We start from the raw sequence: 115,343 nt of genomic DNA, 5'->3' as shown, positions 1-115,343 counted from the left end.
CCCGAGGCCGCGCTCTCCGAGGTGGGCTATCGCTCGATCGTCTTCGGCCAGAAGACCTACAACGGCGTCGCGATCGCCGCGCGCTTCGGCCTCTCGGTCGACGACGTGAAGAAGGGCCTCGACGGCGATGAGGAGGACGTCGCCCGGCGCATGCTGGCGGCCACGGTCGAGGGGGTCCGGATCATCAACGTCTACGTGCCGAACGGCCAGGCGGTGGGCACGCCGGCCTTCGCTTACAAGCTCGCGTGGCTCGGGCGGCTGCGGAGCGAGCTCGAGGCGCGCTACAGCCCCGATCAACAGCTCCTGATCTGCGGCGACTTCAACGTCGCGCCCGAGCCGATCGACGTCGCCGAGCCGAAGAAGTGGGAGGGGCAGGTGCTCTTCCATCCGGACGAGCGGGCCGCGCTGGGGCGCCTGATGGAGTGGGGGCTCGTGGACGCGTTTCGCGCCTGCCACCCGGGCAAGGCCGCCTATAGCTGGTGGGACTACCGGATGGGCGCGTTCCGGCGCAACAAGGGCCTCCGCATCGACCTCGCCCTGGTGACGCGCCCGCTCGCGGCGCGCTGCACGGACGTCGCGATCGACACGCGCCCGCGGGAGCTCCAGCGCCCCTCGGACCACGCGCCGGTCGTGGTGGAGCTCGCGGACGGCGCGGCGCCGCCCGGGGCCGCGCCGGCGGCCTGAGCGCGGCCGGACCTCAGCGGGGGGCGTCTGCCTGCGCGGCCGCGCCCGCCGCGGGCGGGGCGGCCGTGGTCGCCGGCGCGGCCGCGTCCTCCGCGGTGACGTCCTCCGGAGACGCGAGCGCCGCGGCGTCGCGCGCCTTCTTCGGCTCGCCCGTGGCGCACCCGGGTCGGGCCACCGACTCCTCGACGCAGGCGCCGCGCATCGACGCGGGGCACGCCACGCGGATGTGGAAGTGATCGTTGTGCAGGTCGGCGTCCCTGGGGCTCATCATCGCGGCCGCGGCCCGGGCCCGCATCTCCGCCGGCACGCGCTTCTTCGCGGCGTAGGCGAGCAGCCGCGCCCTCAGCGCGTCGGTCACGAACAGGTACTTGACCCCGGCCTGCCGGTCCTGGAGCAGCGCCTCGACGAGCGCCCAGTTGCGCATGTCGTCGAACCGCGCCCCGGGGAGGCCGATGGCGTTCCCTCTGTCGTCGAACGCCACGAACCGCTCCGTGCGCAGCGTCTTGCCCTTCGAGTTCACGACGTAGAAGCCGACGTCCGCGTCGCGCCCCGTCTGGTGGGAGTTGTGCCCGTCGAGCGCGCCGCCCGCTCTGGCGGAGAGGTCCCCGACGAGCAGCGCGGAGTCGCCGTGCTTCTTGGCCACCTGGAAGGCGGCGCGCCGCAGGGCCTTCACGAGCACGGGCAGCCCCCACGTCCTGGCGCCCTCGCGCGTCTTGAGGTGCCGCGACGACCGGAGCCGCACGGCGCCCGTCAGCCGCCCCCGGTTGGGAGCGCCCTTGGACAGGAGCCTGGGCTCGTCGGCCTCGGCGGCGGTGCCGCCGCGCTTCGCGCGGAAGGCCTCGTCCCGCTTCGCGGCGCGCGTCCTGGCCGCGCGCTCCGGCGCCTTCGCCTTCGCGCCGTCGCGCTGCGCCGCCCGCGCTTCGCTCTCGGCGCCGGCCGAGCTCCGCGCCGCGCGGCGCTTGCCGTGCGCGCTCTTGCCGGCGGCCGGCTGCTGCCCCGCCGCGACCGGCTCCGCGCTCGCCGGGGCGCCGAAGGCCGGCGCTGCGACCAAGAGCGCGAGCAGGAGAGCGGCGACCGGGCCCCGGGAAGCGAAGAGGCGGCGAGAGAGCGGGCGAAGCAGCGGCATGACGGGGGCGGACCCTACCCCGCGGCGCCGCGCGCAGAGAAATTCTTTCGCAGCCGCCCGCCGGCCAGGCGCGGCGGCAGGTCCCGCGCGGACGCTCGGAAGCGATGTCCCGCCCGCGGCGCGGGGAGGCGAGGGGGGGCGGCGCGCGATGCCGCTGGTGCCGGGCGCGTAGCGCCGCGTGGGCAGGCCCGGGAGGCCGTCCGTCCGAGCTCAACGGAGGGGGGCGGCCTGAGAATTGCGCGCGCTACGTCTTCAACGCTTGACACAACCGGTCCGGTGCGGTTAGAAGCGTTCCGCGTGCCCCGCCGAGGGGACCGCAGGAGCGCCCGTAGCTCAGCTGGATAGAGCGTCGGACTTCGAATCCGAATGTCGCCTGTTCGAATCAGGCCGGGCGTGCCGGGCTCAACGGGCGACTCAAGCGATCCGGCGAGACTCCGGGAGCCTGTTCCAGGTTCGGTTGATTGACAATCCATTCGGGCCATTAGCTCAATTGGTAGAGCAGTGGACTCTTAATCCATTGGCTGAAGGTTCAAGTCCTTCATGGCCCACCAAGGATACGCTGAGGATCTCGCGATCCTCAGCGAGACCGAGCTGCTCCGCTCGACGATTCGTGGACGGATCAGTCGAGCGGACTGACCAGCTCGGTCGGTAATCTGGCAAGCGCTTCGCCCGGCCAGGACTCTGCAGTCCTCGCGCAGGGAGCTCCCGGCTCGCCGCGGATCGTCACGCTCGGTCCGTGCAGGCGAGCGTGCTGATCAGCGCGTTCTCAGCCTGACGCGCGTAGAGCCGGGTGTGCTGCGCGCCGGCTGGCTCGGGAAGCACGCGACCGGGCATGTGATGCCGGCGCGTCCGGTGCGTAGAGGCCGCCCCGCGCCTGATCCCGATGGTGACATCACGACATCAACCGAGGCTGCGGCAGGCCGGAGTGCACGCCGCGCGTCGTGCATGTCCTCGTGGCACCGCCACCCGACGATTCATATCCCACCCCGGCACGATGCTTGCCGGAACACGACGACGTGACCGAGCAGCCGCGGTACCGCCCAGCCCGGATTCGATGCCCGCGAGCGGTAGCGGGGCCGCCGCGAAGCAGGATGGCGATCGAGGTGGCGATATGAAGCTGGTTGAGACGGGACGACGGGTCGGCTGCCGGATAGGGCTCACGCTCTGTCTTCTCGCGAGCGTGGCGCTCGCCGGCTGCGGCGGCCCGAGCGCGCAAACCGTTCATGGCACGCAGCTCGCGCCCGGCGCCGACGCGCGCATCACCGCCGATATCGACGCCGACGCCGCGACCACGCGGCTGGCGGTGGACGTCGTTCACCTCCCGCCGCCCGCGCGGATCGAGGCTGGCAGAGAGCGCTTCGTCGTCTGGCAGCGCCCGGGCTCCGACACCCCGTGGCGACGGGTCGGAGTGCTCGACTACGATCCCGACAGGCGAAACGGCGCGCTGGTCGAGACGACCGTGCCACATGCCAGCTTCGAGCTGCTCATCACCGCCGAGACGCAGAGCAGCCCCCCATCCCCGTCGTCTGCCGCCGTCATCGGTCCGACGTCGGTCGGGTAGCGTCGCGCTCGCGCGGTTTTTCGGGCTCATGCGAGATCCCACGGCGCAGCAGGGGCACGGGCATGCTGAGCAGCACGTCTCCACCGCGCGGATCGCCCTCATCGCGTCCGTCGCCGCGCTGGGCGGCTTCCTCTTCGGCTTCGACACCGCCGTGATCAACGGCGCCGTCGGCGCGCTGGAGAGGATGTTCGCCGCGCAGGCGGTCACGGTGGGCCTGTCCGTATCCTCGGCGCTGCTCGGCGCGGCCGCCGGCGCGGTGTTCGCAGGCCGGTTGGCCGACCGCCACGGTCGGACGCGCACGATGCTCGCGACTTCCCTGCTCTTCGTCGTCAGCGCGGCGGGCTCGGGGGCGGCGGTCTCGCCCTGGGACTTCAGCGCGTGGAGGGTGCTCGGCGGCGTGGCCATCGGCGCGGCGAGCGTCGTCGCTCCTGCGTACATCGCGGAGATCGCGCCGGCTCACCTCCGTGGCCGCCTCGGATCGCTCCAGCAGCTCGCGATCGTCGTCGGCATCTTCATCGCCCTGCTCGTCGATTATGCCATCGCGACGTCCGCGGGCTCGGCGGCGAACCCGTTCTGGCTCGGCGCCCGCGCCTGGCGATGGATGTTCTGGAGCGCCATCCCGGCGGCGCTCCTCTACGGGCTCGGCGCGCTGCTGATCCCCGAGTCCCCGCGCCACCTCGCGGCGAGGGGGCGCGTGACCGAGGCGCTCGTCGTGCTCCGCGGCGTCGTCGGCGCGGCCGCCGAGGCGAAGCTCGTCGAGATCCAGAGGACGCTCTCGTCCGAGCGACGGCCGACCCTCGCGGACCTGCGGGGGCGCTCCGGGCTGCTCCGCATCGTCTGGATCGGCATCGGCCTCTCGGTGTTTCAGCAGCTCGTGGGCATCAACGTCATCTTCTATTACTCGAGCGTCCTCTGGCAGGCGGTCGGGTTCTCCGAGCGAAGCTCCCTCGCCATCACGGTCATCACCGGCGTCACGAACATCGCGACCACCTTCATCGCCATCGCGACGGTCGATCGCCTCGGGCGCAGGCCGCTGCTCATCGCGGGTTCCATCGGAATGGCGCTGACGCTCGGCACCATGGCGGCCGTGTTCGGCGCCGCGGGCGAGGACGCCGCGGGCAACCCCGTCCTGCGCGGCGCAGCCGGCCCCGTCGCGCTGCTCGCGGCCAACCTCTATGTCTTCTGCTTCGGGGCGTCCTGGGGCCCGGTGACCTGGGTGCTGCTCGGCGAGATGTTCGACAACCGCATCCGCGCCCTCGCCCTCTCGATCGCGGCCGCCGCGCAATGGCTGGCGAACTTCCTCGTGAGCGCGACCTTCCCCGCGCTCAAGGTGGCCGGCCTGGGCGTCGCCTACGGGCTCTACGCCGCCGCGGCGGCGGCCTCGCTGGCGTTCGTCGTCGCCTTCGTCCCCGAGACGAAGGGCAAGGAGCTCGAGGAGATGTGATCCCGGGAGCTCTCGCTCCTCAGGGACGCTCCAGGACCATCCGCACGCCGAGCGCCACGAGGACCACGCCGGAGACCGCCTCGAGCGTCCGGCGCGCGCGACCGCCGGCCATGGCGGCCTGGAGCCGGCCGAGGAGCAGCACGAGCGCCAGGTACCAGGCGGTGTCCACGGCGACCCACACGAGCGAAAGGACGAGCAGCGCCGACATCATCGGCGCGCCGGTCGGCACGAACTGCGGCAGGAAGGAGGCCGCGAACACGGCCGCCTTGGGGTTCGCCAGGATGGTGAGCAGGCCGATGCGGAAGGCGCTCCAGCCGCCGGCAGCGGGCTCCCTGGCTGCCGACCCCGCGTCGCCGTCGCCGGCCCGACGCCGCCCGAGGATGGACTGAACGCCGAGCACGATGAGGACGGCCGCGCCGGCGAGGCGGAGCGCGTGGTAGGCGACCTCGGAGGCCTCGACGAGCGCAGAGGCCCCGAGCGCCGCGACGAGCGCCCAGAAGAGGAGCCCCACCTCGTTCGCGGCGATGGTCGCGAGCGCGGCGCGGGGCCCGCCGCGCAGGGCCTGCCGCACGATGACGGCGGTGCTCGGCCCCGGGATCATGGCCAGCACCAGCGCGGCACCGCAGAAGGCAAGGAGGGTCGAGGTCACGAGGACCCTTGTGTAGCCGCTGAACGCTCCGCCGGCCAGGCCCGGCCGCGTGCCCTCGGGGCCGGAGCGTCGGGCGGGCGAGTCCGCCCTCCAGGCTCCCTTTCGCCGGAGTGCCCTGGCCAGCGGCCTTCGCCGCCCGAAGCGGCGGCGAGCGCACGCGAAAACGCAATTGTATTGCAATTGATGTTTGGTTGCCCTAGTGTGGCGGGCCCGCGCTGCGGACGCGCGCCGAGAGAGGCCTCTTTGTGACTCCAAAGCTCCCTGTGACCGTGCTGTCCGGCTTCCTGGGCGCCGGCAAGACCACGCTGCTCAACCACGTCCTCGCGAACCGCGACGCGCTGCGCGTCGCCGTGATCGTCAACGACATGAGCGAGGTCAACGTCGACGCGGCGCTCGTCCGGGGTGGGGGCGCGGCGCTCCGCCGCGTCGAGGAGAAGCTCGTCGAGATGTCGAACGGGTGCATCTGCTGCACCCTCCGGGAAGACCTGCTGGTCGAGGTGGCCCGCCTGGCCGCGGAGGGGCGATTCGACTACCTGCTCATCGAGTCGACGGGCATCTCGGAGCCGCTCCCCGTGGCCGAGACGTTCACCTTCGCCGACCCAGCGACGGGCAAGAGCCTATCGGAGCTCGCCCGGCTCGACACGCTCGTCACCGTGGTCGACGCGCAGCGGTTCCTCGCGGACTGGACGAGCGCCGACGAGCTCCGGGCGCGCAGAGCCGCGCTGGACGACGACGACGAGCGCACGGTCGCCGATCTGCTCGTCGAGCAGGTCGAGTTCGCGAACGTGCTCGTGCTCAACAAGACGGATCTCGTCGGCGAAGACGAGGTCGAGCGGCTCACCGCGATGCTCCTGCACCTGAACCCCGGCGCCCGGGTGATCAGAGCCTGTCGCGGCCAGGTCGATCCGCGCGAGATCCTCGGCACGGGGCTCTTCGATTTCGAAGAGGCGGCGCGCTCGCCCGGCTGGATGAGGGCGCTGCGCGGCGAGCACGTGCCCGAGACCGAGGAGTACGGGATCGAGAGCTTCGTCTACCGCGCAGACCGCCCGATGCACCCGGAGCGGCTCTGGGCCTTCCTTCACGGCGCGACCGCGTGGGATGGAGTGCTCCGCTCCAAGGGGTTCTTCTGGCTCGCGACCCGCATGGACACCATCGGCGCCTGGTCGCAGGCGGGCGGCGCGGCCTCGTTCGAGGCGGCGGGACGCTGGTACGCGGCCCTGCCCGTGGAGCAGTGGCCGGAGGACGAGGAGGAGCGCGCCGCGCTCGACGCCGCGTGGAATCCGGTCTGGGGCGACCGGCGGCAGGAGATCGTCTTCATCGGCGTCGACATGGCCCGAGACGAGCTCACGCGCGGCCTCGACGCCTGCTTGCTGACCCAGGACGAGATGGCCGCGGGGCCCTCCGGCTGGAGCCGACTCGACGATCCCTTCCCGGCGTGGGAGCAGTCAGAAGAGGTGGAGAGCGAGGCCGAGACCGAGCAGCCACTCAGCCCTGCGTGAGGCCTGCGTGAGGCCTGCGTGAGGCCCGCGTGAGGCCCGCGTGAGGCCCGCCGCAGCACGACGGGCCCACCCTCCGTGTCGCGCTTACTTGCCGCCCCCCTTCGAGATCTTCCCTTCCGTGAAGACCACGTGTTTGCGGGCGATCGGATCGTATTTCTTCATCTGCATTTTCTCCGTCATCGTCCGCTTGTTCTTCGTCGTGTGATAGCAGTAACCAGTTCCAGCAGACGAGACGAGCTTGATGGTATCGCGCACGAGGTGTCCTCCTTGCTGGCGCGCGTCGACGCTCGCCGACGCTTGACGTCAGGCCGCCTTCCGCGCAGCGGAGCGCCGTGCGGGCCGGACACCGCACCATTACCTCGGCGCGGCTGCTGATGCAACTTGATTGCATCAGCGATGCGACCTGTGGCATCATGGCCCGTGAGGCTTCGTCGCGGCATGACGGCTCAGGCTGCGGCGCACACGGAGACGAACACGATATGATGACGACAACGATCGCTGAGGATCCCGGAGATCTCGCGTCTCCGCGCGCGGAGCCGGGCAGCTCGACGCGCATCGTGACGGAGCTCGCCGACCTGGCCGAGCTCGCGTCACCCGAGGTGAGCGCGTGCGTGCTGCGGCGACGCATCGACGCCGACGTCGAGGGCTTCGTCCGCGAGCGGCTCCTGCCGCGGCCGCTCTCCGAGGCGCTGCTGGTCGATCCCGCCGCGCCCGACCTCGCGGCGCTGGCCGCGGGAGCGCCCCCGTCGTCCGGCCGTGACGCCTTCCTTCACGACGTGCGCGGGCTGATATCGCTCTTCGCGGATCTCACCGGCTGCCCGCGGGTCGGCGTGCGGCTCGCGCGGCTCACGACGCCCATGTGTCCCCGTCTCCACGCGGACATGGTCACCGTCCGCCTGGTGACGACCTATGTCGGGCCCGGGACGGAGTGGGTCGAGCACGCGTCCGTCCGGCGGGACCGGCTCGGACACCGCGCGAACGGCGTCCCCGACGAGCGCTCGGGCGTGCTGCGCGCCGGCGCGCGCCTCCGCCGGATGGCGCCGTTCGACGTCGGGCTGCTCAAGGGCGAGGCCTGGCCAGGCAACCGGGACCGCGGCGCAGTGCACCGGTCGCCGCCCGGGACCGCGCCGCGCGTCGTCCTGACGCTCGACGCCCTGGCCTGAGCGCTACGCCATCACCTGCACGTCGCCGTGATGGTCGCAGTGCCCGCTGTGCGGGTGGTGCAGGTGGCCGTCGACGAGGAAGTCCACGTGGTCTCCGTGGGGGACGGCGGGGTGCCCGCAGCCCTGTCCGTGCTTGTGCTTCACGTCATGTCCCGAGCACGCGTGGCTCGGGGTGCACTGCGCGGGGTTCGCGTCGTCCACCGAGAGGACGTGCTCGTCGAAATGGCCCTCATGCTGATGATGCAAGTGGCCATCATGCAGGTAGTCGACATGGTCGCCGTGGCGGATCGCCTGGTGTCCGCACGTCTTGCCGTGATCGTGCGCATGATCCTGGTGCGTCGCGTGGTCCTTCATCCTGATCTCCTTGGTCGAGCGGGAGGGAACGCATTGCTCCGGAAGAGCAGAGGCCGCTTGCCTCAGCCTCCGAGGCCCCGATCCCTCGGCTGCCATTCACGAGGACGCGGGCCTCAGGTGAGTTAACCTACCGCAGCGCACGCGCGAGTCATTCAATTTCTCGGGGAGCGATCGTCGCCGCCAGAGCCCGTCTCCCGGCCAGCGCGCCGCTCGAATTCGCGCGGCCGCTCGCCGAGGGCGCGCAACTCACCACCCATTCAAGGGATTCCCATTCTCCCGTACCGGTGACTCGCTGAAGTCCGGCCCGCTCGGCCCCACGCTCCTCGCGGACGTTCACTTCCGTGAACAACTGGCCCGCTTCGACCACGAGCGGATCCCGGCGCGCGTCGTGCACGCGCGCGGATCCGGCGCTCACGGACATCCCCGCGTGACGCCGACGGCAGTGTCGGTGGATGGCGGCAGATGTCGGCAAATTCCGCCGAATGTCGCCGCGCCATGGGACGCCTGCGGGCCTGCGTGACGCCCGCAGGCGCTGCGCGACGCCGCCGGCGGGCGCCGCGCGCCGCAGGCGGGCGCGGCCGATCCGTCTCCCTCGGACCCGCATCTCGTCCTAGACTCGCCGTCGATGGTCGAGCTAGCCAGGCACGCCGACCCGGACCAGGCGCGGCAGGCACCCCCGGAGAGACCCACCCGACGTTGCCCCGTCTGCGGGGTCCGGTACCCGCTCGACTTCCTCGTCTGCCCCATCGACGCGACGGCGCTGGAGCTCCAGGGCGTCACCGCGACCGACCCGATGGTCGGCGAGCTGCTCGCGGGGAGCTTCTGCATCACCGGCGTGATCGGCGCGGGCGGCATGGGCCGCGTCTACGTCGCCGAGCACATCCGCCTGCCGAAGCGCTTCGCCGTCAAGGTGCCCCACGAGCACTTCGCCAGCCACCGGGAGGCGATGGCGCGCTTCGAGCGCGAGGCCCAGACGATCGCGCGCGTCGGCAACGAGCACGTGATCGACGTCGTGGACGTCGTGCGCCTCAAGGACGGCCGGCCGTGCATGGTGACCGAGCTGCTCAAGGGCGAGGACCTCGGCAGCCTCCTCGATCAGGTCGGCAAGCTGCCGCTCCCGACCGCCATCACCATCTCGCGCCAGGTGTGCCGAGGCCTGGCCGCGGCCCACGCGACCGGCGTCGTCCACCGCGACCTCAAGCCGTCGAACCTGTTCCTCGTGCGGCGCGAGGGGGGCAGCCTCCACGTGAAGATCCTCGACTTCGGGGTCGCCAAGGTGCTCGACGGCGCCGACCTCACCCGCACGGGCTCGGTCGTCGGCACGCCGCAGTACATGGCGCCCGAGCAGGCGCGAGGCTCCGCCGAGGTCGACTCGCGCGCGGACATCTACGCGGTGGGCGCCGTGCTGTACCGCATGCTGACCGGCGATCGGCCGTTCCCCGACGAGGAGCCGACCCGGGTCATGATCCGCCTGCTCACCGAGGATCCGCGGCGCCCGCGCGACATCGACAGGACCATCCCGGAGGGGCTCGAGGCGCTCATCCAGCGCGCCATGGCCCGCGCGCGCGAGGACCGTCCGCCGTCCGCCCAGGAGCTCGATCGCCTGCTCGCGGACTTCGACATGCAGGACCCGCTCAACCCCGCGCGCGCGCTCGCGCTGCCCACGGCGGTGACCGAGGGCGCGCCGAACGACGAGGTGGCCACCGTCGTCATCCCCAACGCCCAGGGGCAGACCGCGGACGACGTGACGCGCAGGGCGCGGCGCGCGCGGCCTGTCGCGGTGCTGCTGTCGATCGCGGTGAGCCTCGCGGCGGGCGCGGCCGTCTTCACCAGCGCCGCGATGGTCCTGCGGATGATCTACGGCATCACCGAGCGGCGGGCGCTCGACGAGACCGAGCTCCTCATCGCCGGTGGGGCCGCGGGGGCGCTCTCGCTCTTCGCCTTCATCGGCACGATCCGGGTGCTCGTCGGCCGCTGGCGGAGCGCGCCGGCCATGGAGCGCCTCGGCAAGGGCCTGCTGGCCACGCTGGTGTGGCTGTTCATCTCGTGCGGCGTGCTCGCGCTCTGCGCCGCCGCCTACAACGCGTTCGCGCTGCCGATCCCCGCGGCGTGGCTCGCGCCGACCGACTGGCTCGGCTGGATCAACGTGGGCGTCGTGGGGCTGCCGACCCTGATCGCGCTGGTGGCGCTCATCGTGGCGCTGCGGCGGGTGACGCGCGTCTCCTAGCCCGGCCCCTCCACGGCGGCCCACGGTGGGCGGCGATTTGCGGGCGCAGGGGAGGGCGAAATCCGGTCATCCCGCGAGCCCGTCACCATTCTCTCATGCATTCGACAGCTTGTAAATAGGTGGTTGAATCGGCGAGATCTCCGGGCCCGCAAAGCACCCATGAGGAGGCGAGATCATGTCCGCACGATTCAGGCCTGAGATGTATGCCGTCGATTTCGGTACCTCCAACTCGCTGCTCTCGGCGGCGAGCGCGGAGGCGACCTGCCCGCCCATCCCGCTCGACAGCGCGGCGGCAGACCCGACCGTCCTCCGGAGCCTGCTCTTCTTCGGGCAACAGCGGTTCTCGTGCGGCGCAGCGGCGATCACCGATTTCGTCGCGAACGGGATGCAAGGGCGCTTCATCCGCTCGATCAAGAAATACCTCCCGGACCGGAGCTTCTCCGGCACCCAGATCGGGCACCGGGTCGTGACCATCGAGGACCTGATCGGTCGGTTCCTCAAGGAGATGCGCGATCAGGCGAACCGATATTTCGAGGCGGACGTCGCGCGCGTCGTGCTGGGCAGGCCGGCGAAGTTCTCGACCGACCCGGCGGACGATCGGCTGGCCGAGGAGCGGCTCGAGCGGGCGGCGCGCATCGCCGGGTTTCGCGAGATCTTCTTTTGCCCCGAGCCGGTCGCCGCCGCGCACGATTTCCAGCTGGAGCTCGACCGCGGGGCCGTCGTCCTCGTGGCCGATTTCGGGGGCGGGACGTCCGATTACACGATCGTGCGGATGCGCCGGGAAGGGTTCGCGCCGTCGGACGTGCTCTCGCTCGGCGGCGTGTCGATCGCCGGGGACGCGCTCGACGGGAGCCTCATGCGGCACAAGATCGCGCGCCACTTCGGCGCAGAGGTCACCTACCGCGTCCCGCTCGGCTCGAACCTGCTGACCATGCCCCGGCCCATCGCCGAGAAGCTCTGCTCGCCGGCCGACATGACCGTGCTCCAGCACCGCGACGTGCTCGCCTTCCTCCGCGACGTGAAGGCGTGGTCCCTCGGGCCCGAGGACCGAGAGCGCATGGATAACCTGCTCTGCCTCGTCGAGGATTCCCTCGCCTTCCGGTTGTTCGAGGAGATCGAGCGCAGCAAGTGCGCGCTGTCCGGCGAGGCAGCGACGGAGTTCCGCTTCGACTACCCGTCAATGCACATCCGCGAGCCGATCGCGCGGGAGGACTTCGAGACCGCGAGCGAGCGGCAGATCGACGCCATCCTCCGCGCCCTCGACCACACCGTGCAGGACGCGGGGATGTCGTTCGACGACGTCGACGTCGTGTGCTGCACCGGCGGCACCGCCAGGGTGCCGGCCCTCCGACGCGCGATCGAGCGCCGCTTCGGCCCGGCCAAGGTGAGGCAGCTCCGGAGCTTCCACTCGGTCGTGCAGGGGCTCGCCGAGCGCGCGCGCAGCATCGCCGCCGCGTCCGCCTGATCGGCCGCCGTCGGCGCCCGGGGCCGAGCGCGCGCCGTCGGCGCCCGGGGAGGGCACGGCCGCGCTCGCCGCCGCCCCGCCGCCGCCGAGCCAGCGGGGGTCGCCCTCGACGATCCACGGGTACGCCTCGTGGAGCGCGCGCTCCATCCGGCCGCCGTAGGTGTGGCCCGCGCCCTCGGCGTGGAGGACGCGCGCGGTCAAGCCGCCGCGCTCGAGCACCGCCTGCGTCTCGCGCGCCTTGGCCGCGCAGTCGGCCCGGCCGCACGCGAGCAGCACCCGCGCCCCCCCGGCGCCGCGAAAGCGCCGGGCGGTGCCCAGCGTCCACTCGCCGAAGCCGCCATAACCACCCTCGATCAGCGCCGCCCGCGCGAAGCGCGCGGGGTGCCCGGGCAAGAGCAGCGCGCCCATGATCGCCCCCTGCGAGAACCCCGCATAGACGGGCTCGCGGAGATCCACCCGATCCCCGAAGCGCCGCGCCAGCGCCGAGACGGCCGCGGCGACCTCGCGGCTCAGCGCGCGATGATCCGGGTAGTAGAAGATCCCGTCCGGCACCCGCGCGTCGATGGGCTTGCCGCGCGGGCAGAGGATGAACCCGGCGCCCCGCACCATCGCGCGCCAGACGTCGCAGTGCCACTCGGGCCGATCGCCGGCGCCGTGCGCCACCACGATCACCGGCCGCGGCCCGTCGCCGCTCGGCAGCACGACCACCGCGGGCCCGTAGCCGGGGACCTCGAGATCGACGAACGCTCCCTGCTCGGACGGCGGCGGCGGCGGCGGCGCGGGCGCGGGCGCGGGGCGATCCTCCGGCGCGTCGAGGGACGCGTCGCTGCGGCCCACCGGCGCGGCGAGCGGCGCGGGCGCGCACCCACCGGCGCCGATCGCGAGCGCGACAGCGAGGAGAAGCGCCCCTCGCGGGCCGCAGGTCGGCAGCGCTCGTCGGCTCGTCACGCGCATCGCGACTCGGAACCTGAACACCAGGAGCGCGAGAATCAAGAAGCGGAGCAGAGGCCCTATCCCGAAATACAGGGAGAACCTTCGCGAGCGCGCGAGCGCTCGTGGGAGCCTCATGCAGGGAAAAGGGGATGTTCCCCCACCCGTCGTGTCGAGCGCCACGCCGGAGCCGGACAGCGCCTAGGCCGCCACGAGCACGATGCGGCTCACCTCGGGGGGCGCGCCGATGCGCGCGGGCGGGCCGGCGGTGCCGAAGCCGCGGTTGATGTAGAGATGCGCGCTGCCGCGCTGGTAGAGCCCGGCGACGTAGCCGTGAGGGAGCACCACGTCGGCGGGCCGGACGACCAGGTTGACCTGGCCGCCGTGCGTGTGGCCGCTGATCTGCAAGGCCACCTCGCCGGCCGCCTCCGGGAAGAACACGGGGTTGTGACAGAGCAGCACGCGCGGCAGGTCGCGCGGCACATCGGCGAGCGCCCGGCCGAGGTCGGGGCCGCCGCCGGGCACCCGACGCCGCGCCCACACGTCGTCGACGCCGAGCAACGCGAAGGCGCCGCCGGCCCCTCCGATGACGCGCCCCCGATTCTGCAGCACGTGGGCGCCGCCGCGCTCGAGCGCGTCGATCGTCGCGTCGATGCCGGCGAAATGGTCGTGGTTCCCCGGGATCGCCGCGACCCCCTCGCGGGCCAGCGGGCCGAGACGCCGCGTGAGCCGCCCGAGGTGCTCGGCGTACCGCGGATCGAAATCGATGAGATCGCCCGTCATCACGATCAGATCGCCGCGCGCCTTGCGCACGAGATCCTCGGCGGCGCGCATCTCGGGCTCACCCACGAACAGCCCGAGGTGGATGTCCGAGAGCTGCACGATCGAGAAGCCGTCGAGGCTGCGCGGCAGCCCCGGTATCGGAATGGCGATCTCCTCGATGACGTAGTCGTGCCGCCCGACCAGCGCGCCGTAAACCGCGCTGCCGCCGCCGATGAGGAACGCCGAGCCCGCGGCCCCGTTCGCGAGAAACGCGCGTCGGGGGAGCGCGGGCGGCGCGCTCGGCGGCGCAGCCGGCGGGATGGCCGGCGCGACGGGCTCGCCCGCGGCGCCGCCCTCCTCGCGCGCCGCTGCGTCCGCGGGTCGGCCGGCCAGGTCGGCGGCGCGCGGGGCCGCGGCGGCGCGCGCGAGCGCGGCGCGCCCGAGCCGCGCGATCAGCCGCCCGAGATCGACGACGGCGAGCAGGACCGCGGAGATCAGGACGGCGAGCGAGATGGTGCTGCCCCCGAGCCCCATCGCGCGGAGCACGCCGTCGGGCAGCGCGCCGCGCCCGAGCCGCGAGAGGGTCATGGCGATGAGCCCGGCCGCGAGCAGAAAGGAGAGAGCGCGCCGGGCGCGAGGCCCCAGGCCGAGCAGCCGGGAGGCGCGCCGGTGCACGTACACGCCCATGGGGCCGACGACGAGGAGGATGATCACCGAGATGATGAGAAAACGCATGGCGGGCTCTGCGGAGGGCGAGGGGACCGAAGCGTAACCGATCCGGCACGCCCGGCCAGAAGCCGCTCCAGGACGGCCCGAGCGAGCCTTTCCGGTACGCGCCTCGCCGTCGCTGGACGCGGCCGGCGCGCTCACCCGGTGTCACATCATGAGCGCTGATCGGGGCGCGAGGCCACGCGGACAGGACGCGAGCGAGCGTCCCTCCTCCGCCGAGCACGTCGTGACGCACCCCATGGCGCCACGCGTCGCACGGTGCTTCGCCGCGGCGCCCGCGCTTAGGTCGTCGGGATCTCCTCGGCGCGCCGACGCGCAATGGGTGAGCTCACGACCACGGATAGGGGGCTGGAAAACTACCCGAAACGATTCTCGTGGTTTGCCATGTCACCGAGTGCCGGGCTGCGCTGTCCAGTCGTGAGGATCACGCGCTGCGTTGAGCGAACAGGAGGCAGCGCGTGCGATGCGCGTCGGCGCGTTCTCCACAGGAGGAGCATCCCTGCGGCGCCGTGGTTGGACGCGCTCGTGACGCGCGCGTGAAGCGAGATGTGGACGGACGTGTTTTATTCGCCGTGAAAAAATAACCGCACGGCAGATGATGAAGCCACGGTGAGATCGCGAAGTCGTCGTTTGTTCTTGCTCCAGCGAAACCGTTGGTCTAGATTCGGCGCGCTAATCTTGACGTGCTGAGTTTGCCTGGTTCCTTTGGCGAAGTAGATGAAAGGCTTAGTATGCTGAGAAGGAATTCGCATCTGGGGTTGAGCAACTGGTGTGCGGTCCTCATCGCCGCATCTCTCGCGGCGTGCTCGGGTGCAGGCGAGAACGGGGGGGACGAGGGAGCGGGCGGCGCGAGCGGCCCGGGGGGCACCGGCGCGGGCGCGCCGACGGGCGGCACCGGCGCGGGCACCCCGACGGGCACCGGCGGTGGCACCGGCACGGGCACCCCGACGGGCGGCACCGGCACGGGCACCCCGACGGGCGGCACCGGCACGGGCACCCCGACGGGCAGCACCGGCACGGGCTCGGCCTCCTGCCCCGGGGGCGTCGACATCACGGCGCCGGCGGGCAACCCGTTCGACGGGGGGACGCTGTTCGTGGACCCGGAGTACGTCGCGAAGGTCCAGTCGTCGATCGACATGACGTCGGACGAGGCCCTCAAAGCGAAGATGGTAAAGGTCCAGTCGATCCCGACCGCGTTCTGGCTCGACAGGATCGCGGCGGTCGACCGCCTCGCGGGGCACCTCGACAAGGCGATCGAGGAACAGAACCGGACGTGCAAGCCGGTCATCCCGGTCATCGTCGTGTACGACCTGCCGAACCGCGACTGCTTCGCCGAGGCGTCCAACGGCGAGCTCCGGCTCGAGAACGGCGGAGCCGAGCGGTACAAGACCGAGTTCATCGACAAGATCGCGGAGATCTTCGCCGCCCGGCCGAACCTGCGCATCGTCACGGTCATCGAGCCCGACTCGCTCCCCAACCTGGCGACGAACATGGGCAAGAAGGACTGCTCCGAGGCGACGGCGGCTGGCTACAAGGACGGCGTCTCGTACGCGCTCAAGAAGCTCAACATGGCGCACGTCCATCACTACATCGACGCCGCGCACTCGGGCTGGCTCGGCTGGCCGGACAACCAGAAGAAGGGCGCCGAGATCTTCAAGGAGGTCCTCGACCTCGCCGGCAATCCGCCCAACGTCCGCGGCTTCGCGACCAACGTCGCCAACTACACCCAGCTCAGCTACAGCACGGAGAGCTACGAGCAGCAGTCGAACCCCTGCTTCGGCGAGTTCGACTACGTCAATCAGTTCGGCGCAGCGCTGCAGACCGCGGGCGTCACCGGCAAGCACTTCATCATCGACACGAGCCGCAACGGCGTCGGCAACATCCGGGACGACTGGGGCTACTGGTGCAACAACATCGGCGCCGGCATGGGCGAGCGGCCCAAGGCGAACCCGGGCGGCGCGACGAACCTCGACGCCTTCTACTGGGTCAAGCCGCCGGGTGACTCCGACGGCACCGCGGACACGACCGCGGAGCGCTTCGACGCGTTCTGCGGCTACGACAATGCGGACCAGCGCGCGCCGGAGGCCGGTTTCTGGTTCCACGAGTACTTCGTGGAGTGCGTGAAGAACGCCAACCCGCCGCTCTGATCGGCGTCTGCGGCTGTCCCAGGCCGTGACGAGCGCGCTCCGTCGAGCGCGCGCCGGCGGCCGGGGCAGGCGAGGAGCGTAAAAAAAGGGGTCTACCCGCCCGCGGGCCGCGCGGCCGGCTGGAGGGTAGACCCCTTGGGAAAACGCTCCTCGCCTGTCCCGGCCGCCGCGCTGTTTTTGTCGACCTCACCACCCGCGTGAAAGGCCCGCCGCCGGCGGGCGGACGCCAGGCCGCCGTGCCGCGGCGAGCCGTGGCATGGTGGTGCCCGGTGCACGACTCCATCACGCTCGATCAGCTCCGCACGTTCATCGCGGTCGCCGACGAGGGGAGCTTCTCGGCGGCGGCCAGGAAGCTCCGCCGCGTCCAGTCGGCCGTGAGCCACGCGATGGCCAACCTGGAGGGCCAGCTCGGGATCGTGCTCTGGGACCGATCGACGAGGATCCCGTCGCTCACGGAGCACGGCCGCGTCCTGCTCGACGCCGCGCGGCGGGTGTGCGCCGACGCGGACGCGCTCAGCAGCGCGGCGCAGCGGCTCGCCGGCGGCCTCGACCCGCTCGTCTCGCTGTGCGTCGACGCGGTGTTTCCGCTGTCCGCGCTGGTCGATCTCTGCGTCGAGTTCGCGCGCGTCTACCCGACCGTGGAGCTCGTCGTCCACACCGAGAGCATGGCCGCCGTCGCCGACAGGGTCCTCGACGGGACGTGCCAGCTCGGCGTCGTCGGGCCGGCCGCGGCGGCCCAGGGGCTCGAGCGCCGGCACCTCACGTCGGTGCGCATGGTGCCTGTCGCCGCCAGGTCGCACCCGCTCGCCGCCGCCCAGCAGGGCGCCGCGCGCCTCGCGACCGAGCAGCTCCGCGAGCACGTGCAGATCGTGCTGAGCGAGCGCGGCGCGGCGCGCTCGCCGGAGCAGGCCGTCCTGTCCCCCCGCACCTGGCGCGTCGTGGACCTCCAGACCAAGCGAGAGCTCCTGTGCGCCGGGCTCGGCTGGGGAAACCTGCCAGAGCACATGATCCGCGACGACCTCGGGACGGGGCGCCTCGTGCGCCTGCGGCCGGACGCGTGGGGCGACGACGAGCACCTCCTGGCGCTCGCCGTGGTCCACCGGCCGGGGCTCGTGATGGGCCCCGCGGGGCAATGGGTGCTGAAGCGCCTCGTCGAGCTCTGCTGCCAGCACGTGGGGTGCCCGGAAGAGCCGCGGTGACAGGGCGCTCGAGCGCCCGCCGGCCGCCGCCGACCTCGCCCGATCTCGTCAGAGCGAGAGCCGCGAGAAGAGCTCGTTGACGCGGATCGCGGCCGCGACGCTCCCCGTGTCATGCGCGTAGTCCATGGCCGCGAACAGGTGTGTCTGCTCGAGGTCGAGCCGCTCCGGCGAGCGCTCGAGGAGCGCCACGTAGTGCTCGAAGAAGCGGCGTTGATCGAACTGCGTGCGCTTCAGCACGGCGTGGCGCACCGTCGCGTGCAGCGCGAAGCGGCCCGCGAACGGCTCCTGCACCAGCCGGAAGCGGCGCAGCGAGGCGAGCGCGTCGCCGGCGCTCCGCCCCGCCCGCGCGAGCTGGGCGAGCGACGCCTCGTCGATGTGGTCGCCGTTCGAGTGCGCCAGCACCGCGAGCATCCGGCGCGCCGCCGGCGCGAGCCCGCGGAAGGCCCACGCGACGAGCAGGCCGACCTCGGGGAGGTCGTCCTCGTGATCGATGACCTGCACGCGGTCGACGCCGCCCGCCACGAGCCAGCCGCGGAGCTCGTCGACGTCGGCCGCGCCGCTCGCGACGATCGCGTCGGCGAGCTCCAGGGAGACGGGGTTCCAGCGGAGCAGGCGCGTCAGCGAGGCGACCGCGGGGAAGGGGCTCTGCCCCGAGGTCACGAGCGGCGCGATGACCGGGAAGATCGAGACGCCGGCGACGAGGCAGCGGCGCGCCGTGATGACCCAGGTCACCGCCTCGTCGCGCAGGTCGTCGAGCAGCTCGGCGACGGCGCGGTCGTGCTCGTGGTTGTCGAGCACGATGAGCATCTCCCCGAGCGCCCGCAGGCGGCGCCGCAGCGCCGGCAGCGAGGGCGACGGCCCCGCCCCGAACCGGAGCGACAGCATGCCGAGCAGCGTGCGCGCGTCCCAGGCGCCGACCCGGAACCAGTGGATCCCGCCCGGGAGCTCGCGCGCGAGCTTGTGCCCGAGCGCGCACGCGAGCGTCGACTTGCCGCTGCCGCCCGTGCCGACGAGCGCGATGCGCGTCGGGCGCGACGCGCGCAGGGCGGCCGTGAGCGTCGCGAGCTCGCGGCGCCGGCCGCGCAGCGAGGGGGGCGGGGGAGGGAACACGTACGGCGAGGCGGTCATCCCCGCGCGAGCCTAGCAAAAGGCGCGGGGGGACGGCGCCTCTTCGCCCGCGTCGCCGCCTCGTCGTGGTCACATCGGCGGGGGCGGCGCGCGCAGGAGCAGCTCGATCGCGCGGGAGATCGGCTCCGGCGACATCGAGGTGAGGCGGAGCCGGCGGAGCTCCTGCCCCTGTCGGCTCAGGAACACCGCCGGCACGCCGCGGATCTCGAGGCGCCCGGCCTCGGCCTGCGCCTCCGCGAGCTGCCGCGCGACCTCGGCGCCGTCGCGCTCGGCCATCGCCTGCGCGGCGTCCACGCCCGGCAGCTCCGAGGCGACGCGCAGCAGGAGATCGTCCGTGATCGTCGGGCGCTCGCGCGCCTGGATCCGGAAGAAGTGGTCGACGAAGTCCCAGAGCCGGTCCTGCATCCCGACGGCCGCGGCCATGCGCGCGGCCTGCACGGAGCCTGGGCCGAGGAACGTGAGGTTCCGGAACACGAGCTTCACCTGCCCGGTCCTCACGTGGCGCTCGAGGATCGCGGGCAGCACCTCGAGCGCATAATCCCGGCAATGCGAGCAGCGGAGATCGGAGAACTCGACCAGCGTGATGGGCGCGCTCGGATCCCCGAGGACGATGCCGTCCTGGGGAATGCCGGAATAGAGGCCGACACCCGCGCTGGCCGCGCCGGTGGCCTCCTGTTCGGGCTCCTCGCCGGCGCCCTGGCAGGCCGAGATCCCGAGCAGGAGCGCGGCGAGCAGGGCGCCGCGCCGCGGCGCGGAGCGAGGGTGTGAATTGCGCGGATGGGCGAGTGCGTATCGTTCGATCAGCTCAGGCTTCATCCCGGGACACACGGCACGATCCATACCCCCTCACGAGCGCGCCGGAGACCCGCTCACGAGCATTCCGGTAAACGGCGCTGCGCGAGGATCTCCGGGCGAGCAAGGACTCCTGTCCAGCGCGCCGGCGGCGTCGAGGGGCGAGATCGCCGGGGTCGAGCGCGCAGAGATCCGAGATGCCCTGTTCTCTCCCGGCGTCGCTGCGCGGCGGCGGTCCGCGCTGCCCGGCGCCCGCCCGTCGCTCGTCGCTCGTCGCGGCCGGGACCCCGCCGCGGCCGCGCGCGACCCGGCGACGGGGCGCTTGCCTGCGCCCCGTTCCTTCCGCAATGCTCGCGCGGCCCCGCGTGTCCTCGGAATCCCCTCAGCTCAGCGCCGCCCTGCGCCGCGACCGTGAACGGGTCGGCGCCTTCGCTCCGCCCGACAGCGCGGGGGAGGTCGCCGCGCCGCCCGGCAGCGCGAGGGAGGCCGGCGCGCCGCGCGGCGAGGCCGGGCCGCCCCCCGACGGCGTGGCCAGGCAGCTCCGCGAGCAGGCGCAGCGCGCGCTCGGCGAGCTCCTCCGTGGCCTCCAGGCAGCCGATCTGCAGGGCCCGGACGTCGCGCGCGGCGGCACCGCTGCAGGGCGGCGGCACCTCCATGCCGGGCTCGTCGCCGCGCTGATGCGGATCATCTTCCTCCTCTACGCGGAGTCGCGCGGGCTGCTCGCCGGCGCGCCCGGCGACGGCGCGCCGGTCGCGCGGCTCTTCGAGGAGCTCGAGGAGCACCTGCGGTGCGGCGGCGACCTCGAGCGCCGCCACGGCGCGTGGGCGCGCGTCGCGGCGCTCTTCCGCGCCCTCGCCGACCGCGGTCCCCGGGGCGCGCGCGGCGGCCTCTGCGACCCGGACGCGTTCCCCTTCCTGGAGAGCGCGCCCTGGCTCAGCGACGGCGTGCTCCGCCGCGTGCTCTCGGCGCTGCTCGTCCACGACGGCGCGAGGGGCCGCTACGGCGATCTCGAGGTCGAGCACATCGGCACGCTCTACGAAGGCGTGATCGCGCTCGATCTCGAAGTCGCCGACGGCGAGTCGATGGCGCTCCTGCCGTCCCACGTGGTCGTCGACCTGGAGGCGCTGCTCGCCCTCCCCGGCGGCGAGCGGCTCGTGCGGCTCGACGAGGCGGCGGACGTGAAGCTCGGCGCGCGCCACGCCGCCGCCGTCGCCGCGGCCGGCACCGTGGCCGATCTGGCGCAGGCGCTCGCGCGCCGCGCGTCCCCGCGGCAGCCTGGCCGGATCGCGCGCGGGACGCTCTACCTTCAGCCGGGCCAGATCAGAAGGCGGGCAGGATCCTATTATACACCGCGTGACATAGCATGTCACGTCATTCAGCGTACGCTCATGCCCTTGCTCCAGGCCGCGGGGCGGCCGCCGGCGCCCGAGGACATCCTCGCGCTGGCCGTGTGCGACCCCGCGATGGGATCCGGCGCGTTCCTGGTGGAGGCGTGCCGCCAGCTCGCCGCGCACCTGGCCGCGGCCTGGCAGCGCGCCGGCGAGGGGCCGTACGTCGCGGCCGGGGAGCCGCCGCTCCGCCGCGCCATGGCGCTCGTGGCGGAGCGCTGCCTGTACGGCGTCGACCTCGATCCGTTCGCGGTCGACCTCGCCAGGCTCTCGCTCTGGCTCGTCGTGGCGCAGGGTGACGTGCCGCTGAGCTTCCTCGACGGCAAGCTCCGCTGCGGCGACAGCCTCATCGGCGCCTCGCGCGCGGAGATCGGCGCCTTCCCGGCCGAGGCATGGTCGCGCGGCGGCGCCGCGGACGGCGCCGTGGAGCGGCGAGCGCGGCGGGCGCTGACGCAGCGGGCTCCCGCGCGGGCGGAGGGCGCGCGGGCGCCGCGGGCATCGACCAGCGCGCCCGGCGATGCGGCGGAGCGCGCCGCGGTCGCGGAACCGGCAGAGCGCGCCGCGGTAGCGGAACCGGCGGAGCGCGCCGCGGTCGCGGATCAGACGGCGCTCGACGCCTGGATGGCCCTGTGGTTCTGGCCCCTGGAGGGCGATCCAGCGGCCGCGGCGCCGACCCCGGAGACGTTCGACCGCCACATGGCCGCGGCGCGCGATCCGGCCGACCCGCGCGCCGCGCTCTCGCGCCGCATCGCCGAGGAGCGCCGGTTCCTGCACTGGGAGCTCGCGTTCCCCGGGGTCTTCGATCGCCCGGAGCCGGGCTTCGACGCCGTGATCGGCAACCCGCCCTGGGTCGCGTACGTCGGCCGCGCCGCGCAGCCGATCGCGTCCGAGGTCTTCAACCTCCACCTCCGCAGGAACCCGGCCTTTCACGGCTATCGCTCGCTGCACGGCCTGTTCGTGCGCCGGGCGGCGTCGCTGCTCCGTCCGGGCGGTCGGCTCGGCCTCGTCATCCCGACGTCCGTCTCGGATCTCGACGGCTACCGCCCGACGCGGCGCGCGCACGACGCCCTCTGCGCCGTCGACCCGGACCTCCCGAGCTTCGGCAGCGACGCCTTCGAGGGCGTGTTCCAGCCGTGCATGGGCCTCCTCTCGACCCGCGTCGGCCGCGTCGGCCCCGCGTCCCCCCGGGCGGCGGCCGGCGCCCCGTGGCCCCTCGCGCGCTCGGACCTCGACGTCGTGGCCAGCCGGCTCCTCGATCGGCTGAGCGCGCTCGCCCCGCTCCCCGCCGCCCTGTTCGGGGAGCGCGGCTTCCAGACCACGGCCGAGGATGCCGAGCGCATCCGGCGCGCGGACGTCCCCGTGCCGCCGTACACCTGCCCCATCCGGGAGGGCACCGACGTGGGCGAGCTCATCGCGCGCGCGCCGCGCCACCACGTCGACCGCGCCGCCGTGAAGGGCCGCTTCCGCAAGGACGAGGACTGGAGGGCGGTGCGGCTGCTCATCCGGCAGACCGCCCGGTACCCGATCGCCGCGCTGAGCGACGGCCTCCCGTTCCGCAACTCGATCCTGGCCGGCTTCTGCGACGCCACCTGGAGCGAGTATGCGCTGCTCTGCTACCTCAACTCCTCGCCTGTCCGGTGGTGGCACTACACCCGGCATCGCGACGCGCGCGAGGGCATGCCGCAGGTGAAGATCGCGCACCTGCGCGCGATCCCCGCGCCCCCGCCGGGTCGGGCCGATCTGATCGCCGCGCTGGACGCGCTCGGGCGGGAGCTCGGCCCGGCGAACGCGGGTCTGCCCGGCGAGGCCCGGCGCCACCTGGACACCGTGGTGGCGACCATGCTGGAGATGACCGAGGAGGAGCGTCGCTGCGTGGCGGCCTGGGCGGCGGCGACGCCGCTCCCGCGGCCGGACGGCTGAGCGCCGGCCAGCGGCCCCCGGCGGAGCGCTCCGCCCTGCTGGGCGCAGCGTCCGCGCCGCGTCAGAACCCGCCGTCGAAGCCGGGCGCGTCCTTCGCGCCGTCCTTCGCGCTGTCCTTCGCGCTGTCCTTCAGGCTGAACAGCGCGCTGCGGAGATCATCGAGGTCGAACGGCTTCTCGAACACCGCCGAGGCGCCCAGGCTGCGCGCGGCCGCGTGCAGGTGGGGGTCGCCGAACGCGGTGATCAGGATGACCGGCGGCCGGTGCCTCAGCTCGGACAGGCCCTCCAGGATCTCCATCCCCGAGAAGCACGGCAGCTGGATATCACTGACGATCGCGTCGATCGGCTCCGGCGGCTCCTGCCCACCGAGCCAGGGCGCCACCTTGTCGAGCAGCTCGAGGCCGTTGCGCGCCTCCGAGACCTCGAACCCGTCGCGCCGGAGCGCGAGGGCGAGCGTCGCCCGCATATCATCGTCGTCCTCCGCGAGGAGGATACGCTGACCTTTGCCGAACAAGCCGCAAGGCGGGACCAAGGGCTTGTCGCCAATCCAGCTTTCCGTCAGGTTCATGGCCGCTTCTCCTTAACTACAGTACAGGCCCGCCAACACAGCGCCCTCGGACCGTCCACCGCGATCCTCGGCGATCGAACCCGCAGGATTTGCAGCGCCCGTGCCACCCTGTCCTCCTTGTGCAGTGGAGCGGGCTCGACGAGACTGTTGCGCTCGCGGGACCGCGGTGTCCGCGGCGTAGGGCGCGCCGGCAGGAGTCCCCTTCCGCCTCGTAGGGGCAATTTGTCGCGCGGAGGGGCAGATCACGCGCACGCGTGGGGCACTTCCGTCTCCCCGCCTCGCGGGCTCGCGCCTCACGGCCCGCGCGCGGATCGCCTCGCGCGCAGGGCCGTTCCACTCCGAGCGGGAGCCGTCGGGCCGTCGACGCAACAGCGTCCGTGGCGTCCTTGCCGAAGAGATCGGTGACCTTGGAACAGCCGGAACGGCCGCGGAGGTCGGGCGAGCGAGCAGCGATGAGGCTGCCTCTCTTGACGAGATCGCCCGGCGAGGAGCGGCGGAGAGGGGAGGAGGAAGAGGAGGAGGACGGGCCAGCGCCGCGCGAGTCGGGTCGCTCGGGGGGCGCTGGCCGGGCGGGGAGAGCGCCGTCTACCGGTCGCTACCGGTCAATCGCTGTCGTGGGGCGGTCGCCGTTGTGGGTCGGCTTGCCGGTCGATGACCGATCATCAGTCGCGGTGCGGCGCGCAGAGGCGGCCGTTGTTGTAGTTGTCGAGCGTCTCGGCGAGAGGCTGGCCGACGGTCCAGGGCGTGTTCTTGCCGTTCTCCTTCACGTTGGTGCCGAGCGGGTACTGCTTGAGCCAGGCGTCGGCCTTGGCGATGGTGTCCTCGATGCAGCTCGACTGATTGCCGATACCGACATTGAGCTTGGCGACGATGAGGTGCTTCGCGATGATGTACGTGACGTCGCCCTTGGTCGGACGGCTGATGATGTCGAGGAGCTGGGCCTTCGTGTACGTCTTGCCGCCGATGGTCATCGACGAGACCTTCCACGCGCTCTCGTGGTTCTTCCAGTAGCCGGGGGTGCCGGTGCCGGGGGCCGCGGCCGGGCACGCGCCGCAATCGGCGCTGCAGCTCGAGCAGTCCTCGGAGCCCGCCTTGCAGGTGCCGTCGCCGCAGACGGGCGGGCATTCACCGCAATCGGCGCTGCACGTCGAGCAGCTCTCGCCGACCTCGCAGACGCCGCTGCCGCAGACGGGCGGGCAGATACCGCAGTCGCTCGGGCACTCGAGGCAGTCCTCGCCGGCCTCGCAGCTGTCGTTGCCGCAGACCGCGGGGCAAGCGCCGCAGTCGCCGGCGCAGTTCGAGCAGTCCTCGCCGGTCTCGCAGACGTTGTTGCCGCAGACCGCGGGGCAAGCGCCGCAGTCGTCCGAGCAGGTGCCGCAGTCCTCGCCGGCCTCGCAGGTGCCGTCGCCGCAGACGGGCGGGCAGGCGCCGCAGTCGTCCGAGCAGCTCCCGCACGACTCGCTGGCGTCGCAGGTGCCGTCGCCGCAGACCGGCGGGCAGATGTCGCAGTCGGCGCTGCAGCTGCCGCAGTCCTCGCCGGCCTCGCAGGTGCCGTTGCCGCAGACGGCCGGGCAAGCGCCGCAGTCGACGGCGCAGGTGCCGCAGCTCTCGTCGCCGCCGCAGACGCCGTTGCCGCAGGAGAGCTGGTAACCGAAGTCCGCGTCGAGCAGGTCCTGGGCCCAGCCGAGCGACACCGTGCCCACGTTGTCGAGCCCGCCGTCGGGATCGGCCGTCGGCTCCTGTCCGGCGAGCGGGCCGCTCGTCATGAAGTTGTCGGAGGTGATGACCACCGAGTAGGTGCCCGCGGGGAGGGTGTCGAAGAGGTAGAAGCCGGGCTGGCCGGTGTAGGGGCTGTTGCCGGTGACCGTGAAGTCGACGAGCTGGCCGCCCTGGAACAGCTCGACGCGGACCCCGTTGACGCCGAGCTCGCCGGTTTCCGGCTCGTAAAGCCCATCGGCGTCGCTGTCGAGCCAGACCGTGTCGCCGATCGACGAGTACGTCACGTAGCCGAAGTCGGCGTCGGTCACGTTCTCCCCTGCGTCGAGGGTCACGGCGAGCGGCTCGTCGTCGGTGGTGAGGAAGTGGCCGAGCGGGAGCGTCGCGTCGTCGACGCTGACGACGTAACAGCCCGCTTCGAGCTCGCCGAAGCGGTAAGCGCCGTTCGCGTCGGTCGCGGTCGTCCTGGGGGTCGTCCCGGCGTCGGCTGCGTTATCGCAGTTCGCGTCGACGAAGAGATCGACGACGACGCCGGAGATGCCGGGCTCGGAGGCGTCCTCGACGCCGTTCGCGTTCGCGTCGAACCACACCTTGTCGCCGATCGAGCCCTTCGGAGCCGTGTAACAGACCTCGAGGAGAGGGCGGTACGAGAGGTCGGTGTGGGCGCTGCCCTTGTAAGACGTCTTTCCGGTGGTCCCCTCCTCGAGGAGGACGCCGTAGCTTGGTGAAACCCCGCTCACCCACTCTTGCACGAGCCCGGTGAGGTCGACGCTGCTCCACCCGGTGACGTTGGGCACGAACGAGGTGAGCGCGGCGGGCTCGATGGCGCCGAGGTTGTTCCAGGTGACCAGGTTCTCGGCCCAGGGGGCGAGCACCTGGTGCACGTACACCTTCTGGGCCGTGCTGGTGTAGGTCAGGGCGTAGAACTTGGCGGACGTGACGAGAGAGCCGGCAGGGATGGGGCTCAGGTCGAAGCGGAACAGGGCGCGCTTCTCGCCGACCGTGCTGGAGTACCCCGTGTTCACCTCGTGAGGCGACGGGACGTGGTAGTTCGGAGCAAGGCTCCAGATCTCGGCGTTGAAGATGTCGCCCAGGGTGCCTCGCTTGATCACGGTGCACGTGGGCGAAGGCGCGGTGGTGTTGGCGAAGCTCGTGGCGGTGATGAACAGGGTGGCGAGCGCGGCAGAGGAGGCGATTGCGATCTGCTTCATTGGTAGCTCCTTGAGGTCCTCACGGGTGAACCACTGCTGGAGCGTCATCCGAATAGCAGGCACCATGACACACGGGTCAGGCGAGGTCGGTTTCGCGGGCTCCGGTCGGGCTGCGCCCCGCGGGGCTGATCAGGATCAGATCAGGTACGCGGGCGCCTTGGCTCGGATCGGAGAGCGGATGCGCAAAGAGACAGTGTTTAACTTAGCCACTCGATGTCGAAAGTGTCCAGATCTTTCTGGCAGCGATACGCGAAAAAATCATCGCTGGCGGCGACTTGCACAGTGACGCTTTTGGCCTGTGCGGTGACGCTTTTGGGCACCCCCATGCCCAGACCGCGTTCGTCAGCCCGCATCCACACTCCATGCATTGGAGCGCACGGACGACGGCGGCCCGCGGCGCGCGCTGTCGACGCGCGCTCAGCGACCGTCTCCGCCCCTCTGAAGGACCCGAGGGACGAACAGGATCGGATCAGGTGCGCGGGGTCTCCGAGCGAGATTTGATGCAGAGTGCGCACAGGACCATTTTTCAAGATAACGAGTCTTCGTTTCGCCTGTCTAGATCCTTTTTGGGGCGCGCGTGCTTTTGTGCGGTGCCACGTCGTGCCACGTCTCCCCATGCCGACGGGTGATCCCTCATCTCGTCGTCCTCGTGCTCGTCCTCGTCCTCGTCAGCTTCGTCGCCGTCGTGCCGGTCTGTCCCGAGAGGCGCGAGCGCCGATCGACACCGCGGGCGGGCGCTGCCGGGTGCCGTCCGCGGGCGGGCGCTGCTAGGGTTCCGCCGTGGGACGCCCGCTGCTCGCCTCGCCGGCCCTGCTCCTCGCGCTCCTCGCCTCGTCGCTCGTCGCTGCCCCGCGCACAGGCGCCGCGCAGGACCTGCCCACGCTGAGCGGGTCGTGGACGGCGAGCCCGCTCACCGAGCAGTGGTCGGTCGCCGCGTGGGGCGAGGCGTGCGGGCCGAGGCCGCGACCCCAGGGCGCGCCGGGCGGCGCCGTGCAGATCCAGCAGCAGGGCTCGGAGCTCTCGATCTCGGGCGCCGGCCGGCCGTGGAGCACCGCCGAGTGCTGGGAGCAGATGCCCGGGCTCGCGCGGAGCAAGCACTCGGCGTCCGGCAACGCGCGCTCCTGGCAGACGCGCTGCACGACGCCCCCCAACGACCCCCGCCGCGCGGTCGTCACCACGACCACCCAGGCGACCGACACCAGCATCCAGATGGTCGAGACGGGGCAGTACCAGTTCATCATCCAGGACACGACCTGCAACGCCTCCGTGACGAGGACGCGGACGTACACGCTCGTCCGGCGCGCGGGCGACGCGCCGCCCGCGGCGAGCGCGCCGGCCACCGCGAGCGCGCCGCCCGCCGCCGCGAGCGCGCCGCCCGCCGCCTCCGTCAAGAAGCTAGCGCCGTCGCGCACCTGCGACGCCCCCGGGGAGCCGGCGCGCCTCGAGGTCACGCCGTCGCGCAAGCTCATGCGGCCGGGCGAGCGCTTCCAGTTCCGCGCGCTCGTCATGGACGCGGAGGGGTGCGCGCTCCCGACGCGGCCCACGTGGTCGATCGCGCCCGGGCCGGTCGCGTCCGCCGCGACCGTCGACCCGACCGGCGCGCTCTCGATCGGCGCCGACGCGGGCGAGGGGAAGCTCGGCCTTGTCGCGTCCGTGGCCGGCAAGGGCGTGACCGTCTCGATCGAGGTGACGAGCCCCGATCGGTACGACGCGCTCCTCGCGACGAGCGGGCTCAATGAGGCGGGCGAGAGCGACGAGGCCGCCTCCGTGACGATCGCGACCGGCACCATCGGCGGGCGCACCACCGCGGGGGAGGACCTGGGGCGCCAGCGCAAGAACCTGTTCGTCGCGATCGTGGGCGGCGTCGCCGCTTGCCTCGGGTTCGCGGGGCTCATCCTGCTGCGCCGGGGCCGCCGGCGGGCAGGGGGCGACCTGGAGGGCCCGGCATCGACGGGCAGCGCCTTCGGGGAGCGCGGCGCCGGGGCGGAGGAGGCGCCGGCGTCCGCCGGGGCCCCGCTCGCCGAGGCGCCGGTCCAGCCGGCGCCGCCGCCGCGCGGCAAGATCTGCCCGACGTGCGGCGAGCGTTATCCAGCAGAGGCGATGTTCTGCGGTAAAGACGGCACGCAGCTCGTCCTCGTCAACTGAGGCGCACCGCTCCGCGGCGATCGCGCGCAGCATCGAAGCGCGCTGCGTCATCCCGCCGCACCGCGCCGGAAGCGCGCTGCGCGATGACGCGATGCCGGCGGTCCCGTCCCCGGTTCACAAAAAAAGTCGTCGCCTTGATCGGCCTCGCGGCATCCCGCTATCCTGCCATCAACACGACCGGGACGCGTGTACGTGCGCGTGTGTGGTCGTTGAACCCATGCCCGCAAGCCGGAACGGGAAGGGCGACAGTCGCATGAAGATTACGTGTGAGTCTTGCCAGGCGAAGTACACGATTGCCGACGAGAAAGTCGTCGGCAAGACGGTCAAGATCAAATGCAAGAAGTGCAACCACGCGATGGTCGTCACCGGCGCGAATGACCCTTCCGCGGCGGCAGCCGCGTCGCAGGACGCGACCGTGGGGCAGCAGGGCGATCTCTCGGACGACGCCGAGTCGAAGCCCGACGCGGGCGGCGCGGCCTCGCCCGACGCGTGGACCGTCAACGTCGCCGAGGGCGACGAGCGCACCATGACGACGGCCGAGCTCGTGGAGGCGTACGCCCGCGGAGCGCTCAGCAACGACACGTACGTCTGGAAAGAGGGCATGGGTGACTGGCTGCCGATCGCCAGCGTTCCCGAGCTCCGGCAGCAGTTCTCGACGCAGGCGGATGCGGCGCCGGCAGAGGCTGCGGTCGCTGCGGCTGCGGCGACGCCCGCGGCGACGGCGGTGCCTGCGCCCGCGGCGGTGCCTGCGCCCGCGGCGGTGCCTGCGCCTGCCGCGGTGCCTGCGCCCGCGGCAGTGTCTGCGCCCGCGGCAGTGTCTGCGCCCGCGGCAGTGTCTGCGCCCGCGGCAGTGTCTGCGCCCGCGGCCGCGCTCGCATCGGCGCCGGTGCCCGTGGCTCCGGCCCCGGCCGGGCTCAAGTTCGGGCCCGAGGGCACCGTGGTCATGAAGGACCAGCGGCGCGGGCTGAACCAGCCCGGCGCCGCGGCCGCGCTCTCGGCCCCTGCGGCGGCGTCGCCCGCCGCACCGGCGCCTGCGGCGGCCGCCGCGGTGGCATCCGCGCCGGCTCCGGACGCCGCGGCCCCGGCGGCCACCCCGGCCCCGGCGGCCGCGCGCCGCGCAGGTCGGGCAGCCGCTGTCGATGTCTTCAGCGCGGCCGAGCGCGCCGCGGAGCCGGCGGCGGCGCCCGCGCCGCAACCCGGCGCCGACCGCCAGGTGGGTGAGCGCAACGAGAACTCGGTCCTCTTCTCGCTCTCGGCGCTCACGGCGACCGAGAACGCCGCGGCCAAGCAGGCGCCGGAGGAGGCCCCGTCGGGCCGGCGTCCCTCGACCCGCCCCGCGAAGAACAACGGGCGAGCCGGCTATGACGACCTGCTGAACCTCGGCGGCGGCGCCATCGCCTCCGCGCCGCTGCTCGCGCCGCCGCCGCTGCTCGCGCCGGTGGCGGACTCGCGGCCGCCCCCGTCCATGTCGGGATCGGCGAAGTCGTCCGTGCCGCCGGCGCCGCTCTCGTCGCTCCCGTCGCTCTCCGCGTTCACGGCGCCGGAGGCGCCCGCAAAGCGGAGCCGCACGGGCCTGATCGCCGCCGCGGCCGTCGCCGTCGCGCTGATCGGCGGCGTCGCCTTCTTCTTCATGCAGTCGCCGAAGGAGGAGACGGTCACGCCGGAGCAGACGAACACAGCGCCCGTCGAGGCGACGCCCCCGGCGGAGACGACGACCCCGCCGCCGGCACCCACGCCCTCCGAGACGGCGGCGGCCGACACGCCTCCCCCGGCGGAGACGGCGGCGCCCGCCGCTTCGGAGGAGGCCGCGGCCGGCGCGGCGACGCCGGCCCCGGCGCAGGCCTCGCCCGCGGCCGAGAAGCCGGCGGCGGCGGAGCGGGACAAGCCTGCCCCGGCGGCGCCCGCCGGGGCGAAGCCGGCATCGAAGCCCGCGGCGGAGGCGGCTTCGTCGGGCGGCGGCGAGTTCAACCGCGGCGCCGCGAGCTCGGCGCTCGGCGCCGCCGCTGGATCCGCCAAGAGCTGCAAGAAGGCCGGCGGCCCGACCGGGACCGGCAAGGTCAGGGTCACCTTCGCGCCGAGCGGCAACGTCACGTCGGCCGAGGTCCAGGGCGCGCCGTTCGCCGGCACGAGCGTCGGCGGCTGCGTCGCCAGGGTGTTCCGCGGCGCGCGGGTGCCCGCTTTCGGCGGCGCGCCGGTCGCGGTCAGCAAGTCCTTCACCATCAACTGAGCGTAGCCCTGGCCAGAGCGCTTCCGCGCGAGAGGCCGTCGCCATGTGCCGGAGAGCTTCCTTCGGGCGCGCGAGGGTTGCAGTGGCGGGTCGGAGGGCTCTCGTCATGCGTGCGGAGCGTCTCCGTCGCCCGCGGGAAGGCTTCCGACGCGCGCCGGGTGCATCCGCCGCCGGCAGGAAGGCTTCCGACGCGCGCCGGGTGCTTCCGTCGCGGAGGCGGACGCGAAATCCTCCGAGAAATTCGCTCTCAGCCGCGGACCGGCGGCGCCGGGAGTGAGCCTGCGCTGCTAACCGCGCGAAATCTCGTGCTCTGGAGCACGCCCGAGGGCTTCATTTCCGCGACGGAAGCTTCCGGCGCGCGTCGGAAGGTCTCGGGCATGTGCTGGAGGCCGGCACACTCGTGTGCTGCACTGCTTCGGTCGGGTCGCAGCCGCTTTCTCGACGGTTCACCAGAGATCGAGCGAGTTCGGCCGCGACAGGAGGAGTCGAAAGTGCGCTGAGCACGGGCGGGGTGGGCAGCACTGGCGCGTGCGAAACACGATTGCGAGATGAGATGGATTGCGTTGCCGTAATTGCGTGACACGGCTCGATGCCATCTCATGAATCGCATTCAGAAATAGATTTCTTTTCATGGCCAACCTGTCTGTGGCTTGCTAGCGGATCGGCCGTCGGAGACGGCGCGCCGCCGATCTCGTGCTCGGCGGCGCCAGGCCGACGTTTGTCCTCGAGCGCCGCGGGGGCGCTTGCCCCATCACCACGGCCGGCTGCGCATGCCGGCCAGGAGGATCGACCCATGGGCGTGCACGTGATTCTCGACATCGATCCGCGAGGCATCGACGAGGCCAAGTGGGCAGCCACTTACGACGAGACGCTCGCGCTCCTTTCGGCGTGGCATCCGCGCCTCCTGGGCTGGGGCTGGCGCTCGATCGAGGGGGTGCGCGTGCCGATGTACATGCGCTCGCTCTGTCGTGACGTCGATGACCCCAGGCAGGTATGTTGGTCCGTGATCGGCGACGGCGACAGCCTGCAAACGGCCGAGTGCCAGTCGCTCTACCGCGACCTCGGCCGGTACGCGGCGCACCGGGATCAATGCCCCGACGGCGATGTCGTGGTCACCGCCGCCATGCCGGACAGGGGCGACACCGGGGGGCCCGTGCGCGTCTTTGGCGACAAGACGCAGGGCTATCCGTACCATTTCGCCGTGCTCGCGGCGGCGATGCTCGTCGAAGAGCGTTTTCCGCGGCATGCGATGGTGTGGGGCGACATCGATCGCGGGCAGGCCGAGGCAGCCAGGCGGCTGGCTGCGCCCCTCGTCGGCCGCGAGCTGCCGCTACCTGTGCGCGTCGATGCCTCGCGGCTCATCGAGCGCTTGCGTGCTTCCTACGCTGCCGGCGAGTTGCCCGGCGCGTTCAAGCGTGTGTTCCTCGGAGAGGCGGGCGAGCAGGACGAAGCCATGCTGCGCGCGTTCCCGGGCGAGGACGGCGCGCGTGAATGGCAGCGCGCGCTCGCCGAGTGCGCGTCGCCGGCCTCGCTCGGCGCGCTCCGCCTGGTGATCGCGTGGCTCAACGCGGGGCGTGGTCTGCGTGACGCGTGCCGGCTCGCATGCCTCGCGCCGGGAGGGCCGCGCTTCTCACCGGAGGATTTCGTCGCGACCCTCGCTTCGACATGGGTCGCGGTGCCGCCTCCTGCGCGCGAGCCGCTCGGCGCGTTTTGCAAGCCGCCGGGGGTGCCGCACACGGTCGCGTCGCTGCTCGGCTCTTTCTTCCTCGATATGGCGGCCACAGGACGGCACCTTCGGATCAGCATCGAGCCAGCGGCGATCGCCGCCGATCTCTCGGAGGTCTTCGGCGATCGAGGTCCAGCGCTCGCCGCGCGGCTCTGCGAGAAGAGCGCGAGGATCGAGGCGCAGCTTCGCGAGCACGCGGGCGCCGTGAACGCCTTTGTCGCGGAGGCGGGCGACTCTGCCGGCGACGACACGGAAGCGCTCGCGGTGCTCCGCTCTGCGGACGCGATGGGCCGGATCCAGCGAACCTGGGTACGGGCGATGGCGTGGAGCGTGATGACGGTGCTCGAGGGCCTCCGTGGCGGGGACCCGAAGGTCGTGCAGGCGCTCGACGACGCGGAGCAGGGGAAGCGCCTGCTCGTACGGATGCTGGCCGAGGGATCCCCGGTGCTCACCGAGGAGGCGTGGGATGGTGTCCTCGCGGAGCGCAGAGCGGACGTCATCGCGTGGTGGGTCGCGCTCGTCAGCCTGCGCGCCAGCGAGCTGCACGCGTCGCAGGTCTGCCGTGCCTTCCTCGAGAACGCGGAGCTCCGGAACTATGCGATCGCCATCGGCCGTGACGAGCGGGAGATGCGTGAGCTCGGCGAGCTCGCTGCCAAGATGCGCGCCGGCGGGGTGTGAGGATTGATGACGCCCACCCCTCACGACGCCGGCCGGCGGGCAGGCGAGCGAGATGGCCGGCTGGAAGGGCAGCGGAGCACGTACGGGCGCGGCTGCAGAAGGAGCCCCTCGGGCGTAGGGGCGGGGGTGCCCCTCGGCCTCCTCGTGCGTCTACGCCTTATCTCTGCGCCGCCGGCAGAGCAGACCGGCCATCGCGAGCCCGGCGAGCCACCCGGCGCCGCCATCAAGGCCTCGCGGGCTCGTCGCGCAGGCGCCGACCATGCCGCTCCCGGCCGCGTAGAAGCTCTCCGGCTCCAGCGCGACCTCGGTCGGCGGCGCGCCGGGGGCGGCGCCGTTGCCGTCGGTCGGGTCGTCGCTGACCGGCGCGCCCATCGCGCCGCCGGCCGCGATCTTCGCCTGGTTCTTGATGAGGTCCGGCGCCTCCACGTCGACCGTGACCTCGAAGCGCACGGTCACGCTCCCGTCCACAGGGATGCCCCCGCCCCGCGCGCCGTCCGCGCCCTCGCCGAGCCGGAACGTGACGGTCCGCGTCTGCGGATCGTACTCGCCGAGGTCGTCGCCCGCCCTGTCCGTCTGCGGCCCGGCGCTCGGCCCGTCGACGATCTCCAGCGAGCCGGGGACGAACGTCACGCCGGCGGGCAGCGCGTCGGTCAGCACCACGTCGACCGCGTCGTCGTTGCCGGTGTTGGTCGCCGTGATGCGGTATTCGATCGTGTCGCCGCGGTAGGTCGGCGGCCCGCCGAGGTCCTTCGCCACCTTGCTCGACTTGCTGAAGTCGGGGCCGAAGTTCGAGATCGACGTCACCCACCCCCCGAGGAAAAAGAGCTCCTGGCTGCTCGTGGCGACCAGGGTGGCCCGATCGTTCCCCGGCTTGAGCTTCGCGCTGACATCGACGATGTCGATGTCGACGCCCGACATGCTCTGAGGCGTCCCCGCGATCCTCGGGAGATCGCCTTCCACCGACACCGGTTTTCCGAGCGTCGAGCGGGTGCTGTTGAAGAAGTTGTCCGCGGGGTTCAGCTCGTTGCTCAGCGCCTCGGCCGCGTCGGGCTTCCCCGGGTTCTGCGGGTTGAAGAACACGCTGTCGCCCGAGTTCGTGTTGTCGCCCTCGAACGCGATGATGCCGAGCTTGGCGGTGAAGCCGGCGTCGGGCACCTTGAAGCCCGAGAGCTCGACCTGCTGCGAGTTCCCCTCCGAGACCCGATCGAGCCCGTCGAACAGCGCGAGGTTGCGCATCGGCGACCTCGGCGCCTCGTAGAAGACCACCATCCACCACGCCACGAACACCACGTCGTCGTCGCTGTCCCTGACGTCGACAACGTCCACGCCGCCCACCCGGTAGGCGCCCGCGCCGCTCTCCTTCACGATCGCCGTGATGTCGGCGACCGACTGGTAGTTGTGCGACTCGTTGGGCTTGCCCTCGTTGATCACCGTCTCGACCGAGTCGATCGACGTGACCTTGCCGTCGAAGCCGCCCTCGTGGTGGAGCTCGACCTCGGTGTCTGCGCCGGCGGCGTTGCGCGCCGCCCAGTAGAGGTACGCGTGCGTCACCGTCGCTCCCTCGGGGAGCTCCAGCACCGCGGTGGTGCGCGCCGTCTCCGGGGTGATATCGAGGTTGGCCTCTGCCTTGCCGTCCTCGGGCGAGTCCGAGCGCCAGAGGAGATCGGGCCCCGACTCGACCGTCGACGCGCCGCAGGCGCCGACCGTGCCCTCCGCGGGCCGCGGCGTCGACGAGCGGCACTCCTGCCCGATCGAGCTCCCGATGAGGGCGAAGTCGCCCTGCTGATCGACCTGCACCCGCAGCTTGGGCTCGGCCGTCGCGCTGGCCGTCGTGAGGCCCATCAGCGTGAGTAGCGCGAGACCGGTGACGCTCAACTGCTTTCTCATCGATCTTCTCCGGTTTCGACCTGCGGTTTGTACGCGGCCTTCTTGATGATGTTGAACTGGACTCGCCTGTTCCTCTGGCGCCCCGCTTCCGTCTTGTTGTCGTCGATGGGCTGGTCCCGGCCATAGCCCTGCGCCGTGAGCCTCGTCGAGTCGATGTCGCGCCGCACCAGCGCCGCCATGACCGAGTTGGCGCGGTTCTGCGACAGGGTCCGGTTGTGCTCGTCGGTGCCGCGGTCGTCCGTGTGACCCTGGATCTCGATGAGCACGATCTCCGGGTGCTCCTTCAGCACCTGGGCGACCTCGTCGAGCAGCGGATCGCTCACCGGCTTGATGGTGGCCTTGTCCGTGTCGAACTGCACCTGCTGGAGGATGACGACGTTCTTCTCGGTCACCCGCACCGCCTTCGGGCAGCCGTGCTTCTCGGGATCCGGATCCGCGAAGCCCTTCTCCCTCGGGCAGGCGTCCTTGTCGTCGCGGAACGTGTCGCCGTCCGTGTCGCGCGGGCAGCCGTTCTTCTCCGGGTCCTTCGAGCGGAACCCCTTGACGTCGGGGCACGCGTCCTCGCCGTCGGGCACGCCGTCCTCGTCCCGGTCCGCCGGGCAGCCGTGCTTGCGCGGGTCGTCGCTCCGGACGCCGGCGACGAGCGGGCACGCGTCCTCGCCGTCGGGGATGCCGTCCTTGTCCCGGTCGAGCGGCGGCGGGCAGCCGTGCTTGCGCGGGTCGTCGCTGGCGACGCCGGCCACGAACGGGCACGCGTCGTCGGCGTCGGGGATGCCGTCCTTGTCCCGGTCCGGCGGCGGCGGGCAGCCGTGCTTGCGCGGGTCGTCGCTGCGCACGCCGGGCACCTTCGGGCAGGCGTCTTCCGGGTCGCCGATGCCGTCCCTGTCCTGGTCCGTGGGCTGCTCCGGCGTGAAGGCGGCCATCGCGACGACGCGCAGGTCGGGCGTGCCGATCCCCGAGGTGAGCCCCGGCCCGACGCCGATGCCCGCCTCGACGAAGGGGAGGAATCGATACCTCGCGTCGAGGAGGAGCTCCGCGTTCAAGGTGCGACCGCTGATGTCCTCGAGCACCATCGCGGTGGTGAGCTCCGGCCCCACCTGGAGCCGGCCGTCGGCGGCGAGGATGCCGACGCCGCCGCCGAGGGTGAGCATCGTCCCCTGCGCCACGCCGCCGAACGACTGGGAGCGCCGCAGCTCGGTGCCCAGCGCGGTCGACCACACGAGCCGCTCCATGCGGCCGCCGACGGCGACGTAGGGCATCGCGCGGACGCTGCCGTCGCTCACGAACCCGTCGTCCGCGCCGGTGGGCAGCCAGAGGTACGCGCCCAGGGCGACCTGGAGCGGGTCGTGGTACGCGCCGAAGAGCTGCACGCGCGCGCCGAACCGCAGGTCGCCGATGTCCGCGCCGCTCGGGGAGGTGAACTGCTGGCCGCCGCCGTTCGGGCTCTCTCCCGACTGGACCGCGGTGACCGGCGCGTCGAGGCTGACGCTCACCTTGTTCCAGAGCGGCAGCGACGCGTTGAGCCGGAACGTGAGCTGATCGCTGACGACCGCGCCGATCTCCGCGTCATCGCGCTCGCGCCGCAGGACGAGCGGATTGCTCGCGTAGTCGGCCATCAGCATCACGTGCGGCGTCAGGTGGCCCGCGGCGAACGGGGAGGGCACGCTGAACATGCGGTCCCCGGCGGGCGCCGGGACGAAGCGGCTCAGGGCCATGCCTTCGGGCTTGACGGGCGCGTCCTGCGCCCGCGCGGGCGCAGGCGTGACGGCGAGAGCGGCCAGCGCGGCGGCCAGCGAGAGGAAAGAGCAAGGTCTCATGAGGTGGCACCCTGCGTCGGCGGGTTTCGCATGACGATATAAGACGCTGTCGCGGATGAGTATACAGGTCGGCAACTGCGGAGTCTTGGGCAACGAGCGACGCCGGCCGCATCTTCGTGGGACCTGCGCGCACCTCCCCGGACCATCTGAACGAACGAGGGGCTATCGCGCGCGCGATCCGAGGAGGGCGCGGGCGCGGGCCCCCGCCGGGCCGCCCGGATGCTCGCGGCTCGGCCCGCCCCGGCGCCGCGGTGAGCCGCGGGCGGGCCGAGCCGCGAGCCGGGCGGCGGGCTGGGCGACGCCGGTCGCCATCGGCGCCTGCGTTCTGGACGACGAGCGGCTATGGTGGGCCGGACACGCGATGGGCATCCTCCTCAAGCGCGCGCTCGACCAGGCGGCGGTCTGGCACCGGGCACAGAAGCGCAAGTATCCGAACGCCGACGTCCCCTACATCAGCCACCTCGCCGGCGTGGCGGTGCTGCTCGCCCGTCACGGCTTCGACGACGAGGTGGTCGCGGCCGGCGCGCTGCACGACGCCATGGAGGACCAGGGCGTCACGTTCGACGAGATGCTCCAGCATTTCGGCGAGCGCGTCGCCACGCTCGTCCGCCACGTGACCGAGCAGGACAGGTCGCTGCCCTGGGAGGACCGCAAGCGGCTCTATCTCGAGGCGTTCCCGAAGAAGCCCTGGGACGCGCAGGCGATCACGCTGGCGGACAAGATAGACAACTTCCAGTCGATCATCGTCTGCTCGCGCGAGCACGGCGACCCGTGGTCGATGTTCAAGCGCGGCAGGGAAATCCAGGTCGCCAGGTTCGAGGAGCTGCGCGCGATGTCCCGCGCGCTGCCGCCGCACCCGCTGCTCGACGAGTACAATGCCGTGCTCGACGAGCTCCTGTCGACGGGCTGAGCGCCGGCCCCGCGCGACGGAGCGCCGGCCGCTGCGCGCGCCGCGGCCGCAGCGGAGGTGGAGAGGACGCCGCTCCGCCTCGGTAGTGACGTAAGTGATCGATCTTAAACAATATTTTTGATATCCGGCGCGCCGCCGCCCGCTCCGGAGCTCCCGGAGGCGCCGGCCGCCTCCGGCAGGGAGCGGGGGATCGATCGGGGGAAGCGGAACACCTCGCGCGGGTCGTACCTGGCCTTGATGGCCGCGAGCCGCGCGACGTTCGCACCGTAATAGGCCGTCAGCCAGTCCTCGAGCTCCGCGTCGATGTAGTTGATGTAGGCGCCCCGGGTGTGGGGCAGCATCGCGCGGCGGACCCGCTCGACCCAGGCGACGTTCGCCTTCTCTTCCGCGGCTGCATTCCAGTAGGCCTGGTATTGCAGGCTCCACAGCGCGCGCCGGTGCGGGAACGCCGTGGCGTCGGGCGCGACCCGGCCGACGGCGCCGCCATACGCGTCGAGCTGGACAAGGCACCTCGCGCTCGGCGCGCGCGAGAGCTCGGCGGTGAGCGCCGCGATCGCCTCGGCGCCGAAGCGATCGTACGCATAGGCCGACGCGTTCTTGAAGCTCGCCTGCGCCTGGCGCTGGTGCACGGTCCATCGGTCGGGATCGCTGCCGATCCCGCCGAGCTGGCCGACCGCGTTGAGATGAGGCAGGGTCTCGATCGACACGCTGGTAGGCACGGCTGCCCGCATGGAGAGGAGCGGCTGGATCGTTCGATAGAGCTCCTCGCCTGTCCCGAGCATCTGGCCCACACACGAGATCTCGCCGGCGGACCTGGCCGTCAGCTTGAGGATGCACGTCAGTCGCTCGTCGGTGAACGGGGCGAACGCCTGCCACGCCTCGAGCACGCTCGTGAGCTCGCCCCAGGGCCAGGAGATCCTGAAGATCGAGACCTCGGAGACAGGGTGCGTCTTGAACGTGAACGACGTGACGACACCGAAGTTGCCGCCCCCGCCGCCCTGGCAGGCCCACAGCAGATCCTGGTTCTCGCGCTCATCGGCCCGGATCACCTCGCCGTCCGCGGTCACCATCTCGACGGCGAGCAGGCTGTCGCACGTGAGGCCGAGCGCGCGGGAGAGGAGGCCGAACCCCCCGCCGAGCGTGAGCCCCGCGATGCCGACCGTGGGGCACGAGCCCGCAGGGAGGGTGACGCCGACCTGCCCGAGCGCGTCGTAGACGGTGATCAGGTCGGCGCCGGCGCCGACGACGGCGACGCCGCGCTCGCGGTCGACGCGGACGCCGCGGAGGTCGCTCACGTCGATGACGAGCCCCGCGTCGACGACGGAGAACCCCTCGTAACAGTGCCTGCCGCTCCTCGCCCGGATCTCCGCGTCTCGCGCGGCCGCCCACCGGACGGCGTTCGCGACATCCTGCGCGTCCTGGCAGAACACGATGGCAGAAGGACGACGCGAGAAGCGCGCGTTGTACACCTCGCGCGCGTCGTCGTACCCGGTGTCCCCGGGAAGGACGACACGACCGGTGAGCCGCGGCTCCGCGCTCATGACAGGAGCCTCGCCCACGGGCAGCCGCCGGCCACGCGGCGCTCCGTTCGCGCGGCCCGCACGTTGAACGACGCGAGATCTGCCCGGCATGCGCCGGAACCTGCGCCCCCCGCCGGACGCGTCAAGCCGGGCCGGCGGGCGGGTCGTGATCGCCTTGGCCGGGAGGGAGCTCGCATGAGGGCGGGAGAGCGTTGCTATCCTGTCTTCTCGTCTTCTCGTGTCGCCGTCTCTTCGTCTCGCCTTCTCCCCGCCCTCCTGCTCGATTCCAGCCACCACCGGCGATCGCCCCGCTCGTTGTGAGCACGATGAGCACCCTCGCGCCCGTCCCGGACGCGGGGTGGTCGCGCGGCGCCCCGGCGATCGCGACATTCCGGGGCGGCCTGCGCGCGGTGAGCCGCTCTCCTCGGCGCATCGCCTCGGCACATGCGATGCACCTCCCGTGGAGAGAGCTCCTCCAAGGAGGGACCGATGACGCTCCTGTCTCCGCGCCACCATGGGTTCATCGATTACGCGGCCGTCGTCCTGCTCGCCCTCGCGCCGCTCGCGCTCCGCTTCGGGCCGGTGCCGACGGCGGTCTGCTATGTCACCGCCCTGGCGCACCTCGTCGTGACGCTGCTGTCCGATCACCCGCTCGGCGCCGCGCGGAAGATCCCGTTTGCGGTGCACGGAGCGGTGGAGTTCTCCCTCGGCGTCGGGCTCCTCGCCTCGCCCTGGCTGTTCGGGTTCTCCGACGAGGTCCCGGCGCGCGCCTTCTTCGTGTCCGCCGGGATCGGGCTCCTGCTCGTCGTCCTCGCGACGCGGTACACGGCCGGCGTGATCTCCCGGCCGGAGCCCTACGATCGCTACGATCGCTGAGCCGCGCGGGCGGCGCTCAGCAGGCCGCCACCGCCGCCTGCGCCTCGCGCATCACCTCGGACCAGGACGGATCCGGGCGCGACACCTCCAGCGCGATCGACAGCGGATCCTCGTCGGCCTCGATGGCGAGGCGCGCGGCGGCGGAGCCGGTGAGCAGATCGAAGGCGGGGATCGTGTCGACGTACTCGTAACGCTCGGTGCGGAAGCGGAACTGCTCGGGCTGCTGCCGGCGCGCGAACGCGGTGAGCGCGACGTACGTCGCCACCGGGCGGAAGGTGCGCGGGTCGGTGACGTGGATCTGCACGCCGCCGCAGATCTTGCCCGCGTGCTTCTGGAACGTGGGCCGGAAGGTGAGCGGCCGCGCGACGAAGCCGAGCAGCCCCGTGGACGCGAGCCGCGCGGCGAGATCGCGGCCGTCGAGCCAGGGGGCGCCGACGATCTCGAACGGGCGCGTCGTGCCGCGGCCCTCCGACAGGTTCGTCCCCTCCAGCAGGCAGCCGCCCGGGTAGACGAGCGCGGTGTCCGCCGTCGGCATGTTGGGCGACGGGAGGACGAACGGCCGATCCCACTCGGCCGCGAGCCCCTCGCGGCGGTGGTCCGCGACGGCCACGACCTGAAGCCCGCACGCGACGTCGCCGAGCGGGATGCCCTCGCGCCGCGCGAAGAGCGCGACCAGCTCGCCCACCGTGAGCGAGTGGCGGACGGGCACGGGCTCGAGCCCCACGAACGAGAGGAACCCCGGGGCCTGCGTCGCGCCCTCGACGCTCTCCGTCGCGCCGCCGATCGGGTTCGGCCGGTCGAGCAGCACCACGTGCACGCCCGCCGCGTGGGCCGCGCGCAGCGCGAGCAGCGCCGTCCAGACGAACGTGTAGTAGCGCGCGCCGACGTCGGCGAGATCGATGAGGAGCAGGTCGATCTCCGCGAGATCCGCGGCGGAGGGCGAGAGATCCTCGAACCTGTCGCCGTACAGGCTGACGATGCGCGCGCCCGAGCGCGCGTCGACGTCGCTCGTCACCGCCGCCATGTCCTGCGCCTCGCCGCCGTAGCCGTGCTCCGGCCCGAAGAAGAGGCGCGGGCGCACCCCGAGCTCCTCGAGGACGAAGGCGATGTGGGTGAGCTCGCGATCGACGCTCGCCGGGTGCGCGAGGACGCCCAGGCGAGCCGACCGGAGGCGCTTGAGCTGCGGGAGATCGGGGAGGCGATCGAGACCGACGTGCACGGTACCGTGACTACCAAGGCGAGCGCGGGCAGTCCATTCGTCCGCGTCGGATTTTCCGGCGACCGCCGCGCGGCGTGGATCAGCGCGTGAGCGCCGCGTAGAACGCCGCGCCGCGGCGCTGGACCCGGACGAGGAGCTCGCCGTCGCGCGCGGCCTCCTCGACCTCGGCGGCGGTCGGCGCGCGGTTCCGGTCTGCCTCCAGAATGACGTCGCCCGGCCGGAGGCCGGCGCGCTCGGCGGGCGAGTCGCTCGCGACGGCGACGATGCGCGCGATCGAGCCGCCCTCGCGGCCCGGGCCGCGCGGGGCGGGCGCGTCGCGCAGCGTGAGGCCGAGGCCCGGGTGCTGGGCGGGCGCGCGCTGGACCGGGAGCGCCGGCGGCGGCGGCTCGCTCCGCGGGGCGAGCGTGACGCGGGCCTGGTACCGCTGGCCGCCGCGCACGACCTCGAGCGCCAGCGTCTCGCCGACGTTGTGGTTGAAGAGCTCGCGGATGACGTCCTGCGCGTCGCGCACGGGCCGGGTCGCGACGGACGTGATCACGTCGCCCGGCTGGAGGTTCGAGCCGGCCGCGGGGCCGCCCGGCGTGACGGCGTTGACGAGCGCGCCCGCGCGAGGCGGGCTCTGCATCGCCGCCGCGAGCTGGGGCGTGAGGTCCTGCAGCCCGACGCCGATGAACGCGCGCTCGACGCGGCCGCTCCGGAGGAGCTGCTCCGCCACGCGGCGGGCCATGTTCGCCGGCACGGCCAGGCCGATGCCCTGCCCGCGGCTCACCACCATGGTGTTGATGCCGAGCACGCGGCCGTCGAGGTCGACGAGCGGGCCGCCCGAGTTGCCCGGGTTGATGCTCGCGTCGGTCTGGAGGTAGTCCTCCACGTCGTTCACGCCGACGCCGCCGCGCCCCTTGGCGCTGAGCACGCCGGTGGTGACCGTGTGGTCCAGGCCGAACGGGGAGCCGATCGCGACGACCCAGGCGCCGACCCGCGCGGCGTCGCTGTCGCCGAACGTCGCGACGGGGAGGTCCTTCGCGTCGACGCGGATCACGGCGAGATCGGTCGCGGGGTCGCGGCCCGCGACGCGGCCGGCGAACATGCGGCCGTCGCGGAGCCGGACGGTGATCGCGCGGGCGCCGTCGATGACGTGGTTGTTCGTGAGGATGCCGCCGTCCGGGGAGAAGATGACCCCCGAGCCGAGCCCGCGGCGCTGGCCGCCGTCGCGGAACCAGCGCAGCGGCGAGGAGACGTCCTCGCCGACGGTGACCTCGATCTGGACGACGGCGGGGCCGACCTTGTCGGCGACGTCGGCGAAGGCCTCGCCGAGGCGGCGCAGGTCGGCGGCGCCGGCGGCCGCGGCGGCGCTGGACGCGGCGGCGCGGGACGGCGGCGCGGGGGGCGCCTTCGGGGCGGGCGAGGGGGGCGCCTTCGGCGAGGGCGCCGGCTCCGCGGCCGGCTGGGCGCCCGCGAGCGACGAGAGCGAGAGGGCAGGGACGAGCAGGGCGAGGGATACAGCGAGCCGACGCGAGTTCATGCTTCCTCCAGCGCGTGGGAGAGATCCTGTCCGCGGTCCGCGGCGCGGTGCCCGGCAGCGACGCGAGAGGTAAGACGGGAAGCGCGCGCGAACGCAACCTCCTGGCGCGCGGAAACCGCGCGGGTCACCGAGCGGGCGGAAGGTGCGCGCCCGCGCCAGGGCCAGCTTCGGGCGGAAGCGACGCGTCCGCGTCGGGGCCGGACGGGGGCACGTGCGACGCGTCCGCGTCGGGGCCGGACGGGGGCACATGCGACGCGTCCGCGTCGGGGCCGGACCCGGGCACGAGCGACGCGTCCTCCTCCGGCTCGGCCCACGCGGGCGAAGCCTCGTCCGCCGGAGGGCCCGCCGAGGGACCGGCCGGCCACGCTTCCTGGCCGTCGTCGCGAAGGTGGATCTGCTCCAGGTAGAGCCCGTCCGGCGGCGCCGTGATCCCGGCGTCGCGCCGGTCCCGCGACGCGAGCGCGCGCGCGATCGCGCCGGGCTCCAGGTGCCCGCGCGCCACGTCCATCAGCGTGCCGACCAGGATGCGCACCATGTTGTGCAGGAAAGCGTTCCCGTCGACGTCGATCCGGACGAGGCGCGGATCCGCAGGATCGAGCGACAGCTCGACGCCGTACAGCGTACGGATCGTGGTCGTCCGCTCGTCCGCGCTGGTCCTGAACGCGGCGAAGTCGTGCGTGCCGGTCGCGGCGGCGGCCTCGGCGCGCGCCCGCGCGATCGCCTCGTCCGTGAGGCCCTCGACGCGCCAGGCGCGCCGGCTGAGGAACGGATCGCGGACCAGATCCCGGAGGATCAGGTAGCGGTAGCGCTTGCGGAGGCTCTCGAAGCGCGGCGAGTACCCGACGCGCACGACGGCGGCGCGCCGGATCACGATCTCGTCCGGCAGGTGGCGCGCTGTCGCGAGGACCCAGCCGCGCGGCGGCAGCGGCGCCGCCGTGTCGAAGGCGACGCGCTGGTCGCGCGCGTGGACGCCCGCGTCGGTGCGGCTCGCGCCGCGGATCTCGCGGATGGCCGGGTCGATGGCGCGCAGCGCGCCGAGCAGCTCCCCCGCGACCGTGCGCTGGTCGCGCTGGCGGGCGTAGCCGGCGAACGGGCGCCCATCGTAGGCGACCGAGAGCAGGATCCCCCGGCTGGACGCGGCGACTAGCCTCGGCACGGCACGATGGGCGCGCGGCCTAGCCGCTGCTCCCCCCGGCGCCGCCCGCGCCCCCGGCAGCTCCGGCGCCGCCCGCGCCCCCGGCAGCGCCGGCGCCGCCGTCGCCCCCGTCGCCGCCCGCGCCGCCGCTGCCTCCCGTGCCGCTCGCCGACGTCGTGCTGCTCGTCGACGTCGTGCTGGCCGAGGAGGTGAGGGGCGCATAGCCCCTGACGCACTCCTGGTTGATTTGGCCCTCCGCGTTCTTGCAGCACTCCTCGGGGGCCGCCGCGGCGCCGTTCACCAGACAGTACGGGAACTGGTGGCAGCCGTCCGGATCCTTCACGATCCCCTGCTCGGGATCGATGTTGTCGTTGCAGACCGGCGTGGTGCCGTCTTCCGCGCGGCACGCGGCGCTCTGCAGCGCGAGCGGCGCGAGCGCGAGGAGGAGCAGGCTGGCCATCCGGAGGGGGAGCGTACGCATCGGCTGCTTCCTATTGCTTGATGGTGAAGTTGATCGGAACGTTCACCACGACGCATCCGCTCTGCGGCGGAGGCAGTGATTTGCCGCGGAAACGTCCCAGGACGCAAGACGCAATCTCGCCCGAGCCCACCGTGTCGTTGAGGATCGAGGCGCTGCACACCGCGCCTGTCGAGGCGACCTGCACGCTCACCGTCAGCTTGCCGGAGACCTCCGAGGTGCGCAGCGCGCGGTTATAACAACCCTGCGCCGAGCGAGCGAGCCCGAGGACGGCGGAGTCGAGCGCGGGCGAGCTCGCGCCGTCGCCGCACTTGCCGGAGCAGGGCGACTTGCCCGTCGTGGCCGGGCCCTGGCCCGACGCGACCTTGCCGGCGTCCGCGCCGGCGTCCTCGACCTCGTCGACGGGCGGCGGCGGCGGCGGCGCGAACAGCGGCGGAGGATCCGCCGGCTTGCTCGCGACGGGCACGGCCGCGCTCGGCGCCGGGGTCGGCGCGTCCGGCTCCGGGCTCATCTTCCAGTAGAGCAGGCCGGCCATGAGCGCGGCGAGGACGACCATGCCTGCGATGTAGAGACCTGAATTGCCGGATTTTCCGGGGATCTGCTGAGATGACGGGGGCATCGATGCGGACACGTGAGAAGTCCTCCCGGAGAGGCGCGCGAGGCCCGTCCGTTTCGGCGGGGCCTTCGGGCGCCGGAGCCGAGACGCACGTGCGTCCGGCGGGGGGCGAGTCTACAAGGGCCGACCGGGAAGCGCGCCAGGAAACTGGATGCGCCGGGGATGAACACGGCGGGGCTGCGGGGGAGGGCGGCGCCGCGCGCGGGCGGGTCAGCGGCGCCGCGCGCGGGCGGCTCAGCGCGCGTAGAACGACACCGCGGTGTCGCCGTAGGTGCGGACGGCAGCGCAGGTGAGCCCGGCGATCTCCGGGGAGGGGTCGCGCCGCGCGTGCTCGAGGACGAGGCGCCCGGCCGGCGCGAGCAGGCCGAGCGGCCCGGCGAGGCGCGCGGCCGCGGCGGCGGCTCTGGCCAGGGCGGCGTAGGGCGGGTCGAGCAGGGCGAGGTCGAAGGGGCCCTCGTCGCGGAGCAGATCGAGCGCGCGCTCGACCGGGAGGGGGACGACCCGCGCTTCCTCCTCGAGGCCGAGCGCGGCGAGGTTCTCGCGGAGCGTCGCGAGCGCGGGCCGGCCGTTCTCCACGAAGACCGCGCGGCGCGCCCCGCGCGAGAGCGCCTCGATGCCGAGCGCGCCGGTGCCGGCGTAGAGGTCGCAGACGAGCGCGCCGGTCACGTCGCCGAGCGAGGAGAAGAGCGCCTCGCGCACGCGGTCCGCGGTCGGCCGCGTGCCCTCGCCGCGCGGCGCGGCGAGCCGCCGCCCGCCGAGGCGGCCGGCGATCACCCGCATGGTCGTCGCCCGCTCGCCGCGGGCCGCGCGGCGCGGCTCACCAGCGGTACGTCAGGTCGAGGGCGCCCGCGCCGAGGCCGACGCTGGGCTGCACGGTCCAGCCGGTGCGCTCCCCCGCCCGGCCGTCGCTGGTCACGAGCAGGTAGGCGCCGAGGCCCGCGGAGATCACCGCCAGCGGGTAGAAGACGTACTGGAGCGCCATGAACGTGTCCGCCCGCTCGCAGAGCTTGACGCCGGCGTCGGCCGTCCGGCCCTCGCTGCCGGCCAGCCCCCGGACGGACTCGCGCTGGTCGGGGGCGCAGACGTCCTTGACCTCGGTGCCGAACAGGTTCCGGTAGGCGTCGTAGCGCGCGTCGCCCTGGATGGTCGCCACCTGGACCGAGCTGATGACGCCCACGGTCCCGAACACCGCCCCTGCGCCGAGGCCGATGAACCCGCCCACGCGCTTCCAGTTGGTCTGCGAGGCGTCGGCGGGCATCTGGCTGAGCGCGATGTCCGTGGTAGCGATGGGCCGGACGAGGACCGACGCCTCGGAGTCGAGGAAGCCTGTCGACTTGACGAGCACCTTGTGGGGCCCGGCCGTCACCGTGAACACCCCCTCGCCGTTCTGCACCTTGCCGACCGGCTTGCCGTCGATGAGCACGCTCGCCTCCGCGGCGCCCGTCCTCACGCGGAGCGACCCCTGCGGCGGCCCGCCGGTCAGCGTCGCGAGCGCGTCGGCCGCGATCTTGCGGAGCGGCTCGTCGTTGGCCTCGGTGAGGTTCGCGCTGTACTTCACCGGCACGCTCGCGGACGGCTTTCCGCGGGTCCAGAGGTGCACGTCGCCCTCGACGTTGGCGTCGCTCTTGCGGAGCACGCCCCAGAGGTAGCGGTCGCTCTTGATGTGATCGGCGATGCGCGTCTCACAGGCCGCGTCGGGCCGATCCTCGCACTGCAGGGACAGCGTCAGCACCTCGAGCGAGAAATCCCCCTCGCCGACCGACCACCCCGCGCTGTTCTTGATGGCGTACCGCAGCGCCCTGGTCAGCGCCTCGGCCTGGTCGTAGGCATCGTCGGTCCGGACGGCGATGACGGTGATCGGCAGGGCGGCGGGCGACGGCTCCGCCGCCCGCGCGGCGTCGGCGCGGGCGAGGCAGGAGAGGGCCACCAGGGCTGCGAGACCGGTTCTCTGTGCGCGCGTCATCATGCGGTCCTGGGCTCCACGCGCCAAAGTTACCTGGCCGACGGCCGGGAACGCAATGTGTGAGCCGCGAGCCGCGCGAGCCGCGCGAGCTGCGCGCGCGGCGTTTTTCGTTTCACCCACGATTGCGCCGTGTCAGAGCATCCTCGGCGCCGCCGGCCCGCGCCGCAGCGTGGATAGCCGAGCGCTCAACCGCTGGTCCATGAAGCTCCCCCGACACATCTTTCGCGAGTACGACATCCGCGGCGTCGCCGAGCGCGACCTCACCAGCGAGCTCGCCCGCGAGCTCGGCGCTGCCTTCGCCCTGCTCCTCCGCCGCGAGCTCGCCGACGGGGCGCACGCCGGCGCGGCCCGCCCGCGCGTCGCTGTCTGCCGGGACGGCCGCCTCTCGAGCGACCGGCTGTTCGCCGCCCTCACGGACGGCCTGCTCGCCGCCGGCGCCGACGTGATCTCGGCCGGCGTCGGGCCGACGCCGCAGCTCTACTTCGCCGCGCACCACCTCCGGACCGACGGCGCGATCATGATCACGGCCAGCCACAACCCGGCGCCGGACAACGGGTTCAAGCTGATGCGCGGCAAGGCCTCGTTCTTCGGCAAGGACATCCAGGCGCTCGCCGACCTCATCGAGGAGGGCGCCGCCGCCGACGGCCGCGGCGCGCCGGTGGCGCGGGGCGCGCTCACCGAGGTCGACCTCGCGGCCGACTACATCGCGGCGGTGCGCGCCGCGTCGCGCCTGTCGGGCACCGACGTCCGCTTCGTGATCGACGCCGGCAACGGCGCGGCCGGCCCGCTCGGCGTCCGCACGCTCGAGGCGCTCGGCTTCGCGCCGGACGCGCTCTTCTGCGACATCGACGGGCTCTTCCCGAACCACCACCCGGACCCGACCGTGCCCGAGAACCTCGAGGCGCTCCGCGCCCGCGTGCTCGCGACAGGCGCCTCGCTCGGCGTCGCGTGGGACGGCGACGGCGACCGGATCGGCGTCGTCGACGAGCGCGGCGAGGTGCTCTGGGGGGACAAGCTGCTGATCCTGTTCGCGCGGTCGCTCCTCGCCGAGCGCCCCGGCTCGGCGGTGCTCGGGGAGGTGAAGTGCTCCGAGACCCTCTACGCGGACATTGCCTCGCGCGGCGGGCGCCCCATCCTCTGGAAGACGGGGCATTCGCTCATCAAGACCAAGATGAAAGAGGAGGGCGCCTTGCTCGCCGGCGAGATGAGCGGGCACATGTTCTTCGCCGATCGGTGGTTCGGGTTCGACGACGCCGTCTACGCGACCGTCCGCCTGCTCGAGATCGTGGGCCGCGCGCGGCGGCCGCTCGGCGAGCTGCTCGCGGACGTCCCGGAGACCTTCGCCACCCCCGAGATCCGGGTCGACTGCCCCGACGCCGTGAAGTTCGAGGTCGTCCGCCGCGTGACCGAGCATTTCCGCCGCGCCCGTCCGGTCGTGGACATCGACGGCGCGCGCATCGACTTCGGCGGCGGGGCGTGGGGGCTCTGCCGCGCCTCGAACACCGGTCCGATCCTCGTGCTGCGGTTCGAGGCCCGGTCGGCCGCGGACCGCGACGCGGCCCGCGCCGAGGTGGAGGCCGTCGTCTCCGACGCGGTCCGCGCGTCCCTCGCCGCCCCTCTGCCGTGAACAAGCCCGACGTCGAGCCGCAGAACGAAGCCTGGACGATCCGCCGCGTGATCACGTGGGCCTCGGGCGACCTGAAGAAGCGCGGCGCGTCCTCCGCGCGCCTCGACGCCGAGCTCCTCCTCGGCAAGGTGCTGGGCCTCGACCGCGTCGGGCTGCTGATCGACGCCGAGCGGCCGCTCGACAAGGCCGAGCTCGCCGCCTACCGGGAGCTGCACCAGCGCCGCCGCGCCGGCGAGCCGGTCGCGTACCTGCTCGGTGTGCGGGAGTTCTACGGCCGCCCGTTCCGCGTCGATCCGCGCGTGCTCATCCCGCGCCCCGACACCGAGATCCTCGTGGAGGTCGGCCTCGCCCGGACGCGGCGCGTCGCGCTCTCCGCGCGCGTGCTCGATCTGTGCACCGGGTCCGGCTGCGTCGCGGTGAGCCTCGCGTGCGAGCGGCCCACCGGCCGCGTGCTCGGCGTCGACCTCTCGGACGCCGCGCTCACGGTCGCCCGCGAGAACGCGCTGCGCCTCGGGGCGGTCAACGCGGGGTTCCTGCGCTCGGATCTCTTCGCCGGCGTGCCGTCCGGCCTCCGCTTCGACCTGATCACCGCGAACCCGCCGTACATCCCGGACGAGGACGTGGGCGCGCTGCAGATCGACATCCGCGGCTACGAGCCGCACCTCGCGCTCGCGGGCGGCGCCGACGGGCTCGACGTCACGCGCCGGATCGTCGCCGAGGCCCCGGCCTGGCTCGCCCCTTCCGGCGTGCTGGCGATGGAGGTCGAGGCCGGCAAGGCGGCCGCGGTCGCCGGGCTCTTCGCCGCGGCGGGGTTCACCGAGGTCGCGAGGAACCTCGACTACGGCGGGCACGAGCGGGTCGTCTCCGGCGTCCTGCCCTGATCGCCCGCGGCGCGCGGCGCACGCAGAGGTCGTCCGGGGGCCGCGCAGCGCGCGCGCGCCTTCGCGAGGATGGGGCTGGCGTGCCGTATGCACCGCGTGGCGCGGTCGGCGGCGGGGGCTCCGCGGCGATCCGGGTGCGCCGGAGGTTGCCTGCTCCGCTGCCGGAGCGCGTTCCCTGAGGCGGAGAGGTGTTCCATGAGGCAGGTGGATCCCAGGCCCGAGAGCTCGACGGCGGACCTCGTGAAGGAGGCGATCGTCGAGGCCCGTGAGCTGATCGAGGTCGAGGTCGCGCTGGCGCGCGACGAGATCAACCAGGAGATCGCGCGGGCGAAGACGTCGGGCGTCGCGCTCGGCGCGGCGGCCGCGGCGGCGCTGCTCGGCGTCGCGCTGGTGCTCGTCGCGATCGCGCTGGCGATCGCGCCGGCGCCGCTCCCGGCGCTCGTGATCGGGCTCGGGCTCATCGCCGTGGCCGTGGCGGTGGGGCTCGTCGGCTACGGGCGCGCGCCGAAGAGGCCGCTGGAGCGGACGCGGGGCCGCCTCGGGTCGGACGTGCGGCTGGTCCGGGAGCACATCGTATGAGGGGGCTGAACGGCCAGCGCGAGGAGTTCGAGCGGAAGGCGGACGAGCTGCGCGATCGGCTGCTGCACACGATCGAGGCGATCGATCAGCGGCGCCACGCGCTCCTCGACGTGAAGACCCAGGTGCGCCGGCACGGCGCCGGGGTGGTCACGGGGGGGCTCATGCTCGTGCTGATGGGGGGCGCGGCGGTGATCTCGGTGATCCAGGAGGCGCGCGCCCGCGACGCGCGGCTGCGGCGGGAGCGCGTGCGGGCGCTCGTCCGCTTCTGGCGGCACCCCGACTGGGTGGCGCCGCGGGGGAAGCCGAGCGTGCCGCGCGAGATCGGGCGGAAGATCCTGGTGGGCGCGGTGTCCTTCCTGGCGATACAGCTCATCCGCCGCGGCATCCGGCTCACGATGGCGGCGCCGGAGCGGGAGGCCTTGCCGCGGAGGCGGGTGCCGGAGCTGCAGGCCTGAGGGCGTCTTGGCGGGGCTTGCCGAGATGGCCGGCCCCCGGAGAGGGTGTTCTCCGCGCGGGGTGGGGGCCCCGCCGAACTCGCCTTCGACATGAGTCATCCGGCAAGCCGGATGACTCATGTCGAAGGCTCAGACATCGGCCCATCCCCCACCCCGCGCGGAGAACACCCTCTCCGGGGGCCTACGGTGGATCTGGGGGCACGTGGCTCAGGGGTCGGTGTAAAGGGCGGTGCGCCAGCCGAGGTAGAACCCTGGCTGGCGCACGGACGTGCTCCATGTGTAATCGGCGTAGAGCCAGGGGCCCATCGACACCTTCCAGAGGCGGAACCCCTCGTAGAACAGGCCGCCTCCGATGCGGGCGGGGAGGGCGCCGTCGATGGCGTCGGTGTCGGCGGCGTCCGCGGCCGTGTAGGCCACGCCGGTGCCGGCGTCGAGGATGACGCCCACGTCCGTCCAGCGCTCCCCGAGCGAGAAGAGCGGGAAGATCTCGGTGTGGAACATGAAGCCGCCCGCCAGGATGGAGTGGTCCGCGGCAGCCAGGGCGTGCCCGCCAACCCCGGCGCCGAACGTGAGCCAGTCCGCGAGCACGCCGCCGAGCCAGACGTAGCCTCCCCCGCCGACGCCGACGCCTGTCTCTGTGTAGTGACGCTGGAATCCTATCTTCTGGACGTCATTCGGGTAGCCGGCGGCGGTCCCGAGCGCGAGGCCGCCGGCGATCCCCGCCGCGAAGCCGCCGCGCCGCGTCGCTCGCCTCGGCGAGAACAGCGGATCGATCGCGGGCGCCTCGGCGGCAGGCTGCGGGGCCGCGGCGGCGGGGTCGTCCGCTGCGCCCACCGGCGGCGGCTGCGCGTCGGTGGGGGCGGCGGGCGCGGCGGGCGCGGTCTGCTGCGCGCCTGCGGTGGACTGCAGCAGGCAGATGCCGAGGAGCGCCGGCAGCGCGGTCGCGCGTCCAGGGGGGAGGGGCGTCGCCATGGGCTTCCTTCCTATACGATGCCCGGGGCACCCCGCATCGCAATCCGGCGGTCTCTCGTCGGCGCGCGTCCGGTCCTCGCTGCGCGCATCGGCCTTGCCCGATGAGCGGGTCGGCGGCGCAGGCCGCCGCGCGAGGAGGCGGTCTGTCCACGAGGCAGCTCGGTCAGCGGGCAGCCGGGGCACAGCGCACCCGGATGCGCACCACGGCGTCCCTCCGCTCTGCAACGAGCACGAACGGTGGATCCATGTCGCCGGCGCTGGCCTCGATCGCTGCGATCATCTCGAGCACGAAGATCGGGGAGATGTGCCCTGGTTTCAGGTGAATGATGCCGAGAAACGGCTCGCCGTCGTGATAGGCCAGCATCCCGAACTCACCATCATGGGTCAGGGCAACTCGTCCCTGACGATGTCTGCCGGATGATAGCAGCGCGAGCGCCGGGTCTGCACCCGCGCGTGGGCGCTCGTTCGCCCCGCCTGCACGCCAGCGCCGCGTTGCGCGGGGCGGGCGCGGTACGGAGCGCCGCGCCGGGGAGAGCTGGCCCCGGCCTCATCACACGCCGAGGGGAGACGCGCGCGCCTCCTCCACGCGCCTCCTCCGCGGGGCGCAGACCCGCGAGCCCAGGTGCGCGGGCAACGCGGGGCGCGCTATGCTGCTCGTCCCATGAAGGCTTCTCCCGGCCTGCTCCTCGCGGCGTTTCTCGCTGGCGCCTGTGGAGGTGCCGACGCACACCGAACGGGTCCCACCATGACTGCAAGCTCCTCGTTGCCCCCCGGCGCGGCCAGCGCTGCGCCCGCCCCCGCTCCCCCTGACCGCCCCGCGTACCCGCCCACCCGCGCCGTTCCGGTGAAATACACCCTGCATGGGGTCGAGATCACCGATCCGTACCGCTGGCTCGAGGACGGCGACTCGCCGGAAGTGAAGGAGTGGATGAAGTCTCAGGACGCGTTCACGCGCGCCGAGCTCTCCCGGCTCCCCGAGCGGGACGCGATCGCGTCACGGCTCAAGCAGCTCTTCTACATCGACGCGGTCTCCGCGCCGCGCCACCGGCGGGGCCGGTACTTCCTGAGCCGGAGGCACGCGACCAAGGAGAAGTCGATCATCTACTGGAAGGAAGGAAAGGGCGGCGAGGAGCGCGCGCTGCTCGACCCGAACCGCTGGTCCGACGACGGCAGCGTCTCGCTGGGCGGCTGGGAGGTGTCGTGGGACGGCAAGAACGTCGCCTACAAGGTCCAGAAGAACAACTCCGATGAGGCGACCCTCCATGTGATGGATGTCGCGTCCGGCAAGCGCTCCGAGGTGGACGTCATCGAAGGGGGCAAGTACGCGTACGCGTCGTGGACGCCCTCGGGCGACGGCTTTTACTACGTCTGGCTCCCCACCGACCCGTCGATCCCGGTGGCCGACAGGCCCGGCTACGCGGAGGTGCGCTTCCACCGGCTCGGCCAGGATCCGAAGCTCGATCGCGTGGTCCGCGGCAAGACGGGCGACCCGAAGACGTTCCTCAATGCGTCCCTCTCCAAGGACGGCCGCTTCCTCGTGCTCACGGTGTCCCACGGGTGGACCTCGACAGACGTCTACTTCCGCGATCTCCGCAAACCGGGCGGGCAAACGGTGGACAGGCCGCTCGCCGTCGGGCGCGACGCTCATTATACCGTCGAGGTCTACAAGGACCGGTTCTACGTCCATACCGACGAGGGCGCGCCGCATTACCGCCTCTTCGAGGTCGACCCGGACAGGCCGGAGCGCGCCGCCTGGAAGGAGATCGTCCCGGAGCGCCCCGACGCCACGCTGGACAGCGTCTCCGTCGTGGGTGGGCACCTCGCGCTGAGCTATCTCAAGGACGCCTCGAGCCGGGTCGAGGTGCGCTCGCTCGACGGCAAGCTGGTCCGCGAGGTCCCGCTGCCCGGCATCGGCACCGTGGGCGGCCCGTCCGGGCTGCCCGACGAGGACGAGGCGTATTTCTCGTTCGAGTCCTTCACCTCGCCTCAGGAGATCTACGCGACATCCATCAAGACCGGTGAGACGGCGCTCTACGCGCGCATCGACGTGCCAGTCGACCCGTCGCCCTTCACCGTCGAGCAGACGTTCTTCCCGTCCAGGGACGGCACGAAGATCTCGATGTTCATCGTCCGTCGCAAGGACATGAAGAAGGACGGTAACTCCCGCGCGCTCCTCTATGGTTACGGAGGGTTCCAGATCTCGCAGACCCCCTCGTTCACCGCGTCGATGTACCCCTGGCTGGAGCGGGGCGGCGTGTACGCGGTGGCGAACCTGCGCGGCGGCGGCGAGTACGGCGAGGCGTGGCACCGGGACGGGATGCTGCTCAAGAAGCAGAACGTCTTCGACGACTTCATCGCCGCCGCGGAGCACCTGGTCCGCGAGGGGTACACGCGGCCCGAGCGGCTCGTCATCCAGGGCGGCTCGAACGGCGGGCTGCTCGTCGGCGCCGCGCTCACGCAGAGGCCGGAGCTGTTCGGGGCCGTCGTCTGCGGCGTCCCCCTGCTCGACATGGTGCGATATCACCTGTTCGGCTCCGGCAAGACGTGGATCAGCGAATATGGGTCCGCCGACGATCCGGAGCAGTTCAAGGCGCTGTACGCCTACTCGCCCTATCACCGCGTCAGGCCGGGGACGAGGTACCCGGCCGTCCTCCTGCTGTCGGCCGACAGCGATGATCGGGTCGATCCCCTGCACGCGCGCAAGTTCGCCGCCGCCCTCCAGGCGTCGAGCGCGGGCGGCCCGGTCCTGCTCCGCATCGAGCGCAACGCCGGGCACGGGGGCGCGGATCTCATCAAGGCGGCCGTCGAGAAGGGCGCCGACCAGATCTCCTTCGCGCTGTCGGCCACGAGCGCGTCGGCCACGAGCGCGTCGGCCACGAGCGCGAAGGCGCCCGCCATCAGGTAAGGCGCGGGGCGCGAGGCGCGGGCGGCGCGACGGACAGGCTTGCGGCTCAGCGCCGCGACGGGTAACAACGCGCCGCTGTGCGAATGCTTCACCCCGGAGCCGGGTCCTCGCGGCGCGGGCCTTTGACCTCGCGCCCCCTCGCGACCGCCGTCTCGGCGCTCGCGGAGGAGCCGCGCGCGCCGCTCGCGGGGCTCTCCGACCCCGCGGCGGTCCTGGCCGGGCTCATGGACCTGCACGGGAGCGTCTCGCTCGCGCGCGAGCTCTCGCTGCTCGACCGCGCCGCCCCGTCCTCGGCGCCGCCGCCGGCGGAGGGCGCGCGCGCCGAGGTCCGGGCGCTCACCGCCGATCGCCTCGGCGAGCTCGCCGAGGCGCTCGACCACGTGTTCGCCGCGCCGTTCCACCGGCGGAACAAGCTGCCCGACGCCGGGGCGGTGCTCGCGACGCTGGAGCAGACCGGGGTGCTGCCCGCGCGCTCGCGCGCCGGGCGCGCGCTCGCGTACGCGGCGGGCCAGCTCTGGGAGCCGTTCGGCGAGCTCGCCGGCCGCGCCCTCGGGCGCGTCCGGCTCGAGACGCGCGCGCTGCGCGAGGAGCTCGCGCCGTCGCTGCGGGCCCTCGGCCCGGGCGCCGCGCGGCTCGAGCGGCTCGACGCGGCGATCTCCGCCGCGACCCAGAAGCGGCGCGAGCGCGCGCTCGCCGAGCTCGTCCCCGGCCTCGCGCGCGCCTTCGCGCGCGGCCTCCGCGGGGCGGTGGCCGCGCTGCCGGAGGAGGCCGGCCTCGAGGAGATCGCGGGCTGGTTCGGGCAGGAACAGTGGCTCGGGCGGGAGCTCCAGCGCATGGAGCTCGTGGTGCAGGCGGCGCTCGCGCACGAGGCGGGCCGGCTGCTCGCGCTGGTCGACGGGGCCGCGGCGGCGGGCGAGCCCGCGTAGCCCGCGGGGGGCTTGACGATGCGGCTCGCGACGGCGCGGCAGTGGACGACGCGGCTCCTGGTGCTCCTCGCCGGGGGGCTCGGCCTCGCGCTCGTGGGGCGGGCGGCGCTCGTCTACCGCGGGACGGATCCGCTCGCGTACCGCCTGGTGCAGCTCATCGCGCTGGGCCTCGCGCTCGGCACGCTCGAGCTGTTCGTGCGCGCGGGGCGGGCCGCGCGGCTCGGGCGCGAGATCGCCGCGCTGCCGCGGCCGGCGACGCGGGCGGCGATCGAGCAGAGCAGCGCGCCGCTCCGGCCGCTCCTCGAGGCGCGGATCGCCGGGGTGGCGTCGCCCACGGCCGGCGCGTCGTTCGCGTCGTACCTCGTCGGCCTGCTCGTGACGCTCGGGCTGCTCGGCACGTTCCTCGGCCTGTTCGAGACGCTGCGGGGGGCGCGCGAGGCGCTGACCCTGAGCGGTGATGTGGACGCGCTGCGGGAGAGCCTGGCCGCGCCGATGCAGGGCCTGTCGCGCGCGTTCGGCACCTCGGCGGCTGGTGTCGCGGCGTCGGCGATGCTCGGGCTCGCCGCCGTGCTCGTGCGCCGGGCCGAGGCCGGGGCCGCGGCCGCGCTGCAGGCCTACGCGGCGGGTCCGCTCGCGGCGCTCACGGTCGCGGGCCGGCAGCTCGCCGCGCTGGAGGCGCTCGCGCGGCAGGGCGACGCGCTGCCCGCGGCGGCGGCGTCGCTGCGCGAGGCCACGACCCGGCTCGAGCGCCTCGAGGAGCGGCTCCTCTCCGTCCAGGTCGAGGGCGCGCGCCAGACCGCCGCCTCGTTCGCGGAGGCCGCGGCCGGGATCCGCGGCGACATCGCGGCGGGCCTCCGGCAGACGGCCGACGTGGCGGCCGGCGTGGTGAGGCCGATCCTGGCGGAGGCGGTGGAGCGCGCCGGCGCGACCGCGGGCGAGGCGCTGCAGGCGGTCGAGCGGCGCCTCGACGACGAGGCGCGCGCGCGGCGGGAGGCGGACGTCGCGTCGGCGGCGCGGCTGGAGGGCCAGGCGGAGCGGCTTGCGGCGGTGGTGGGGGAGGCGATCGAGCGGCTGGAGAGTGCGCAGGCGGCGCGGTTGGCCGAGGCGGCGGAGCGGCAGGCGGAGCTGGACGCGGCGCGCGCGGCGCACCTGACGGCGCTGGGCGAGGCGCTGACGGCGCCGCTGACGGAGGCGGCGCGTGCGGCGCAGGCGGCGCCGGAGGCGGCGTCGCGGCTGATCGCGGAGGCGTCGGAGCGGCTGTCGGCGCGGGCGGAGGCGGACGCGGCGCGGGACGCGCGGCTGGACGCGCTGCTGGAGAAGCTGTCGGAGGCGACGGCGGGGATGTCCGGGAGCGCGCGGGAGCAGGCGGAGCGGGTGGCGGCGCTCGCGGAGCAGGTGGCGCAGGGCGCGGCGGAGCGGGACGCGCGGGCGGAGGCGCGCGTCGCGGCGCTGGGGGAGGCGGCGGGGGCGCTGCTGGCGGAGCAGGCGGCGCGGCTCGCGGCGTTCGAGGAGCGGCTGGACGGCGCGCGGCGGGAGGCGGCCGAGGGGCTGGCGGAGCGGCTCGGCGCGCACGCGCGCGGCCTCGGCGAGAGCCTGGAGCGGCTCGAGGGAGGGGTGGCGTCGCGGCTGGAGCGGATGGAGGAGGGCGCTGCGAAGCGGTTCGAGCGGCTGGATGGGGAGGCTGTCGCGCGGCGGCAGGCGCTCGAGGCCGAGTCGGCGGTGCGGCTGGAGGGCCAGGCGGAGCGGCTTGCGGCGGTGGTGGGGGAGGCGATCGAGCGGCTGGAGAGTGCGCAGGCGGCGCGGTTGGCCGAGGCGGCGGAGCGGCAAGCGGAGCAGGACGCGGCGCGCGCGGCGCACCTGACGGCGCTGGGCGAGGCGCTTGCGGCGCCGCTGACGGAGGCGGCGCGTGCGGCGCAGGCGGCGCCGGAGGCGGCGTCGCGGCTGATCGCGGAGGCGTCGGAGCGGCTGTCGGCGCGGGCGGAGGCGGACGCGGCGCGGGACGCGCGGCTGGACGCGCTGCTGGAGAAGCTGTCGGAGGCGACGGCGGGGATGTCCGGGAGCGCGCGGGAGCAGGCGGAGCGGGTGGCGGCGCTCGCGGAGCAGGTGGCGCAGGGCGCGGCGGAGCGGGACGCGCGGGCGGAGGCGCGCGTCGCGGCGCTGGGGGAGGCGGCGGGGGCGCTGCTGGCGGAGCAGGCGGCGCGGCTCGCGGCGTTCGAGGAGCGGCTGGACGGCGCGCGGCGGGAGGCGGCCGAGGGGCTGGCGGAGCGGCTCGGCGCGCACGCGCGCGGCCTCGGCGAGAGCCTGGAGCGGCTCGAGGGGGGCGTGGCGTCGCGGCTGGAGCAGCTCGAGGGGGGCGTGGCGTCGCGGCTGGAGCGGATGGAGGAGGGCGCTGCGAAGCGATTCGAGCGGCTGGATCGGGAGGCTGTCGCGCGGCGGCAGGCGCTCGAGGCCGAGTCGGCGTCGCGGCTGGAGGGCCAGGCGGAGCGGCTTGCGGCGGTGGTGGGGGAGGCGATCGAGCGGCTGGAGAGTGCGCAGGCGGCGCGGTTGGTCGAGGCGGCGGAGCGGCAGGCGGAGCTGGACGCGGCGCGCGCGGCGCACCTGACGGCGCTGGGCGAGGCGCTGACGGTGCCGCTGACGGAGGCGGCGCGCGCGGCGCAGGCGGCGCCGGAGGCGGCGTCGCGGCTGATCGCGGAGGCGTCGGAGCGGCTGTCGGCGCGGGCAGAGGCGGACGCGGCGCGGGACGCGCGGCTGGACGCGCTGCTGGAGAAGCTGTCGGAAGCGACGGCGGGGATGTCCGGGAGCGCGCGGGAGCAGGCGGAGCGGGTGGCGTCGCTCGCGGAGCAGGTGGCGCAGGGCGCGGCGGAGCGGGACGCGCGGGCGGAGGCGCGCGTCGCGGCGCTGGGGGAGGCGGCGGGGGCGCTGCTGGCGGAGCAGGCGGGGCGGCTCGCGGCGTTCGAGGAGCGGCTGGACGGCGCGCGGCGGGAGGCGGCCGAGGGGCTGGCGGAGCGGCTCAGCGCGCACGCGCGCGGCCTCGGCGAGAGCCTCGACGCGACGGCGGCGGTGGTGCGCGAGGCCTCGGAGCTCGTGCGGGCCGGCGGCGCCGAGATGACGGCGGTGGCCGAGATGTTCACCGTCGCGGTCGACCGTTACCGCGACGCCAGCGATCGCTGGTTGAACAGCCTGGGCGCGATCGAGGATGCGATCGAGCGCCGCGAGCACGGGGAGGCGGCGGACCTGCTCGGCGCCTACCTCGACCAGACCCGCGAGGTGTTCGACCATTCGTTGCAGTTCCAGCGCGAGCTCTTCTCCGAGCTGCGGGCGCTGAGGACCAGGACGAGCTGATGCGCCGCCCCGCGCTGCCGCCTTCTCCGGGTTCCTCGTGCCCGCTGGTCGTCAGGTCCACGGCCTGCGCGGACAGCTCATCGATGTTCCTGGTGCCCGCCGTGGGAGCTCGCCGATGTCCCTGATGCCCGCCGAGGACGACGCCTCCGAGCAGGCGGCGGTCTGGCCGGTCTTCGGCGACCTGATGGCCTGTCTCTTCGGGCTCTTCGTGCTCTTCTTCGTCTGGGCCATCTCGTTCCAGGTCGATCTGACCCGCGATCTCGCCGTCGAGCGCGCCACCCGCGCCGCGGAGCGCGCGCGCCTGGAGTCGCTCGAGCGCGCCCTGGCCGGACCGCTCGCCGAGGGGAGGATCACGCTGACCGAGGGGCGCATCGGGATCCGCGGCAGCATCCTGTTCGAACTCAACTCCGCCGACCTCCAGCCGGAGGGCGTGGCGCTGCTGCGCGCGCTCGCGGACCCGCTCAAGGCCTACCTCGAGCATCATGACGAGCTCATCATGGTGAGCGGGTTCACGGACGACCGCCCGCTGACGAGCTCTTCCCGTGGGTATGCCGACAACTGGGAGCTCTCGGCGCAGCGCGCGCTCACGGTGACGCGCGCGCTCGCCGCCGCCGGCGTCCCCGACAAGGCGCTGTTCGCGGCCGGCTTCGGCGAGCGGCACCCGGTGGCGTCCAACGATACGAGTGAGAACCGAGCGAAGAACCGCCGCGTCGAGATCTCGCCCATCCCGCGGCGGGGCGCGCCCTGATGCCGCCGACGGTGGATTTTTCGCCGCTGGCTGTCGACCCGGAGGAGCGCCAGCGGCGTCCAGCTCAACCACGGTCGGGGCGCCCGCCTCAACCTCGGTCGGCGGCCGTGGACCCTCAACCCGGGTCGGTTGTGGCCGCTCCTCAACCTCGGTCGGGCGGCGTGGACCCTCAACCCGGGTCGGTTGTGGCCGCTCCTCAACCTCGGTCGGGCGGCGTGGACCCTCAACCCGGGTCGGGGCGCCCGCCGCAACCTCGGTCGGCGGCCGTGGACCCTCAACCCGGGTCGGTTGTGGCCGCTCAACCTCGGTCGGGAAGCCCGCCGCAACCTGGGTCGGCGGCCGCGGACCCCCAACCCGGGTCGGCCGCGGACCCCCGAGCTGGGTCATCCGCTACCCCCCACCCTGGGTCGTCCATCTCTGCAAAACCCGGGTCGCCTCCTCGCACCGTCGACCGCGGATCGTCCACCGCCACCCACCCCGGGTCATCTTCTACCCCCCGCTCCTCCCACCCCCTCCCCGCCCGCCTCGCCGCCCTCCAGGCAGCCGGCGCCCATCGCTTCGACCCCGCCAGCTACCGCCTCATCGAGGCGCTCCTCGAGCGCGCCGGCTCCCTCGACGGCGGCGCCCGCGCCCGCCTCGCTGCCCGCGCCGCCGACCGGCTCGCGGCGCTCGAGGCCTCCTTCCACCGCGCGCGCGCCGAGGCCGAGGCCCAGCTCCGCGCCCTCGCCGACGCCGGCATCCCCGACGACGGCGCGCTCGCCGCCGCCCTCGCCCTCGGCGACCTCCCCGCCGTCGGGCGGGCCGCTCGCCGCCGCCTGCGCGCGCTCGCCCAGGGCCGGCAGAAGACCGCCGTCCCCTCGCTCGCGCGCCTGCGCGGCGAGATCGCGGCGCGCGACGTGCGCCTCCCCGAGCCGCTCGCGCGCGACCTCGCGCGGCTCCCGTGCGACGGCGACGTCGTCGAGCGCCGGGTCAAGCGGCAAGCCCAGGCGCTCAGCAACGCGCTCTCCACCGCGCTCTTCCACGAGTCGCTCGTGAGCGCCCGCGCCACGCTCGCTGTCGCGCGCGCGGCCGACAACGTCCCCGAGGACGCCGGCCCCTACAACGCCCAGGTGCTCGCCGCCCGCGCGCTCTGCGCCGCCGAGCGCCTCTCCGAGCCCTACCTCCGCGCGCTCGTCGCCAGCCTCCAGGACCTCGGCGCCCTGGCCGCCGCGCTCGAGCCGCCGCCAGAGAAGCCCACCCGGAAGAAGGCCGCCCCGCGGAGCGCGCCGGACGTGAGGAACGCCGCCGACGCCGGCGCCCGCCGCCGGCCCGGCCGAAAAAAAGAATCCCTTTTCCGCGGATCGCGTTAGGTAAGTAGTCCCCATGCCTCGCTCGCCAGGCCGATCCCTCGCTGCCCTCGCGCTCGCCCTGCTCGCCGCCTCCTGCTCCTCCGCCGCCGACAAGGTGCAGAGCGGGCCGGCGACGCCGCCGCTCAAGCAGTGCGGCACCGAGGTCGTCCGGCGCGGCGACGGCTACAACGGCGCGGCGCGCGAGTGCATCTGGCAGGCGTACAGGAACCGCGAGCCGTCCGAGTTCACGACGACCCGGTACACCATCGAGGGCGACCCCGTCACCTACCACCTCGAGGTCACGGCCACGGGCGTCGTGGTCGTCGTGGACAGCAAGGACCGCTACGCCATGCAGGGCGTCTTCCGCCACGCCTGCCGCAACCTCGAGCGCATCACGCAGGAGGGCACCGAGGACCGCTTCGGCTTCGCGCTGAGCGCCTGCTCCGGCGGCGGCGCCGAGCGGCTCGCGGTCCCGTGACGGGCCCGCGGCGCGCCGGGGCGTTCCGGTCGGTCCGGCGGCCCACCGGCCCCGCCGCAGGCCCCTGCGGGGCCACGGCGCAGGCGGACGGCGCAAGCGGCGGAAACGAGGCGGCAACCCGCGCGCAGCAGGCGCTGCACACGGGCCGCCCGACCTCCGCGTGGACGGCCGCAACCAGGCGCGGCCCGAGGCCTGATCTGGTGGACGCGACCGATCCTTGGCGCGTAGGCTCGCACCAGGCCACCGGAGCGGGCAGCACGATGACTAGACGGACCGTCCTGTACTGCACGATCGGGCCGAGCCAGGCGCCGGAAGGGCGCGGATGACGCACGATGAGCGCCCGTCGTCCGGCAGTTCGACAGAGCGTGCCCGCGAGCAAGCTGGGGGGAAGCGCCGTGCAGCCTCACCTCGTCCTTGAATCCGCCGGGATCAGCCACCCCGGCATGGTCCGGGACACGAACGAGGACAGCTTCGCGATCCTCGAGTCGCGGGGGCTGTTCCTCGTGGCCGACGGCATGGGCGGGCGCGCCGCCGGGGAGGTCGCGTCGCGGATGGCGATCGACACCGTGCGCGACTTCTTCAACGATCCGGAGTCGACCTGGCCTGTCGCCGTCAGCGTCGGTCCGGCCACGGTCCGGGGCTCCGAGGCCCGCTACGTCGATCAGGGCCTGCCGCTGCTCGTCGCGGGCATCCAGCTCGCGAACGGCCGCATCTTCTCCGCGGCGCGGCGCGACAGGGAGAAGCGCGGGATGGGCACCACGTTCGCCGCCGTGCTCGCGCGCGACGGCTTCGTCGCCATCGCGCACGTGGGCGACAGCCGCGTATACCGCCTCCGCGATCAGCGCCTCGAGCAGCTCACCCGCGATCACTCGCTGGTCAACGAGTGCATCCGCCTCGGCCACCTCCTGCCCGAGCAGGCCAGCTCGTTCCCGCTCCAGCACGTGATCACCCGCGCCCTCGGCACCGACGAGGCCGTCGAGGTGGAGACGCGGATCGACGCCATCGAGGCCGGCGACGTCATGCTCCTCTGCTCGGACGGCCTGTCCGGCGTGGTGCCGGCGCAAGATATCGCAAGTATCCTGGGAGAGCGCGTCGACCTGGGTGAGATCACCGCGCGGCTCGTCAAGCGCGCCAACGAGAACGGCGGCCCCGATAACGTCACCTGCGTTGTCGTGCGCTGGCGCGCCTCTCCCGACGGCCAGCCCAGGCGCTGAGCCGCGCATCGCACGGGCGGTGTGCGTCCGCGCATTGCGCGTGGCTTGTCCCCTTTTCCATGAAACGTCAACTGCCGGAGAGCGCGCCACCATGTTAATGCCGGTCGGGAATCCCGATGGGCGCGCGAACGAACGGATCGGCACAGCCGCAGTTGACGAACTCCACGACATCCACCCCCCGGAGCGCGGCGGCGGCCAGCGCGGGGAAGCTCCGCGGCGCGCGGCGCGCGGCGCCGGCCGCGCCGGCGCTCGATCCGGCGGAGCACCGGGCGCCCCTCAAGCTCCTCGATGCGGCGCGCGAGCCGGATTTCATCGAGGTGCTCGGCTCGCGCGAGCACAACCTCCACATCGATCGGCTCGAGGTGCCGAAGCGCAAGCTCGTCGTGTTCACGGGGGTGAGCGGCTCGGGCAAATCGAGCCTCGCGTTCGACACGCTCTACGCCGAGGGGCAGCGGCGATACGTCGAGACGCTGAGCTCCTACGCCCGCCAGTTCCTCGGTCAGCTCGAGCGCCCGCAGGTCGAGCACCTGCGCGGGCTGTCGCCGACGATTGCCATCGAGCAGAAGAGCGCGTCGAGCAATCCGCGCTCCACGGTCGGCACGATCACGGAGGTCTACGATTACCTGCGCGTGCTCTATGCGCGCGCCGGCGAGCAGCATTGCCATCTCTGCGGCAAGCCGGTGAAGGCGCAGAGCTCGGAGCAGATCGTCGACGAGCTCCTCGCGATGCCCGAGGGGACGAAGTTCGTGCTGCTCGCGCCGCTCGTGACGCACCGGAAGGGGGAGTTCAAGGACCTCTTCGAGGAGCTCAGGGGCCGCGGCTTCGTGCGGGTCGAGATCGACGGGGCGCAGCACCGGCTCGACGAGGCGCCGCGGCTCGACAAGAAGCTCAAGCACACCATCGCGCTCGTCGTGGACCGGCTGGTCGTGCGCGCGGACGAGCGCCAGCGCATCACCGAGGGCGTCGAGCTCGCGCTCCAGGAGGGCCGCGGCGAGCTCCGGGTCGAGCTCCAGGCCGACGACGGGGCCGCCGCGCGCAAGCGCCGCCCGGCGGCCCCGCTGCTGTTCAGCGCCGCGCGCTCCTGCTGCGGCCAGAGCTTCCCCGAGCTCTCGCCGCAGAGCTTCTCGTTCAACAGCCCGCTCGGCATGTGCGGCGCCTGCAACGGCCTCGGCACCCGCCTCGAGATCGACCCCGACCTCGTGATCCCGGACCCCTCGCTGTCGATCCGCGAGGGCGCCATCGCCCCCTGGGCGACGGCCATGGCGCGCGGCGAGGGCTGGACGTTCCGCATCATCGACGCCGTGGCCAAGGCGTGCTCGGTCGACCTCGACGCGCCCTGGCGCAAGCTCGGGGCGAAGAAGCAGGAGATGGTGCTCCATGGCCTCTCGGGCAAGCGCATCGCGGTGACGTGGGGCAAGGAGGGGACCGAGACGCACGGCACCTGGGGCATGCGCTTCGAGGGCGTGATCCCCAGCCTGATGCGCCGGTTCCAGCAGTCGTCGTCCGAGTCGGCGCGGGAGGCCTACCGCAAGTTCATGAGCGAGCGCGCGTGCGACGCCTGCGGCGCCCGGCGCATGCGCCCGGAGTCGCTCGCCGTGCGCGTCGCCGACAGGGGGATCGCCGACGTCACCGCGATGACGGTGCGGGACGCATTCGACCATTTCTCCCGGCTGGAGCTCCCGGGTAACCGGCAGAAGATCACGGAGGGGGTGCGTCGGGAGATCACGAGCCGGCTAAGCTTCCTCCTGAACGTGGGCCTCGATTACCTGACGCTCGATCGCTCCGGCCCGACGCTGAGCGGCGGCGAGGCGCAGCGCATCCGGCTGGCGAGCCAGCTCGGCAGCGAGCTCTCCGGGGTGATGTACGTGCTCGACGAGCCGAGCATCGGCCTGCACCAGCGGGACAACCAGCGCCTCATCGAGACGCTGCGGCGCCTCCGGGATCTGGGCAACACGGTGCTCGTGGTCGAGCACGACGAGGAGACGATCCGGGCCGCCGATTACGTCGTGGATTTCGGCCCCGGCGCGGGGCACCTCGGCGGCCGGGTGATGGCCGCGGGGACGCCCGAGGAGGTCGAGCGCCACCCCGACAGCCTGACCGGCGCGTACCTGTCCGGGCGCGCGCGCATCGAGGTGCCCGCGGCGCGGCGCGCGCCGCGCGGGTGGCTGGAGATCCTGGGCGCGTCCGAGCACAACCTGCGGAGCATCGATGTCCGGTTCCCGCTCGGGGTGCTGCTCGCGGTGACCGGGGTGAGCGGCGCCGGCAAGAGCTCGCTCGTGAACGGCATCCTCCTCCCGGCGCTGGGCCGGGCGCTCCACAACAGCACCGAGCCGGTCGGCGCGCACCGCGCGATCAAGGGGCTCAAGGCGCTCGACAAGGTGATCGCGATCGACCAGAAGCCGATCGGCCGCACGCCGCGGTCGAACCCGGGGACGTACACGAAGGCGTTCGACCAGATCCGCGAGATCTTCGCCGAGCTGCCGGAGTCGCGCGCGCGCGGCTATGGCCCGGGGCGGTTCAGCTTCAACGTGAAGGGCGGGCGCTGCGAGGCGTGCAGCGGCGACGGCATGGTGAAGGTCGAGATGCACTTCCTCGCCGACGTCTACGTCCCTTGCGACGTGTGCGCCGGCAAGCGGTACAGCGCGCAGACGCTCGCGGTGCGGTACAAGGGCAAGAGCATCGCCGACATCCTCGACACGAGCATCGAGGACTGCCGGCAGCTCTTCGAGCACCACGTCGCCCTCCGGCGCGTCCTCGACACGCTGGTCGAGGTCGGCCTCGGGTACATGAAGATCGGCCAGAGCGCGCCGACGATGAGCGGCGGCGAGGCGCAGCGCGTGAAGCTGAGCCGCGAGCTCGGCAAGAGCCAGACGGGGCGCACGCTCTACGTGCTCGACGAGCCGACGACGGGCCTGCATTTCGAGGACATCCGCAAGCTCCTCGGCGTGCTCCACCGGCTGGTCGAGGCGGGCAACACCGTGGTGGTCATCGAGCACAGCCTCGATGTCATCAAGTGCGCCGACTGGGTGATCGACCTCGGCCCCGAGGGCGGCGCCGGCGGCGGCCGCGTCATCGCCGAGGGGACGCCGGAGGACGTCGCCAAGGTGCCGGCCTCGTACACCGGTCAGTTCCTCGCCCCGCTGCTGGGCGCCGGCTAGCGCTCCCCCGCGCCTCCCGGCGCAGCGCTGCAATGTAATGATCAATTCATTAAATCCGGCGATCCTGCCTGTCCATTGATTACAGAAATGGCGCCAGGGGCGGATTTGTTCCGCATGCTTGCGTCGCGGCACAAAAGCGCGTAGCCGGGATCGATGGACACCAGCGTGTCCTCGAGTGCGAAAGCACCCCACCAGCTGCTTCAGCAAACCACTCTGATTTCCCAAGCGAGCCGGGCTGTCGCACACGCCCCTGTGCTCGAAGTCCGTCGACGGGAGGGCCCATGCAGATCTCGAAGCACTCTCTGTTTCTCGGCCTAGGACTGTGGCTGGGCGCCGTCTCCGCGGTCGCTTGCTCCGCCAGCGGTACATCGGCGCCTGCGTCCTCCAGATCGGGATCCTCCGGTCCTGGGAGCACGAGCGGCGCCGGCGGCGCCGGCGGCTCGGGCGACGGCGGCTCGACGGCGACGGGCGGCATCCCGGACGATCTCGGCAGCGGCGCCACCACCACCGGGGTCGGCGGCGGCGGCGGCGATGTCCTGGTGCCGGCGGAGGATCCGAAGACGTGCGCGGAGGCCGCCGCGAACAAGTCCTATGTCGGCTGCGACTTCTGGCCCACGGTCACCGCCAACGTCGTCTGGTCGATCTTCGACTATGCGGTCGTCGTCGCGAACGCGGGAGACGAGGTCGCCGAGGTCGAGGTGACGCGCGCCGGCGAGGCCGTCGCGCAGGCCGAGATCCCGCCCAACAGCCTGTCCAAGATCTATCTCCCCTGGGTCCCCGAGCTGAAGGGACCCGACGCGAATGCGTGCGCCTCGGGCCGGTCGATCGACCGGTCGGTCCGCGTGGACGGCGGCGCGTACCACCTCGTCTCGACCAGGCCGGTCACCGTCTATCAGTTCAACGCGCTCGAGTACAAGGGCGCGGGGGGCCCCGCCGGCAAGGACTGGGCCTCCTGCCCGGGCAACCAGGTGTGCAATGGCAGCACCGCTGGCTGCTTCTCGTTCACCAACGACGCCTCGCTGCTCCTGCCGAGCACGGCGATGACAGGCAATTACCGCATCACCGGCCAGCAGGGCTGGTCCCAGGTCTCGATGGGCGGATACATGGTCATCACCGGCACCAGGGACGGCACCAGCGTCACGGTGAGCGTGGCCCAGGACGGCGCGGTGGTCGCCGGCGGCGGCATCCCCGCCACGCGCGGCGGCGAGCGCTTCACGGTCGAGCTCGACGAGGGCGACGTCGTCGAGGTCCTCGGCGACCCGGCCACGGACCTCAGCGGCAGCCTCGTCACCGCCACGAACCCCGTCCAGGTGCTGACGGGTATGCCGTGCGTGCAGTCGCCGATCGGCCGCGACGCGTGCGACCACATCGAGGAGTCGGTGTTCCCCGCCGAGACCCTGGGCAAGCGTTACTTCGTCACGGTCCCGACGTCGCCGGGCGGCCAGGTCGTCGGGCATATCGTGCGTCTTTACGGCAATGTCGACGGCACGGCGCTCACCTATCCGTCCGGCCGGCCGGACGGCGCGCCGACCAGGATCAACGCCGGCCAGGTCGTCGACCTCAGCATGGTGCGGAGGGACTTCGAGGTGGTGGGAGATCACGAGTTCGCGGTCAGCTCGTTCATGCTGGGCGCCGAGGCCGTCGAGAGCTCCACCGGCCAGACCAACGAGAGGGGCGACCCGTCGCAGAGCCACCCCACCGCCGTCGAGCAATACCGCACCAAGTACGTCTTCCTCGCGCCGAGCGACTACGACGAGAGCTACGTCGACATCATCCAGCCGATGGACGCCTCGGTCACGCTCGACGGCGCCGCTCTGGACGCCGCGCCGACCCCCATCGGCAACGGCTCGGGCTTCGGCGTCGCGCGCGTCAAGCTCGGCCGCGGCAACAGCGGCGCGCACGTGCTGATCGCCTCGGCCCCCGTCGGCGTCCAGGTGATCGGCTACGGCTCCTACACGAGCTACCAGTACCCGGGCGGCCTCAACCTCCTCACCATCGCGCCGCCGCCGCCCCCGCCCCGGTGACCGCGCCGGCAGGGCGTCACCGCCGCTGGATTGTCTTTCCCCGCCGACTGACCTAGCACCACCGCATGGCGGCCAAGCAGCGCGTCACGGCCCGGGGCGCGGCGCTCTTCGTCGTCCTGGCCAGCCTCGCCTTCGCCACGAGCGGCCCTCTCGCCCGGTACGCGCGCCCGGTCCATCCGCTCTTCATCGCCTTCGGCAGGGTCGCCCTCGCCGCCGTGGCGCTCTCGCTGATCGACCTGCGCGGGATCGCCCGCTCCGCCGCCGCCCTCTCGCTGCGCCAGCGCGCCGCCGTCCTGGCCGCGGGGCTCCTGCTCGCCGTCCACTTCGCGCTCTTTCTCTGGGGGCTCGACCGCACCTCCCTCGCCGCGGCGCTCTCGCTCATCTCGCTCGAGCCGCTCGCGGTCGTGCTCTGCGCGTGGGTGTTCTTCCGCGTCCGCCCCACGCGCTCCGAGCAGGCCGGCGTGCTCCTCGCCACCGCCGGCGCCGCCCTGGTCGCGCGCGCGGCCGGCTCCGGCGATCACCGGCTCTCGGGCGACCTCATGGTCGTCGGCGCCACCCTCCTTTACGGCCTCTACGTCTCCTTCGCCCGCGCCCTCCGGGACGCCTTGCCGGCGCGGAGCTACGCCGCGCTCGTCTACGCGAGCGCCGCCGTCTTCCTCGCGGCGGCGCTCCCCGCCGCGCCTGGCGCGCTCGAGGGCGTCTCCCCGCCGCCCGCCCACGCCGCCGTCGCCATCGTCGCGCTCGCGCTCGTCCCCACCCTGGTCGGCCACACCGCGGTGCAGGCCGCGGCGCGGCGCATGTCCCCGGCGATCGTCGCGCTCGTCTCCCCCGGCGAGACGCTGGGCGGGATCGTCATCGGCGCCCTGTGGCTCGACGCCATCCCGACGGCCACCGAGGTCGCTGGCGCCGCGATCATCCTCGTCGGCGCCACCGTCGCCATCCTGGGGTCGAGCTCGCCCGCGGCCCAGGGCGCCGGCTGACGCGCTCTTCCATGCGCCGCCCGCGCCGCCCGCGCCGCCCGCGCCGGTCGGACTGGATGTCCGGATCGCGACACCCGGGTCGCGATGGAAGCATGCCTGTGCAGCGAGGGATCCGAGCGCTCATGATCTCCGGCAGGACGGAAGTCGCCGGCGCGCGCCGCTCCGGTCGAACTCCGCGCCACGATGATGGGGAATCGCGGGAGAAGCGCCCTCGCGCGCTTGACTGCCGATGATTCGAAGCGACGCTCTCCACCATGTACGGTGGGCTGTTTCGAAACATCCTGTTTCCGCTCTACGAGACCCGGTTGAGGGGCAGGGACACCCTCAGAGCCCTGGAGGAGCTCGAGCGCTCCCAGTGGCGATCGGAAGGAGAGATCCGCGATCTCAGCTTCCGGCGGATGCTCGCGGCGCTCCATTTCGCCGAGCAGAACGTCCCCTTCTACCGGGCCCGGTTCGCGGAGCACGGCGTGCGCGTCGCCTCGGTGAAATCGCCGGAGGACCTCCTGCGGATCCCGGTCCTCACGCGGGCCGATCTCCGCGCCCACGGGCGCGATCTCCTCGCCGAGGGCTTCGTCGGGCGGCTCTACGCGAGCGGCACGGGGGGCTCCACGGGAGAGCCGGTGCAGTTCCGGTTCGACCACCGCACCTACGAGCGCCGCATCGCCGCGGCCATGCGGTCCGACCGGTGGGCGGGCGCCCGGCTCGGCGACAGGGAGCTCCACCTGTGGAGCACCCAGCTGCTCCCCGAGACCCTCGCGAAGAAGGCGAAGCGCTCCCTGCACGAGGCCATCCTCCGCAAGAAGATGATCTCCGCCTTCGACATGTCCGAGCGGCGGCTCGCCGCGCTGCTCGACGAGATCGCGCGGTACCGGCCCCAGCTCATCGTCGGGTACGCGGGCGCGCTCTACCAGGCGGCGCGCTACGCGCTCGCGGAGGGGCGCGCGCTCCCCGCGCCGCGCGGGGTCGTCACCAGCGCGGAGCGGCTCTTCGCGCACCAGCGCGAGGCGATCGAGCGCGCCTTCGGCGCCCCGGTGTTCGACCGGTACGGCTGCCGCGAGCTCATGCTCATCGCCGCCGAGTGCGAGCGGCACGCCGGCAAGCACATCAACATGGAGAGCGTGTACGTCGAGCTGCTCCGCGACGGGCGGCACGCGCTCCCGGGCGAGGCGGGGGAGGTCGTCGTGACGGACCTCGTCTGCCGATCGATGCCGCTCATCCGCTACAAGAACCAGGACGTCGCGATCGCCGCCGGCGCGGCGTGCGGGTGCGGCCGCGGCCTGCCGATGCTCGCCTCGGTGGAGGGGCGCGTCCTCGACCTGCTCGTCGGCCCCGACGGCGAGCTGCTCGCGGGGGAGTTCTTCCCGCACCTCATCAAGGACCAGCCCACGATCGCCCGCTACCAGGTCTACCAGGACCGGCGCCGCGCGATCACGGTGAGGCTCGTGCCCGCCGAGGGCTTCCAGCCCGAGACCGCGCGGCTCATCGAGCGCACCGTCCGGCAGCACCTGGGCGAGCGCGCCGAGGTCTGCGTCCAGCTCGTCGACGACATCCCCCTCACGAGCGGCGGCAAGCACCGCGTCACCCTCTCGGAGGTCCCCATCGAGCTGAGCCGGCGCTCCGCGGCGTGACCCGAGCCCCCGCCGCCGCCGCGCGCGCCGTCTTCCGTCCTGCCCCGCGCACCTCGGCGCCAGGGGCGCGGCGCGCGCGCACGTACAGCGATCTTTCTACAGACCTGCTGGAGTCGCCTGGCGGCTGGCGCGCCGCGGCCCGCTCGCGGCGCGCCGCCCGGCTCGCCAGGGCCCGAAGCGCTGGCGGAGCCGCGCGGTCCGGGGTATTGGGCAGAGCAGTACGATGTCCGACGTGCAGAGACCGCTTCCGCCGAAAAAGGACGTCGCGCTGGCCCTCCTCGAGCGAGAGCCGAGCGTGTTCATCCACCTCGACCCGCGCCGGCCCGGTGTCTTCGTCCCCAAGTGGTTCACGGGGCAGCCGCAGCTCATCCTGCAGGTCGGGATGAACATGGCGATCCCCATCCCCGACCTCAAGGTCGACGACGAGGGGATCAGCTGCACGCTCTCGTTCAACCGCGCGCCGTTCCTGTGCCGCCTGCCGTGGCACGCGATCTGGGCGCTCGTGAGCGAGGACCAGCGCGGCATGGTGTGGCCCGAGGACATCCCGGCCGATCTCGCCGCGCAGAAGCAGCAGCGGCCCCAGGCGGGCCCGCCGCAGAAGCCCGGCAAGCGCCCGCGCCCCCGGCTCGCCGCCGTCGCGACCCCCAGCGACGACGAGCGCTCGGACGAGGCGTCGGACGAGGCGCGCGCGCGCGACCGCGGGCGCCGCCCCGAGGTGGATCCGGTGGAGACCGGCGAGCGCCGCAGCGCCGGCGAGGCCCCGGCGCGCGACGCCGGCGCGCCCGTGAGGCCGCTCGCGGCGGTGCCCGCCCCGGCCCTCGCGCCGGTGCGGCCCGCCGCGGAGGAAGGCGAAGACGACGAATCCGGCAGCTCCGGTGAGGCGGATCCCAGGCAGCGCCCCGGATCGGGCAAGCCAAAGCGCGAGCTGCCCCCCTATTTGCGCGTCATCAAATAAAGCTACCGCTTGACGGTACGGCTCGGCCCAATCAACTGTGGCCCGGCCATGCCTCGACCGTTGCAGCGCGTCCTCCAGGCGCTCGGGCTCCTCGGCGTCGTCGTCGCCCTGGAGTTCGGCTTCGAGACCCTCTTGCCGGACGCCGCATGGCGGCAGCTCGCCCTGTTCGCGATGGTCAACGTCATCGCGGCGCTCTCGCTCAACGTCATCAACGGCATGGCGGGCCAGTTCTCGATCGGCCACGCCGGCTTCGTCGGCATCGGCGCGTACACCGGCGCGATCGTCGCCGGCAACCTGCACCAGCAGCTCGGCGGCGGCGATCCGCTCTTCGGCAACTCGTTCCTCGTGATGCCCGCCTCGCTGCTCGCGTCCGGGCTCGTCGCGGCGCTCTTCGGCCTCATCGTCGGCCTGCCGAGCCTCCGATTGCGCGGCGACTACCTCGCCATCGTGACCCTCGGGTTCGCCGAGATCTTCCGCCTCACGATCGCCACGGCGACCACCGGCGTCGCCGACCAGGGGACGGTCGGCAGGCTGCTCGGCGCGCTCGGCGGCCCGATCGGCTACGCCGGCCCCGACGACACCGGCGTCCCGCAGTACGCCGGACCGTTCTGGATCTTCGGCGCCGTCGTGGTCGCGACCATCATCGCGTGGCGGCTCAAGTTCTCCGGCTGGGGCCGCGCCCTGCGCGCGCTCCGCGAGGACGAGATCGCCTCCGCCGCGGTGGGCGTCGACCCCACCCGCTACAAGGTCACGTCCTTCGTCATCGCCGCCGCCGGCGGCGGCGTCGCCGGCGCCCTGCTCTCCGCGATGCGCGACGGCAACCCCACGGTCCAGCCCGACCAGTTCACGTTCAACTACTCGTTCGACGCCATCACGATGGTGATCCTCGGCGGCTCGGGCAGCGTCACCGGGTCGATCGTGGGCGGCGTGCTCGTGACCTTCACGGTGAAGCTCATCGAGCAGCTCCAGGGCCTCGACAGCGTGCTCGCGCTGAAGGCCGCCTACCCCGCGCTCGACCTGAACGCCCTGCGGATGGTGCTCTACGCCGCCATCCTCATCGGGCTGATGATCCTCCGCCCCGAGGGGCTCTTCGGCGAGCGCGAGCTCTTCGACCGGCGCTGGGCGCGCAAGAAGCGCCCCCCCGTGGGGCCGGCCGAGCCCGTGCCCGCCACGACGGGCGCCGAGGCCGCCGCCGAGCGCGAGGGCGGCGCGCCCCCCGCGGAGGAGCGGCCCGGCACCGCCCTCGAGCGCGAGGTCAAGCCGACCGGGAGGGAGCTCGAGTGAACCTCGATCTGAAGCATGTCACGAAGCGGTTCGGCGGCCTGCGGGCCGTCGGCGACGTCTCCTTCTCCGTGCCCGAGCGCTCGATCTTCGGGCTCATCGGCCCGAACGGCGCCGGCAAGACGACGGTGTTCAACCTGATCACCGGCGTCTACAAGCACGACGAGGGCTCGATCCACTTCGGCGGGACCGACCTCGCGCCGCTCAAGCCGAGCCAGATCGCCCGGCTCGGCGTCGCCCGCACGTTCCAGAACATCCGCCTCTTCGGCCAGCTCACGGTGCTCGAGAACGTGCTCGTCGCCTGCGAGAACCTGCGCCGCTCGACGCTCGCCTCCGCCCTGCTCCGCTCGCCGTTCTTCTACAAGGACGAGCAGGAGATGACCGAGCGCGCGCTCTCGCTGCTCTCGGTGTTCAAGCTCGAGGACATGGCGGACGAGATCTCGACGTCGCTCTCGTACGGCAACCAGCGCCGCCTCGAGATCGCCCGGGCGATGATGCTCAAGCCGAAGCTCTTGCTGCTCGACGAGCCGGCGGCGGGCATGAACTACGGCGAGGCCGAGGGGCTCAAGCAGCAGATCCGCTGGCTGCGCGACACGTTCGAGATCACGGTCGTGCTGGTCGAGCACAACATGCAGGTCGTGATGGGGGTGTGCGAGGAGATCCACGTCCTCGATCACGGCGAGACCATCTCGCACGGCGCCCCGGAGGCCGTGCGCAAGGACCCGAAGGTCCTCGCCGCCTACCTCGGCGAGGAGGTCGCCGAGGAGCCGGCCGAGGCCCGCCCCGCGGCCTCCGCGGCGGCGCAGGAGCCCGCATGAAGACGACGCACCCGACGCGGCAGCCCCCCTCGGTGGCCCCCGGCGAGCCCCTGCTCGTCGTCGAGGATCTCGCGGTCAGCTACGGCGGCATCAAGGCGCTGAAGGGCGTCAGCCTCGAGGTGCGGCGCGGCGAGATCGTCGCGATGATCGGCGCCAACGGCGCCGGCAAGACGACCACGCTGAAGACGGTCGTCCGCCTCCTGCCGATCGCCGCCGGTCGCATCCGCTACGACGGCAGGGATCTCGCGTCCGTGACGGCCGAGGAGCTCGTCGCGTCCGGCGTCTCGCTCGTCCCGGAGGGGCGCGCGATCTTCTCGAACCTGACCGTCCGCGAGAACCTCGAGCTCGGCGCGTGGTGCCACAAGCACGGCCCCACCATGGCCGAGACCCTCGACGACGTGGTGAAGCTCTTCCCCCGCCTCGGCGAGCGCATGCACCAGCACGGCGGCACCCTCTCCGGCGGCGAGCAGCAGATGCTCGCGATCGGCCGCGCCATGATGGCGCGCCCCGCCATGCTGCTCCTCGACGAGCCCTCGCTCGGCATCGCCCCGCGGCTCGTCGCCGATATCTTCGAGTCGATCGCCACGATCGCGGCGTCAGGGACGACCGTACTCCTCGTTGAGCAGAACACCCGACTCGCCCTCAAGTACTCCACCCGAGCCTACGTGCTCCGTACAGGGCAGATCGCCATGAGCGGCGACTCGAAGGATCTCGCGGCGAACGAGGAGATCCGAGCGGCCTACCTCGGCGGCTGATCCCGCGCCGAGCCCGGGCACATCCGGCGCGGACCGCGGGCAAGTCACGGAAGAGACAGGCGGAAAGCGCTGGTGTTTCAAGCGCGTATCAACGCGTCGCGTGATGCGATGAGGCGCGTTTGACATCGCGCTTTGCCTCCGATGGAGTATGGTTTCCGTGCGCCAGGCGATGAAGAACTGGTCTTAACCATCGCGGTCCGTGGTGGCCGCCAACGGGGGATACCCATGGAGATCGAGAGCACGACCCGCGTTCTGGTGATCGACGACGACGCCAGCAACTCCCAGCCGCTCGTCCACTTCCTCTCGTCCCGGGACTACACGGTGGAGACGTGCTGCGGGCTCGGCCATGCGCGTGACGTGCTTGCCCGGTGGCGTCCTCACGTGATGGTGCTCGTTCCGCGGGACGAGGCGGAGGTGCACAGCGAGATGGAGGAGCTCCGCCGCATGTCCCCGCGCGTGCCCGTCGTGGTGCTCACGCTCGCGGCCGGCCCGCAGATGATGCTCGACATGGAGGCGTTCGCGCCCACGTTGCCCGCGTGCCCGTCGCGCGGCCTCGCGTACATCGAGTCGGCGGTCGCGGACGCGTCGGCCATGGGCTGAGCGGCCGCGCGCGCCCCGGCGTGAGCGCGCCCCCGCGCTCCCCGCGCCGGGGCGCGCCCTCGCCGGCCGCCGGCGCCGCCGGTCCCGGCTTGCCTCGCGCGGTCAGGCGGGCGGGGCGATCCCGTCCGGCAGCCCGTCGAAGAACTCCTCGACCACGGACGCGATCCAGGCGCGCACCGGCTCGGTCGCGCAGAGGCTCCGCACGACGGGCCAGAGCGCGGCCGCGAGCGCGTCGAAGTCGAGCGCGGGCCTGATCCCGAAGCGCCCCAGCACCTCGCCGAGCGGCTCGTTCGCGTGCGCGGCCACGAACGCCGCGGTCGCCTCGTGGAGCCGCTGCCGCACGGGCCGGTCCCGGAGCACCTGGGCGGCGACGTCGGCCCCGAGCTCCTCGGCGAGCGCCGAGCTCTTCGCGTCGAGCTGACCGATGAGCTCGCTGACCTGCTGTTCCAGCACCCACGTCGCGACGTGCTTGCGCAGGCCGACGAACTCGGGCGTGTCGCCCTTCGCGACGACGATGTCCTGCACCTGGCGCATCGCCGTGCGCGAGAAGCCCTGCAGGAACCGGCGGATCTCCGGCTCGAGCCGCCGCTCGAACTCGCCCCGCATCGTGCCCATGGTCTTGCCGACCCCGCCGAGGCCGAACGGGGCGACCCGCTTGAGCAGCGCGGGCAGGCCCCACTCGGCGAAGAACGGGTTCACCTTCTCGGAGAACTCCTTCAGCGCGTCGTAGAGGACGTCGCGCATCACCGCGTCGAGCGCCGCGCTCTCCAGCACCTCGCGCACGAGCCGCTCCGGGACGAGCTTCGGCTGCTCCAGGATGCGGTCGATCTTGGCGCGCGCCCCCTCCGGCATGAGCTCCTTCGCCCGCCGCCGCTCGGCCCGCGCCGCCTCGACGAGCGCCGCGAGCGCCGCGGCGGCCGCGGGCTGGACCGCCCGCCGGAGCGACTCCTCCGCGGCCAGCGCGTCGAGCGCGCGCGCGATCGCCGCCGCGTCCGCGAGCGCGCCGAGGGGCGTCGCGAGCAGCGCCGCGAAGCCGGCGGGCAGCCGCTCCCGGAAGTCCCGCGCGGCCGCCTCGGAGACGAGCCGCGCCTCGAGGAACGCGATCTGGCGAGCCTTCAGTTCATTAAGTAGCGCGCGACTCATCCGGGAACGGATAGCCCCGGCCCCCCGCCGGCGCCAGGCGCAGATGACCCCGGTCCTCGGCCCGCGCCGGGTGCGCGCCGGGTGCGCATGATCCCTGGACAGGCCTCAAAAATCTCGCGGGACTGTGGAGCACTGTGAATCTGAGCGTCAGGTGAAGCCTGTAGTTATTGAACCAGGCACCAGAGACTCCCTTACGAAAAGCACCTTACTTCGGCGACCGCTGTCGGGAGATCACCTTACTCGGCGTGTCGCTTGCGCACGCGCTTTGGCGCGGCGAACCCGCGGCGAACGCCGCGCGGACGGCCGGAGAGGGATTGTCGGTGATTGTCATTTTCCTGGGGGGAGGACTCGGCCCCGGAGTCAACTTTCCAGGACTCGTGACAGAGAGTTGCAACGAATTACAAGTGCATGACAACTTCGGATCCGGCGGATGGTACGCGTTCGTCACCCGCCAGCATTTGCAGGCGTGGAGACCGGCGCTCTCGCCCGGACCCACGCCTGGAAGGCACCCGCTGGCGGAAGGTGCTCCCGATGCTCTCCATGCTGCTCTGTGTGCTCTACTTCGGCGTGCTGCTCGGCCTCAGCGCCTACGGCCTGCACCGACTGCACCTCGTGGTCCTCTGCCGGTTCAACCGCGCGAAGATCGCCCGCGCGCAGGAGGTCGCCGCCCTGACCGATCGCGATCTTCCGCCGGTGACGATCCAGCTCCCGCTGTTCAACGAGTCGACGGTCGCGGCGCGGCTGCTCGATGCGGTCGCGCGGATGGATTACCCGCGCGACAAGCTCGAGATCCAGGTGCTCGACGACTCGACGGACGAGACGCAGGGCCTCGTCCGGGCGCACGTCGAGCGGCTGCGGGCGCAGGGCATCGACGCGGTGTACCTGCACCGCACGGACCGGGTCGGCTACAAGGCGGGCGCGCTCGACGCGGGCCTCAAGGTCGCGAAGGGCGAGCTCGTCGCGATCTTCGACGCCGACTTCATCCCGCAGCCGGGCTTCGTCCGCTCGATCGTCGGCCACTTCGAGGATCCCACGGTCGGCATGGTCCAGACGCGATGGGGCCACCTGAACCGCGACGTCTCCATCCTGACGCAGGTGCAGGCCCTGATGCTCGACGGCCACCACCTGGTCGAGAACCGCGCGCGCTTCGGCGCCGGCCTGCTGTTCAACTTCTCCGGCACCGGCGGGATGTGGCGCAAGGACGCGATCCTCGAGGCCGGCGGCTGGCAGCACGACACGCTGACCGAGGACCTCGACCTGTCGTACCGGGCGCAGCTCGCGGGCTACCGCTTCATCTACCGCGAGGATGTCGTCTCGCCGGCGGAGCTCCCGGAGGACATCTCGGCGCTGCGCGCGCAGCAGTACCGCTGGGCCAAGGGCACGGTGCAGACCGCGCGCAAGCTCATGGCGACGGTGCTCAGCGCCAAGCTCTCGGTCGGGCAGCGGATCGAGGCGTTCTTCCACCTCACCCCGCACTTCGCCTACCCGCTCCTCGTGCTCCTGAGCGTGCTCCTCTTGCCGGCGCTCGTCCTGTTCCCCGCCGCCGACACGCTGACGATGGTCGCCATCGACCTGCCGCTCTGCACGGCGACCACGGGCTCGCTCGCGGCGTTCTACATGCAGGCCGAGACGGCGCAGGGCCGCTCGCGGTGGGGCGCGGTCGTGCGCCTGCCGATGTTGATCGCGCTCGGTACGGGGCTCGCGCCGCACCTCTCGAAGGCCGTGATCGAGGGGCTCCGCAGCATGGCCGGCGAGTTCGTGCGCACGCCCAAGCAGGGCGACAACAAGGGCCGGTACCGGGTGCGCACCGACCTGCCGCTCACGGAGGCGATGCTCGCCGTGCTCTCGTGCGGCGCGGTGGTCGCGTCGATCCAGACGGGGCACTACTTCGCCACGCCGTTCGCGGTGCTGTTCGCGATCGGCTACCTCTACGTCGCGTTCATGGTCGCCGGGGAGCAGTTCGCGCGCCGTCGCGACGCGACCTCGAGCGCGCCGGCCGTCTGGAGCGACGCGCCGTCGAGCGACGCGGCCGTGGTCGGCGCCTGGTCGAGGCAGGCGACGAAGGAGCGGCCCCTCGGCGACCTCGCTGCCTGAGCGGCCCCCCGCCGCGGCGAGCGCGTCCAGCGCCCGCGCCCTCCCGCGCTCCCCCGCGCCCCTACACCAGCATCCTGCCGCCGGGCCTCCTGGCCGCCGACGCCGAGGCGGGCGGCGCGCGGCGCCGGTCTCGACGTCCCCCAGGCCTGCTCCGAGCTCCGCTGATCCGCTGGAACTGTGCATGAAGTGCGCCCACCGCTATCGGGCGGAGCCTGCGTGACCCCCCTAGACCTCCCCGACGCAGGCTGGCATCCTGCCCCGAGCCGGTCGGGGGACCGTACGCGGCTTCCTGAACGGTCTTCAGGGGTTGCGGCGCGTCCCCCGCTCTGCAAGGGCGTTGGGGGTGTCATGACGAAAGCCGAAATCGTTCAGGCGGTCTACTCCCGCCTTGGCGGGTTCTCGAAGAAGGAGTCCGCCGATCTGGTGGACCTCGTGTTCGAGACCATGAAGGAAACGCTGGGTCGCGGGGAGAAGATCAAGATCTCCGGATTCGGTAACTTCGTGCTGCGCGACAAGCGCCAGCGGCAGGGCCGTAACCCCCAGACCGGCGACCCGATCCTGATCACGGAGCGGCGGGTCCTGAACTTCAAGGCGAGCCAGATCCTGAAGCAGGCCCTCAACCCGCGCGAGACGGCCTCGGCGGCCGAGGAGTAGACCGCTTGGCGGTGCGCCAGCAGCTTCCGGCGAAGCTGTACTACCGGATCGGCGAGGTGGCCGGCATCGTGGGGGTCGAGCCGCACGTGCTCCGGTACTGGGAGACGGAGTTCCGCTCCATCCGCCCGCAGAAGTCGGCGAAGGGGCAGCGGGTCTACAGCCGGCGCGACGTCGAGACGCTCCTCAAGGTGAAGGAGCTCCTCTATTCGCACCGCTTCACGATCGCGGGGGCGCGGCGCAAGCTGCGCGAGGGCGGCATCGAGCCGCCGCCCCCCGACGCGGGCGCGAGCAGCGAGGAGGTGCAGCGCATGCGCGCGGCGCTGGTCGAGATCCGCAGCGAGCTGCTCGCCTTGATGGATGAGCTCGATCGCGCCTGAGGTGCACGGCGTCGCGCCGGGCGTCGCGCTGCGGCTCTCGCTGCCCGCCGGGGCGCGCGACACGCCGGCGGAGGCGCTGCCCGCGATCGACGTGTCGGCGATCGCGGGCGCGAAGGTGACGCTCCGCCGGGGCGTCGACGCGGACGGGCTGTCGCTGCGCGCTGTCTGCGTGACGGCCCCGTCGCGGCAGTGGGTCACCGGGCTGGAGGAGCTGGTGCTCGACCGGGCCACGGGGCTCGTGCGCGGGGCGCTCGGGGTGGCGATCGAGCGGTGGGAGGCGGGGCAGATCCGCGCGGACTCGCGCCGGTTCGAGCAGGCGTTCGAGGGGGCGGGGAAGGTGGGCGAGCGAGCGACGGCGATCCGCGGGCGGCACGTGCTCGGCTTCGCCGGGAGCGAGCGCGACGCGGCGCTCTGCAGCGTGGTCTGCCTGGAGCCGGCGCAGGGGGCGGGGGCGCGCTGCGGCGAGCTGCTCGGCGCGACCGCGATCGAGGGCGCGCTCGTGGAGGCCCCGGAGCCGGGGGCGCTCGCGCGGGCGATCTTCGTCGCTGCCGAGCACCCCGCGGCTGCGGCTGCGGCGATGGGGGTGCTCGCGGGGGCGGGCGTGGCTGTCCTGCTGGCGCGGCGGCCTCGGCCGAGGCCTCTGTGAGCGCGGCGGGGAGCCGAGCTGCCCGCCCCGAGGGGCAGGGGCTCCTCGGGCCTACCATCGCCGCGAGCGAGGAGATCGGCGCGGGCCCGAGGAGAGCTACCGTCTCGGTGAGATCAACGAGAAGGAGAGTCGTCTCGGGGGAACGCCCGCGCCTGGCGCAGCGGAGCGATCAGAACGGGATGTCGTCGTCGTTGCCGCCGCCGTAGCCGCCGCCGAAGTCGTCCGCAGGGGGGCCGGGATCCTGCGCCGCCGGGGCCGGGCGACCGCCGCCGCCACCGCGGTTGTTGTAACCGCCGCCGGCCGGACGCCCGCCGCCGCCGCCACCACCGTAACCGCCGCCGCCACCACCACCGCCGCCGCCGGCGTAGCCGCCGCCGCCGCCGGCGTAGCCGCCGCCGGGGTCGGCGCCGAACGCGCCCGCATCATCGCCGACCGCGCCGCGGCCGCGGCCGCCGCCCGTCAGCAGGACGTTGTTGGCGACCACCTCGGTCTTGTAGCGCTTGTTGCCGTCCCGATCGTCGTAGCTCGACGTGCGGAGCGAACCCTCGACGAAGATCGAGGAGCCTTTGCTGAGGATCTTGCCCAGGGCTTCGGCGCGCTTGCCCCAGATCACGACATTGTGCCAGTCCGTCCGTTCTTTCCGGACCTTGTCGCGATCGAGGTACGATTCGGTCGTGGCGAGCCGCAGGTTCAAGACGGCCTGCCCTCCCTGGGTGAACCGGAGCTCGGGGTCGGCGCCCAGGTTGCCGAGCAGCATCACGCGATTCAAGCCTTCGGCCATCTTGACTCCTTCCCTAGGAGGGGCTCAGCGCGACTCGCGCCGAGCGGAAGACGCCTGTTTCACTCCCCCATGGGGGCCGACGCGTCAAGGGTCGCGGCGCGCCGGGAAGCACGTGGCGCGCCCGCGCGGCGTCGGCGGCGCCGCCCTCGGCGCCGGCGACGCCGCGCCGCACGAGCCGGCTCACCCGCCGGCGCCGGCCCCGGCGAGGAGGTCGGCCAGGAAGATGCGGGCGATCGTGAAGTAGAGCAGGATCCCGAGGACGTCGACGAGGCTCGCGATGAACGGCGTGGAGCTGGTCGCCGGATCGAGGCCGACGCGCCGGAGCAGGAGGGGGAGCATCGCGCCCACGGTGCAGCCCATGAGGACGATCGCCATCAGCGTCACGCCGATCGTCAGGACGAAGCCGGTGCCGTCGCCCCAGAGCCAGACGCGGAGCATGCCGATGACCGAGAGGATGAGGCCGAGCACGACGGCCTGGCCGAGCTCGCGGACGAGGACGCTCGCCCAGTCGCCGACGCGCACATCGCCGACGGCGAGGCCGCGGATGATGAGCGACGACGACTGCGAGCCGGAGTTGCCGCCGGTCGAGATGAGCAGCGGGACGTAGTAGGCGAGCGTCGCGACGGCCTCGAGGTCGTGCTCGAAGCGACGGAGCACCTCGCCGGTCATGAACTCGCCGACGAACAGCACGGCGAGCCAGGGGGCGCGCTTCTGGATGAACGTCCAGAAGCTCGTCTTGAAGTAGCTGTCCTCGATGGGGCCGACGGCGCCGAGCCGCTGCACGTCCTCGGTCTGCTCCTGGGTGAGGACGTCCATCACGTCGTCGACGGTGATGACGCCGAGCAGCTTCCGGTCCCCGGAGAGCACGGGCAGCGCGCTGAAGTCGTACTTCGCCATGGTCCGCGCGACCTCTTCCTGGTCGGTCTCGGGGCTGACGGTGAAGACGTTCTCGGTCATCACGTTCGAGAGCCTCTCGGACGGCGAGGCGAGCAGGAGATCGCGCAGCGACACGACGCCGATGAGGTGCCCCCGCTCGGAGACGACGTACACGTAGTAGATGGTCTCGGCGTCCTCACCGACGGCGCGGATCCGCTCGATCACGTCGGCGACCGTGAGGTTGATGTGCACCGACACGTAGTCGGTGGTCATGAGCCCGCCGGCGCTGTCCTCGGGCCACTTGGCGAGCTCCTCGACCTCGGCGGCGGCCTCGGGGTCGACCTTCTCGAGGGTGGAGAGGAGCGTGTCGCTGACCTGATCCGGGAGCGCCTCGATGAGATCGGTGCGGTCGTCGGCCGCCATCTCGGAGACGATCGGCGCGATGCTCTCGACGCCCATCTTCTCGACGAGCGCTTCCTGGATCTCGCCGTCGAGGCGCTCGAAGATCGGCGCGGCGTCCTCGGCCTTGAGGGCCATGAGGACCTTCGCCGCCTCGGCGTCGTCCAGCAGGCCGATGAGGTCGGCCAGGTCCTCGTCGTGGATTTCCTCCAGCAATTCGGAGAGCTGCGCTGGATCCTCGGCGAGGAGCTGCCGTACCTCCGGGACCATGGCGAGGGCGACGCGCAACATGCTGGTCGGGCACTGACCACAACTCGGCCCTGCTGGGAAGCGTCATTCCCCCCGCCGACGCCGGTCGCCCGAGCGAGCCGGCGGCCCCCGGCCGCCGCCCTCCGACCGAGGTTGAGGTCGCGTCGACCGACCCAGGTTGAGGTCGCGAGGCCCGACCCAGGTTGAGGTCGCGAGGCCCGACCCAGGTTGAGGTCGAGGCGCCGACCGACCCAGGTTGAGGTCGCGGAGGTCGCGCCCCGTGTCGAGGCCCGCCTACTGAGTTGTCTACGGCGCAATCCAGTTGACGGCGCCGCCCGGCTCGGCGAGGACGACCGCCGCGGCGGCGCGGCGGCACCCGCCTTGCTTGAGCGCCCTCGGGCCTACCCGGGCGGGCTCGAGCCGGCGGCCAGGTCGAATTGACAGCGTTCCGCTCGGGTCCCTAGCATCGGGCTCCGTCGAGCCGCGGATCGCCTGCGGAAGTCGGTCATGGCCCGTGAATGGCGGGTCTTTTCTGTGGCTTGACCGCCGCGCAACCGGATCGGTGGTCGAAAGGAAAGTCGAATGATGACGCGGATTGAGCGTGAGAGGAGGCGCCCATGGACGGGCGCGGTGAGGTTCGCCCTGGCGGGCCTCCTGATCGCCGGCACAGGCACCGCCTTCGGATGCCTGAGCCGCCCCATCGCGAGGAACAATCCCCGCACGACGGCCACGATCGTCGAGCGGCTCACGCAGAGCTCGGTCGACAAGATCGACCTCCTGCTGGCCATCGACAACTCGGGCTCGATGGCCGACAAGCAGGACATCCTCGCCTTCGCGATCCCTGACCTCGTCGAGGGACTCGTCAACCCGCGCTGCATCCCCGCGTCGGGCATGGGCGACGCCCAGACGGTCAACTCGCCGAACGCCGACTGCCCGGCGGGCTACAAGCGCGAGTTCGAGCCGGTCAAGGACATCCATATCGGCATCATCAGCTCGAGCCTCGGCGGCCACGGCTCGGGCGCCTGCCCGTCGACCACGAGCCCCTCGAACGTGGACATGGCGCACCTCCTCGCGCGCACCAACGAGAGCTCCACGACCAACGACATCCCGACCTACCTCGACAAGGGCTTCCTGGCCTGGGACCCCGATCAGAAGCTCGACGGCGAGCCCGAGGTGCCGGACCCGCAGGACGGCGAGGCCGACATCAACGCGGACTCGGGTAACGACCTCAACGACACCTCGCTGGTCGGACAGCTCACCGCGATGGTGAAGGGCACGGGGCAGGCCGGCTGTGGCTTCGAGGCGCAGCTCGAGAGCGTCTACCGCTTCCTCGTCGACCCGGAGCCCTACGCGTCCATCGAGCTCCAGGGCGACATCGCGGTGCCGACGGGCCTGGATGCGGCTGTCCTGCAGCAGCGCGCCGAGTTCCTCCGGCCGAGCTCCCTCCTCGCGATCATCATGCTCAGCGACGAGAACGACTGCTCGATCCGCGAGGAGGGCCGCAACTACCTCGTGGCCGAGACCAGGAACGGCTTCCGCCTCTGGCGGCCGCGCCCCGAGTGCGCGACCAACCCGGGTGACAAGTGCTGCCGGTCGTGCAGCCAGAACCAGGACGGCTGCCCCGCCGCCGCGGAGTGCACGGGCGACGACGGCTTCCCCGCCCGCCTGAGCGCGGCGGAGGATCCCGTCAACTCCCGCTGCTGGGATCAGAAGCGCCGGTTCGGCTTCGACTTCCTCTACCCGATCGAGCGCTACCGGCGCGCCTTCACCGAGGCGCAGATCGAGAACCGCAAGGGCGAGCTGGTCCCGAACCCGATCTTCAGCGATCCGAACCCGGAGGACGACGACAACAACATCCGCGATCCGGCGCTCGTCTTCTTCGCCGGCATCGTCGGCGTGCCGTGGCAGGACATCGCGCGCGTGAACGAGGCGGGCCAGCCCGACCTCCTGCGCGGCCTCAACCAGGACGGCGAGCCCGTCGGCGGGTTCAAGAACGCCGACGAGCTCAGCGCCCCGCTGCTCGGCGGCGCGTTCAGCAGCACCTGGGAGCTCATCCTCGGCGATCCCGCGAACTACGAGCGGCCGAAGGATCCGTTCATGATCGAGTCGACGGCGCCGCGCTCGGGCGTGAACCCGATCACCAACGATGCGATCGTCCCGCCGACGGAGGCGGGCTGGAACGGCATCAACGGCCGCGAGTACACGATCCCGACGGGGAGCACGGGCGACCTCCAGTACGCGTGCGTCTTCGACCTCATCGACTCGAAGACCTGCGAGGGCAACTCCCAGAGCTGCGACTGCAGGGAGGTGGGCGGTCAGCCGAACGACAACCCGCTGTGCGAGCCGGAGGCCGGCAACGATGAGGCCGATCCGCAGCCCAGGACGACGACGCAGATCAAGGCGAAGGCCTACCCGGGCCTGCGCGAGCTGCAGCTCATCCGGGAGCTCGGACCCCAGGGCATCGTCGGCTCGGTGTGCCCGAGCCAGCTCACGAACGACAACGCGGCCGACTACGGCTACCGGCCGGCGATCGGCGCCATCATCGATCGGCTGAAGACGGTGCTCGGCGGCCAGTGCCTGCCCCGCACCCTGACGCCCGACGCCGAGGGGCAGGTCTCCTGCCTGATCCTCGAGGCGCGCAACACGCAGGGCGCGTGCAAGTGCGACGACACGCCGGCGCGCACTAACGTCACCGAGCTCCACAAGGCGGCGATGGACAAGGTGCTCGAGGATCCGATCGCGGAGGCCGCCGGCTGGGACTGCGTGTGCGAGATCCAGCAGCTCGCGGGCGAGGAGGCGAACGCGTGCAGGAGCGACCCGAGCGACAACGTCCGGGCCAACGGCAACGAGGTCAACGGGTGGTGCTACATCGATCCGTCGATCCGCATCGGCAACCCGGAGATCGTCGCGACCTGCCCGCCCACCGAGCAGCGCATCATCCGGTTCACGAACAAGGGCGAGGCCCAGCAAGGGGCCACGCTGTTCATCACCTGCTCCGGCGAGTAGCCGGCGGCTGATATCGCCCGGCGCGCGGGGCCCGATCGCGAGATCGCGCCCCGCGGCGCTTTTTGTGGCCCCGGAGCCGGCCGCGCGGGCCGCCCGGCGGCGCTCTGGCCGGCCCCGGCGGGTTTTGTGCTAGAACCGGCCCCGGTCGTGGCCGCACGCAAGAAGATTCTCATCATCGAGGACGAGCCCCACATCGTGCTGGGGCTGACGGACGCCCTCGAGTTCGAGGGCTTCTCGGTGGCGTCGGCCTCGAAGGGGAAGGACGGCGTGCTGCTCGCGCGGCAGGAGAAGCCGGACGCGATCCTCCTCGACCTCATGCTCCCCGACACGAACGGCTTCAAGGTCTGCGAGGACCTGCGGCGCTGGGACGCGTTCGTGCCGATCATCATGCTGACGGCCCGCGGCCAGGAGATCGACAAGATCCGCGGCCTCGACGCCGGCGCCGACGACTACGTGACCAAGCCGTTCAGCGTGGGCGAGCTCATCGCCCGCCTGCGCGCCCTCTTCCGCCGCGCCGCCCGGCCCGCCGAGGCGCCCGTCGAGGTGTTCACGATCGGCAACGCGCAGGTCAACATGACCGCCCACACGGTCTCGCGGGGCTCGCGGTCGGACCAGCTGTCGTTCTACGAGGTCGAGCTCCTGCGCCTCCTGCACGAGCGCCTGGGCCAGCCGGTCTCGCGCGAGGAGATCCTCCAGAAGATCTGGGGCATCGAGGCCGGGCCGTCGAACCGCACGGTCGACAACTTCATCGTCAAGCTGCGCAAGAAGATCGAGCGCTCGCCCGACAAGCCGGAGCACATCCTCACGGTCTACGGCTTCGGCTACAAGCTCGCTCCCTGACGGAGCGGCAGCACGTTGCGCAGGTCGCACGGCACCGTCACCGCGGCGTCGGTGATGCGCTTCGGGTCGAGATCCGAGAGGCGCGCGCCCTCGCGGAGCTGCCGGGCCTCGAGGTGCAGCCGGACGAGGCCCGGGCTGCCGGTCTCGCCCGCGTACCCGACGACGTCGCCCGCGTCGAGGCGCGCGCCCGCCACGACGCCCGGGCCGGGGCGATCGAGGTGCCCGTGGACCAGGATGTACCGGCGCGCCCGGTCGCCCTCGCGCACGTCGTGCGCCGTGGCGACCGTGATCCCGGACAGCTCGCCGACGAAGACGACCTCCGCCTTCCCCTCCTGGCCGTCGAGCCTCAGCGCCGCCACCCGATCGCCCCGCGCCGCGGCGATCTCGACCCCGCCCGTCCACGACGGCGGCTCGGGCCGCGCGGCGCCGATCGCGGCCACGGGGCCCGCCGGCGGCGGCGCGCCTGCCTGCGCCGCGGTGCCCTCGACGAGCAGGAACGCCGGCGGCTGATCCGGCGCGCCGATCGGGAAGGCGTACGCGCCGGCGCTCGCTGGACGCTCCGGGCGGCGCGGGATGTGCTCGTAGGCCTGGCTGCGCGCGCCCGCCCCGGCAGGGCGCGCCCCGCCGGGGCCGTAGATCGCCGCCGCGCCGCCCTCGACGAGCGGCGCGCCCGGAGCGGGCAGCGGGATGCACGCGGCGCCCTCCGGCACGGTGCGGGGACCGCAGAGCGCCCCCGCGCCCGCGGCGCCGCGCGCTGCCGCCGCCGGCGGCACGACCGCGGGCGGCGGCGGCGCCGGGTCGTCGAGGCCGCCGAGCGCAAGGACGAGCGCGGACGCCGCGGCGCCGCGCACGAGCGGGGAAGGGGAGAGCGCCGCCCTCGTCGGGCGGGCCTGCGGTGAGCCGGACGCGCGCATGCCATGAACGGTCTACCGCATCGGGGGCAGCTGGCGAGCGCGGCGCAGCGGCGCCGCGCTCGACCGCGCCGAGCCCGGGCGCGGCGGCGTCGGCCTGGCGGCGCGCGGCGGCGTCGGCCTGGCGGCGCGCGCGTGTCGGCTCGCGGCGCGCGTGGCCGCGCCCGCCGTGGACGGGAGAGGGACGCGAAGAAATGGAGAGGAATTCGCGGGGAAGAGGCCCCTGCTGCCTGCCGGCTTGCGGAGGCGGCGCGCTGTTGATAGCTCCTCTTCGTGCAAAATCGCCAAGCCATCGAGACGACCCTGAACAAGCTGTTCGACGCGGAGCGCACGGCTCGCCGGCTCCACGACGACCTCGCGGCCATGCCCGGCGATGCGCTGCTCGACGTCCTCACCGACGCGATCGCGAGCGCGGCGCGCGAGGAGGACGAGGACGAGGCGGCGCTCCGGCTGGTCCGCGTCGCGTCGCTGCTCGGCGAGCACGAGGGCCCGCGCGCGCTCGACGCGCTCATCGACGTGCTCGCCTCGGAGCACCCCGAGGCGCGGCAGGCCGCGGGCGAGGAGATCGAGTCGCTCGCCTACGACCGGTTCAAGGAGGTCGCCCAGGCGATCGAGCGGGCGCTGAAGCGGCTGCCGGTCGGGTCGTCGGCGCTCCCGGAGCTGCCGTACCTCGTCGCCGAGGTGCCGGAGCCGGGCGTGCCGAAGCTGCTCGGCCAGTTCCTGAGCCACAAGGATCCGGACGCGGTGGCGGCGGCGATCGAGACGCTGGTCGAGATCGGCGACCCCGCGCACGCGCCGCTGATCCAGCCGCTGCTCGGCGACACGCGCACGGTCGAGCTGGCGGACGACGGCGGCGGCGACGAGGCGACGTCGGAGGTCACGATCGGCGAGCTCGCCGAAGAGGCGCTCGGCCTCCTCGCGCCCTACGACGACGAGGAGGGGGACGGGGCCGCCTGATGAACGGCCCGCCGCTGAGCGCGGCGGACGCCGTGTTGTTCGAGCACGCGGTCGTCCCGCGCTACATCTCGTTCTTCGCCTCGCTGGCGGTGAACATGCTGCTGCCCTCCGAGGCAGCGCGGATCGTCCATTTCGGCTGCAGGAGCGGCTTCCCCGATCCGATCGTGGCCGACAAGCTGCCCGGCGCGGCCCTCGTGGGCGTCGACGGCTCCGCCGCGGCGCTCGATCTCGCGCGCGCCAAGGCGGCGCTGTTCTCCGGGATGAACGCGAGCTACGTGCTCGCCGACGCCCTGCCGACGCCGCTGCCGAGCGAGAGCTTCTCCCACGCCTTCACGCTGCACCCGGTCTGCCGACCGAGCGAGCGGGCGCAGCTCCTCGCCGAGCTGCGCCGGGTCCTGGTCCCGGGCGGCCAGGCGCTCATCGCGCTGCCGCTGCGCGGCTCGTTCCCGGAGGTCGCCGACATCGCGCGGGAGTGCGCGCTCAAGCAGGACCTCTCCGAGCTGGGCGCGGCGGTCGACGCGGCCGCCGTCAGCCGACCGACGATCGAGACGATCGCCGAGGAGCTCGAGGGCGCGGGGTTCGACGAGGTCGAGGTCGACGTCCAGCTCATCGCGGTGTCGTTCGACAGCGGGCGCGAGTTCCTCGAGGACCCCATCTCGCGGCTGATGGTGATCCCCGAGGCGACGGCGATGCTCGACGTGGAGCCGCAGATCATCGACTCGATGCTCAAGTACCTGCACCACGCGGTGTCGAAGTACTGGTCCGAGGGGGTGTTCGAGCTGACCGTGAACGTCGGGTGCGCGAGCGCCAGGCGCCCGCTCGGCTGACGTCGGGCGCGCGGGAGCGGGCGAGCGTCGGGGCTGGTCGCGCGTGCGGCCAGCGTCAGCGCTCGTGCCCGCCGCCGCGGAGGCCGAGCTCGTCGAGCCCGGCGAGCGCCGCGAGCGAGACCGGGTGGTACGGGGGCCGCGGCGTGATCGGCTTCTGCACGTCGCCCCCGCGCTCCTCGATGAGGCGCGCGCAGAGCGCGAGGCACCACTTGCCCTGGCACCAGCCGGTGCCGAAGCCCGTGTAGCGCTTGACCGACTCGATGTCCTTGTAGCCGCGGTCCATCGCGGCCTCGAGCTCGTGCAAGGTGACGTCCTCGCAGCGGCAGACCAGCGTCTTCATCGCGCTAGTCGCCCTCGTACTCGCAGCGGGCGTCGCAGGTCTCGAAGATGGTGACCCGGTTGAGCGACGGCAGCGACGGCGCGAGGCGGCTCCAGATCCACCGGGCGAGCACCTCGCTGGTCGGGTTCTCCAGCCCGGGGACCTCGTTCAGGTAGTTGTGGTCGAGCAGGTCGTGGAGGGGCGCCCAGGCCTCGTAGAGGTGGCCGTAGTCGATGAACCACCCCGTCTCCTCGTTCACGGGGCCGCGGATCGCGACCTCGACCTTGAAGCTGTGGCCGTGGAGGCGCGCGCACTTGTGCCCCTGCGGCACCTTGGGGAGGCGGTGGGCGGCCTCGAAGCGGAACTCATGCACGAGACGGACGTTCATTGGAGCAGCGGTCATGGGGCGGGCGCCGTGAGGCGTCAACGCCCCGCGGCCTCATCCGGGGCTCTCGTCCGGCGCTCTCCGTGCGGGACCTCACGCGGTGCGGGCGGCGTGCGGCCAGCGGGCGCGGCGTGGAACGAACGCGGTCGCGCGCCGGACGGGGTTCCCTCGAGGAGCTCGAGCGGCTATACCCCCGGCCATGCCGCAGAAGCCCGCAGTGAGAGCCAAGAAGAAGCGTCGCGACACCAAGCGCCTGGCGAACTGGCGCGCCAAGAAGGAGCTGCAGAACGCCCAGGGGACGCCGCAGGCCGACCCGACCGCCGCGCAGCCCAGCAGCTAGGCCGCGAGCACCGGCCGAGGCCGGTGCTCAGTTCGCAGGCTCGTCTTCGCCGTCGTCGTCCGGTTCCGACCCCGGCTCCAGCGACGGCCGCCCCTTGCGCCGCGCGGCGCGGACCGTCGCGACCTCGGCCCGGGACGGGTTGATCACCAGGAAGCCGTGGTCCGCGTCGAGGAGCGCGACGTCGCCCGGCGACGCCCAGCGGAACGCGCCCGCCACGTCCACGATCGAGGGCACGCCGAGGAGCTGGAGGAGCACGAGCGAGCGCGGCCCGGACCGGTCGCTGAGCGCGACGCCCACCGGATTGGCCCGGGCGGAGATCAGGAGATCGAAGACCGTGAGCTGGTCTCCGACGAGGACCGCCTTCGACGGGAGCTGGGCCCGTGCGTCGGGGGTCGCCAGCATCAGGATCGCGTCGCAGAGGTCCTCGATGTCGCGGGCGCGGTCCTGCAGGAACGGGTCGCCGACGATGCCGTTGGCGGCCCGCGCGACCTCGCGGGCGACCGTGCCGAGCGCCTGCGCGACGCTGCGCCCGCCGGCCGCGAGCTCGAAGGCGCGCGCGCGCAGGCGGCCGTCTCCGATCATCAGGAGGTACGCCGAGAGGAACGCCGCGTCCTGGGCGATCCCTCGCTCCGCCGCGCGGGCGTGCAGGTCGACGAGCGCCTTCTCCGCGGTGTCGAAGGCGAACCGCAGGAGCTTCGGATCGCCGCGGCCCTGCTGCGAGCCGAGCGACGAGCTGGCCGGCCGCCGCAGGGCCGCGATCGCGCCGAGCGCGCGCCCCGGCACGACGGGCAGCCCCGGCAGCGTGACCTTGCGCGTGCCCCCGCCGGTGCGCCGCCGCCGCTCGCGCAGCTCGTCGAGCACCTGCGCGTGGCGCGCGCCGGCCGCGATCGGCGCCGTGAGGGCCATGACGAGCTCGACGTCGCGCGCGGTGAAGGCGCGATCGCCCGCCCGCTGCACGACCAGGGCGCCGAGCGGGCGGCCGCTGCCCAGGATGGGGGCAGCGAGGAAGACCGGGAACCGCTCCTCGCGGAGCTCGGGGAACGCCCGGTAGCGCTCGTGCTCCGTCGCCTGGACGACCGAGATCGGGCGCAGGCACTCGACCGCCATGCCGGTGATGCCCTGCCCGACCGGCAGCCGCACCGTGCCGCGCGCCTCGCGCGGGAAGCCCACGTTGCCGCGCAGCACCAGCTCGTCCCCGTCGCCCTCGAGGAGGTACAGCGAGGCCACGTCCGCGCCGAGGATCGCGGCGATCCGCTGCGGCGCCTCGTCGAGGAGGAGCGACAGCGGCATCGGCTTCGCCACGAAGGCCAGGTACTCCAGGACGAGATCCAGGCGCTCCTCGCGGCGCACCTGGATCCTGGCGGAGGCGACCGAGGGCGGCGCGCCCTCGTCCTCCGCGTCCGCGCCGCCGGCCGAGCCGCCGGACGGCTCGCTCGGCGCGGACGCGTCCCGGTCGGCCTCGAGCCCGCCCGACGCGCCGTCCAGGAGCCTGTCCCGTGAGCCCTCCACGCCGAGCGGCGGCGCGGGCGGGCTCGTGATCGCCTCGAGCTCCGCGGGCGTGTGGGTCGCCTTCGGATCGGTGCGCGACGACATACGATGATCGCTATCACACACCGTCGCTCGAGCGCACCTCGCACACGCGAGCGCCCGGGCGGCTCGGCGCGCCGGCGGCGTGTGTGGCAGCGCGATCTGCGCGCTCCGGCGCGCCCTCGGCGCGGGCCGGCGGTCCAGTTGAGGCCGTCAGCGCGCCCGCAGGTCGACGGGGCCGTCGAGGGGCGGGCGCTGCATCCATCCCAGCGCCGAGACCCGGGCGCGCGGGGCCGCCGCGGACGCCGCGCGCGCGAGCTCCCCGCCGCCGCCCGCGCCGATCGCGGTGATCGCGCCGCGGATCGGCGCGAGCAGCGCCGGCGCAGCTTCCGCGCTGCTCGCCGCCACGTGGACGACGCGCGCCGCGGGCGGCAGCAGCAGCGATCGCGGCGCCGCGTCCAGGCCGACCCCGTGCCCCTCGCCTTCCCAGAACGAGCCCACCGCCTCGAGCGTCGCCCGGTACATGGCGATCTCGGCGCGCGCGGCGCCGTCGATCGGCCCGCGCGGGACGCGCGCCCCCGCCTGCCCGAGCGCCTCGTGCAGGGCGCGCGCGAGCGCCTCCGCGCGCTCGATCGGCCCCTCCACCAGCACGAAGCGCGGCGACAGGCAGCCGCGCTGATCGAACGGCACGACGTCGTCCGCGATGTCCCGCGCCGCCTCGGTGACGCCCGCGGCGGGGCCGACCACGGCGAGCCCGAGGCCGGCGCCGTGCCCGCGCACGAGCACGCCCCGGCCGGCCCGGGCCCGCAGCGCCGCCACGGTCTCGTCCGAGCCGTAGATGTGCAGCTCGGCGCGCGGCTCCTCGCCGGCGGCGCCCTCGCCGGCGTCCTCGAGCGCGAGCTCGCCGACCAGCGCGATGGCGCCGCCGGCGCGGGCGAACGCCTCGTCCGTCTGCAGCGCGCGCACGAGGAGCTCCGCGACGACGGGATCGCGGCGGGACGGGCGCACGAGGACGTCCGGCGCCGTCGCCGCCGCGACGGCGATGGCCCGCAGGGGCGCCGTGCACACGTTGGCGGCCAGGACCACCTGGCAGCGGCGCGCGCGCCCCGCGGTCGCCACGAGGGCGTCGAGCTCGCCGCCGCTCGGCGCGACCTCGAGGTGGCGCGCGAGCGCGAGCTCCACGCCCTCGGGGGAGAGGCCGCTCGTCGAGGGCAACCGCCGGCGCGCCTCCTCGCCCAGCGGATCGCGCGGGTCCGCGATCCGCGCCGCCGCGGCGACCGCGCGCTCGACCCGGCCGCGCCGCGCCGCGCCGGCGTCCATCACGGGCCGCCGCCGAGCATCTGGTCGAGCGCGATCGAGCAGCCCCGCGGCGGCGCCCCGGCCGCGCGGCCGAGGAGCTCGACGCCCCCCTCGGTGACGCGCACGCGGTCGGCGGTCTGGATGGCGACGGCCGAGTCGACGTTCGCGAGATCGACGATCCGCGCGAGCCCGATCTCGCCGGCCGGAAGCGGCGCGAGCGTCTCGGGGTCCACCGCGGTGACGCGCGTCCAGGGCGGCGCGTGGTAGAGCCCCGGCGCGGCGCGCGCGGCGACCGCGGGGCCGCCGAGCGCCGCCGCGAGCGTGCCCTCGTAGAGCTGGCTGGAGAGCTCCGTCATGCCGTACTCGCCCACGACGTGCGAGGGCGGCACCCCCAGCGCCCGCGCGATCGCGGCCCGCAGCTCGTCCGCGGGCACCTCGCGCGAGCGGCCCTTGTAGCCGCCCGTCTGCATGACCCGGCTCCCCGCGGGCAGCAGCGTCGCGCCGCCGGGCAGCGGCGCCTCGAGCAGGTGCACGAACGCGAACGAGGTGCCGAGCACGATGGCCGGCTCGCCCGCGGCGCGCGCCTCGCCGCACGCGCGGGCGAAGCCGTCGGCGTCGAGCTCGCCGCCGCGCACGTGCCACGTCGCCGGCCCCGAGAGGCGCGCCGCGAAGCGATCGATCATGAAGCCGAGCGACGAGTCCGGCGCCTCGTCGAGCGGCGGCGCGAGGACGATCGCCCGGAGCCGCGCGCCGTCCGGCCACAGCAGGCGCTCACCCCAGGCGAGCGCCGCGAGCTCGTACGTCGCGGTCGTGCGGAACGGGTGCTCGCCGCGGGACGCCGCGCCGAGGGAGGTCCCGCTCGTGCGGAAGACGCGCACGTCCGCCGCCGGCGGGTGGGCCGCGACGCGCGCGAACCGGAAGACGTCGCACGGCACCGCGGGGATCTGGTCGGCGCGCTCGATCGCGGCGACGTCCGCGCCGCGCGCCCTGAAGAGGCGGGCGACCGGCGCGCAGCGCGCGGCCTGGTGCCGCGCGATCGCGATCGCGAGCGCGTCGAAGGTCTCCGGGAGCGCCGCGCCGCCCGGGAGGAGCGACGCCTCGATGAACGCCCGCGCGCGGCGGTGCAGCGCCTCGCTCTGGTCGAGTGATTCCACGGGGACGGGGATAGCACGCGCCGCCGCGCGCGCGTGCTCCAGCGCGGCGAGCGCGCGGGCCAGGTCGAGCGCCGCGCGGAGTCCGACCTAGCCCGCCAGCACGCGCGCGAGCGCGCCGGCCGCCGCCGACAGCAGCGCCTCGGGGATGGTGAGCGCCGGCGTCAGCGTCAGCGTCTCGCCGCGCACCCCGCCCGTGAGGATCAGGTAGCCCTCGGCCAGCATCCCGCGCATGGCCCGGAGCCCGAGCTCGGCGCTCTCGAGCTCGACCCCGACCATGAGCCCGGCGCCCCGCACGTCGACGATGCCCGGCGCCCGCGCGAGCGCCTCCCGCAGCGCCTGCTGGAAGCGCGCGCCGACGTCCCGCGAGCGCGCGGCGAGCTGGCCTGCGGAGAGGGCGTCGAGCGTCGCGAGCGCGGCGCTCGACGCGAGCGGCGACCCGGAGTGCGTCGAGGTGTGCACCACCTCGGCCTCGCGCGCCCACGCCCGCATGATCGGCTCGGGCGCCACGCACGCGGAGATCGGAAGCCCGCCGCCGAGCCCCTTGCCGAAGCACACGATGTCCACGGGCGCGCCGATCTCGCCCGTGCGCGTCATGGCCCCCGACCGACCGAGGCCGGTCCAGATCTCGTCCGCGATCACGAGCGCCCCGCGCCGGCGCGCCGCCTCGCAGACCGCGCGCAGGAACCCGTCCGGCGGCACGACGCAGCCGCCCCGCCCGAGGATCGGCTCGAGGAGCACCGCGCCCGCCTCGCCGCCGCGCAGCGCCGCCTCGATCGCGTCGAGCGAGCGCGCGGCGCTCGCCTCGTCGCGCGGGTACGGCGCGAACGTCACGCGCGGGTTGAGCTGCTCGGCGAACGGCGCCCGGTAGCTCTCGCGCAGCCCGCACGCCGCGAGCGGCGCGTACCCGAGGCCGTGGTAGGCGCCCTCGAACGCGACGAGCCCCGGCCGCCCGGTCGCGAGCGCCGCCGTCTTGATGGCCGCCGTGACCGCGTCGCTGCCGCTCTGGCCGAGCAGCGCCATGGGCGAGGGCCCGGGGTGCAGCGCCGCGAGGCGCTCCAGCAGCGCGATCTTCACGTCGGCCGAGTACACGTCGCCCAGCGCGAGCGTCAGCCGCGCCATCTGCGCCTCCGTCGCGCGCCGCACCGGCTCCGCCGCGTGGCCGAGCAGCAGCGCGCCGAAGCCCGCGCACAGGTCGACGTAGCGGTTGCCGTCGACGTCGCAGACGTTCGCGCCGCGCCCGTGCGACAGCACGATGGGCAGCATGTCGGCGCCGCTCTTCTGCGCCCGCGCCTCGCGCCGCCGGCCGAACGCCGGGCACTCGACGCGCTCGAGCCGCTCGAGGGCGCTCCGCGACAGGGGGCCAGGCGGCGGCACCCGCACCTCGGGCAGCTCGCCGCCGTCGCCCGTGCCCAGCGCCGCCGTGCGCGGCAGCTCGCTGTTCGGCATCGTCGTTCCTCCGCCGGACCCTTAGCGCAACCGAGGCCTGGAGCTCAGGCGCACACCCGGTTTCTTCCGCTGTTCTTCGCGTGGTAGAGGCGCTCGTCGGCGCGCTTGATGAGGTCGTTCGCGGTGCGATCGCCCTCCTGCAGCAGCGCCACGCCGACGCTGATCGTCACGCGGATGCTGTCGGCCTGGAAGACGAAGAGGTGCTCCGCGACCTTCTGTCGCAGGGTCTCGCCGAGCGCCGCGGCGCCCTCGATGGACGTCTCGGGCAGGATGATCGCGAACTCCTCGCCGCCGTACCGCGCAAACACCTCATCGCGGCGGATGCGGCTCTGCACGATGCGCGCGACCTCCTTCAACACGAAGTCGCCGGCCAGGTGGCCGTGGACGTCGTTGATGCGCTTGAAGTGGTCGATGTCGAACAGGAGGATCGCGAGGTCCCGCTCGTGGCGGCGCCCGCGGATGATCTCGCGCTCGAGCGCCTCGTAGAGGTAGCGCTTGTTGTGGATCTGCGTGAGACCATCGATGATGGTCATCCGGTAGATCTCTTCGTGGTATTGCGCCTCGACGTCGGCGCCGGACAGGAACTTGAAGATCGTGGGGCCGATCTTCACCCGGTCTCCGTTCTTCAGCACCACCTCGCGGGAGATCTGCTCATCGTTGCAGTACGTCCCGTTGGTGCTCCCGTCGTCGACGACCATCCAGGCGCTCGGCCGCTGCTCGAAATGGGCGTGGCGTCGTGACACCGAGTCGCCGTCGAGCACGATGTGGTTGTCGGCGCCGCGGCCGACCCGCGTCGGGTTGTGCTCCAGCACGAACCGCTTGCCGAGCAGCGTGGGCTCCTTCGTGTAGATCACGACCAGGCAGTCGGTCGTGTTCTTGCTGCCGCCGCCCGGTGGGGGCTGGACCACCTGCGTTACACGAGTCTTTTCGTCGAAGTCGCTCACGCGCGCTCAGCCCAACCCGTCGTGCGACCTAGCTTCGACACGTCTCGAGCTCCTCCGGAGACGGAACCTACCCGGGCGCGGCGCTTCGGTCGCGATCCAACGGCTCGATATGCCTTAGCTCGCCCGAGATCAAAGCGTACTGACATGTCCCGACTCCCGTCAAGACGCCCATCCGGGCGGCGCTGTCTTCGGTGCTTCCTCCGCCCTCCTGACCTGACAGCGGCGTACGTCGCCCTCTGCGGTCCGTCGCACCCTTCCACGTTCTCGGCTTGTTCCCCGCACGCCGTTCGCCCCCTGCCGCTCACTCCGCACCACATCCCTGTGCTCGCTCACGTGCATTGTGGGGCATTGTGCGTGTCCATCGCAGTTGACACGCTGCCCGTCTCCTCTTGTACAGCCCGCGCTCTCGACGATGCGGCTCTCTCTATGCGTTTCCCGGGCGCGCCGCCACCCGTCCGGCGAGCAGTTGGGCCTGCAGGGCAGAGAATGGTTCGCTGGAGCACGATGTGTCTGTTCGGTCGGCATGTCCGCTGCGGGACGAGGCTGCGCGAGTTCTGCCTCAAAACCTGGGTGCATCACAACGCTGAACTGACCGCTGCGCACGCCGTCGCTGCGCGCCGCGCGCGGGTCTGCTGCTGAGGAGCGCCGGTTGGTTGACTTGGCATACGGGGTGCGTAGGATAGACCTGCGTCGCGGCGGAGACCTTCCCCCCCCAGGTCCGTCGCGACGTTTTTCATTTCCGGCCGCCCGTTCCCGTCTCCAGACCGGCATGGCCGCGTGCTTCCTCCTGGGATGATCCTCGGAGCACAGCGTTTCACGCCCTCTGAGGGTTAGCCACGCTCCGTCTTTGCTGGAACCGTCCGTCCCGAAGCTATATCGAATGTTCGAGCTCAGCCGCGACGCGCGAGGTGACCAGAGGCGGCAGCGTCGGCAAAGCCAGCAGAGACTGCGGAGGCGAGGGGCGCGACAGAGGTGACGCCGGGTCAGCGGCGAAGTGGCCTCGAGAACCGAGCTCGACCGCAACGAGCGTGTTGACGGCCGGTGCCCGGGCCGCCGCGAGCCGCCGGGAGCGAGCGCGAGAGCCCGGGTCGGGCCTCGGTCACGCGCGCGGCGCGCGGGAGGAGAGCGACGCGCGCGCCGCGCGAGAGGGGGGCGCGGCGCGCGAGGGGAGCGTCGCGCGCAGCTCGCCGCCGTCGAACACCCAGAGCTCGCCGGGCTGCCCCGGGGTCCAGGTCTCGTTCGCGGTGAGCGGGGTGGTCGCGACGACCGCGACGCGATCCTTCGGGGTCGTCACGGTGGAGAAGTCGACGCGGACGTCGTCGTCGACGAGCGCCGCGACGCCGAACGGGGCCTTGCGCACGATGTAACAGAGCCGGGTGGCGCAGCGGGCGAAGAGGTGGCGGCCGTCGCCGAGCAGGAAGTTGAACGTGCCATCCTGGCCGAGCTCGCCGCCGAGCGCCGCGATCGCCTCCCAGAGCTCGCTGGTGCGGCGCGGATAGCCGGGGAACGCGCTGCGGAGCCCCTCCAGCAGGTAACAGAAGGCGTGCTCGCTGTCGGTCGTGCCGATGGGGTTGAAGCGGCCCAGCGCGCGGCGCCGCACGCGGGGCAGCGTGCCGTTGTGCGCGAAGACCCAGTGCCGGCCCCAGAGCTCCCGCACGAACGGGTGCGTGTTGGCGAGCAGGACGTCGCCGCGGGTGCGGCGCCGGATGTGGCCGATCGCGAGCAGCGTCTTGATGGGGGTCTCGCTGAGGAACCGCGCCAGCGGGCTCTCCGCGGCGGGGCTCGGATCGAGGAAGACGCGCGCGGCGCGCCCCTCGAAGAACGCGAGACCCCAGCCGTCGGCGTGCGGGCCGGTGCGGCCGCCCCGGTGCCGCAGACCGTTGAACGAAAAGACGACGTCCGTCGGGACGTTGCACTCCATGCCGAGGAGCTCGCACATGCTCGCGGCTGCACGATACCACCGCAGGAGGGGGCTGAGACCGGCGAGTCGATGCGCCGGAGAGGTCTGCGACCGTCTGCGCGACCGACGCGTCGATGGGCCGGCTCGGCCCGGGCAGGGCGCGCGCTCCTGGACGGCCGCGCGCTCCTGGCCCGCCGCGCGGCGCTCGGGGCGCCGCGTCAGCGGTTCGCGTCGGACTGCAAGGACGAGCGCGGGACGGAGTGGACGAGGTCGATGACCGCCTTCACCGTGTCGACCGGCGTCTCGGGGATGATGCCGTGGCCGAGGTTGAAGATGTGCCCCGCGCGCCCGCCGGCCTCGGCGAGCACCGCCCGCGCCCGGCGCACGGCGACCTCCCGGGGCGCGCAGAGCAGCAGCGGGTCGAGGTTGCCCTGCACGGCGCGATCGTGGCCGATGCGCTGCCACGCCTTGTCGAGCGGCGTGCGCCAGTCGACGCCGATCACCGTGCCGCCGGCGTCGCGCTGGGCCTCGAGCAGCGCCCCCGTGTTCGTGCCGAAGTGGATGACCGGGACGCCGGTCGCCTCGAGGTCCCGGAGGATGTACCGCACGTGCGGCTGCACGTGCTCGCGGTAGTCGTCGATCGAGAGCGAGCCGACCCACGAGTCGAAGAGCTGCACCGCCTGCGCGCCCGCGGCGACCTGCGCGCGGAGGAGGCGGCGGACGACCTCGGAGATCTTGCCCATCAGCGCCGACCACGCCTCGGGATCGCTCCACATGATCTGCTTCGTGAGCCGGTAGTCGCTCGATTTGCCGCCCTCGACGAGGTAGCTCGCGATGGTGAACGGCGCGCCGGCGAAGCCGATGAGCGGCGTCTTGCCGTCGAGCTCCTTGCGGATGAGCCGCACGGCGTCGAGCACGTAGCCGAGGCCCTCCTCGGGCTCGAACACGCGCAGCCGCTCGATGCCCGCCCGGTCGCGCACGGGCTCGTGGATGACCGGGCCCTCGCCCTTCGCGAACTCGAACGGCGCGCCCATCGGCTCGAGCGGCAGCAGGATGTCGGCGAAGAGGATCGCCGCGTCCATGCCGAGCCGCAGCGGCTGGAGCGTCACCTCGAGCGCGAGCTCGGGCGTCTTGCAGATCTCGAGGAGCGTGTGCTTCTTCCGGAGCTCCCGGTACTCGGCCATGTACCGGCCGGCCTGGCGCATGAACCACACGGGCGTGACATCGGTCGGCTCACGTCGGCAGGCGCGCAGGAAGCGATCGTGCATGGCTGGCTCCAGGATGGGTCGAGGGACGTCCTCGGGGCGTTCCTTCATGTCCGTTCAGCCATCCCCCGGCAATCAGTTTCTGGACGCTTCCGCGCCACGGGGAGCGCGGCGGTCGGCCTCCGCGGCGGGCGGCGCGAAGGGGGGACCCAAGCGCCGGCTCGGTCGCCGTGTAGACTGGGGACATGGCGCGTCCTTCCAGACCTCCCGGCTTTGACATGACGTACAGGCCCGAGAAGCGCATCGCGTTCGGGCCGCCGCTGAAGGAGCGCATCCCGGCGCTGCTTTACTTCGCCTTCGCCATCGCCGTGACGGCGGTGATCCTCTATGGCCAGAACGCCCCGTCGAGCTCTCGAATCTTCCAGTACGTGGTCGAGGGGGACCGGCACCGGCTCGTGTCGTCGAGCGTCTGCGCCATCGTCCTGTGCGTGAGCGCGCTCGCGGCGGTGCTGCGCGAGCAGATGCGCGGCGTTGTCGTGCACCCGGACGGGATCGAGCTGCGCGAGCTGCTCGGGTTCGGGCTGCCGCGCGTGCGGCGCTTCGCCTGGTCGCAGATCGACAGGATGTCGGTGCCCCCCGCGCGGGCCGGCGCCGGCGGCGCGGGGGCGGACACGGAGGAGGGGAAGCTGTCGGGCAACATCCGGCTGGATCTCTGGGACGGGTCGCGCACGTGGCTGCCGGACGTGGGCGACAAGATCGCGCTGTCGGTGGTGCTGGAGCGCGTGGCCCTGGCGCGGGCGATCCCGATCGAGGGGGGGACCGGGCTGATGGATGACCTCGGGAACCCGCTGCAGGACGACGGCTGAGCCGGCTCAGGCCGCGGTCGCGCCGGCCTTGCGCTGCGCGAACTCCTCGCGCACGGCCTTCCGCAGCTCGGGATCGAGCAGGAGATCCGCGCACGTCATCGCCATCGCCTTGGCGGCGATCAGCATCGAGTCCTGACCGGAGGGGCTCGCGGCGCGCGCGGCGAACGCGTGCTGGTGGCAGGTCGTCTCGTTCTTGCCGCAGATCGCGATCCACGGGTGGATGGCGGGGAGCGCGTGGGAGACGTCGCCCATGTCGGTCGAGCCGGTGCCGACGGCGGGGTCCATCTCCATGGGGGAGCGGCCGAGGGCGCGCAGGTGCTCGCCGAAGCGGCGCGCCATCTTCCGGTTGTTGACCATGTTCTTGTAGCCGCCCTGGTCGACGAGCGTGAGCTCGACGCCGCTCGCCATGGCCGCGCCGCGGGCGCAGCGCTCGACGATGGCGCGCACGCGGGCGAGCTCCTCGGTGTCGAGGGCGCGGACCGAGAACTCGGCGACCGCGAGCTCCGGGATGATGTTGACCGCCTGGCCGCCGTTCTTGATGAACCCGTGCACCCGGACGCCGTCGCGGAAGTGGACGCGCTGGCCGTCGATGAGGCGGAAGGTGTCGAGGCAGGCGGTGAGCGCGCTGCTCCCGTCCCACGGCGCGAGCGCGGCGTGCGACGGCTTGCCGCGGAACTGGAGCTCGAGCCAGGTGCTCGCCAGCGTGTCGTGGGCGAGCAGGTCGCGGTCGAACGGGTGGAACATCATCGCGGCGTCGACGCCCTCGAACGCGCCGGCCTCGAGCAGCCTGATCTTGCCGCCGCCGCCCTCCTCGGCGGGCGTCCCGACGAGGTCGATGGTGCCGGCCACGGCGTCCTTCTGCCGCGCGAGGGCGAGGAAGGCGCCGAGCGCCCCGGCCGCGATGAGGTTGTGCCCGCAGGCGTGGCCGATCTCCGGGAGCGCGTCGTACTCGGCGAGGATGGCGAGGTGCGGGCCCTCGCCCTGGCCGATGCGCGCGCGCAGCGAGGTGGGCATGCCGCCGAGCCCGCGCTCGACCTGGACGCCGTGCTTCTCGACGGCCTCTGCGATCCACGCCGCGGCCTTGTGCTCCGCGAACCGGAGCTCGGGGTTCGCGTGGATGCGCCCGGCGATGTCGCGGAGCTCGGGGGAGAGGTCGTCGATGTCGCGCTGGATGCGGCTCGGGTCGAGGCTCATGGCGGGGCGATACTACTCTGGATCTGCGCGCTGCGCCTGGGCCATGGTGGCGCTCACGGAGTCAGGATCCTCGAATGCACCGACCGCGCTGTTCCTCGCGCTTCATCGTCTGCTCCCTCCGCCTCTGCCTCGGGGCGATGCTCGCGCTCGCCGCGTGCGACGTGCCGGCGTGCGCGCGTGCGCGTGCGGTTCAGGAGAGCGCGCCGGCCGCCTCGACCGACGCCGGTCTGCCTGGGCCGTCCCAGGCGGCGCAGGCGCGGGCAGCGCCCGCCCGCGTCGTGGTCGAGGCGAGGGCGATGGGCACGAGCCTGGTCCTCGCCGCCTACACGAGCGACGTGATGGATGAGGCGGCGATCAGGGGCCGGCTGGAGAAGGCGATCGCCGAGATCCGCAGGCTCGAGGGGCTGATGACGACGTGGCGGCCGGAGAGCGAGCTGTCGCGGGTCAACGCGGCGGCCGGCAAGGGCGCGGTGGAGGTGAGCCCGGAGTCGCTCGCCGTGATCGAGAAGAGCCTCTGGATCAGCGAGCGATCCGGGGGGGTCTTCGACATCACGTTCGAGGCGATGCACGGGCTCTGGAAGTTCGACGAGGACATCGACGACAACGTGCCGCCGAGCGAGGAGGTCGAGAGGGCGCGCGCGCTCATCGACCACCGGCAGATCGCGATCGACCGCGCGCGGCGCACGGTGATGCTCGCGAGGCCGGGGATGCGGCTGAGCCTCGGCGGGATCGCGAAGGGGTACGCCGTCGACGCGGCGGCGCGGGTGCTGCGGGCGGAGGGGCTGACGTCGTTCTTCGTGCAGGCGGGCGGCGACCTGTACATCGCGGGGAAGAAGCCGGACGGCTCGCGGTGGCGGGCGGGGGTGCGGGATCCGCGTGGCAAGGACGCGAACGACCACTTCGCGATGATCGAGGTGGAGGACCACGCGTTCTCGACGGCGGGCGACTACGAGCGGAGCTTCCTCAAGGACGGCAGGCGCTACCACCATATCCTCGATCCGCGGACCGGGTTCCCGGCGACCGAGAGCCGGAGCGTGACCATCTGGGCGAGGGACGCGCTGACGGCGGACGCCATCGATGACGCGGTGTTCATCCTGGGAGCGGAGAAGGGGCTCGCGCTGGTCGAGGAGATCGAGGACTGCGGGGCGGTGATCGTCGACCGGAACAACAAGGTGTGGGTGTCGAAGCGGCTGGAGGGGAAGGTCGAGGTGCTCCGGCAGCCGACGGAGGGGTTGTAGAGGGCGCGGGCGCGGGGGGGCAGGCGCAGGGCGACTCCCCGCGATCTGCGGCGCTTCAGCCCGCGAAGAGCTCGTCCAGCGTCCCGGCGACGAGGACCCGCTCGGCCCACACCGCGAGCTGCTCCCCGGAAGCCGCGCGGACCTGCGCCCGACCCGCCTCGGGCACCTCCCCGAACCGCGCCTGGAGCAGGCGCAGCAGCATGGCGCGCTGGCCCTCGTCGAGCGCCGCCTGGCGCTCGCGGGCCTTGATGGCCTCGATCTCCGGGTTGCCCTTGCGCTCCAGCGCGCGGACGACCTCACGCTCCGCCGCCGCGCCGTCGAGCAACGCGGGGACGGGGACCGGACGGACGAGGCACGGATCCTCGATCGTCGCGTCGGGCGCGAGCGGCACGAAACGCCCCTCGGCCACGGACCACTCGGCGACCTCGTCGCGCTTCACGAAGAGGGCGAAGACGCGGCGCACGCCACGGGCGACGAGATCCTCGGCCTTCTCGCGCACGTCCCGCATCGATTGCTCGTTGACGATCTCGAACGAGAGCTCCTCCAGGTAGCGGCGCCCCGTCGCCGGGTCGGTCCCCGCCTTGCGGATGGAGAGGTCGGTGGCGAAATCCGAGCCGCCGGCGACCCGGGTGATGAGATCGGCCGCCCCGACGTAGCCGGGCTGGAGGTGCGGCGCGATCAGGAAATCCAGCCGCACCTGCTGCTCGGCGTGCGGCTCGAGCGACGGCGCCGCCACGACCTTGCGCCCGCGGATCACCTCGTCGCGCGTCACCTCGGGCCTCACGAGGTGCTCATCCACGGGCGGGAAATGCGCGCGCCGCGAATCCGAAGGCGGGAGCCTCGCCGCCGCGCCGCCCCGGGCGGCCGGAGCGAGCAGGAGCGTGGCGCCGGGCGGCTTGGGATCCATGAGGGGTGAGACTAGCACGACGGCCGTGTCACGGCGGTTCGGTGGCCCCCAGCGCGCTCCGCAGGGCCTCTCTGGAGGGGAGCAGCTTCGCCCGCCGCTGGCGGCCCTCACCGCCCCTCGCAGCCCTCACCATCGCACGCGACGCTCACCCGCCGCACGCAGCCCTCACCGACCCTTGTAGACCGGCTTCCGCTTCTCCGCGAACGCGCGCAGCGCCTCCAGGCGATCCTCGCTGCGCAGCGTCTCGTCGTAGTGCACCCGCTCGATCTCCAGACCGAGCTCCAGCGGCACGTCGTAGCCGTCCTCGATCGCACGGAGCGCCGCGGCCTGCGCGATCGGCGCGCCGGTCGCGATCGGCTCGATCCACGCGATGGCGTCGTCGACCACCGGCGTCCCCTCGGGCGACACCCGGTTCACGAGGCCCCAGGCGAGCGCCTCGGCCGCCGTGAGCCTCCGGCCGAGCAGGATCATCTCCTTCGCGCGCGCCTCGCCGACCACCCGCGGCAGCCGCTGCGTGCCGCCGGCGCCCGGGATGATGCCGAGCGACGTCTCCGGGAGCGCGAGCTCGGCGTGCGGCGCCGCCACGCGGAGATCGCAGATCAGCGCGAGCTCCAGGCCCCCGCCGAAGGCGACCCCGTTGATCGCCGCGACCACCGGCTTGGGGCTCCGCGCGAGCACGCCGAGCTCGGTCCGGTACAGGCCGACCTGACGGCGGACGTCGTCCGGGCTCATGCCCTGACGCTCCTTCAGGTCGGCGCCGGCGCAGAACGCCTTGTCCCCGGCGCCCGTGATCACGATCGCCCGCACCTCGGGGTCGTCCGCGAGCTCGCGCCCGAGGCGCCCGAACGCGAGCAGCGCGTCGCGGGAGAGCGCGTTGCGGCGATCCGCGCGATCGATGGTGAGCACCGCGACCGCGCCGCGGCGGTCGAGCTTCACGGGAGGGGCCTCGGACATGACGCCTCCCTAGCCGACCGCGGCGGCGCGGCAAAGGGGCGCGCTCACCTCGCGTCGGTCGCCTTCTTGGCCTTGCTCCCCGCCGCCTCGAGCTTGCCCAGCCGCGCCCGGACCTCCGCGTTGTCGCGGCGCAGCGCCTCGAGCTCGTCCCGCAGCCGGTCGAGCTCGCGCTTGCCCGCCCCGCCCAGGTCGCGGAGCACCTCGCGGATCCGCCGCCGCACCCGGCCGTCGAGATCGCGGTCGAGCTGCCGCTGCAGCGCGCCGCGCGACCGGCCGTCGCCGAGATCGCCCAGCGCGCGCGCGACGTCGACCCGGAGGTACGGGTCCGGCTGATCGAGCAGCTCCTCGAGGAGCTCGCGCGTCCGCCGATCGCTGGAGAGCTTCGGCAACGCCATGATCGCCGCCCGGCGCCCCCGCGTCGGGATGCCGTAGCGCGTGCGCGCCGTCAGGTGCGGCACGGCGCGCTCGTCGCGCAGGTTCGCCAGCCCGTCGATCACGCCGCAGCGGACGACCTCGCCCCACGAGGGGCGGTCGAGCAGATCGATCAGCGTGTCGAACCCGGCGCCCTGCCGCGTGGCCCCGAGCGCCCGCGCCGCCTCGGCCTGCACCAGGTAGCTCGCGTCGCGCAGGGCCAGCCTGGAGAGGGCCTCCGCGGCCTTCGCCGACCTGAAGTTGCCGAGCGCGGCCGCGACCGCGCGGCGCACCTTCGGGTGCTCCACGCCCACGCTCCCCTCGAGCAGCGCGAACGCCGCGCTCGACTGGAGCGCGCCGAGCGCGCCCGCGGCCGCGGCGCGCACCGCCCAGAACTCGTTCGCGTCGGCGAGCGCCTGCCCGAGCGCCCGCGCCGTCGGCGGGTCGTCGCGCCGCGAGAGCGGCTTCGCGGCGAGCAGGCGGCCGCGCGCCGTCGGCGCGTGCGCGAGCTGCGCCCGCAGCAGATCGGCGGGCGCGTCGACCTTGACCTCGCCCAGGATCCTGAGGTCCGGATCCACCACCACGAACCGAGGGCGCCGCGGGAGCGGGATGACGAAGGTGTGCGCCTGCTGATCCACGCGCCGCACCTCGCGGCGCACGCTCGAGCCCTTGCCCTCCGTGAAGCCGAAATCGAGCACCAGGTCGAACGCGAACACCGGCGGCGTCGAGGCCTCGGGCTGGAGCGCGTGCTCCCGGCTCGGGTGCTGCCCGGGCGCCTGCGTCTGCTTCACGGTCACCGTGCACTGGTCGCCCTCGAGCTCGATCTTCACGTCGAGCTCGGGGTGGCCGGCGCGGAAGACCCACTGCTCGAAGAAGCGCTCCAGCGACTTGCCGCTCACGTCCTCGAGCGCGCGGGCGAGATCCCGCGTCTCGGCGACCCCGCGCGCGTGGCGCGTGAGGTAGGTGTTCACCCCGCGCCAGAAGAGCTCGTCCCCGAGCTCCCGGCGGAGCAGGTGGAGCACGAGCCCGCCCTTCTCGTAGAGGTGCCGATCGAAGACGTCGAGCGGCGCGTCGTAGTCCTGACAGACGATCGGCCGCCGGTAACGCCCGCGCGCCTCGCCGAGGTAGGAGTCGAGATCGGCCTTCAGGCTGTGATCGTACTCGTCGGCGCCGAGGTGGTGCTCGCGATAGACGTGCTCCATGAACGTCGCGAAGCCCTCGTTGAGCCAGCCGTGCGACCAGTCACGGCACGTCACGAGATCGCCGAACCACTGGTGCGCGAGCTCGTGGGCGATGAGATCGTCCGACGAGATGTCGAGCGCCGCCCGGTCGTCGAGCAGGATGTGCTCGTACATCGTGGTGGCGGTCGTGTTCTCCATCCCGCCGAAGATGAAGTCGCTCACCACCACCTGGGCGTAGCGGCGGAAGGGGTATTTGACGCCGAGCTTCTCGCTGAAGTGACGGATCATGTCCGGCGTGCGCGCGAACGTGCGGCGGCCGTCCTCCTCGCGCCCCTTCGGCACGAAGTACGCGAGCGGGACGTCGAGCGCCGCGTCGTCGATGCGCGCGAACTCGCCCGCCACCAGCGTGAACAGGTAGCTCGGGTGAGGCTCGTCGAGCCGGTAATGGTAGACGCCCGCCTTCTGCGACTTCGCGTCGCTCTCGAGCTCGCCGTTCGAAAGGCAGTACCAGCCCGGCGGCACCTCGGCGCGGAGCTCGGTGGTCTGCTTGATGTGCGGCTTGTCGATGCAGGGGAAGATGTGGCGCGCGTCCTCGTCCTGGCACTGCGTCCAGACCTGGCGCGGGCGGTCGGGGACGTGCTCGTCGGGCTGGAGGAAGTAGAGCCCCCGCCGCGGCGTCGCGCGGTACCGGACCAGGATCGACGCCTCGGCCGCGTCGAGCGGCACGGCGACGCGGAGCGTCTCGCCGTCGTACGTGTGCTCGGCCGGCTGGAACGCGCCGCCCGCCGCCTTGCCGCCGCCGCGCCGGGGCTTCGCGGCGCGCGCGGCGCCGGCGCCGGCGCTGATCTCGACCGCCTCCAGGTCGAAGCCGATCGCGTCGAGCGCGATCTCGCGCGCCCCGGGGTCGACGCGGACCGCCTCGAGCCGCGCGGTGCCGCGGATCGAGCGCTCCGCGACGTCGAGCGCGAGATCGAGGGCGATGTGCCGGATCGTGAAGGGGCGGGCGCGCTCGTAGACGCGCTTCGTCCCGGCGAGCGTGAAGGGACGCGAGGCCAGCGCGAACTCGGACGACGACAGGACGGAGCCGCAGGCGCAGCGCGAATGAAGCCGGTACTCTAGGGACATCGCGGCCGAGTTTCCCCGCGCGACGCCCGGCCCTGCAAGGGAGAACTGGCGCGCTCCGGCGGGCGGCCGGGCGGCTCAGCCCTTCTTGAGGCCGTCGAGGACCTCCAGCGCGAGCTCGTACTTGCCGAGCGGCGGCATCAGGTACGCCCCCTGGACCCTGTCGCGCACCGAGAAGAGCATCTCGCGGGCGATCTTCACCCCCTCCTTGCGCGCCTCGGGGCCGGCCGGCACCTTGCGCATGCGCTCGCGGATCTCGTCCGGGATCTGCATGCCAGGCACCTCGTTGTGGAGGAACTCGGCGTTCTTGTAGCTGACCAGCGGCAGCACGCCGACGAGGACCGGCATCCCCAGGTGCTCGATGCGCCTCAGCACCTTCTCGAGCAGATCCTGGTGGAAGATCGGCTGCGTCATGATGATGTCGGCCCCGGCGGCGCGCTTGCGCTCCAGGCGCGCGATCTCCTTGTCGAGGTCCGGGGCGCCCGGCTCGAGCCCGGTGGCGAGCAGGAACGACGTCTTGCCGCCCGGGATCGGCTTGCCGGCCGGGTCGAGGCCGCGGTTCATCGTGCTCGCCATGTGGAGCAGCCCGATCGAGTCGAGGTCGTAGACGGCGGTCGCCTCCGGGTAGTCGCCGACCTTCGGCGGATCGCCCGTGATGACGACGAGGTTCTTGATGCCGATCGCGTGGGCGCCGAGCAGGTGCGCCATCTGGCCGATGAGGTTCCGGTCGCGGCCGCAGACGTGCAAGATCGGCTCGATGCCGTAGCGCTGGAGCAGGAGCGCGCAGAAGGCGAGGTTCGTCATGCGCGCGGTGGCGCGCGGGCCGTCGGCGACGTTCACGACGTCGACGCCGCTGTCGATCAGCATCTTCGCCGCGCTGAGCGCGCTGTCCGGGTTGAGGCCGGGGGCCGGGTTCACCTCGACGGAGACGACGAACTTGCCGGCGGCGATCTTCGCGGCGAGGGGGCTGCGCTCGCCGAGCGGCGTGGGCTCGCTCCCGGTGGGCGCGTCCATCGCGATGTGCGGGCGCGAGGCGACCTCGGGCGCGGCGCCGCCCCGGAGCATGCGGGCCGACTTGGCCATCCACTTGACGTGCTCCGGCGTGGTGCCGCAGCAGCCGCCGATCATCGCGGCGCCCGCCTGGATCATCCGGCGGGCGAAGACGTCGAAGTACTCGGGCGTCGCCATGTAGAGCAGGCGGCCGTCGACGGTGCGGGGCAGGCCCGCGTTCGGCTGCACGCAGAGCGGGAGCCCGGCGGTGGCCATCCGCTCGGCCATCGCGAGCGAGAGCTGCGGGCCGTCGCCGCAGTTGACCCCGAGCAGGTCGACGCCCCAGTCGCGCAGCGTGCGGGCCACGCGCTCCGGCTCGCTGCCGTCGGCCACGACGCCGCTCGTGTCGAACGTCATCGACGCGAGGACCGGGAGCCCCGGCGCCGCCTTGCGCGCCGCCTCGATGGCGAGCTTGATCTCGTCAAGGTGGCGAAATGTTTCGATGACCAGGACATCGACGCCGCCCTCGGCGAGCGCGCCCGCCTGCTCGGCGAAGGTCTCGGCCGCGGCGGCGAGGTCGTCGCGGGTGGCCACGCCGGGCACGAGGCCGGTCGGGCCGATCGAGCCGGCGACGTACGCGTCGCCGCCCGCGATCTCGCGCGCGATGCGCGCGCCCGCGAGGTTGAAGTTGCGCACCTCGTTGACGAGCCCGTAGCGCTCGAGGCGGAACCGGTTCGCGCCGAAGGTGTTCGTCTCGATGACGTTCGCGCCCGCCGCGACGTAGTCGGCGTGGACCCTCTTCACGAGGTCGGGCCGCGTGACGTTGAGCTGCTCGAAGTTCTGGGTGACGAACACCCCGCGTTCGTAGAGCAGCGAGCCCATCGCGCCGTCGAACACGAGGATCGAGCGCTGGAGCGCCTCGAGGAGAGGGGCTTCTGGTCTCGTGCGGGACATGGGGCGCATCGTAGGGGCGCGCCGGCTTCTCAGGAAGGGGGGGCGCGACGCGGTTGACGGCGCGGTCAGGATCTCGGTAGGCAGATCTCGAGATGAGCACGCCCCGATGGCTCCGCGCATTCGCCCTGGCGGCCTCCGCCGCTGCCTCGTTCCTCGCCGCCGCCCCCGCGGCGCACGCCTGGCATCCGCCGGTGCACCGGTCGGACGCGGGCGTGGACCTCTACATGTGGAGCGCCCGCTACTACGGCACGTCGCTCGCCACGGTGCCGTTCGTGCAGTTCGAGCCGACGCCCGACCTGTTCATCAACCTGCAGTTCCCGGTCGCGCTCTCGATCGACAGCCGCCGCGGCGGCGTCGACCTCAGGAGCGAGTCGCGCGCGGGCCTCGGCAACCCCACGTTCGCGCTCTACTACTCGGACATCGACGGCAAGCTCACGTGGTACGCGGGCGGCCGCATCTCGCTGCCGCTCAACGCGGTCGATGACGTCGACTGGCGCTGGGCCACCTCGTCCGCCGGGTGGGCGATGGCCCTGTACGACGCGCACCTCTGGGCGACGGACACGCTGCCGATCGGCGGGTTCGGCGGCATCGAGTACCGGTTCGGGCGCCCGTTCGTGCTCAGGGCGGGCGGCGATCTCACGTTCATGCCCCCGCTGAGCGACCGGGTGCGCAACATCGGATACCTGGGCTCGAACGATCTCGACGTCGTGTTCCAGACGAAGGTCGAGCCCGAGTTCCAGAGCCGCGCCGGCTTCGGCGGCGGCGTCTCGCTGAGGATGGTGTGGGTCCCGACGGCGCCGGACGTCGTCGACGACGCGCAGGTCTCGCTGATGCCGTACTTCGTGTACGACAGCCAGAAGACCTTCTTCATGCGGGCCGGCCTGCTCCTCGCGCTGGACGAGCCGGCGGGGCCGGCGTTCGACACGGGGCAGGTCGCGTCGCTCTACCTGCAGTTCGGCGGTCACCTCGACTAGGCCCCGGCCCGGCGCCTCGGGCGCGAGCGCGACGCGCGGAGGCCAGCGCCGGGGCGCCGCCCTCGCACGCATGGAGGCTCGAACATGACCCGTCGCCGCGCCATCGCCTGGGGCGCCGCCGCCGTCGCCGTGGTGGCCCTCTTGCTCGTCCTGCGCAAGCTGAACCAGTTTCCGCCGGACACGACGCCCGAGGGCGCGTATCTCCGCATCGCGTACAACATCGGCGCGAGCGAACCGCGCGCGTGCTTCCCGTACCTAGAGGACCGGGCGCAGCACGCGGCCTACACGGTCCGGGATTACCGGCGGAAGGCGTTCGAGCGGATCGAGGCGAGCTATCCGGAGCCGGAGCGCACGCGCCTGATCGAGCAGTACCGGGCGCACGCGATGGCCGAGGACGGGGCGGACGTGTGGGTCGACCTTGCAGCGAAGCAGGGCTTCATCACGCGGCTCCGGCGCGACCTGTCCGGCGTCGGGAAGGTGGAGGTGACGGGCGAGCGCGCGACGGTCGAGACGGCGCGCGGGACGCGGTATCCGTTCCGCCGGAGGGACAACGGCATCTGGGGGCTGACGCTGTTCACGGCGGAGCTCGTGGCGGAGGCGGAGCGGGCGGCGCGGGACTGGGATGTCGTGGAGAAGGCGGCGCTCGATTACGAGCGGGGGCGGTGAGGGGATCCGGGGCTCGTCCCTGGTTGCGCGGGGGAGGTCTCGCCGAGCAGCCCGGCCCCCGCAGAGCGTCGGCGCCGCGGTGAGCGCGCTGCTCCGCGAGAGCGAACAGGGGCTCGTCCGCATCGTCATCGACGTCTCGCCGGCCCGAGCGCACCGACCGGCGCTGGCGACCGGTGACGCTGCGCTTGACAATGATAAGGCCACATATTATATGTGGCTTTATCAACTGGAGGTCGTCATGTGGAGCATCGAGGAGTCGCGCATCGTCAACGCCGCACCCGAGCAGGTCTGGTCGATCTGGACCAATGTCGACGGCTGGAAGGTTTGGGACAATGAGATCGAGTGGAGCCGGCTCGACGGCGAGTTCGCGGTCGGGTCACGCGGCGTGCTCAAGCCCAAAGGAGGACCGAAGTCGCCTTTCGTGCTGACCGAGGTCTCCCCCGGCAAGAATTTCAGCGATGTCACGAAGCTGCCTTTCGCGGAGCTCCACTTCATCCACAAGGTCGAGCCGCACGGCGGAGGCTCCAAGGTGACGCACCGGATCGAGCTGCGCGGGGCCCTCTCGGGGCTGTTCGCGAAGCTCATGGGCAAGAACTTCCAGCGCGGGCTGCCGTCGGCGGTCGAGCGCCTCGCCTCCTTGGCCGAGGCGTCGTGACCTCGCCGGCCCAGCGCTACTGGGTGGGCGTCGCTTCGCGCGAGCACGTCCTCGCGGGCGTGCGGGCCGGCTTCGCCCAGGTCTGCCATGGCAAGGCGGGCCCGCTCGCGCGGATGAGGCCCGGTGACGGCATCGTCTACTACTCTCCGCGCGAGCGCTTCGACTCCGACGTCCCCTGCCGGGCCTTCACCGCCCTCGGGCACGTCGTCGGCGAGGCGCCGTACCGCTTCGATATGGGCGGCGGGTTCGTCCCGTACCGCCGCGACGTCGAGTACGTCCCTGCGCGCGACGTCCCGATCGGGAAGCTGCGCGGCAGTCTGTCGTTCCTGAGCGGGTCGAGCTCGTGGGGCTACGTCTTCCGCCGCGGGTGCTTCGAGATCCCCGCCCGCGACTTCCTCCTCATCGCCCGCGCCATGGGCGCTGCCGCGCCCGCGCGCTCGAGCGGCCTTCTTCCCCCTTCCGTGTAACCCACCCAGCGCCGGGCAGGGGGCGCCGGCGGCGCCCCCTGCCGCCGCGATCAGCCGCTCCGGCGCGTCATCTTGACGAGGATGTCTTCGCTCGGCTGCAGCAGCACGCCGCCGATCGGAACCGGGTGCGAGATCGGCTCGAAGCGGAAGTGACGCGCGAACTTGGCCGTCATCAGGCGCAGCTCGAGCTCGGCGAGCGACTTGCCGATGCACAGGCGCGGGCCGTGGCCGAACGGGAACAAGGGCTCGTACGCGCCCGTCGTGTAGCGCTCCGGCTTGAACTCCTCCGCGTCATGGATGTACTTCGCGCAGCGGTTGCCGATGAACGGCAGCAGCATCACCCGGGAGCCCTTCTTGAAGAGGTACCCGTCGACCACCACGTCCTCGACCGCATAGCGGATGTTGAACCACAGGACGGAGTAGATCCGCATCGTCTCGAGGACCACGTTGTTCACGAAGGTGAGCCGCTCGATATCCTCGCGCGTCGGATAGGGCGCCCGCACCTTGGCGACGACCTCCTCGTGGGCCTCTTGCGCGACCTCGGGGTGCATGGCGAGCATGTAGAATATCCAGTTGATCGTGGTCGAGGTCGTCTCGTAGCCCGCCACGATCATGTTCAGGATCTGCTCGAGGAGCTTCTGCCGGTTCTCCGGCTTTTCGAGGCCGCCGTCCAGCGACCGGAGCATCACGGAGACGAGCCCGAAGTCCTCTGCCCCACCGCGGAGGTGGCTCTCGAGCAGCTTCTCCGCCTGCCGCATGAGCGCCTCCTTGTACTTCTTTGCGCGGCGGATGAAGTCGGACTTGTGGAACTCGAGGATGCTCTCGTCGAGGATCCGCTTGATCTCCATGAAGTCCGCGTCGCTCACCGGGTGGCGCGGCGAGAGGATCTCGCTCATCACCCGGCCGGAGAAGAGGATCGAGATCTCGCTGATATTGACGACCTTGCCGCCCTCGCAGCTCCCGATCTCCGCGAGCAGCCGATCGAGGTGCTTGCAGAGGATCGTATAGTAGTGGTTGAAGACGTAGCTCGGATTGAAGCTCTTCGTCATCGATCGGCGGTGCGACTCCCACTCCGAATCCATGTGGGTGGCGAGCATCCCCTTGCCGATGAGCGCCTGGAGCTTCTGGATGTCGACGGCGGGCTGAGGGTACTTGGTGAACGCCTGGGTCGCCGTGAAGACCTTCGTCATGATGCGTGGATCAGCGACGAGGTACGTCCGCTCGATCAGGCCGGAGCGGAACGCGCAGACGTCGCCGTACTTCTCGACGATCGAGCGGAAAACACCGAGGATCCGGTGCGGGTCGGTCATGGCCTTCCCATTGCGGATGAAATAGAAGATCGTGGGTCCGGGCGGAATGCGACCATTGGTCGACGCCTCGACGGCCACGTCATCGAAAAGCTTACGAGCGGTCGTATTGGCGGACATGACACCGATCCCTTTCGAAGAGGGTGCTGGACAAAACCGGGGTTGGGGCGGTGCCTGGGCGGAGAGGCCGTGGACCCGCCGCGCCCTCGCGGACGCCGAGGTCGCGCTGGCGACGCTCGCGGCGCCGACGAGGACGAGGAGGGAACGCGGCCCAGGAGCGCCGCCGCTTCAGGGATATCGGCGCAAAGCACGCCTGCGCCGGCGCCGCCGTCCTGTGCCTCTCCGGGGGGATCAGCGGCCGTGATCACGAGCCGAGCGTGGCGACCGGGGGCGCCTGGATCGAGGCGCCCGCCGCTCGTTCGCCGTGCGTCCGGGGGGGCGCGGAGGAGCGCCCGGGGACGCGGTGGAACGTCAGGAGTTCGCCTCGGCGAGCTTCGCCAGCTTCTTCACCGAGTCCGGCAGCCCGGTCTCCATGCCCTTCCAGATGACGTTGGCGAAGAACCCGGCCTGCTCCTCGGCGATCTCGGCGACGATCGTGTGCGTCACGATGCTGCCGCCCTCGGACGGCTTGACCTCGTGGATCGCCTTGATCGTGCCGAACGGGAGCTCCGTCGTGTCGACGAACTTCTTGTTCTCGACGATCTCCTGGATCTTGGCTTCGACCGGCTCGGGGCTGCCCTTGGGCGTCAGCTTGAACGTGCTCCCGACCTGGAAGTCGTTCTTCAGCTCGCAGGCGTCAAGACCCACGTCCCAGCGGGTCCACTGGTTCACGTCCGCCCAGATCGAGAACACCGTCGAAGCAGGGGCGCGCGTGGACTCGCTGTGCGACACCGTGAAGGTCTTCTTGCTCATGGTAACCGTCTCCCGAAACAGTTGGTTGTGGTTGTTTGCGCTGCGGGTGCGGCCGGATCGCTCTGCGGCTCCTGCGGCCTCTCGGTCCGCTGGTCGTCAGCCGCAATCCACGTCAGCCACGAGTGCTTGCACCCATTGAACGAGCGAGCTGGCGACATTTTCCCGGCAAATCTCGGAATTTTCTGGCCTGCTCCCCCGCGAACGTGAGCAGATGGCGCATTCCGATAGGCAAGCGACGATTGTCATGGATTCGCACAGATGGCCGCGCTCACCGGCGGCCCGACCGCGGTGGCGACGCGCGCGATCTCACGGCGGAGCGCCACGAGGGCGGCGGAGCCGGCGAGCGCTGCTCGCGATCCCTGCGGGGGCACCTTCGCAGGCCTGGCGGCGGGGACGCGTGCGGCAGAAGCTCGGGTCGGAGAGGTCCGTGGGGCGGGTCGAGGGCCCTCTTGCGGCGCCTGGCGCACACGACGAGGCCCGGCAGGGCTGCCGGGCCTCGTCGCGGGGGCGCTCGTGCCGAATGGCGGAGCGACGGCTCAGGCGCGCATCGCGCCGGCCGCTGGCATGCGCGCCGCGCGGAATGCAGGGAGCAAGCCGCCGATCACGCCGAGGACGAGCGAGCACCCGATGGCGATGACGACGACGCGCGCCGAGGGCTCGAAGCCGAGGACGATCTCGGCGCGGCTCTTCAGGTTCAGCATCGATATCCGCACGAGGCCGAGGGCTGTGGAGAGCAATGCGCCGAGCGCCCCCCCAACGCCGGCGATCAGCACCGACTCGGCGAGCACCGCGGCGAGGACGTCGAGCTTGCTGAAGCCGAGCGCGCGCAGGATCCCGATGTCCCGCTGCCGGCTCGCCACGGCCGAGAGCATCGTGTTCATCCCGCCGAGCATCGCGGCGACGCCGAAGAAGAGCCCGACCATCGCCCCCATCACGCCGATGAACGCCGCGGTGCCGTCGGTCTGCGCCGCGAAGAACTCCGACTCGCGCGAGGCCTGCAGCCCGAGGCGCCTGTCCGACTCGAGGGCAGCGCGGAACGCGTCGAACGACCCGGCGCCGTCGAGGCGCGCGTAGATCGACGAGATGCGCCCCTCCCGGCCGAACGCGGAGCGGAGCGCCTCGCGGTCGAGCCATACCTCCGAGTCGTACGCCGCGCCGGCCCGGAAGACGCCGACCACGGTGAGCATGCGGCCCTTGCGCAGCTCGAAGCTGCCGCCCAGGGTGAAGCCCT

92 protein-coding genes, 2 tRNA genes and 1 pseudogene (2 of these 95 cut by a window edge) are annotated in these 115,343 nt (G+C 72.9%); 53 read left to right on the top strand and 42 right to left on the bottom strand.

Annotation, left to right across the window (positions count from 1 at the left end; genetic code table 11):
- On the top strand, positions 1–684 hold the 3' portion of the coding sequence (xth, locus tag WME76_RS38615) for an exodeoxyribonuclease III (RefSeq protein WP_437957154.1). 126 nt of this gene lie to the left of the window's left edge; only the last 684 of its 810 coding nucleotides appear in the window; its start codon lies beyond the left edge, outside the window; its stop codon occupies positions 682–684.
- A 13-nt stretch (positions 685–697) separates the two neighbouring features.
- On the opposite strand, the gene WME76_RS38610 is transcribed toward xth, so the two are convergent.
- The gene (locus WME76_RS38610; protein ID WP_437957153.1) at positions 698–1,810 is read right to left on the bottom strand and encodes a penicillin-insensitive murein endopeptidase; all 1,113 of its coding nucleotides are present in this window, start codon (positions 1,808–1,810) and stop codon (positions 698–700) included.
- Positions 1,811–2,132: 322 nt separating this feature from the next.
- On the opposite strand from WME76_RS38610, the gene WME76_RS38605 reads away from it, so the two are divergent.
- From WME76_RS38605 to WME76_RS38590, 4 genes are all read left to right on the top strand, one after another.
- Positions 2,133–2,206: transfer RNA gene (locus tag WME76_RS38605), tRNA-Arg, on the top strand.
- Between the two features lie 79 nt (positions 2,207–2,285).
- Positions 2,286–2,361 (top strand) — tRNA-Lys (locus WME76_RS38600).
- Between the two features lie 560 nt (positions 2,362–2,921).
- Positions 2,922–3,371, top strand: a complete 450-nt coding sequence (locus WME76_RS38595) for a hypothetical protein (protein ID WP_437957152.1) — start codon at positions 2,922–2,924, stop codon at positions 3,369–3,371.
- Between the two features lie 28 nt (positions 3,372–3,399).
- Entirely contained in the window at positions 3,400–4,815 is a 1,416-nt protein-coding gene (locus WME76_RS38590) for a sugar porter family MFS transporter (RefSeq protein WP_437957151.1), read from the top strand.
- A gap of 19 nt (positions 4,816–4,834) precedes the next feature.
- Here WME76_RS38590 and WME76_RS38585 read toward each other — a convergent pair whose 3' ends face one another.
- Entirely contained in the window at positions 4,835–5,464 is a 630-nt protein-coding gene (locus WME76_RS38585) for a LysE family translocator (protein ID WP_437957150.1), read from the bottom strand.
- A gap of 245 nt (positions 5,465–5,709) precedes the next feature.
- Between WME76_RS38585 and zigA the strand changes: the two genes are divergently transcribed.
- Entirely contained in the window at positions 5,710–6,963 is a 1,254-nt protein-coding gene (gene zigA, locus WME76_RS38580) for a zinc metallochaperone GTPase ZigA (protein ID WP_437957149.1), read from the top strand.
- Between the two features lie 84 nt (positions 6,964–7,047).
- Here zigA and rpmG read toward each other — a convergent pair whose 3' ends face one another.
- The gene (rpmG, locus tag WME76_RS38575; protein ID WP_061616749.1) at positions 7,048–7,218 is read right to left on the bottom strand and encodes a 50S ribosomal protein L33; all 171 of its coding nucleotides are present in this window, start codon (positions 7,216–7,218) and stop codon (positions 7,048–7,050) included.
- Between the two features lie 224 nt (positions 7,219–7,442).
- On the opposite strand from rpmG, the gene WME76_RS38570 reads away from it, so the two are divergent.
- Positions 7,443–8,126, top strand: a complete 684-nt coding sequence (locus WME76_RS38570) for a DUF1826 domain-containing protein (protein ID WP_437957148.1) — start codon at positions 7,443–7,445, stop codon at positions 8,124–8,126.
- Between the two features lie 3 nt (positions 8,127–8,129).
- Here WME76_RS38570 and WME76_RS38565 read toward each other — a convergent pair whose 3' ends face one another.
- The gene (locus tag WME76_RS38565) at positions 8,130–8,480 is read right to left on the bottom strand and encodes a hypothetical protein (protein ID WP_437957147.1); all 351 of its coding nucleotides are present in this window, start codon (positions 8,478–8,480) and stop codon (positions 8,130–8,132) included.
- Positions 8,481–8,760: 280 nt separating this feature from the next.
- Here WME76_RS38565 and WME76_RS38560 point away from each other — a divergent pair.
- The 3 genes and pseudogenes from WME76_RS38560 to WME76_RS38550 form a co-directional block, all read left to right on the top strand.
- Positions 8,761–8,901: pseudogene (locus WME76_RS38560) on the top strand (catalase); the annotation flags it as partial.
- Between the two features lie 204 nt (positions 8,902–9,105).
- Positions 9,106–10,707, top strand: coding sequence for a serine/threonine-protein kinase (locus WME76_RS38555; RefSeq protein ID WP_437957146.1), 1,602 nt, complete (start codon positions 9,106–9,108; stop codon positions 10,705–10,707).
- A gap of 175 nt (positions 10,708–10,882) precedes the next feature.
- On the top strand, positions 10,883–12,172 hold the full coding sequence (locus WME76_RS38550; protein ID WP_437957145.1) for an Hsp70 family protein: 1,290 nt from the start codon (positions 10,883–10,885) through the stop codon (positions 12,170–12,172).
- 1,131 nt (positions 12,173–13,303) lie between these two features.
- On the opposite strand, the gene WME76_RS38545 is transcribed toward WME76_RS38550, so the two are convergent.
- The gene (locus WME76_RS38545) at positions 13,304–14,599 is read right to left on the bottom strand and encodes a metallophosphoesterase (RefSeq protein ID WP_437957144.1); all 1,296 of its coding nucleotides are present in this window, start codon (positions 14,597–14,599) and stop codon (positions 13,304–13,306) included.
- Positions 14,600–15,351: 752 nt separating this feature from the next.
- Between WME76_RS38545 and WME76_RS38540 the strand changes: the two genes are divergently transcribed.
- Complete coding sequence (locus WME76_RS38540; protein WP_437957143.1) at positions 15,352–16,740, top strand: glycoside hydrolase family 6 protein; 1,389 nt, start codon at positions 15,352–15,354, stop codon at positions 16,738–16,740.
- A gap of 269 nt (positions 16,741–17,009) precedes the next feature.
- Positions 17,010–17,939: a LysR family transcriptional regulator gene (locus tag WME76_RS38535; protein ID WP_437957142.1), complete on the top strand. Its 930-nt coding sequence runs from the start codon at positions 17,010–17,012 to the stop codon at positions 17,937–17,939.
- Positions 17,940–17,987: 48 nt separating this feature from the next.
- Here the strand turns inward: WME76_RS38535 and WME76_RS38530 are convergent, their stop codons facing one another.
- Positions 17,988–19,067: a hypothetical protein gene (locus WME76_RS38530; protein ID WP_437957141.1), complete on the bottom strand. Its 1,080-nt coding sequence runs from the start codon at positions 19,065–19,067 to the stop codon at positions 17,988–17,990.
- A gap of 69 nt (positions 19,068–19,136) precedes the next feature.
- Complete coding sequence (locus tag WME76_RS38525) at positions 19,137–19,883, bottom strand: DsbA family protein (protein ID WP_437957140.1); 747 nt, start codon at positions 19,881–19,883, stop codon at positions 19,137–19,139.
- A gap of 341 nt (positions 19,884–20,224) precedes the next feature.
- On the opposite strand from WME76_RS38525, the gene WME76_RS38520 reads away from it, so the two are divergent.
- Positions 20,225–23,167 carry an Eco57I restriction-modification methylase domain-containing protein gene (locus tag WME76_RS38520; RefSeq protein WP_437957139.1) on the top strand — a complete coding sequence of 981 codons (2,943 nt, stop codon included), beginning with the start codon at positions 20,225–20,227 and terminating at the stop codon, positions 23,165–23,167.
- A 61-nt stretch (positions 23,168–23,228) separates the two neighbouring features.
- Here WME76_RS38520 and WME76_RS38515 read toward each other — a convergent pair whose 3' ends face one another.
- Together WME76_RS38515 and WME76_RS38510 are read right to left on the bottom strand one after the other, a co-directional pair.
- Positions 23,229–23,735: a response regulator gene (locus tag WME76_RS38515; RefSeq protein ID WP_437957138.1), complete on the bottom strand. Its 507-nt coding sequence runs from the start codon at positions 23,733–23,735 to the stop codon at positions 23,229–23,231.
- 662 nt (positions 23,736–24,397) lie between these two features.
- Entirely contained in the window at positions 24,398–26,662 is a 2,265-nt protein-coding gene (locus WME76_RS38510) for an SdrD B-like domain-containing protein (protein ID WP_437957137.1), read from the bottom strand.
- A gap of 780 nt (positions 26,663–27,442) precedes the next feature.
- On the opposite strand from WME76_RS38510, the gene WME76_RS38505 reads away from it, so the two are divergent.
- The 3 genes from WME76_RS38505 to WME76_RS38495 all read left to right on the top strand — a co-directional run bounded on the left by WME76_RS38505 (position 27,443) and on the right by WME76_RS38495 (position 33,438).
- The gene (locus WME76_RS38505; RefSeq protein WP_437957136.1) at positions 27,443–28,807 is read left to right on the top strand and encodes a hypothetical protein; all 1,365 of its coding nucleotides are present in this window, start codon (positions 27,443–27,445) and stop codon (positions 28,805–28,807) included.
- Between the two features lie 253 nt (positions 28,808–29,060).
- Positions 29,061–31,034, top strand: a complete 1,974-nt coding sequence (locus tag WME76_RS38500; protein ID WP_437957135.1) for a zinc-ribbon domain-containing protein — start codon at positions 29,061–29,063, stop codon at positions 31,032–31,034.
- 793 nt (positions 31,035–31,827) lie between these two features.
- Positions 31,828–33,438: a hypothetical protein gene (locus tag WME76_RS38495; RefSeq protein WP_437957134.1), complete on the top strand. Its 1,611-nt coding sequence runs from the start codon at positions 31,828–31,830 to the stop codon at positions 33,436–33,438.
- Between the two features lie 150 nt (positions 33,439–33,588).
- On the opposite strand, the gene WME76_RS38490 is transcribed toward WME76_RS38495, so the two are convergent.
- On the bottom strand, positions 33,589–35,325 hold the full coding sequence (locus tag WME76_RS38490; RefSeq protein ID WP_437957133.1) for a DUF11 domain-containing protein: 1,737 nt from the start codon (positions 35,323–35,325) through the stop codon (positions 33,589–33,591).
- Positions 35,322–37,142 carry an OmpA family protein gene (locus tag WME76_RS38485; protein WP_437957132.1) on the bottom strand — a complete coding sequence of 607 codons (1,821 nt, stop codon included), beginning with the start codon at positions 37,140–37,142 and terminating at the stop codon, positions 35,322–35,324. The genes WME76_RS38490 and WME76_RS38485 overlap by 4 nt, the downstream gene beginning before the upstream one ends.
- 361 nt (positions 37,143–37,503) lie before the next feature.
- Here WME76_RS38485 and WME76_RS38480 point away from each other — a divergent pair, with 361 nt between their 5' ends.
- Entirely contained in the window at positions 37,504–38,052 is a 549-nt protein-coding gene (locus WME76_RS38480) for an HD domain-containing protein (protein ID WP_437957131.1), read from the top strand.
- A 104-nt stretch (positions 38,053–38,156) separates the two neighbouring features.
- On the opposite strand, the gene WME76_RS38475 is transcribed toward WME76_RS38480, so the two are convergent.
- Complete coding sequence (locus WME76_RS38475; RefSeq protein ID WP_437957130.1) at positions 38,157–39,593, bottom strand: FAD-binding oxidoreductase; 1,437 nt, start codon at positions 39,591–39,593, stop codon at positions 38,157–38,159.
- A 468-nt stretch (positions 39,594–40,061) separates the two neighbouring features.
- Between WME76_RS38475 and WME76_RS38470 the strand changes: the two genes are divergently transcribed.
- A complete protein-coding gene (locus tag WME76_RS38470) occupies positions 40,062–40,448 on the top strand; it encodes an SPW repeat domain-containing protein (protein WP_437957129.1) in 387 nt (128 codons plus the stop codon).
- 16 nt (positions 40,449–40,464) lie between these two features.
- Here WME76_RS38470 and WME76_RS38465 read toward each other — a convergent pair whose 3' ends face one another.
- The 7 genes from WME76_RS38465 to WME76_RS38435 form a co-directional block, all read right to left on the bottom strand.
- Entirely contained in the window at positions 40,465–41,667 is a 1,203-nt protein-coding gene (locus WME76_RS38465) for an exo-beta-N-acetylmuramidase NamZ family protein (RefSeq protein WP_437957128.1), read from the bottom strand.
- Between the two features lie 79 nt (positions 41,668–41,746).
- Positions 41,747–43,189, bottom strand: coding sequence for a trypsin-like peptidase domain-containing protein (locus tag WME76_RS38460; protein ID WP_437957127.1), 1,443 nt, complete (start codon positions 43,187–43,189; stop codon positions 41,747–41,749).
- A 124-nt stretch (positions 43,190–43,313) separates the two neighbouring features.
- Positions 43,314–44,345, bottom strand: coding sequence for a tRNA pseudouridine(38-40) synthase TruA (gene truA, locus WME76_RS38455; RefSeq protein WP_437957126.1), 1,032 nt, complete (start codon positions 44,343–44,345; stop codon positions 43,314–43,316).
- Between the two features lie 19 nt (positions 44,346–44,364).
- Entirely contained in the window at positions 44,365–44,805 is a 441-nt protein-coding gene (locus tag WME76_RS38450; protein ID WP_437957125.1) for a hypothetical protein, read from the bottom strand.
- Positions 44,806–44,815: 10 nt separating this feature from the next.
- Complete coding sequence (locus tag WME76_RS38445; RefSeq protein WP_437957124.1) at positions 44,816–45,421, bottom strand: AgmX/PglI C-terminal domain-containing protein; 606 nt, start codon at positions 45,419–45,421, stop codon at positions 44,816–44,818.
- Positions 45,422–45,652: 231 nt separating this feature from the next.
- On the bottom strand, positions 45,653–46,198 hold the full coding sequence (gene rsmD, locus WME76_RS38440; RefSeq protein ID WP_433930850.1) for a 16S rRNA (guanine(966)-N(2))-methyltransferase RsmD: 546 nt from the start codon (positions 46,196–46,198) through the stop codon (positions 45,653–45,655).
- 37 nt (positions 46,199–46,235) lie between these two features.
- On the bottom strand, positions 46,236–47,345 hold the full coding sequence (locus tag WME76_RS38435) for a PEGA domain-containing protein (protein ID WP_433930848.1): 1,110 nt from the start codon (positions 47,343–47,345) through the stop codon (positions 46,236–46,238).
- 235 nt (positions 47,346–47,580) lie between these two features.
- Between WME76_RS38435 and WME76_RS38430 the strand changes: the two genes are divergently transcribed.
- The 4 genes from WME76_RS38430 to WME76_RS38415 all read left to right on the top strand — a co-directional run bounded on the left by WME76_RS38430 (position 47,581) and on the right by WME76_RS38415 (position 50,923).
- Positions 47,581–49,008 carry a phosphomannomutase/phosphoglucomutase gene (locus WME76_RS38430; RefSeq protein ID WP_437957123.1) on the top strand — a complete coding sequence of 476 codons (1,428 nt, stop codon included), beginning with the start codon at positions 47,581–47,583 and terminating at the stop codon, positions 49,006–49,008.
- A complete protein-coding gene (prmC, locus tag WME76_RS38425; protein ID WP_437957122.1) occupies positions 49,005–49,889 on the top strand; it encodes a peptide chain release factor N(5)-glutamine methyltransferase in 885 nt (294 codons plus the stop codon). Before WME76_RS38430 ends, prmC begins: the two co-directional genes overlap by 4 nt.
- Before the next feature lie 195 nt (positions 49,890–50,084).
- A complete protein-coding gene (locus tag WME76_RS38420) occupies positions 50,085–50,468 on the top strand; it encodes a phage holin family protein (RefSeq protein WP_437287104.1) in 384 nt (127 codons plus the stop codon).
- Positions 50,465–50,923, top strand: coding sequence for a hypothetical protein (locus tag WME76_RS38415; protein WP_437957121.1), 459 nt, complete (start codon positions 50,465–50,467; stop codon positions 50,921–50,923). The genes WME76_RS38420 and WME76_RS38415 overlap by 4 nt, the downstream gene beginning before the upstream one ends.
- Before the next feature lie 207 nt (positions 50,924–51,130).
- Here WME76_RS38415 and WME76_RS38410 read toward each other — a convergent pair whose 3' ends face one another.
- On the bottom strand, positions 51,131–51,895 hold the full coding sequence (locus WME76_RS38410; protein ID WP_437957120.1) for a hypothetical protein: 765 nt from the start codon (positions 51,893–51,895) through the stop codon (positions 51,131–51,133).
- Positions 51,896–52,058: 163 nt separating this feature from the next.
- Positions 52,059–52,259 carry a hypothetical protein gene (locus tag WME76_RS38405; protein WP_437957119.1) on the bottom strand — a complete coding sequence of 67 codons (201 nt, stop codon included), beginning with the start codon at positions 52,257–52,259 and terminating at the stop codon, positions 52,059–52,061.
- 381 nt (positions 52,260–52,640) lie between these two features.
- Here WME76_RS38405 and WME76_RS38400 point away from each other — a divergent pair, with 381 nt between their 5' ends.
- The 16 genes from WME76_RS38400 to WME76_RS38325 all read left to right on the top strand — a co-directional run bounded on the left by WME76_RS38400 (position 52,641) and on the right by WME76_RS38325 (position 75,035).
- Positions 52,641–54,800, top strand: coding sequence for a prolyl oligopeptidase family serine peptidase (locus tag WME76_RS38400; protein ID WP_437957118.1), 2,160 nt, complete (start codon positions 52,641–52,643; stop codon positions 54,798–54,800).
- A 122-nt stretch (positions 54,801–54,922) separates the two neighbouring features.
- Positions 54,923–55,726, top strand: a complete 804-nt coding sequence (locus tag WME76_RS38395) for a hypothetical protein (RefSeq protein WP_437957117.1) — start codon at positions 54,923–54,925, stop codon at positions 55,724–55,726.
- 12 nt (positions 55,727–55,738) lie between these two features.
- The gene (locus WME76_RS38390) at positions 55,739–59,068 is read left to right on the top strand and encodes a hypothetical protein (RefSeq protein WP_437957116.1); all 3,330 of its coding nucleotides are present in this window, start codon (positions 55,739–55,741) and stop codon (positions 59,066–59,068) included.
- Between the two features lie 115 nt (positions 59,069–59,183).
- Positions 59,184–59,816, top strand: a complete 633-nt coding sequence (locus WME76_RS38385) for an OmpA family protein (protein WP_437957115.1) — start codon at positions 59,184–59,186, stop codon at positions 59,814–59,816.
- Positions 59,816–61,165 carry a DUF2894 domain-containing protein gene (locus WME76_RS38380; RefSeq protein ID WP_437957114.1) on the top strand — a complete coding sequence of 450 codons (1,350 nt, stop codon included), beginning with the start codon at positions 59,816–59,818 and terminating at the stop codon, positions 61,163–61,165. Before WME76_RS38385 ends, WME76_RS38380 begins: the two co-directional genes overlap by 1 nt.
- A gap of 13 nt (positions 61,166–61,178) precedes the next feature.
- Positions 61,179–61,622 (top strand): hypothetical protein, encoded by a 444-nt coding sequence (locus tag WME76_RS38375; protein ID WP_437957113.1) that lies wholly within the window; start codon positions 61,179–61,181, stop codon positions 61,620–61,622.
- Between the two features lie 395 nt (positions 61,623–62,017).
- On the top strand, positions 62,018–62,836 hold the full coding sequence (locus WME76_RS38370; RefSeq protein WP_437962203.1) for a Stp1/IreP family PP2C-type Ser/Thr phosphatase: 819 nt from the start codon (positions 62,018–62,020) through the stop codon (positions 62,834–62,836).
- Positions 62,837–62,952: 116 nt separating this feature from the next.
- A complete protein-coding gene (gene uvrA, locus WME76_RS38365) occupies positions 62,953–65,994 on the top strand; it encodes an excinuclease ABC subunit UvrA (RefSeq protein WP_437957112.1) in 3,042 nt (1,013 codons plus the stop codon).
- A 281-nt stretch (positions 65,995–66,275) separates the two neighbouring features.
- Positions 66,276–68,018, top strand: a complete 1,743-nt coding sequence (locus WME76_RS38360) for an IgGFc-binding protein (protein ID WP_437957111.1) — start codon at positions 66,276–66,278, stop codon at positions 68,016–68,018.
- Between the two features lie 65 nt (positions 68,019–68,083).
- Complete coding sequence (locus WME76_RS38355; RefSeq protein WP_437957110.1) at positions 68,084–68,998, top strand: DMT family transporter; 915 nt, start codon at positions 68,084–68,086, stop codon at positions 68,996–68,998.
- 254 nt (positions 68,999–69,252) lie between these two features.
- Positions 69,253–70,626 carry a phenylacetate--CoA ligase family protein gene (locus WME76_RS38350; protein WP_437957109.1) on the top strand — a complete coding sequence of 458 codons (1,374 nt, stop codon included), beginning with the start codon at positions 69,253–69,255 and terminating at the stop codon, positions 70,624–70,626.
- 223 nt (positions 70,627–70,849) lie between these two features.
- Positions 70,850–71,581 (top strand): ClpXP protease specificity-enhancing factor SspB, encoded by a 732-nt coding sequence (locus WME76_RS38345; protein ID WP_437957108.1) that lies wholly within the window; start codon positions 70,850–70,852, stop codon positions 71,579–71,581.
- 48 nt (positions 71,582–71,629) lie between these two features.
- On the top strand, positions 71,630–72,865 hold the full coding sequence (locus WME76_RS38340) for a branched-chain amino acid ABC transporter permease (protein WP_437957107.1): 1,236 nt from the start codon (positions 71,630–71,632) through the stop codon (positions 72,863–72,865).
- Positions 72,862–73,680 (top strand): ABC transporter ATP-binding protein, encoded by an 819-nt coding sequence (locus WME76_RS38335; RefSeq protein ID WP_437957106.1) that lies wholly within the window; start codon positions 72,862–72,864, stop codon positions 73,678–73,680. The genes WME76_RS38340 and WME76_RS38335 overlap by 4 nt, the downstream gene beginning before the upstream one ends.
- Positions 73,677–74,435, top strand: a complete 759-nt coding sequence (locus WME76_RS38330; RefSeq protein ID WP_437957105.1) for an ABC transporter ATP-binding protein — start codon at positions 73,677–73,679, stop codon at positions 74,433–74,435. The genes WME76_RS38335 and WME76_RS38330 overlap by 4 nt, the downstream gene beginning before the upstream one ends.
- A gap of 225 nt (positions 74,436–74,660) precedes the next feature.
- On the top strand, positions 74,661–75,035 hold the full coding sequence (locus tag WME76_RS38325) for a response regulator (RefSeq protein ID WP_437957104.1): 375 nt from the start codon (positions 74,661–74,663) through the stop codon (positions 75,033–75,035).
- 102 nt (positions 75,036–75,137) lie between these two features.
- Here WME76_RS38325 and WME76_RS38320 read toward each other — a convergent pair whose 3' ends face one another.
- Entirely contained in the window at positions 75,138–76,178 is a 1,041-nt protein-coding gene (locus WME76_RS38320; RefSeq protein WP_437957103.1) for a hypothetical protein, read from the bottom strand.
- A 531-nt stretch (positions 76,179–76,709) separates the two neighbouring features.
- Here WME76_RS38320 and WME76_RS38315 point away from each other — a divergent pair.
- From WME76_RS38315 to WME76_RS38300, 4 genes are all read left to right on the top strand, one after another.
- The gene (locus tag WME76_RS38315) at positions 76,710–78,272 is read left to right on the top strand and encodes a glycosyltransferase (RefSeq protein WP_437957102.1); all 1,563 of its coding nucleotides are present in this window, start codon (positions 76,710–76,712) and stop codon (positions 78,270–78,272) included.
- A 348-nt stretch (positions 78,273–78,620) separates the two neighbouring features.
- Positions 78,621–78,926, top strand: a complete 306-nt coding sequence (locus WME76_RS38310; protein ID WP_012241218.1) for an integration host factor subunit alpha — start codon at positions 78,621–78,623, stop codon at positions 78,924–78,926.
- An 11-nt stretch (positions 78,927–78,937) separates the two neighbouring features.
- Positions 78,938–79,303 (top strand): MerR family transcriptional regulator, encoded by a 366-nt coding sequence (locus WME76_RS38305; protein ID WP_433930807.1) that lies wholly within the window; start codon positions 78,938–78,940, stop codon positions 79,301–79,303.
- Positions 79,284–79,949, top strand: coding sequence for a hypothetical protein (locus WME76_RS38300; RefSeq protein ID WP_437957101.1), 666 nt, complete (start codon positions 79,284–79,286; stop codon positions 79,947–79,949). The genes WME76_RS38305 and WME76_RS38300 overlap by 20 nt, the downstream gene beginning before the upstream one ends.
- A gap of 169 nt (positions 79,950–80,118) precedes the next feature.
- Here the strand turns inward: WME76_RS38300 and WME76_RS38295 are convergent, their stop codons facing one another.
- Together WME76_RS38295 and mgtE are read right to left on the bottom strand one after the other, a co-directional pair.
- Positions 80,119–80,730, bottom strand: coding sequence for a single-stranded DNA-binding protein (locus WME76_RS38295; RefSeq protein WP_437957100.1), 612 nt, complete (start codon positions 80,728–80,730; stop codon positions 80,119–80,121).
- A gap of 180 nt (positions 80,731–80,910) precedes the next feature.
- The gene (gene mgtE, locus WME76_RS38290; RefSeq protein ID WP_437957099.1) at positions 80,911–82,296 is read right to left on the bottom strand and encodes a magnesium transporter; all 1,386 of its coding nucleotides are present in this window, start codon (positions 82,294–82,296) and stop codon (positions 80,911–80,913) included.
- A gap of 588 nt (positions 82,297–82,884) precedes the next feature.
- Between mgtE and WME76_RS38285 the strand changes: the two genes are divergently transcribed.
- On the top strand, positions 82,885–85,260 hold the full coding sequence (locus tag WME76_RS38285; protein ID WP_437957098.1) for a hypothetical protein: 2,376 nt from the start codon (positions 82,885–82,887) through the stop codon (positions 85,258–85,260).
- Between the two features lie 147 nt (positions 85,261–85,407).
- Positions 85,408–86,100 carry a response regulator transcription factor gene (locus WME76_RS38280; RefSeq protein ID WP_061617282.1) on the top strand — a complete coding sequence of 231 codons (693 nt, stop codon included), beginning with the start codon at positions 85,408–85,410 and terminating at the stop codon, positions 86,098–86,100.
- Here the strand turns inward: WME76_RS38280 and WME76_RS38275 are convergent.
- Positions 86,082–87,014, bottom strand: coding sequence for a M23 family metallopeptidase (locus WME76_RS38275; RefSeq protein WP_437957097.1), 933 nt, complete (start codon positions 87,012–87,014; stop codon positions 86,082–86,084). The genes WME76_RS38280 and WME76_RS38275 overlap by 19 nt on opposite strands.
- Before the next feature lie 270 nt (positions 87,015–87,284).
- Here WME76_RS38275 and WME76_RS38270 point away from each other — a divergent pair, with 270 nt between their 5' ends.
- Together WME76_RS38270 and WME76_RS38265 are read left to right on the top strand one after the other, a co-directional pair.
- A complete protein-coding gene (locus tag WME76_RS38270) occupies positions 87,285–87,968 on the top strand; it encodes a HEAT repeat domain-containing protein (RefSeq protein WP_437957096.1) in 684 nt (227 codons plus the stop codon).
- The gene (locus WME76_RS38265; RefSeq protein WP_437957095.1) at positions 87,968–88,795 is read left to right on the top strand and encodes a class I SAM-dependent methyltransferase; all 828 of its coding nucleotides are present in this window, start codon (positions 87,968–87,970) and stop codon (positions 88,793–88,795) included. Before WME76_RS38270 ends, WME76_RS38265 begins: the two co-directional genes overlap by 1 nt.
- A gap of 55 nt (positions 88,796–88,850) precedes the next feature.
- Here WME76_RS38265 and WME76_RS38260 read toward each other — a convergent pair whose 3' ends face one another.
- On the bottom strand, positions 88,851–89,135 hold the full coding sequence (locus WME76_RS38260; protein WP_061605431.1) for a (2Fe-2S)-binding protein: 285 nt from the start codon (positions 89,133–89,135) through the stop codon (positions 88,851–88,853).
- Between the two features lie 4 nt (positions 89,136–89,139).
- The gene (queD, locus tag WME76_RS38255) at positions 89,140–89,502 is read right to left on the bottom strand and encodes a 6-carboxytetrahydropterin synthase QueD (RefSeq protein ID WP_061605432.1); all 363 of its coding nucleotides are present in this window, start codon (positions 89,500–89,502) and stop codon (positions 89,140–89,142) included.
- 214 nt (positions 89,503–89,716) lie between these two features.
- Between queD and WME76_RS38250 the strand changes: the two genes are divergently transcribed.
- A complete protein-coding gene (locus tag WME76_RS38250; RefSeq protein ID WP_434043814.1) occupies positions 89,717–89,839 on the top strand; it encodes a hypothetical protein in 123 nt (40 codons plus the stop codon).
- 27 nt (positions 89,840–89,866) lie between these two features.
- On the opposite strand, the gene WME76_RS38245 is transcribed toward WME76_RS38250, so the two are convergent.
- The 7 genes from WME76_RS38245 to hemE form a co-directional block, all read right to left on the bottom strand.
- Entirely contained in the window at positions 89,867–91,432 is a 1,566-nt protein-coding gene (locus WME76_RS38245) for a GAF domain-containing protein (protein ID WP_437957094.1), read from the bottom strand.
- Positions 91,433–91,579: 147 nt separating this feature from the next.
- On the bottom strand, positions 91,580–92,686 hold the full coding sequence (locus WME76_RS38240) for an acyl-CoA reductase (protein ID WP_437962202.1): 1,107 nt from the start codon (positions 92,684–92,686) through the stop codon (positions 91,580–91,582).
- Positions 92,686–93,819 carry an acyl-protein synthetase gene (locus WME76_RS38235; RefSeq protein ID WP_437957093.1) on the bottom strand — a complete coding sequence of 378 codons (1,134 nt, stop codon included), beginning with the start codon at positions 93,817–93,819 and terminating at the stop codon, positions 92,686–92,688. The genes WME76_RS38240 and WME76_RS38235 overlap by 1 nt, the downstream gene beginning before the upstream one ends.
- Before the next feature lie 87 nt (positions 93,820–93,906).
- Complete coding sequence (locus tag WME76_RS38230) at positions 93,907–95,265, bottom strand: aspartate aminotransferase family protein (protein ID WP_437957092.1); 1,359 nt, start codon at positions 95,263–95,265, stop codon at positions 93,907–93,909.
- A gap of 44 nt (positions 95,266–95,309) precedes the next feature.
- The gene (locus WME76_RS38225) at positions 95,310–96,209 is read right to left on the bottom strand and encodes a GGDEF domain-containing protein (protein WP_020741151.1); all 900 of its coding nucleotides are present in this window, start codon (positions 96,207–96,209) and stop codon (positions 95,310–95,312) included.
- Positions 96,210–97,308: 1,099 nt separating this feature from the next.
- The gene (locus WME76_RS38220; protein ID WP_437957091.1) at positions 97,309–98,148 is read right to left on the bottom strand and encodes a class II glutamine amidotransferase; all 840 of its coding nucleotides are present in this window, start codon (positions 98,146–98,148) and stop codon (positions 97,309–97,311) included.
- A 179-nt stretch (positions 98,149–98,327) separates the two neighbouring features.
- Positions 98,328–99,377, bottom strand: a complete 1,050-nt coding sequence (gene hemE / locus WME76_RS38215) for a uroporphyrinogen decarboxylase (protein ID WP_437962201.1) — start codon at positions 99,375–99,377, stop codon at positions 98,328–98,330.
- A gap of 215 nt (positions 99,378–99,592) precedes the next feature.
- Between hemE and WME76_RS38210 the strand changes: the two genes are divergently transcribed.
- A complete protein-coding gene (locus tag WME76_RS38210; RefSeq protein WP_437957090.1) occupies positions 99,593–100,180 on the top strand; it encodes a hypothetical protein in 588 nt (195 codons plus the stop codon).
- A 6-nt stretch (positions 100,181–100,186) separates the two neighbouring features.
- On the opposite strand, the gene WME76_RS38205 is transcribed toward WME76_RS38210, so the two are convergent.
- Positions 100,187–101,374 carry an amidohydrolase gene (locus tag WME76_RS38205; protein WP_437957089.1) on the bottom strand — a complete coding sequence of 396 codons (1,188 nt, stop codon included), beginning with the start codon at positions 101,372–101,374 and terminating at the stop codon, positions 100,187–100,189.
- 74 nt (positions 101,375–101,448) lie between these two features.
- On the opposite strand from WME76_RS38205, the gene WME76_RS38200 reads away from it, so the two are divergent.
- Positions 101,449–102,612 carry an FAD:protein FMN transferase gene (locus WME76_RS38200; RefSeq protein WP_437957088.1) on the top strand — a complete coding sequence of 388 codons (1,164 nt, stop codon included), beginning with the start codon at positions 101,449–101,451 and terminating at the stop codon, positions 102,610–102,612.
- 55 nt (positions 102,613–102,667) lie between these two features.
- Here WME76_RS38200 and WME76_RS38195 read toward each other — a convergent pair whose 3' ends face one another.
- The 4 genes from WME76_RS38195 to WME76_RS38180 all read right to left on the bottom strand — a co-directional run bounded on the left by WME76_RS38195 (position 102,668) and on the right by WME76_RS38180 (position 109,131).
- Positions 102,668–103,519, bottom strand: coding sequence for a DUF4351 domain-containing protein (locus WME76_RS38195; protein WP_437957087.1), 852 nt, complete (start codon positions 103,517–103,519; stop codon positions 102,668–102,670).
- A gap of 165 nt (positions 103,520–103,684) precedes the next feature.
- Positions 103,685–104,473: an enoyl-CoA hydratase-related protein gene (locus WME76_RS38190; protein WP_433930783.1), complete on the bottom strand. Its 789-nt coding sequence runs from the start codon at positions 104,471–104,473 to the stop codon at positions 103,685–103,687.
- A gap of 44 nt (positions 104,474–104,517) precedes the next feature.
- Positions 104,518–107,190 (bottom strand): M1 family aminopeptidase, encoded by a 2,673-nt coding sequence (locus tag WME76_RS38185; RefSeq protein ID WP_437957086.1) that lies wholly within the window; start codon positions 107,188–107,190, stop codon positions 104,518–104,520.
- Between the two features lie 75 nt (positions 107,191–107,265).
- Positions 107,266–109,131, bottom strand: coding sequence for a bifunctional homocysteine S-methyltransferase/methylenetetrahydrofolate reductase (locus WME76_RS38180; protein ID WP_437957085.1), 1,866 nt, complete (start codon positions 109,129–109,131; stop codon positions 107,266–107,268).
- A 92-nt stretch (positions 109,132–109,223) separates the two neighbouring features.
- On the opposite strand from WME76_RS38180, the gene WME76_RS38175 reads away from it, so the two are divergent.
- The 4 genes from WME76_RS38175 (at position 109,224) to WME76_RS38160 (ending at position 111,893) form a co-directional block, all read left to right on the top strand.
- Complete coding sequence (locus WME76_RS38175; protein WP_437957084.1) at positions 109,224–110,105, top strand: hypothetical protein; 882 nt, start codon at positions 109,224–109,226, stop codon at positions 110,103–110,105.
- Between the two features lie 84 nt (positions 110,106–110,189).
- Complete coding sequence (locus WME76_RS38170) at positions 110,190–110,771, top strand: hypothetical protein (RefSeq protein ID WP_437957083.1); 582 nt, start codon at positions 110,190–110,192, stop codon at positions 110,769–110,771.
- Positions 110,772–110,850: 79 nt separating this feature from the next.
- A complete protein-coding gene (locus WME76_RS38165) occupies positions 110,851–111,426 on the top strand; it encodes an SRPBCC family protein (protein ID WP_437957082.1) in 576 nt (191 codons plus the stop codon).
- Positions 111,423–111,893: an EVE domain-containing protein gene (locus tag WME76_RS38160; RefSeq protein WP_437957081.1), complete on the top strand. Its 471-nt coding sequence runs from the start codon at positions 111,423–111,425 to the stop codon at positions 111,891–111,893. The genes WME76_RS38165 and WME76_RS38160 overlap by 4 nt, the downstream gene beginning before the upstream one ends.
- Before the next feature lie 50 nt (positions 111,894–111,943).
- Here the strand turns inward: WME76_RS38160 and WME76_RS38155 are convergent, their stop codons facing one another.
- The 3 genes from WME76_RS38155 to WME76_RS38145 all read right to left on the bottom strand — a co-directional run.
- On the bottom strand, positions 111,944–113,320 hold the full coding sequence (locus tag WME76_RS38155) for a cytochrome P450 (protein WP_437957080.1): 1,377 nt from the start codon (positions 113,318–113,320) through the stop codon (positions 111,944–111,946).
- Between the two features lie 351 nt (positions 113,321–113,671).
- Positions 113,672–114,112 (bottom strand): SRPBCC family protein, encoded by a 441-nt coding sequence (locus WME76_RS38150; protein ID WP_437957079.1) that lies wholly within the window; start codon positions 114,110–114,112, stop codon positions 113,672–113,674.
- Positions 114,113–114,648: 536 nt separating this feature from the next.
- Positions 114,649–115,343, bottom strand: the 3' portion of a protein-coding gene (locus WME76_RS38145; RefSeq protein ID WP_437957078.1) for an ABC transporter permease. 463 nt of this gene lie beyond the right edge of the window; the window shows 695 of its 1,158 coding nt (coding positions 464–1,158); its start codon lies off the right edge, out of view; its stop codon occupies positions 114,649–114,651.

Source organism: Sorangium sp. So ce119, from assembly GCF_051524405.1.
GTDB classification, from domain to species: Bacteria; Myxococcota_A; Polyangia; order Polyangiales; family Polyangiaceae; genus Sorangium; species Sorangium cellulosum_G.
Note: the sequence above shows the minus strand (reverse complement) of the source record. Positions and strands in the feature narration are given on the sequence as shown.

Bases quoted from the DNA above. Each gene is read 5' to 3' on its own strand.
- WME76_RS38205 (WP_437957089.1), bottom strand. From the start codon at position 101,374: ATGAGCCTCGACCCGAGCCGCATCCAGCGCGACATCGACGACCTCTCC.
- WME76_RS38315 (WP_437957102.1), top strand. From the start codon at position 76,710: ATGCTCTCCATGCTGCTCTGTGTGCTCTACTTCGGCGTGCTGCTCGGC.
- WME76_RS38460 (WP_437957127.1), bottom strand. From the start codon at position 43,189: ATGAACTCGCGTCGGCTCGCTGTATCCCTCGCCCTGCTCGTCCCTGCC.
- WME76_RS38325 (WP_437957104.1), top strand. From the start codon at position 74,661: ATGGAGATCGAGAGCACGACCCGCGTTCTGGTGATCGACGACGACGCC.
- WME76_RS38180 (WP_437957085.1), bottom strand. From the start codon at position 109,131: ATGTCCCGCACGAGACCAGAAGCCCCTCTCCTCGAGGCGCTCCAGCGC.
- WME76_RS38295 (WP_437957100.1), bottom strand. From the start codon at position 80,730: ATGGCCGAAGGCTTGAATCGCGTGATGCTGCTCGGCAACCTGGGCGCC.
- WME76_RS38610 (WP_437957153.1), bottom strand. From the start codon at position 1,810: ATGCCGCTGCTTCGCCCGCTCTCTCGCCGCCTCTTCGCTTCCCGGGGC.
- WME76_RS38170 (WP_437957083.1), top strand. From the start codon at position 110,190: ATGACCCGTCGCCGCGCCATCGCCTGGGGCGCCGCCGCCGTCGCCGTG.
- WME76_RS38545 (WP_437957144.1), bottom strand. From the start codon at position 14,599: ATGCGTTTTCTCATCATCTCGGTGATCATCCTCCTCGTCGTCGGCCCC.
- WME76_RS38525 (WP_437957140.1), bottom strand. From the start codon at position 19,883: ATGAAGCCTGAGCTGATCGAACGATACGCACTCGCCCATCCGCGCAAT.
- WME76_RS38475 (WP_437957130.1), bottom strand. From the start codon at position 39,593: ATGAGCGCGGAGCCGCGGCTCACCGGTCGTGTCGTCCTTCCCGGGGAC.
- WME76_RS38490 (WP_437957133.1), bottom strand. From the start codon at position 35,325: ATGAGAAAGCAGTTGAGCGTCACCGGTCTCGCGCTACTCACGCTGATG.
- WME76_RS38275 (WP_437957097.1), bottom strand. From the start codon at position 87,014: ATGCGCGCGTCCGGCTCACCGCAGGCCCGCCCGACGAGGGCGGCGCTC.
- WME76_RS38595 (WP_437957152.1), top strand. From the start codon at position 2,922: ATGAAGCTGGTTGAGACGGGACGACGGGTCGGCTGCCGGATAGGGCTC.
- WME76_RS38210 (WP_437957090.1), top strand. From the start codon at position 99,593: ATGACGTACAGGCCCGAGAAGCGCATCGCGTTCGGGCCGCCGCTGAAG.
- WME76_RS38385 (WP_437957115.1), top strand. From the start codon at position 59,184: ATGTCCCTGATGCCCGCCGAGGACGACGCCTCCGAGCAGGCGGCGGTC.
- WME76_RS38195 (WP_437957087.1), bottom strand. From the start codon at position 103,519: ATGGATCCCAAGCCGCCCGGCGCCACGCTCCTGCTCGCTCCGGCCGCC.
- WME76_RS38430 (WP_437957123.1), top strand. From the start codon at position 47,581: ATGAAGCTCCCCCGACACATCTTTCGCGAGTACGACATCCGCGGCGTC.
- rsmD (WP_433930850.1), bottom strand. From the start codon at position 46,198: ATGCGGGTGATCGCCGGCCGCCTCGGCGGGCGGCGGCTCGCCGCGCCG.
- WME76_RS38530 (WP_437957141.1), bottom strand. From the start codon at position 19,067: ATGACCGCCTCGCCGTACGTGTTCCCTCCCCCGCCCCCCTCGCTGCGC.
- WME76_RS38245 (WP_437957094.1), bottom strand. From the start codon at position 91,432: ATGTCGTCGCGCACCGATCCGAAGGCGACCCACACGCCCGCGGAGCTC.
- WME76_RS38445 (WP_437957124.1), bottom strand. From the start codon at position 45,421: ATGCCCCCGTCATCTCAGCAGATCCCCGGAAAATCCGGCAATTCAGGT.
- WME76_RS38405 (WP_437957119.1), bottom strand. From the start codon at position 52,259: ATGCTGGCCTATCACGACGGCGAGCCGTTTCTCGGCATCATTCACCTG.
- WME76_RS38480 (WP_437957131.1), top strand. From the start codon at position 37,504: ATGGGCATCCTCCTCAAGCGCGCGCTCGACCAGGCGGCGGTCTGGCAC.
- WME76_RS38345 (WP_437957108.1), top strand. From the start codon at position 70,850: ATGTCCGACGTGCAGAGACCGCTTCCGCCGAAAAAGGACGTCGCGCTG.
- WME76_RS38265 (WP_437957095.1), top strand. From the start codon at position 87,968: ATGAACGGCCCGCCGCTGAGCGCGGCGGACGCCGTGTTGTTCGAGCAC.
- WME76_RS38550 (WP_437957145.1), top strand. From the start codon at position 10,883: ATGTCCGCACGATTCAGGCCTGAGATGTATGCCGTCGATTTCGGTACC.
- mgtE (WP_437957099.1), bottom strand. From the start codon at position 82,296: ATGTTGCGCGTCGCCCTCGCCATGGTCCCGGAGGTACGGCAGCTCCTC.
- WME76_RS38415 (WP_437957121.1), top strand. From the start codon at position 50,465: ATGAGGGGGCTGAACGGCCAGCGCGAGGAGTTCGAGCGGAAGGCGGAC.
- WME76_RS38470 (WP_437957129.1), top strand. From the start codon at position 40,062: ATGACGCTCCTGTCTCCGCGCCACCATGGGTTCATCGATTACGCGGCC.
- WME76_RS38240 (WP_437962202.1), bottom strand. From the start codon at position 92,686: ATGGACGCCGGCGCGGCGCGGCGCGGCCGGGTCGAGCGCGCGGTCGCC.
- uvrA (WP_437957112.1), top strand. From the start codon at position 62,953: ATGGGCGCGCGAACGAACGGATCGGCACAGCCGCAGTTGACGAACTCC.
- WME76_RS38340 (WP_437957107.1), top strand. From the start codon at position 71,630: ATGCCTCGACCGTTGCAGCGCGTCCTCCAGGCGCTCGGGCTCCTCGGC.
- WME76_RS38450 (WP_437957125.1), bottom strand. From the start codon at position 44,805: ATGCGTACGCTCCCCCTCCGGATGGCCAGCCTGCTCCTCCTCGCGCTC.
- WME76_RS38515 (WP_437957138.1), bottom strand. From the start codon at position 23,735: ATGAACCTGACGGAAAGCTGGATTGGCGACAAGCCCTTGGTCCCGCCT.
- WME76_RS38510 (WP_437957137.1), bottom strand. From the start codon at position 26,662: ATGAAGCAGATCGCAATCGCCTCCTCTGCCGCGCTCGCCACCCTGTTC.
- WME76_RS38485 (WP_437957132.1), bottom strand. From the start codon at position 37,142: ATGAGACCTTGCTCTTTCCTCTCGCTGGCCGCCGCGCTGGCCGCTCTC.
- WME76_RS38400 (WP_437957118.1), top strand. From the start codon at position 52,641: ATGACTGCAAGCTCCTCGTTGCCCCCCGGCGCGGCCAGCGCTGCGCCC.
- WME76_RS38300 (WP_437957101.1), top strand. From the start codon at position 79,284: ATGAGCTCGATCGCGCCTGAGGTGCACGGCGTCGCGCCGGGCGTCGCG.
- queD (WP_061605432.1), bottom strand. From the start codon at position 89,502: ATGAACGTCCGTCTCGTGCATGAGTTCCGCTTCGAGGCCGCCCACCGC.
- WME76_RS38260 (WP_061605431.1), bottom strand. From the start codon at position 89,135: ATGAAGACGCTGGTCTGCCGCTGCGAGGACGTCACCTTGCACGAGCTC.
- hemE (WP_437962201.1), bottom strand. From the start codon at position 99,377: ATGCACGATCGCTTCCTGCGCGCCTGCCGACGTGAGCCGACCGATGTC.
- WME76_RS38200 (WP_437957088.1), top strand. From the start codon at position 101,449: ATGCACCGACCGCGCTGTTCCTCGCGCTTCATCGTCTGCTCCCTCCGC.
- WME76_RS38220 (WP_437957091.1), bottom strand. From the start codon at position 98,148: ATGTGCGAGCTCCTCGGCATGGAGTGCAACGTCCCGACGGACGTCGTC.
- WME76_RS38350 (WP_437957109.1), top strand. From the start codon at position 69,253: ATGTACGGTGGGCTGTTTCGAAACATCCTGTTTCCGCTCTACGAGACC.
- WME76_RS38330 (WP_437957105.1), top strand. From the start codon at position 73,677: ATGAAGACGACGCACCCGACGCGGCAGCCCCCCTCGGTGGCCCCCGGC.
- WME76_RS38590 (WP_437957151.1), top strand. From the start codon at position 3,400: ATGCGAGATCCCACGGCGCAGCAGGGGCACGGGCATGCTGAGCAGCAC.
- WME76_RS38185 (WP_437957086.1), bottom strand. From the start codon at position 107,190: ATGTCCCTAGAGTACCGGCTTCATTCGCGCTGCGCCTGCGGCTCCGTC.
- WME76_RS38495 (WP_437957134.1), top strand. From the start codon at position 31,828: ATGGGCGTGCACGTGATTCTCGACATCGATCCGCGAGGCATCGACGAG.
- WME76_RS38420 (WP_437287104.1), top strand. From the start codon at position 50,085: ATGAGGCAGGTGGATCCCAGGCCCGAGAGCTCGACGGCGGACCTCGTG.
- WME76_RS38155 (WP_437957080.1), bottom strand. From the start codon at position 113,320: ATGTCCGCCAATACGACCGCTCGTAAGCTTTTCGATGACGTGGCCGTC.
- WME76_RS38355 (WP_437957110.1), top strand. From the start codon at position 68,084: ATGGCGGCCAAGCAGCGCGTCACGGCCCGGGGCGCGGCGCTCTTCGTC.
- WME76_RS38410 (WP_437957120.1), bottom strand. From the start codon at position 51,895: ATGGCGACGCCCCTCCCCCCTGGACGCGCGACCGCGCTGCCGGCGCTC.
- WME76_RS38380 (WP_437957114.1), top strand. From the start codon at position 59,816: ATGCCGCCGACGGTGGATTTTTCGCCGCTGGCTGTCGACCCGGAGGAG.
- WME76_RS38190 (WP_433930783.1), bottom strand. From the start codon at position 104,473: ATGTCCGAGGCCCCTCCCGTGAAGCTCGACCGCCGCGGCGCGGTCGCG.
- WME76_RS38555 (WP_437957146.1), top strand. From the start codon at position 9,106: ATGGTCGAGCTAGCCAGGCACGCCGACCCGGACCAGGCGCGGCAGGCA.
- WME76_RS38570 (WP_437957148.1), top strand. From the start codon at position 7,443: ATGATGACGACAACGATCGCTGAGGATCCCGGAGATCTCGCGTCTCCG.
- WME76_RS38150 (WP_437957079.1), bottom strand. From the start codon at position 114,112: ATGAGCAAGAAGACCTTCACGGTGTCGCACAGCGAGTCCACGCGCGCC.
- WME76_RS38565 (WP_437957147.1), bottom strand. From the start codon at position 8,480: ATGAAGGACCACGCGACGCACCAGGATCATGCGCACGATCACGGCAAG.
- WME76_RS38230 (WP_437957092.1), bottom strand. From the start codon at position 95,265: ATGCCGAACAGCGAGCTGCCGCGCACGGCGGCGCTGGGCACGGGCGAC.
- WME76_RS38310 (WP_012241218.1), top strand. From the start codon at position 78,621: ATGACGAAAGCCGAAATCGTTCAGGCGGTCTACTCCCGCCTTGGCGGG.
- WME76_RS38360 (WP_437957111.1), top strand. From the start codon at position 66,276: ATGCAGATCTCGAAGCACTCTCTGTTTCTCGGCCTAGGACTGTGGCTG.
- WME76_RS38175 (WP_437957084.1), top strand. From the start codon at position 109,224: ATGAGCACGCCCCGATGGCTCCGCGCATTCGCCCTGGCGGCCTCCGCC.
- WME76_RS38500 (WP_437957135.1), top strand. From the start codon at position 29,061: ATGAAGATTACGTGTGAGTCTTGCCAGGCGAAGTACACGATTGCCGAC.
- WME76_RS38320 (WP_437957103.1), bottom strand. From the start codon at position 76,178: ATGAGTCGCGCGCTACTTAATGAACTGAAGGCTCGCCAGATCGCGTTC.
- WME76_RS38375 (WP_437957113.1), top strand. From the start codon at position 61,179: ATGCCTCGCTCGCCAGGCCGATCCCTCGCTGCCCTCGCGCTCGCCCTG.